Here is a 106629-nt window from a genome sequence, read left to right on the forward strand (position 1 = left end):
TCCGTTTCGCGTGATCAAGCGCCAGTTTGGCTATACGAAAGTGCGCTTTCGTGGCTTGTCGAAAAACATCGCTCAACAGACAACCTTGTTCGCTTTGTCGAATCTGTGGATGGTGCGAAAACGGTTGATGGGTATGGGCGAGGTGCGTCTGTAATGCAGGCTGATCGCCCTGAAGCAGCGCGACTAGAGGAAAGAACCATGAATTAAGGACAGGAAAGGCCTGTTTTTCGACCGACTCATGATTTTTTGAACCTCAAGCAGAGAGGGCATGAAAAATCGGTGGGTACTTCAGACCTTCCTTAACTAATGCACACTGAATTTATTGTTATTTGTCTTTGTATTTTGGTCTACAAGCCACACTGAAGCGCCATCACTGTGCACGGTATTGCATTCTTTTCCATATTCTTTATAGGTGACGCAGATCACGTCACCCGCCACAGTCCAATTACCTTTAATCTCTGGATAATTAGCAATTTTAATTAACGCGGCTCCGCCAGGACTCAATGTTTCCGAGAACGGCTCGCCTTTGGCGGTTTTGCTTTTGAGCTCACGACCAATCAACACCTGGTGAATTTCATCCCCGCTTAATTGCTTCGCACCAGCAGGTGCCGGGGTATGGGCATCGTTTGGAATCTGAGGTCCGGAAGAACATCCAGAGAGAAAGAACGCTACAGTAATGGCAGTCAACAACTTACTCATCACTTCCACCTCTTACAATTTTTTATATTCAGACAACGTAACTTTTAAGGTTAGATAACCCCAAACTGATCAATATATTTTTTGACGATAAGATCAATAGCGGCGTCAGCGAGGTGTGCACCATTGCCATGCAATTTTTTGGCGGCAAACAGATTCCTCAACTAGGGTTCTATCGAACCAAAATTGCGCCGACGGTGTTGGCGGGCACTCATCAAGGAGGGGACAGATGACATCAATTCGTAAGACCGAGCAAACCTATCGCACCTGGTCCAGCCCAATCTTGCTTGAACTCAAGGAGAGAGAGCACCAGCTGGACGCTGAAGCCCGCCAGGCCCTTCAAAATGTCTTGGTCGAGAGAAGGCTTGTCGATACCGGCAACCCTTCTGGCGAAGATCGACGCGGCGCTAATCCAGGGGCTAGCGGCCGGGGTCAATAACTGCTACGGGCTAAAAAACAGCAAGCCAGAAACAAACAAGGGTTTGCATCAGCTTTCGCCCGCAAACCCTTGATTTTAGATGGTGCCCGAAGCCGGAATCGAACCGGCACGCCCTTACGAGCGGGGGATTTTAAGTCCCAAGGGAAAATCAATCAGGCCGTGCCTCCCAATAGCTTTTCCGGGTCGCAATCAGGCAAAAAAGGATGCCATGCAGCCCAATGTTTCCGCATACCTCTAAATGATTGCGGCCCGGAAAAACCCATGTTCAAAGCGAAAAAATGCCCGCTCAGCGCGAGTCGAAACAAATCCACACTATGCCAATGATGCATACATCCACGCGTTCTACTGGTATCGCCTCGACCCCTAGCACCCCATGCACGCAGTACCAATGTAAGACCTTGTGAAATGGCCGTTTTTACTGGCGCTCGCTGCAATCGAATGCCCACAAGTGCTTACACGTGCGTGAGAGAGTCACGCAAAAGTCACGCACCCATCTCAGGCATCCTGCCGGCCGCTTATGCAAAAGGAAACTCGCGGACTCCAAAGGAGGTTTTGCGCAAGCCGACCCAAAAAAAGTGCCTCCAGGCTTACTAGGCATAAGCGGACACCACAATCGCACCACTCTTACGGCCGAGAGAGAAATGTCACCCTCTCGAATTATGGACGAGTCGGTCAACGAAGAACTCCATATGCCCTCTGGGGGTAGCCAGCAAAGGCCAGGCGTCGACCTTTAAAGCGATCTCCTGAAATGCTTGGGCGCACTTGGAGCGCGGAAAGTGTTCGTAGACTGCTCGCTGCTTCTGCACTGCCCTACGCGCACATACATCGTACGGAACCGCTCCCACATACCGCAGGGTTACGTCGAGGAAGAGATCGGTGACTTTGGCCAACTTAGCGAACAGCGCGCGACCTTCATTCGGGCTCTGCACCATATTGACCAGCACCCGGAAACGGTCCATTCCGTAATCACGATTAAGCAGTTTGATCAGTGTGTAGGCATCGGTGATCGAGGTCGGCTCGTCGCAGACCACCAGTAAGACTTCGTGGGCCGCCCGGACGAGACTGACCACCGACGAGCCGATGCCCGCAGCTGTGTCAATCACCAGCACATCGAGACTGTCACCGATTTCACTGAAGGCCTGGATCAGGCCTGCGTGCTGAGTCGGAGACAAATGCACCATGCTCTGGATGCCTGAAGCCGCGGGGACGATTCGTATCCCGCCCGGACCGCGCAAAAGTACCTCGGATAGCTCACAGCGACCTTCGATTAAATCGGTAAGCGTGTACTGCGGGGAAAGCCCCAACAGGACATCGATATTCGCCAAGCCAAGATCGCCATCAAGCAATACGACTCGCCTTCCAAACTTCGCAAGCGCCAATGAAAGATTCACAGCCACAGTCGTCTTGCCGACGCCGCCCTTTCCGCCGGTCACGGCGATAACTTGCACAGAACGCACACCATCCATGTTATTGATTACCTTCCATGTGCAACGCGTGCGAGTAGTCGCTAACTATTCCTAGATGCGCAATGGTAGCTGAAAAGTGCAGACACATGGCCACTACATGGCAATCACGCGAACCAGAACTGCCACTGCTGCAATGCCCTCATCCGCCGAGTAATCGCCTATGCCCCATTCAGACCTGCTCCCTTCCCTGCTCTTCAAGATCAACGAAAACCAACTCGCCCTCGAAGCCGCCATCCTGGAGCTTTCCAACTGGGTCGAGGCTCGCGGTTCGGCTGACGTCGCCGACAACGTACGCGGCGCTCTGGACACCATCGACAAGAACGAAGAGTTCATCAAGCTGACGCTCGCGGTCCTAATGACGCCGGAGTGACTGCTATCGGCTGGGAATTCAACCGGTCACTGCACCTGGCATCAACTGGGTTGATCGACGACCCTAATCTGCGCCAGCCCTACCAGCTCAGCCTGCTCTAAAATCTCCTCCGGCGTCGCGTCCGCAGTGGGCATGATCAGGCTGTTCTCTCCATCCCCAAAATGCAGCTGTAGCAGGTGCATTGCCGCCTCATGGACGGGCAGCTGAGGCTGCTTTAATTCGAACATGTATGTGCGAGGCTCGCCATTGAACAGGTATTCCAAGGTGAAGTTGCGCATGGGGACATCCTCATAATGGGAGAAGTACAGCCAACTATCCTGACCTAATGGTCAGTTTTTAGCTCAAGTGTTCCACCGACCGTACACCTTTCATAACCTACGGTTCGTCGCCTCACCCTCGCCCGATCCCGCCCGCCTCGACTACTGTATATGCGAACAGTATCGATAAGGCATGGCCGTGGACCCGTACGAAATCGAAGACACCTCCGACTGGCTGGGCTGCCCCACCGAACTTGAAACGTGCACCCACTATTTGCGCATGCTGGAAAACGAGGTCCAAGAACTAAACCTGCACCTTCGGAAGGCGCGAGAGGATATCTTCGGCCTGGTGCAGATGTATGACGAAGCGATCACGCAACGAGACGACGCAATGAGCAATCTTCGGGAGAGGTCAGCTCAACTGGCAAGCGTCCGAAAGGAATTGTACAACCTCGAAATCTCGGCCAGAGGTCACAAACGCGAGGCTGAGCGGCTCAAGGGAATGCTGGAGGGCCTGACGCCCCGGCCCAAAACGATCATTTAGGTTCGACATACAGTTGCAATAATTACTATGCAATGTCTACGAAATGGCTATCATCCCCCCCCACTCGATCATATTCTCCACGGAAGGTTCCCCATGAGTCGCTTTCTTATCGCCTGCGCCGTATTTTCCTGCTCTGCTGCCCATGGTGCTGACTCTATTATCTTGCCCTCGCATTCACTCAGCCAAGACTCGACCGTTTCAATCAGCCAAGCCGACCAAACCCGAATCGTCATCACGAAAAGGGACTTTGGGGATTACAAGACGTACGTAAAGCTAGAATTTAATTGCGCTGATTCCACTGTTCGTTACCTTGGATCTAGCGCTAGTCCTACCGGTTTCGACGCAGGGCTGCAGGATAAATATTTTTCGAAAGTGGGTGAGACCTTCGTGCCTCCTTCCCTGCTGTCTGAGGCATGCAAGGACACAACAAGCACGCTCACCGCTTCACAGTAAGATACCCCCCTGTCTCATCCCGATCGTCATCGCGACAATTCTCGCACGTAGGTTTGGCACGCACGCAGCGCGATCAATCCCTGATCGCCGGCGTCGGTAATGGCGACAATTCGTTGAGCATGCGCTTGGTCAAGTCGGGCGCGCGCTCCTCCATGAACCACGCTGCCGGCCGCGGCACCGGTTGGCACTGCGTAGCCACTGGCTGTATCCGCTGTGTCGAGAAGGACTGACAACCGCAAATCAGAAGTGGCAAGGCGATCGCGCAGGCGAGCCTGATTGGATTGAGCATTGGTCAGTTCCTTGTAGTGATTTTCGTCGCTGGCCGACAGACGCTGTTCGAGCGCCAAACGCTTTTGCTGATCGGCACGAAGCTGGGCAGCGGCCGCGTTGCTTATGGCGGTCAGGTCGTCCTGATGCAGGCCAGCCTGCTCGGCGAGCTGCTTACCGTAGCGCCAGTCCTGTACCTTCCAGGCGGATGTCGCGGTGCCGGCCATCAGAACCAGAATCAGCGCCAGCAGACCGATCAACTTTTGCGCCAGCGTCATCACGGCACATCCTTGAAGAAGACGTGACCGCCCAGTTTGAGGGTCTGCTTCGCCTTCGCCGCCCAGGCCGGCGCCTTCGGCATTGCGGTGGCGTAGTAGTGCGTTGCGCCGCCGGTGGGATCAGGAACCTTGCTGTCAATGACCTGATCGGCAGCGATGCGCGCCTGAGCCAGCTCGCGGAACGGGATCTGCTTCAGCCCGATCAGAAACTGGTAGTTCGGGTCTGTCTTATTCCAGCAACTGAACTGATAGGGCTTCTGGCACACACCAGCATAACCCTCACCCCACCATGGCTTTTCCTTTCCATCGAAAACGCGATTGCGGATCGTCCAGGCCACGGCCACTTGGCCGGCCGACGTTTCGCCGCGAGACTCACCCCATAGCGTTCGCGCGAGTATGTCGCGGTCTTTTTCGGTAACTGGCATCACTTTTCTCCAGGCAAAAAAAATCCCGCTCGATGGCGGGGCTCTGTGCTGCTTTGTCGCTCTACATCAGGTCAGCGGATCGAGCCTCTGGGTCAGCAACAATGACCGGCACGACCGGCTCTGTCGGCCAAACCGGCGCGGCGTACCAAGTCGGCTGCACGGTGACCTTGCCCAGGGCGAACTTGTAGGTTTTCCACGCTTTGAGATTGATCAGCAGCGCGGCCTGCTCTGCTTCATCCGCCTCAGTGGCATCCCCGGCGTCAATGCCATATCCGAGCGTGTTGACGCGGTCCTGAATACGGGCGATCTGCAAGACGGCCTTGGCGTTCTTGGCGGCGAGCATGGCTTTGGCCTCGGCCAGCTGTGCCGCCGCCGAAGTCGCCGCTTTCATTTCGGCGGTGATCAGCAATGACCAATCGATCTCTCCAGCTACCGGCTCGCGAGGAGATGGCAGGGGCTCAGGTGATTCGGAAGGGGGATCATTCGGGAGCGGCTGAGGGAACTGTATTACGCCGTTGGGCACACTCAGCAACGGCACAGGGAAGGCCTGTTCCGGACTGTAGTTCCATGGGTTAGGCAGAATAAGCGAAAGGGTCAGTTCGCCATTCGTTCGCTCAACCTGACTGGCAAACCACGCCGAGTTTATTGCCAGGAGAGGAAGCGTGTCGCCCTCACCGATGGCGGAAAAGTCGAAGGACGCCCCATTCAAAATAAGGACATCGTCGGCCCGGAGTGCATACAGCGATTCATCAAGCCGAACCGGAACAAGTTTGATATTCATATCAGTACCACCTGCCTATTGCATGCACGTTTAAGACAAAGGCGCCAGCACCCGTAGTCCCCGAGGTGGCGGCGAGCCATGCGCTCAAGGTACTTAAAGTGGGTGCCGTTACGTTAGTTACCCATGCCGACCGGGTAGAAATATCCTGATCTACAAGCTGGGCATAGAGTTTTGGCGTTGCAGCAAATCCACCAGGCAAAGAAGCGGTCACGTTTAAATATCGGACGCCTGTTCCTGCGGTCCAACTAAGCGCCGGGTAGCTAATAGACTGCGAGGTCAGCATGAGCCCGTTGGCAAACTTCCAGACCTCTCCCGTCGCGTTGCTTACATACTCCATCAGCGCGCCAGTTGGCGTTCCACCAGATTGCGAAACGGACCCAAGAATCGCCGCAGCAGCGAGCTTTGTGGCGGTACCTGTCGCGTTGCCCGTCCCTCCCTGGGCGATGCTCAGCGCAGTCGTGAGCCCAGACAGAGAAGTGATATCTGCGTTCGCTCCCGACTTTGCGGCGACCAATGTAGAACGCGCACCAGCTGCATCCGTGTCATTGAGAAGCCCTTGGGCGAACGGTGCAAGGTCGGTGATCCCGGTCCCTCCTTTGCTCGGCGGCAGGACATCGTAGTTGCCGGTCGTACCGAGTGCAGCCAACTTGGCGCCATAGGTATTGACCAAGGCTCTCAGCGAATCGGCCGAATCCTTCACGTAGCCTTGCAGCGGCGCCAGCGCGTAACCGCCTGCACCGTTGGTTGCGCCCTGATAGTTCGGCGAGATCGACATCGCCGTGTCGCTGGCAATGTTGGTCACCTCGTACCAGCCGCCGTCGGGACCGCGAAAACCATCGCCCACGCGGCCATTGGCTATAAAAGCGGTGCCGGTGCCGATCACGGCATTGGAATTTAGGACGACCGAAACCGTCCCGGCTTTATACCAAGGCATGGAGTACTTCCTATTCGAAGGTGTTTAGACGGCGAGCTTTGCGAACACGGCCGGCATGAAGAAGGCAAACGGGTTGGAGAACCCGTCGGTAACGGCGTACAGCGTACCGGTGCTGAAACTCCACAAAGTTTTAACAAGGCGACCGGACCCAGATCCCGTCAGCATGTTCATGCCGAAGGTATTGATAAGCATGTATTCGTTTTCTGGAAAGTTGAACGACACGGTGTAAAAACTTCGGGTGCTGCCCGTGGCGGTAGTTTCAGATCGGACATAGGTCCAGGTCTGGAACGCTCGAGTGAACAGTGCCGTCGGAGTTCCTGAATCGAAAAGAAGCTTTGAATCACCGTCCCAAAGCCGCATCCCGTATGAAGCAACCGGCTGCGCGCCGAAGGTCGCGGCGAAGTACCGCCCGTTCGGTTGATTGGTATTCACGTCGTACGCTCGGACATAGAAGCCGGTCCAGTTGCCAGCTGATCCAATCACCTGCATGGCGGTGAGTCCCGCCACCCCGCCGGTATCCGGCCGGCAAAACACCAGAGGTGGCTCTTGACTAGTGATGACGCGCGGAAAGGAAGTGGAGGATCCAAGTCCGGACTCCTGCGTCGGCGCATAGCGGCCGCTACAGATGACGTTCAACCTGGAAAATTCCGAGTCGATCACCACTTGATTACTGTTGTTGACGAAGCTGAGTCCGTACGACGCCATTAAGCAAACCTTATAACCATCAATCGCATGGTTCCGCTGGTGGAAAGACTGGCCGCGAAAGTGCGCGTGTAGTTGTAAACACGCGCGACTCCCGACAGCATTTCAGTTTCCAATTGAAAGGATGTCGCTTCGTTGTACGGACCTACCGGGATCACGATCGCGACTGAATTGGAAGCATCACTTCCCGGTACCGAAAAGTCCTGATTCGCCTTTGTGCTATTGGCAAAGGTAACCAGCGTGGACAATACGACCCGCATGGTGAATGAGTTCTCGTCGACCTGAAGCACCCCATCGGCGCCCCAGATCCGCATTCCATGAGCCATTTTTCACCCCAAGTATCCGAGACGCACACGCAGCACGTTGTTCGCATCGTAGACGGAGACGTTCAGCGAGTTGATTACCAGGCGGCCTTGCCCGGGAACGATGCCGTTGATCTCCAGTGTGCCGTCCTTGTTGAGAATCCAACCCTGTTGACCGGCGATGTAGTTGGTCGAGCTGATGTAGCTGCCGATCTTGGCGTTGGTGATGGTGCCGTCCGCGATAAATGCCGAATTTATGAAGACCTGCCCACCCTGCACCGCAAACGGAACCGAGATGGCACCGCCGGCGATTGTGTTGACGACAGCAAACCGGTCAGCGCTCACCAGGAACTGGCTTTGCAAGCCTGCACCGGTGTTCTCGATGCCCAGACCGATACCGGCGGCGACGTACTGCCCGCCCGCCGTGACTTGCATCTTCACCGACCACATCGTGTTCAGCTTGCCAGCGGTGTCGGCATAGGCCGTCGATGTTTGCTGAATCGCGGCGGTGTTTTGTCCCACCGACACATTCAACTGATCGATCTTCGTGGACGTTGCTGAATCGTTGGTGGCGACCACCTGTTCCAGTTCGGTGATGTTCGCCGCGTTCTCGCCGATGGCGGCGTCGAAGGTAGTGAGCCTCTGTGCCATCGCTTCGTTTTCAGAGGTGCGAACCTTGGACTCCGAAGCGATCGCCGCGGTGCTGGTCCAGCCCTTCAGGGCATCGGCCAGATCCCCTTCGCCATTGTCGTCGCGGGACGACGCCCGCAACGCTTGGAAGGCCGTCGCCTGAGCAGTGACCACACCGTCGATCTCGATGATGTCAGCCGTGTTGGTGGCCACCTGCTGCGCCAACCCATTTGCAGTTTCAACCGACTGCCCCACATCCAGCCAGTAGGTTGCATTCGGTGGCGGCGTGTTGATTGGAACCTCGCCTTTGGCCTGAAAGATGTGACCGTCTTCCACGACCATCTGGTCTTTCTCGTAAACCTGATCCGGCTTGTAAGCGGACAGGCCGTCCAGCGCATCGATCTGATCTTGAAGGCCCGGGATTTTGTTGATCTCGTCCAGCAGGTCCTGGCCGAGCTCCGTCTCGGTGATCTGGCCGGCGATCATTGCCAGGATCGGGGACGCGTTAGAGCTCGACTGGCCCTGCACGCCGATACCAATTGGGTGCCACGGTCCGATGTTGCCGATCCGGTCCACCAGGCGCGCCCAGAAGTAAAAGGTCACGCCTGCGGCCAGGCCGAGCATTGAGAAATCGCTTTGCGGGTACGACAGGTCTGTCAGCTTGGAAGCGGCTTCCAGGCTGGTTGTCGGGCCGTACCAGACTTCCGTCCGCTGCGTGTCCTCTGCGCCAGCTGGGAAGCCCCACTTCAGGTAGATACCGAACAGCAACGGCGTGGCCGTCAGATAGCTGAGCGCCGGCGGCAATCCTTCCTTCCCCTTGAGGTTGGTCAGGATCGAGTTACGCCAGACCGACGAGATGTCGAAGGCACTGACCGCGCGGACGCGAGCCACGTAGGCGCCGGCGTAGATACCCACCACGTCGACACTGGTCATGCCAGTGCGCTGCAGCTTGATCCAGTTGCCACTGTCCTTGCGCCACTCCACGTCGTAGCCGACCGCGCCGTTCACCGCCGGCCAGGTGATGGTCATGGTGGCGACGGCGATGCCCTGGGACACGACCGAGTTCGACGTGACGGTGACGCTGGCCGGCGCCGGGACGACGGTGATCGGGATTACGCTGATTGGGCGCTCTTCCAGGCGCGCGCCGGTGTCGATGTAGGCGAACTTGCTCGGGTCGTACTGAACCGCCGAGATCTCGAAGACGCCAGGCTCTGGACGCGATACTGCGGTTACCCGATACAACGGCACAGCCAGGTCATCAGCATCCAGAGCCCAAACGAGCTCTGGTTCCGGCACAGCTGAGTAGGCAACAGTCACCGTTACCACCCGTCCTGCTACCGATTGAACGGTGCGACCTTCGCACTTGCCGTTGGGCAAGTTCAGGATCAGTCGGTCGCCGGTCTTGGCTTGGGTGTCGCGGTCCAAGGTAATGGCGCGGCCCAACACCGCAGAAATACGTCCACCGATTGGACGGCCGGCCAGCAGCTCGTCGGCCACAGGAATAACGTAGCCAGGCAGTGGGATGCGGCCATCGAGGCCAACGCGGAAGTTGATCCCGCGATCCCTAGAGTTTGTCAGTAGCGCCCACTTGCCACGGCGCTGCGCTTCCGACTCGCGGGTGCAGCCGATCGCACTGATCTCCAGCGGATTGTCGCCGTAGCGCCGCTGAAGCTTGGCATCCGTCACCGCAGTGACGTCAGTGTCGTAGTTGTTCGCCGGGTTGTCGTAACTGATAAGGGCGCGACTGTAGCGGGTGCGTTCCGATGCGCTCGAGTAGGTGAACTTGCCGTCGATGACATTCGCCCGGGTGTAGGCGAAGTCGAAGTCGGTCGCGCGCGGCATGTCGGACAGAGTGAAGACCTGGCCTTGAGCCCAGTAAGTCATGCCGCGGTAGATCGTAGAGATATCGCGGAGCAGTGACCAGGCGTCAGCCTTACCCTGAAGATTGAGGTTGCAGATGAAACGCGGCTCCTGACCACCCTTCCCATCCGGCACCAACTGATCGCAATACTGAGCGATCCGGTAAAGCTCCCACTTATCGACCTGCCACGGTTTGATGCGGCGGCCCAAGCCGAAGCGGTCGTTTACTGTGATGCCGTAGGTGACCCAGGCGGGGTTATCGGTCCACGCCTCCTTGAAAGTCCCATCCCAGATGCCCGTGTAAGAGCGGGTATCGGGGTTATAGTTGCTCGGTACCATCCACTTGCGGGCGTGGCAATCGACGGTCACTGCCGGGATACTACGGAACTGCTCGGCCGAAAACTCGATGTACAGCAAAGCGGTATTCGGGTAACGCAGCTTGGCGTCGATCACCTCAGTGAAACCGGCAATCTGCATGGTGTCGGCTATTTTGTTGTTGTTCTGATTCGGCGTAATACGGGTGATGCGGATCAGCCACCCACTGGTCGCCACAGGCAAATCAACGCGACGAGTGCGTTCGTAGGTGGTAGTGGTCTTGCCGTCCACAGCTTCGCTCAGCACCTGCTGATAGGCGCCGCCGTCGGTTGCGACTTCGACCTTGTACTCAATTCTGTAGCCGTTGATGTTGTTTTCAGCATCTACAGATTGAAGAGCCGCCCACGCAAATCGCAGGCGCACCGCTGACAGTTCGGTGTTGCTGATCGCGCGCACCCAAGGCGTGCCGCTGCGCAACTCAATGCCAAGGGTGGTTTCGTTCTCTACCGATGGAATGCCCTGGATATAGCTTTGCTCGACGGAGCCGTTGCGGTACTCCCACTTCACGTTCGGGAAGTTCATGTTGCCCTGAGGGTCTTGCAGCGGCGTGTTGTCGAGGTAGATGTCCTGTGCCGTCGGATTGCCGGCGAACTCGCCCTCACCCATGGCAATCAGTATCTTGGCCACGGCTACCGAGCGCAGGCTATCCGGCGCTTCGGTCGGGGTCTTTGGCTTATCCGATCCGCCCTTGGCGCCGTAAATATCAAGCTGCTGTGCTGCGCCCATGCTTTTCTCCAGGCAATAAAAAACCGCCTCATAGGCGGTTGTGGTGGTCGTTGGTCGGACTACATCTGGTCTTCGGCATAAATTGCAGCGCTGATGATCGCCCCGCCCCACCGACGCTTGCCGACACAAAGCGGTACCGGGTTGCCGGAAGCCGTGGTGTTTTTGGCGCTGCCGAACGCGTAGCCGGGAGTGTTCTCGGGGGCCGCGCTGGTTTTGAGCCCCTTCGCGGCAGGACTGAGCATCTGAATGACGCCGCCGATAGCCATAGACGCACCCATCGTGATCAAGGCTGAGCCAAACGGGGCGCCTGCGCCGAATGTGCCGCCGGTGATGACTAGGCCGACCACGATTAACACCGCACCAATGATCGTTTGAAGCCCGCCAGCCTTCTTGCTGCCAGTGATGACCGGTGCAATTCGAATCTCGCCGCCTCCGCTGAAGCTCAGTTCTTGCTCCCCAATATTCGTTATGCCGCGGAACACGGCAAACTCCATGCCTCTCGATTTTGCGTTGGAAAGAAACCGCTCAAACCCCGGAATTTGCACACACAGAGCCTTGATAGCTTCAGCCGGCGATCGGACGGAAAGTCGGAACGACCGACCAAACTGCCGAAGTTGGCCATATAGCTTGATCGTGGTCATGGGTTGGTAATTGATCGCCAGCGCGCTCATGCTTTTCTCCAAGCAACAAAAAACCCGCCGAAGCGGGCTTTGAATTAGGTTTCGTCTACAGGCAACTTTGCAGGGCGGTCAGTCTTTTTGCGGATATCCAGTTGTTCAGCACAGCGTAGTACTTGGCTACCGCGCCGGACGCGCCTGGTTGGATATCGGCGAAATACTCGGAGCCTGCAGTGAATACGGTGTACCCACCATCCCGGCCAGGCTGGAGCGTGGCTTCAGGCGTAACCCCGAACAGGGACTGATTCTGCCATTCGTACTGGACGCACTGAGCCAGCGCTTTGTCAGATTTCTTCGAATACAGAATCTTGTCTGGCCCTTCCTGACGCGCTTCGTTCATCGTCGGCGCCATGCACCCCGCCAGCAGCATTACAGCCACCACCCCTATCAAAATCCGCATGATTCTTCCTCGTCCTGAAAGGGGGTGACCATAGCATTTATCATTACTTGGACCGAATCACGATGGTCGATGCGATCATGTCGCCCAAACGTTTTCGGGAACCAAAAAAAATGAATATCCAATCAAAAATATTCAGGAACGGCGTCGTGATGTTTCGCATGAAAGATTGATACAGATTACAGCTGAGGTAGCTGCGCTCATCAATCACTGTCATGCCCAACAACTTTTTTCCAATGCTCTGGCCGTTTGGCATTGCATCGGAAAACAGGTAATACACCACGCCTGAGCCGATAGCGAGCGCGCCTACGACACTAGACGGTAAACCAACAACAGCTGCCAACCGCCCGACGAAAGTAAATAGAAAAACGGTGATCATGGAGTCAATCATTTGTCCTCCCCATCGACGCCCCAGACCAGCTAGGTTTTTGGGCTTCTGATATTCACCTTGGGTATTGCTTACTTCCATGCGCTGCCACTCCGTTGGTATATAGACCAGAGGATATCGGCACCGTCCAAAAAATATTTAGCGCACCCCAAACCGAAGCGCTGAAAACCCTTGGGCCGAAGTATAAAACCCGCCTGTACGAATCCCCAGTAACGCCCCGCCCTCGTTCGGTAGTAGCTTTTGGCCTTCTCGAAACCAAGGAGCGGTCATGTCAATCAGAAGTCTTGCGAAAAACCTGCCGGCCGATCCCGACAACTTTGGCTCAGTCCTTGGCTGGGGAGTGATTCAGAAATCGCCGTGGCGATTCATCGACATTTACGCGTCCAAAGATGCGGCCGAAGCTGAATCCTCAGCCCGTGGGCCACGTTACAGCGTCGAATACGGATCTCACCGCCTTGGTACGGGCGATTTTATCGGCGGGCTTATACCGCCGAAGTAACCGGAAGCTTTTCTTCTGCAAAGTGGATCCGCCCAGGGCCGGACACGAGCTTAGCAGTGAGCCCAGGCTTTCCAGTGTACGCACGGCGGTAGCCATCCTTGCTCTGGCACTTTCCGGAGAATTTCATGTGACCGATCTCGACGCCGGCGTCCAGAATCGCGACCCCGGATTCAGCGCCGCAGATACCGCCGTCGGTAATAGTGAAGAGGTCGTGAATGGTCAGCATGTAGCGCTGGCTCGGCTGCATACAGCCCTCCTGCTGCCGGATGGGCAGTGAGAATGAATTGAAGGATTTCCCAGTCCTTTGCCTGCAAGCCCAAGGACTGGGATTGCGCCAATTTCGGCGCGTTTATGACCTGGAGGTCAATGTGACAGAGCAAGCCCGCTTTCCCTATGTACTGATAACCAACAGCGCATCGGTCATCAATAAAGCCTCATCGCTATCACCTACAGGCATCCACCGAGGAAAGGGAATCACCACCTTTTTGGCGGACCATCAATTCGACAAGGTTTTCTCAAGTCTGAGCGAAATCGGCGACGAGTTCGGGCTAGTTCAAGCGAATGACCTCAAATACAACCATGCCGATGGCGAACTGGCCCGAGTGTTCGATCACATTAAGTAGGCCGAGAGCAACCGCTGCGGTAAAGCACCTTGCCGTCTCGCACTTCTATTAATGCTCCCTCGGCAAGATGATATGGGCCGCTGAGTACATACTCGGCGCGCCCATCTTGAACGTCTATTTCAATAGGTTCTCGCTTCGGCAGATTGCTCAGTCGGCTGCGCCAAGCAATCGCTGGCTGATACGGGTCGCTTTGTTGCATATCTCCCTCCCGCGGCTCTGCCGCGTCATATGGTTGGTTGTGCATCTTTGTGCCTGAGGATCAGGCGTGTTCGGTCCAGCCAAGGCCCGCCGAAGACGATGATCTCGCTCGGCCTTCCGTACAGATGGTGAAGCAAAAATGGGCCAGGACCGAAGGTGTTCGCATCCTCGCCAGGCAAGGATGGATCGCTACCGAGGAAAATCCCTGCATGGTTCGGGTAAACCGTCCGACCGACTTCCATGACGATCGTGTCGCCGCGTTGCGGCTGATCGACCTTATAGAAGCCTGCCGCCTCGTAGTTCGCCTCGTACAGACTGGTGTTGTCGGCGCTCTCCCACCACCCATCGGTGCGCTTGAAGGCTTCAAACTCCAGACCCCACTCGCGCTTGTACCAGTCGGCGCAGACTTGCCAGCAATCCCAAGCCCCGTGCACGAACGGCCGGTTGAGCAGCGGCGTGTTGCCGCTTGGGGTGATGCTGCGCAGATCACCTTCCGGCCAACTGAGGATATGCCAAGGCAAGGCTGTCGCCTCGCACATGGCCAAGTCATGCGGTGACGGCCTGCTGGTTGCGTCCGGGTGTGAGTGGAAGATACCGATCACCTCGCCAGCGTCCTCTGCCGCGGCGTAATCCTCGGGATCGATTCGAAACTCGTCGGTCGGCTCGGTTGCGATGTTCCGGCATAGAAAGTACTTCTGCTTGCGCCCGGTCGCCAGCACCAGGCCGCAGGCCTCTTTCGGATACTGGGCGGCGGCGTGCGCCTCCATCGCGCTCAGGATGTGCTTGCGCATGGTCAACTCCGTGCGATCAGGGACACCGCGGGGAATCCGCCGTGAGGAAGTGGGTTGTTCTGGCCGAAGCGCAATTTGCAGGACTTCAGCCCGCCCTTGCACTCGTCCTTGCTCGGGTCGTCCGTGGGGTTGTCGTCGTCATCGAACATCGCGCCGCCGGTGTAACCGCAGTTTGGCCCGCGGTAGCCGCCGGTCATTGCCCAGTGGCAGAAGGTCGTCATCTGTCGACCAGGCAATCCGTGGTTGTCGATCTCACCTGGTGAGGACAACTCCCACTGCACTACCTCGCCGTCTTCACTGGTCTTCTGGTCGATGTACCAGATTTCCAGCGCCTCTTGGGTAGGGTCGGCAGTTGGATTGCCCTCGGGGAAGTTCACGGCGTCCAAATACTGCGCCATGGTCTCGCGCACGGTGAGCGTGAACTTTGCGAGGTCATCAAAAGCCAAGCACAGCGCTGTGATTCGCCCATTCACGTTGCCGGCCATGAACGTCGGCCGGGTAGCGCTTCCGTTACTGTCGGCGCCGATCCCTTCAATCTGTACCGGCCAAGCCGCGTACTCGCTGCCCTGCCACCAAATCGATTTCGCCGGCAACTCTTCGACCGAACCCTCATAGGCCAACAATTCATCGGGCGTGTGCGGAATCGCGTGGGCATGAAAGCGCAGAACGTCCGCGCCGTACTCCGTGCCATCGATTTCAAACAGCCGCACTTCCCCACCGGGCTCCAGCTTCTGGATGTCCGTAATCAAAGCCATGCGGCGTTACCTCAGGGGTGAAAGGTTTGTTCGAAGGTGGCGGTCAGCGTGTAAACCGATCCGCCTTTGTGTGACGGCTGAAAGCCGGTGCATTTGTAGAGCCCGAGTTCGCCCAGGGGCGGCGTCCACAGGAAAGCCTTTGCCCCCTTGTGGCGGCGCAAGAACGTGATGATTTCCTTGATCCGCTCCGAACTCCCTGTGTGGGTGACCGGCCAAGACTGCTGCTCGTTGTTGATGCCGTCCGAGACCAACTGCTCGTAACCGTCGCCTAACTGCTTTGACCTGGTGCGCTGCTTGATGTCGCCAGTAGCGCCCTTTTCGATTTGCCAGGTGAATCGCTCAATTGCCATGGATCACCCCGTGATGGCTCTGTTGATTTTTCCGCCCCGGCGCAGGTCGACGCTCACCAGCTTCTGGTAACGCTGATCAACGAAGTCGGCCAAGTCCTTGCCAAACTGCTGATAAGCAGGATCATCAGCCGTAGAGCTGGTTGATCCATCACTGGCCACCATGACTTGCACACTGATCGTTGTTCCGCCACCAGAGCCAGCAAGTGCAGCAACGCCTGGGCCCGCACCGGAAGTCAGCGGCGTGACGCTGCCGCCATTCGCGCCGGTCATGAGGAAGGACTTGCCGCCTTCGTTGTACAGTTCCGGACCCAGCTCGTTGACCTCGTAGAGAGAATTTGGGGCTACAGGTCCGCCGGCTGCTCGGTAGCCAGAGAAGTCGACGTTGGTGTATCCAGCCTGAGACGCTCCTGCAGCCGAGGAAGCAGCACCGGCAGAGCCAGAGGCCAGCCCGTTACCACTACCGCTGCCGACGAAATAGCTGGTAGCCGCCCCGACCAGGCTGCCCAACAGAGCCGAACTGGCCTGCCTCGTCGCAATACGCGCCATGTCCGCCAAGATCGACTTCGCGAAATCACCGAACGACGCCTTCCCTGTCATAGCGAAATTGACGATCGAATCCTCCATAGAGCTGAACGCATTCGTGAACAGGCTGCGTGTTTGCCCTGCGATATCCCGCGCCGAATCCAAGTAATTGGCCCAGGCCGATGTCGCGCCCTTGGTCCAGTCACCCTGCGCCGCTTCGACGTCGGCATAGTTCTGCCGGATCTGGTCGGTCGCTGCCTTGTTCGCGTCTGCGAGGGCTTGGGACTTCTGCTTGAACTCTTCAGGGGCCATGTTTCTGGACGGGTCGGAGCGCTGATTTTCCAGATCCAAAGACTGCTGCGCGAAACGGTCTTGCTGGCTGTTCAATTCGCCAGAAAGAGCATTTTGCCGATCACCCTGGCCAACGCCATTGGCGGCGCGCTGCCCGGCAAGTGCCAGTGCCTTCTGCTGCTGCCCGAGGGCTGCAACGTACTGGCTGATCGCGTACGTCTGCTTGTCGAGGCGTCCTTTCTCGCTAGTAGCCAACACCTCCTGCTGGCTGTCAGCGTCTTTCTGCGCTTTGACCATGGCGGTGCGTGCATCAGCGATTTTCTGGTCGAGTTGAATGCGCTGCGCTGCCGTGGTGCTGGACTTGTCCTTCACGGCCTCTAGCGCCGCAATCTCGGCTTCGTACGCTGCCGTTACTTCGTCCCGCTCGTTTCCGATCAGGCCGTCACGTTTTTGCGAATACTCCGCCTGTGAGATGAGCCCGGCCTTCTGCATCGCGTCCAGTTGCTTCTGGGCGTTGCTGTATTCGGCCAGAATCGCCGTGAGCTGGTTTTTCGCATCGTTGAAGCCCGAAAGGTCAACACTGCCCGCCGCGGCTTTCGGATCCTTGTCCTTGTCGTCGATGGACTTTTTCAGCTTTTCGTATGCGCCGCCGGAGAACTTCTTGCCGTCAAACTCCACGCCATTCAGCAGCTGTGCCTTCTGTCCGGTTTTTTCTGCATCCTGATAAAGCTTCGTGAACTGATCATTCAGCTTTTTGTATGCCTCCTGCCGCTTTGCAAGCGGGTTCAAGTCCTCCATCTGCTTGTCCAGATCCTTCTGGACGGCGATCAGTTCCTTGTTTGCATGGGTTGTCTCGCCGGTTGTGACGGCTAGGTTCTGGCTGGCAGCTTGACGAGCTTTGAGCCCAGCAAGCCGAGCTTCCAATGCTGAGGTGGAGTCATCATTTTCACCTTCGCCCAATCCCAGAAACGTGTTGAGTGAGCTGAGTCCGTTCGATACCGCGCCAGCGACACCACCACCTTTGCGGGTATCGAGCACCCGCTGACTGATCTCGATCTGCTTGGCCAGGTCCGGGAAGACCTCCGACCGAATGGCGCCATAGGCGCCGGTGATCGCGATCTTGATGTTGTCCCAATCGCGCTCAACATCTGACAGGGAAGCGCGGTAGGCCTTCAATCGTTCCTGGGCCGACAGATTCAGGCTTTCACTCAGGACATCCAGCGCACGCTGGTGGTCGCCTTGGTCGTCGATCGCCTTGATGACCTCGTATTGCTCGTAGGTAAGCAGGCCGTATTGGTCGCTGATTTTCGCCGCAGATTCGGTTGCAGTGTCACCGGCGTTGGCCAAGGACTTGGCGATATCACCGACGCCCTTACCTGTTACCTCGCCAATAGCTGCCGCTGCCTGAGCCAGATTCTGCATCTGGACGCCGCTGGTAGCCGCACCGGAAGCGAGTTCTATAACAGCCTCGCGTGCACCGGATAGATTACCGGTCAGCACGCCGGCCGATTCGCTCATGGCCTTGAGACTGGCAACACTCTGCCCTGCGTCGTTCGAACCGCCGTTGATGGCAGCGTTGAACGCCCGGGCCTGTTTCATCGCATCGACGTAGGCATAAGCGAGGCCGCCTAGCACTCCAGCGAGAAGACCTGCCGGAAGCAGCAAAGCCGCCATGCTTTTGGCAGATGCTCCAGCGCCGGCGCCAAGCTGGGCAATAGCCCGCGCCCCGCTGCCCAAATCGCCGGATGACAGCGCGTTGGTCAGTTGCATGACGTTTTCTTGAGCCTGACGGGTGCCGAGCTTCAGTTTGTCGAATGCGGTTTCTGTCGCGGTCAGGCCTGACCTGTCCTTGCCGATTTTTGCCAACCGATCTGCGTAAGCCTGAGCGTCGATGCCGCCGGCCTTGTGCAGGTCATTGAGCGCCTTTTCCTGCGCTTCCAACTTGGCCAGTTTGGCGGTCACGGGATCAATGCCGTTAACTGTGCGCTTCAGCGCCTCAATCTGGCGGTTCTCCGCATCGATCAGGCGCTGTTTTTGCGCAACTTCCTTGGCTTCGGCTTTTTCGATCTTGTCGTAAGACTTGCCGAGGCGTTCCTGATACGCCTCCTGCTGTTCGACAGTGACCAGGCCCCCCTTGCGGGCGCGCTCCAGCAACCCTTCCGCTTGAACCAGTTGCTCGATGCTGCCGAAGTTGCCGGACATCGCCTTTTCAAGTTGGCTGATGATGGCAATTTCACTGGTCGCGCTTGCACCTGATTTACGCCTTGCCTCGGACTGACGCTGTGTGGCGCCCGTGGACTTGTCGATCTCCTGAGCAACTTCACGCTCGGCCTGAACGATCTTCTTGCCAGTGTCCGCCAGTTCGGTCCCGGTCTTGCCGAGATCATCGATTGCCTTTTCAGCGCCAACTGCCGAATCGACCAGTTTGTCCAAATCGTCAGCAGCCTTTGCCGCCGACGACGAATTAACCTCGATGCCCAGGGACGCGAAGTTGGTGCTCATTTACTGTCCCTCTGTTCCGCCATCACCTGTAGGGCTTCGGCTTCCATGATGCGGATATCCGGGAAAATGTCGGCGGCCTGCGCCCGGGTTAACCCGAGGAAGCCCGCGACATCGCGAATTGACGTGTAATCCAGGCCAGTAGCGCCGCACGCGCCTGTACGCCACTGGGTGCTCAGCGCCTCGAAAAGTAGGAAGGCCTGCCAGTTGTCCGGCCAGATCTCGCAGTCTTGCCCGGTCAGGTCGCCCGCCATGAAGCCGAAGGTCTTCAGCTCTTCAGCTGAAGGCCCTTGCTCGTAGAGGGTACGTGCAGCGCTTAGGAGTTTCCCAAGCGAGCCTTGCTGAACGCATCGGAGTACGCGCCCAGCACCGCGCTTGGCGTGGCGCTGATCGAACTGACCAAGATGCGAAGGTTTTCGTCTGTGAGCTCTTCGTCCACCTCCCAGCCAGCGACGATTGCCTTGAGCTGCTCCACCTGAAGGTCGATCAACAAGGTGGTGAACTGCTTCAGCCCCACTTCCTCCGACTTCAGTCCGAGCGCCTTATGGCGTTCACCCCAGTCGGCATAGAGATCCGCCAGTTCGGTACGGTTGCGATACTTGAACTCGAACTCCACCTTCACCGGTTCACCGCCAACCGTCGGTAGCATGACGTCAGCTTTGAAAGTGGGGTTCTGAATAAGCGTGAACTTGGCCATGGATTACGCCACCGCAGTCAGATAACGGGTTGGTTCGGCCTGCAACGCCAGGTTGACGGTACGGGTCAGCAGGTTGTTGCGCGAGACGGCCGGCTGTTTCGAGAACGAGGTGTAGGCCCCGTAGAGCAGCGTGTCGTTGCCCGGCAGGTTGAGGCGTGCAGCCTGCACCTGCTTGCCTGCGTCGGCAGACATCAGCACGGCGTTGAATGGCTGGGCCGGGTCATCGGCAATGGTCAGCACCATGCTGGCGGCGGACTTGTCGGTAGGAATCTGTTTGCCCTGGTCGTTCTCGAGGAACACCACATCCAAGTAGTTCTGCTCACCACCAGAGAAAGCTAGGTCGGTTACCTGTGGGATTTGCACCCAGGACAGCACCTTCTTCATGGTTCCGGCGCCGTTGCCGGCCGGGAAGACCTGCGCGTCGGTGGTATCGATCGTTTCCAGGGTGATCGCGGTGGCCGTAGCCACTTTCACGCGCACCACTTTGTTGTCCAGTTTGCTCCAGCCAGAGCTGAGCAGGACAATATCGCCAGCGGCCAAGGTGCTACCGACAACCGTGGCCACGGCCTCGGAAGCATTGGAGATGGCAGTGAACGCCAGCGCAGCGGCATAGGTCGCGGCATGCTGGAAGGTGCCGCCGTTCGGAATCTTGTAGCCCATGGGGTTTTTCCTCTTTTCAGAAATGACAAAACCCGCACAATGGCGGGTTCTGGGTTTGCCCAATGGGCGAATTAGTTGGTGTCGGCGCGGTACATGAACGACACAGGCACGGTGAACGTGGTGTCGTCGGGGATGCCGGGGCCCGGGTCGATCGGGCTCATGGTCACCACCGTCAGCGCGCCCTTGGTGTTCCGTTCATACAGCGGGAACAGCGCGGCGATCTGGTCAGCCAGTACACCGGCCGCCCCGCGATACTTGCCCGAGGGCGTCACGATGCTGACCTGAAATACGCCGGTGTACAGCTTGTGGTCACCGCCGAGCGTGTTGCTTGCGGTGTCGCCCGGCAGCGTGAACGCCTTCAGGTAGGTGACGCCGTCCACGGGCGTGTAAGTCTCGTTCTCGACGACAACCTTGAGCGGCACCGGCAACGCTTTCGCCCAAGCGATCAGCTTGGCCTCGTAGACCGAGGCGATTAAGTTATGGCTCATACCTGGTTGTTCCTGATGGCTTCATCGACGATCTGCTGAAAGCGGGCCAGGGTGATGCGGACCATCCCGCCGGGCGCCTGCTTCGAATGTCCGTACTCAAGCGGCACCGCATACGGCAGGTTGTTCACCAGGTACGCCGTCTGGCCGATGGTCAGCGACTGCACCTGAGTCCTCAGCACCGCGATCGAGACGTTGCCAGATGGGTCGATTTGATCAAGCACTCCGTCTGCGGGGATGTCGATAGAGAACTGCCAGTTCCCGCGAAACCTTCCGCCGACGTAGTCCTTGCCGGCGACCAAGCCGTTCACGTTGAAGTTCTGGTCGCGCTCGGTCTTGGTCAGGGGCCTGGCGTACTTCATGCCGCGCTTCAGCTTGCCGGCCTTGGTGAAGTTGCTGTCGGTCAGGTTGATGACCGTATTGCGTACAGCCACCTTGAAGTCGTAAGCATCGGCCGCAGCCGTGTTGGCTTGGCGATGCGCAACATTGGAAGCCCAGATCTCGGGATTGCCCACCGGTGACATGCGAATGACGCTGCTGCCGATCTCGATCACGATTTCGCGGAAGGTGGCGTCGAGCCCGGCCTGGGCCTGCTCGGCAAACTGGCGGATGTTTTCGGCGAAGCTGCCGTTCAGGCCTGAGTATTTGCTCATGACCGCACCTGAAGCTCATACAAAATCGGCGTGCCTGCAGGGTTGATCTCTTTCAGCGGTGGAACAATTGACCAGGTGCGACCCTGGATGATCACCTTGTTCAGCAACCCCGGCACCCACGCGAGCCCCTGCGCGGCGATCTTGAGCTTCTTGTCGCCCTGCTTGATGAGGCTATTGTTCTGGAATTCTTGGCCGGTGAAGTCGAGCAAGATGCCCTGGGCGGTTTGCTCAACAATGGTCTCTTCGGGCTCTAGGCCGGAGCCTGGATCGTACTCGCCCAAGGTGATCGAGCGAATAAGCACAGGCTGGCCGAACTCTGTGATCATCTCCAGAGCCATCACGGCCATTTCGTCATAGAAGGCCATGGTGGCTCCTCAAATCAATTGGTACTGCTTAGTAGGTCTTTCCTGCCATTTGCTTTACATACTCATCGACCGCCTTATTCGCGATCGTCGCGGCCTTATCCACGATGTCACCTGGATAGGCATTCTGCACAGCTGAGAGGCCGCTCAAAGCAGCAATGTAAGCACTTTTCCAAATTTGATGTTTCTCTGTGCCGTTAACAATCATACAAGCCTCCACGTTTAATGAAGGCAACACGCTATCATCACGCGCGCACCGCAAACAATCCCCGTTTCTGTAGGTAATCGGCAAACTGCGTGGCGCTCGGCCTATCCGGCGCCGCCGGGAGCAATCGGCCGCTGGTGTTCGGGATCGTCGCGTATTCGCGAGTCACCGCGCCTTCGACACGCTCCAACGTCACCGCGCCTTTTCTCTTCTCTGGCGGATCAAAGTCGTCAGCATGAATCTCTGCGGCCAAGGCCATCTGTCCGTACTGGATTCGCGCAGGGAGATAGTTGTCGGGCTTGATCTGACAATCCAGTTCAACCCCTCGGCGCGGCCAGGCCAATGCCTGATCGCTGTCCGTCTTGCGCCCCTTCCAAGTCTTGCCATCCATCGCCAAGGCGGCCCGGCGAAGCAGTGCTTCTTGCGCAGGCTCGTCCGCGGGGATGGTCACGCCGAACTTGCCGGCGTACGTGACCAAGTCCGCCGCGCTCGCGTAGCTTTCGGCGTCTGGCTTGCCGGTGCCGTCCTCGATGATCAGTGTCATGGTTCAACTCGCTGGATTGAGCTTTGAATGAATGGCCACCAGGTAACCGGTAGCCAGCAGTATCACGCCTTGGGCAGATCAGCGACGAGCTTTTCCAGGGATTCTTTCGAGGCGTTTGCCCGGTAAGTCACGCCAGCAGCGTCGAGTTTGGCTTTCAGGGCATCGACTTCCACGCCTTCACCAGCCTTCAGTTCGGCGACCCCGTTGCGCAACATCTCGTTTTCCGTTGCGAGATCGTCGCGCGCACCGACCAGCTCGGCCATCTGCACGCGGATGCCGTCCAGCGCATGAAACAGCCGAATTGCGAGCTCACCGGCTTCCGGCTTTTCAATCTCACCGGCGTCCAGGCCGTCGATCACGGCGCGGACCGTATCGCTTTCGATCTGCAGCTTGCCGATCAGCGCTTCCAGTTCAACGCGATTGTCACCAGCGCCAACGACCAGCACCTGGCGCGGTTCAGCGTCTATCGCCGTCACTTCTACGCCGACATGCTCGTAGGCTTCAACCACCTTCGGCCATACGCCTACGACGACAACACCGGTCACGCCCGCTTCTGGCCGATCGAAGTGTTCCGGGTTGCGATAGCGCTTGTCTGGGTCAAAGCCGGAGCTTTGAGTGGAATAGATGAGTTCCATGGAAATCTCCGTAGCGGCCATTGCTGGCCGCTGTCAGGGGTGAGCCTTAAGGCGTGGTCGTCAGAGTGATCATCACGCCAGCGGTGACCTTGTCGCTGTCGGAGTGTTTGACCCAGTTGGCTGCCGAACCAACGGCCGCCAGGGTCGGGTTGGCGCCACCGACGGCGTCCTTCCAGCTATAACCCAGCACGTCGATGTTGACGGTGCCCTCGGCGCGGTAGCCGATACCAAGGTTTTCCTCGTCGTCCACGTTGTACGAGCGGAAACCCGGAGCCTGGGATTCGGTGATCACCACAGCGTTCGGCAGCAGACCGAAGATCACATCCGCCGGAGCGGTGTCGGTCACCAGCACTGGCTTACCGAGGGTGCCCGGCAGGCCGCCGTAGATCACGACGCCAGCTTCTTCGTAGACCTTGTTGGCAATGGCTTCATCGACGATGTCGAAATAAGCGCTGGAGTGCATGACCCAAAGGGCAATGCGGCCGAACTTGTCGCCGAATTTGCGCATGCCGCGGGTCAGGGTCTTCTTGCCATCAGTTTCGATGTTGGCGGTGACCACCATGCCGGCGTTGGAGCTGATAGCGGCACGCAGTGCGGCGGTGGCGTACTGGATGAAGCCTTCCAGGGTAGCGTCGGCCACATCGGCGCCGATGATCTGGGAGAACTCATCTACCGGACGACCGCGGCGCTTGAACGCCTCTTCGGTGGTTTGGTACGGGCCGTACTTCCATGGCGCCTTGACGCCGACTGCCTCGCCGGCGCCGATCTTCTTGGCCGTCACCTTGCCGACGGAGTTGACGTCGCGATGTTCCAGCGAGCCGCCGATTTTGTAGAAGGAGCGTTTGCGGAAGTCGCCTTCAATCAGCTCGTTGTCGAGAACGATCGCGCCGTTAGACGATGCGTTGAATACATCGAGATTGTCCTGGACGCGCTCCAGGTATGCGGTTTGCGCCTCATCGTTGTAGATGATCAGGTCGCTGTTAACGGTTGTAGCCATGGGTGAGTCCCCTTACTTGGGCAATTGCAGGAATGCGGTTTGGCCGTGCTTGCGCTGGTAATCGCGCTTTTGCTCGGAGGTCATTTCGGAGCGTTTCGGCGTGGCCTGACCATTCACCCGCTCCAGGGCATTTGTTCCTGTAGCCCTGGGCCACAAGTGAGGCGCGCTTTCGCGCAGTGATTCCGCCCATTCGAGCGGGGTCAGAGGAGTTTTGCCGTCTTTGCCGAGGATGGTCTGGCCAGACTCATCGACGGCGACCGCTTCGCCCTCGTCATTCAGTGAGAACACGCCCTTGGCGCGCAGGATGATGTCGTCGGTTGCTTCCGGCAGAGCGCCGGCTTTCAGTGCTGCGCCTCGCACCGAGTCGCCCAGGACTTTGCCCTGGAACTTGGCGGCGAAGGCTTCAGCCTTCTCGGCTCGTGCAGTGATGGTCTTCAGTTGCTTGTCGGTGTCGGCCCGAAGCCGCTCGGTGCGGCGGTTGAAGACTTCGTCCACCTTGCCCTCGGTCAGCAGCTTGGTTTCTTCATCCTGGCCGGCGCGGCTGAGCAGACCTTTGACGGCGTCGATGTCGATGCCTTCAAACTGGGTTTCGAACTGGGTGAGCTTGCCGGTGGTGTCTTTCAGCTTGCCCAGCAGCTCCGTGTTCTTGGTTTTCAAACCCGAGACGGATGCTTCAACGGCAGTCGCGATAGCGGCCTTGATTGCCGGATTTTCCAGGTCGATTTCGTTTTCTTCTGCCACGGCGATGCACCCCTTGGGTATGTGTTGCCCGCTTTGCAGGCAATAAAAAACCGCCCGGAGGCGGTTGATTGAATTTGTTCGTTTAGATACCGGCCCGCTCGAACGCCAGAGGCTCAAGCCCTTTCATTTCCGCCAGCGTCAACGGCGCGAAGTTGCGATCAAGCTGCAGCTCGGCAAATCGCTCGACGCTCAGGCCGCCCTCACGGAACAGCTTCGCCCGAACAGGGCCGATAGCCACGTCCTGAAACGACGCCGGCTGCTGCTGAAGCCAGTGGTAATAGTCCAGGCTTGCGTTGACCTGGCCTGCACCATCCGCTCCCACCGAAGCACGCGTAGCACCCTTGGCGAACATCTCGCTGAGCTTGGTCAGCAGAATAAACGTGGTACGGCAGTTAGGGTGGAATGGCGGCCGAGGTCCCGACTCAGTAGGAAATCGTCGCCCATCCAGTGAGCGGCATTGCTGGCTGGTCTTGCTGTCCAGCGTGGCGATCATTTCAACTTCGGAAACGATATCCGTATTGGCCTTGGCCACCTCCATGCGCGCCTGTGACGACACATGCTGAATCGCGGTGTGGACGACCGTGCTGGCATTGCGGTTGGTGGTGGCTAGGATGCCGTCTTTGTAACCCGCTGCCTTTGTGCCGCGAATGTTGCGAATGACCTGGAAGTTCGTCTGCCCTTCGAAGAAACCTTGCCGGATCGTGCCGGTGACGCGCTCCCGTTCGGCAGTGGTCCAGCCCTTGATGAATGACTTCAGCAGTTTCCCGCCACCGGTGCCGCGCACGCTAAGGGGATTCGTCAGCACCGCCGCCCTGATGGCTGCCGCTGTCGGAGCCGCAACATCGAGCGACACACCGACTGGCGCCGACCTAACTAGGCTCGTCGCCTCGAACTCAGCTTCGTAGTTGGCGATGTCGATCAGGTCGAGGTTCAGCTGCACGCTGTAGCGATCGAAGATGCCCAGCAGCAGGCTATCCACTTCCTTCAGCAGCGCCTCAAGCCGTTTGACGTTGTACTCGGTCAGGTCCGATTGGGTGAGCCGTTCGCGGATCGAACGGTCAATCTCCTTGAGAAACGGCGCGAACTTACCAACCTCCCCCGCCTTCAGCTTTTCGAGAAAGACCGCGTGCCGGATCGTGGCGTCAAGGATTGCTTGATTTGCCGCCATTTGGTGTCACCTCATCATCCAGGCCCAGGCCATCGCCTTGCTCCTGAAGCTCGCCGTCGATCTGCTGGTCAGTGCGCTCCGGGGCAATCAAGCCCAGCTTGCGCAAATAGGACCGCAGGTCGGCCTTCGCAAATCCGCCGTTCTGCCACAAGCCAACCAAGGCCGTGATCATCTGCGGATCAGCCGTCAGCTCGACGAACTCCTGATTGATCTGGTACGCAACCTTGTCGGTGATGCCCATGTAAAGGCCGCACCACATGATCGCCCGGGTGTAGGCCTCGCTGACGTTTGCCACGCAGCCAGCGAGCACCGATGTCGACGCAGACTGATCACCGCGTGACTCGGTTGCTGTTTTGGCGGCCAGTGATGCGACGACCATGCGGGCGCCCAGTTCGATCATCATCTGGTTCTTGTCGGCCATGGCCTCTTTGACCAGCGTGTTGGGCAGTGGCTGCGCGTAACCGAAAGCGCCGCCGACTGGAAGCAGCATTGGCGCCCGGGAGCCGACGTAGACGCCCTTCTCCTCGAGCAGCTTCACCCATTGCTCTGTCAGCCCGGAAATCCACGGCTGAGCCTGCCCACACCAGAAGACGCTGTCTTCGTAGTCAGCGCTGTTGCGGTAATGCCCCAGGTTGATCATGGCGATGTCGTACAGCGGCGATTCGTCGATAGTCGGATCGTTGTTTTGTGCGCCGATGAAGGTGAACGGGATTTCCTTGAGGCGCCCGGTGATGCCTTCCGGCGTGAATGTGTCCGTGACCTCAAGCGGGCCGCCACCTCTTGGGCCGGAGCGGCGCCAGACCCGACAGACAAAACCTTCAGCCTCGAGTGCAAGCTCGCGGAACTGCTCGACTGCTTTGAATCCGAAGCCGTCCTCGACCTCCATCATTTCCCGCAAAACGACCAGCGTTAGCACGTTGTGGCCGTTCACCATGCCGGTGCGCCAGTTGATGATGTCCTCGGCGCAGTACGACAGGATCACTGAGTGGCCGCCAGCGCCATCATCCTGGTGATAATCGACGTATAGGCCGTGACGACCGGCCTCAAGCACCTTTTCCAGCGTGCCTTGCGAGTGCTGATAGATGCTCACCCCTGAGCCGTTGGCGTTGTCCTGTAAGTACTCCAGCTTCTTCGGTACGGTGAGTGTCGGGTCTTTGTGGAAGGCCAGACCCAGCAAGCCATTGCGCGTGTGCCCGGTGGCATTCTTGAACACCGCCCGCTCGCGGTAGGCTTTGTTGCGGTCGGCGTTCTCTGGCGACTTGTCGTGTGCGTTGATGTACGGCAACCGAGAGACCACGCGGTGCTGACCTGCGCAGACATCGCGAACGGTCGCCCAGCGGTCCAGCACTTCGATGTAGTCCGCCCTCTTGAAGGAGACGTCGTTGCTCATCGGGCGTATCCCATTTTGATAGAGGTGGCCGGCTTCCTGGCGCTCTTCGCTACAGCGAAGTACCGGAATCCGTCGGAGCCGTGAGAGGTCCAGTCATGAAGCGGCCTGTCTTTCCAGCAGCCGCGCTTGTCGTCCCATTCCTTGCGGTAGTTCTCGATGCAGTTGATGCCCTCTTCACACTTCGACTCATCGAACACACAGAGCGGGAGGATTTCCCGGACCTGCTCGATGCCGTCGTTGATGCCGATCTTCGGGACCACCTGGAACGTCATGCAGTACTTCTGCCCGTCGATCTCGTAGCCCTCTTGGGCGAGTTCACGGCGGGTCTTGGCATCGCTGCCGAACTCGCGATTGTCGATATCGTGCGGCCCCCAGTGCTCGGAATAGGTGTAACCCTTGTCCTTGAGCACCTTCATGTAATGCCGCAGACCTTCGCCCGAGTTTTCGTAGTAATCGATGACGTGGTATTCGGTGCCGACCTGACGCACGAACCAGATGGCCGTGGAGTCGCTGACGCCGATGTCCCAGAAGGTCATCACCGGCAGATGGCTGTTGTCCGGTATCGCGCCGATGCGTTGTTGGGCGTAAAGCTTGGTCAGTTGCTGCGCGTAATAGGCGCCTTCAACCGACTGCTGGAAGGCCTCGACAGGAATGGACGGGTATTCCCGCTTCATGTCGTCGCCGAGCGTCTTCTCCTTGGCCGCGTACCAGGCGCGCTGACCGTCGTTCGTGACGATCCCGTGCTTGGCGTGCAGCTCGTTGAAGTAATCGGTCAGGCGCTGCGAGATGACCACATCAGTCGGGTCGAGCCAGTAGGCCTTGTTCTTCCACCAGGAGAAGAAGAAAAACTTCCAGTCCAGCAAGCCCAGGGGAACGCCAGCCAGTTGCTGGCGCTCGGCGCTCTGCGAGTAATCGAAGAAGTAGCCGGCCCGACCTTCTGCCGTCGATTCAATCGTGACGAAACAGTCGGTGGCCACGGCTTCAAACGCGCCGGTGACAATCTCGCGGGCCTTGTGTGGAAACTTGGCGCAGATCTTTCCGAACTCGGACACATGCAGATAGCGCAGCGTGCCGCCCCGGAAGGAGGTGGAAACGTAGAGCGAGCCGCCCTTGCTGAACACCAGTTCGCCGGCGGAATCGTTGCTTGCCGGGTTTGCGGCGCGAATCTCGGCCGGCAGATTGTCGTAGGCGTACTTCACCTTTTCCCGGAACAGGCGCTTGGCGTCGTTCAGGGTGTGAGCGATCAGGGCGCACTTGGCCGACTCGAACAGGGCCGCGTCCAGTTGGATGATGCAGCACTCTGTGGTGAAGCCGAGCTGTCGAGCCTTCAGGATGATGTTGCGGGTGTGCATCCCATCGAAGTACTCGATTTGCTCGTCCGTCATCCGGAAGCGGACCTTCTTGCCCTGCTTGTCCGTGATGAAGTAGAGGTTGTTCAGTCGCCAGTACTTGTCCCGGAGCAGCTTCAAGTGCTCGGGCTTCATGTCAGGCTTCCTTCGATAGATCGTCCATCATTTTCGATAGCTCGTCGGCATCGTTACCGCCGGATTTGGTGTCGAGGTCGTAGGCTTGGCGTTCCAGGGCAACAAGCGTCTTTAGCGTGTCGGCCAGCTCCTTCATCGTCTTGGTTCGATTCGGAAGCGCGCTCATCTTGTTGGCCAATGCCAAAACGTCAGCCATTGCATCGCCGTCGTCATGGTCGCCATCCTTCAGCTGAGCAATCAACTGTTTGATGGTGCCCTGCTCATCAGTCAGTGCTTCCAGCTCGTCCAGCAGCTTGTTGGTGAGCCTACGGCCGCGGGAGATGTCGCCGCGATGGGCCATGCGGATGTTCGCAATGACTTCGGCATTGACCTCAATGATCTCGCGCTCGGTTTCCGCTGATTTGCTGGCAACCTGTGTGGCAACCTCTCGTTTGGCAACCAGCGAATCAGCTTTCGCCTTGATCTTCGCCTTGAGGTCTCGCTCCCATCCGTTGGCCTTTGCGCGCTTCTGGATGGCGGTGTGAGAGACGCCACAGGAAGCAGCGATCTCTCTTACGGAAAGCACACCGGCCCGGTAGGCGCGTTCGATTGCCTCCCAGTCGGATTGCTTGGTTGTCATATGCCTTCTCTAAATATTTTTCGATTCCAATACGGTCAGCCGCTGAAGATATAGCGCTAGTTGCTCATGCGAATCATCAGTGACTCTCCCGCTCACCTGACAAGAAAGCTCTTCGTTTTTCCATAGCCCACCCGAGGTGACGTTTGCCGAGCCAAGAATCGCGGTGTACGACTCGCCACTTCGACCGTAATAAAGTTTCGTATGAAGGTAGGTTGGCCGCGGCACATTGATATGTCTTAGGCCGCCCATGCCAGCCAAGCTCTCTACGCAATCCTGATCGGTGTGTTCATGATTGGTATAAATCGTAATGCGTGATCCCCGGGCAATGGCGTTGTCCAGATGCTTCAGCAACGGTGACAAGCCACAGGCCTTCATCCAGCCTGAGCAAATGATGATTTGTTCAGAAGCTGACAACAGCTTCTTCAGCTCATATAGGTGCGACTGCGAGTCTCTTTTCACATTGGTAATTAGGCGCAAGAGGTAGGCTCCGGTTTTGCTCGAGCGCTGATACTAACCCCATATCTTGAGAAATATGTCGCGACACAATTTGCTGATTCGCGAAACGTGTCGCGGCTTACTTGCTGCGGCGATCGATGCCACCGGGCGCCTTGTCGCAGCGCATGCAGTGTTCGCAGTTCAACGTGCGGCACAGCCATGCCTTAACCGGCTGCCACCAGGTGACCATGAAGATGTGGCGGGCACCGGCCAGAGCCAGGGCGACATGCAGCGTCAGACCAGCACTGGTCGGACCGAAGAAGATGTTCTGACTGCGCGCCATAACGACAAACCCGCTGATGGCGATTGTCGAATAGATCAGCTTGCCGAGAATGCCGTCGCGCACCTTGCCGCTCAGTACGCACCAGGTCGCCCAGAGCGAGATCAGGCCGCAAGCCATCGAGTTGATAAGTTCAAGATTCATGGTGGATTGCCTCCCCCGAACCGCTGGCGGATGAGCGCCCAGAGGTCAGCGGCTTTGATGGCTCGGTTGATGGCTGCCAGCAGCGATCCGCCGAAGGTGCCGAGCAAGAAGCCGACACCGGCGACGATGTTCGGCTCTGTGACGCCGAGGTAGGCGCTCACCATTCCGGTCAGGTACAGAGCGCACGCCACGCCGGTAGTGAGGAAGATCAGCCAGGCGCGCCAGTCGGTCAGGTCGTCCTTGTGCCACCAGCTGGCGACGATCACGCCAAACAAGCCAGCAATCAAAAGGTCCAGCCTGTCGAGCAGGCGGTGCAAATAATCCATGCGCTCGACTCCGTGGTGGGCATGATTGATAAAAAAGCCCGCTCGATGGCGGGCATATGGCTCCGTGCTATCGTCGACACCCCTACAGCGTGACGATGGACGGAACCATGGCAAAAACAAATATTGAGCGCTTCGACGAGATGAGCGCTGACATACTCGCGTTCCTGTATGAGAGCTTCCCCATCCCTTCGAGCGTAAGCCCTGAAGTTGCTGGCCTCTCGGTCGTAACGTACCTTGAATACGATCCCGTTTCAGAAGGTGCCGTGACAGAGGGTGAGCGTGATCCAGAGACCGAGTTTTTCGATGCGACACTAACGTGGCTTGTTCAGACTGGATTTATTTCGAGTAGAGCAGCACCTGTAAACAGATACGTCTACGTGCTTACGCCTTACGGGCTCCAGGCTTTGAAGCACGTACCCAAACCATCGTTGGGCACGGAGACGCTTGGCGAAAAGCTGTCAGCTGCCACGAAATCCGGCGCCAAAACGGTCGCTTCCGAGATCCTTAACCAGGCGCTCGCAATTGGCGTACAAATCATCACAAAACCGATGGGGCTCTAGACCTCGGGACGCATCACTTCGCGACACAGGAACTTCAGAGAGGCGTTGATCTCTTTGATTTCGTCCTGAAGCACCTTGGCTTCTGCCCCGAGAAACTTCGACTCAAGTTCGGCCAGCTTCTGTTCGCTCTCGCGAAGGCTGGTCTCTTGGAACATTACAAAGCCGTCCGCCTGATCCAGATTTTCTTTGGCATCACGCTGAATGACCCTCGCCTCTTTGAGCTTCTGCTCACTACAGATGATTGCCTCGACGAGACTGCGATACTCGCTCTTCATGCTGTGCTCCAGAAACGGAAAAGGCCCGCCGATATGGCGAGCCTCGAAGTAGATCAGCTCCAGCAGCACTCCCAGCTCGTAGCAATGGGTGTGGTGGGGCCGAAAACGAAAAAGCCCACCAGATGGCGAGCCTCGAATAGTGGTGCTTCAATATCCTCCCAGCCTGGGAGCGACGGAAACTTCGTAAAGTGGCGCAATAGGTCTTCAGTGCTATCGTTTTAACTTCTTACGATAGATGCGGAAGTTCTTCGGATGACTACTCGCGTTCAAGAAATTAATCGTATTCAAGCCGTCAATAGATATGGGAAGGAATACACGATTATCGAGTCAGCGACCCAGATGGCAGTGAGCATCATGCGGGATACAACGATATGGGTGAACAAAGAGATCTATTTCCGAGCTGAAAATCATGGCCCGGTTAGCAAAATCAACGAGTTGGAATTTGTCGTTTTTCTCACTGGAGAAAAGCTGAAACGCATTTGAAAGATGAGCAGATAAACGCGCAATAAAAAACCCGGCGCAGTGGCCGGGTTCAGGGTTTCGTGTGCGTTTCGCGTTACTTGTGCACTATGGGGAAAGTACCTTCAATGTTCATTCATGTCAACGGCTTTATGCCGCTTCCTGATCTTTTTCCGAGTGAATAACCTGCCAAAGTGGTTGTTGCGCCTGTATATCCACTTCCGCAATTACCTTTCTCAGCGCAATCCACATGTCTCGCCAGTCGCGGTTCCAGTTGTTCTGGTCCACGGTGGCCCCGAAGAACGTCATCATCTCGGCGGCGACCCGGGCCGGCCCCCACTCCGCCGCGCCGTGCACCTCACCCTTGTAAGATTGCAGCGCCAGGGTCACCAGGTACTGCGCTTTCACCCGCTTGGCCGAAGTGAGGTCCGGCAACTTGGCATGGGCGGTGATCAGCAGCACCGCGTTCATGACGTGGCGCATAGTCATCGCCGGGTGGTAGAGGTAGTGCCCGAACTGTTGCACCTGAAACGGCAGTGTGTCGATGGCGCGCAGCACCTTGCCGATCGTGGCCAAGTGCGCGGCGCGGGCGGTTGACCTTCCAATCGGTGCACCGCGGGTCTCGCTGATGCTGATCTTCTGGCGCACAACCTGAATGCGTTCCTCCTTGTCATCGCCCATGGCAGCGAATACCGCTTCATGCCGACGCATGCGTGCGCCCTTCTTGATCGGTGCCGATTGGGCCTTGTCGATAGCCACAGCGCTGATCGACGCGTTCGATTCGTGCTGAGCTTCGGTCCACACCTGCCTTGCGTTGATCAGTTTCATGCTGCGTCCTTTTTCAAGTCTCTGGTCTTTACCCGGTAGTCGGCCTTGATGGCCTTGATCTCTTCCATGTCTCTAGGCCCTCAAATGCGGCAGGTCGTGAGCAGCTAAGTAATCGTTGCGCGCCTTAACCGCATCTTTGATGTCCTTAAACCGACCGAGGTGTATTTGCCTTTTCTGCCACTGGACTTTTGCCGACCACTTGCCTCGATCCCAGGAAACGCCGACATGACCGCTGGTGTTCTTGTCCGTCTTTTTGCGGTTGGCTGCCTGTACGCTGTAATCGGCGTAACGGCAGTTTCCGGGTTCGTACCCTTTCGAGGCGTCAATTCGGTCAAGGGTCAGCTGGTCGGTGTAGCCGTTCGCGAGCGACCACTCCATGAAGGTCTCGAAGCTCATCCACTCGTCACAGAGCGTCACGCCTTGGTACTTCTGGACTTCGGCGCCGCGAGGCTTCAGGCAGCGGCGCTTCATGTTCGCCCACGTCACGTGCAGCCGGCTGTTCGTATTATTGAAGCCGTGGGTTGCGCGCTTCCTACCCCCGGCCTTGTTTGCGCATGGAATGCAAAGCCCCGTCATAACCTTGGCTCGCTCCATTCGAGTCTCGAACTCGGCTAGGCACTCTGGGCACCGAAACACTCCGATCGACCTTCGCGAACCAGAAATTTCGACCAATGACTTTCGAACAAGAATCACATTGCTGACCATGAATGGCTCACCTCTTGTCTCTGCTCAGTCCGGCGTACCTTCTTCGCAAATACCGCCTTCAGGCGCTTGAGGTACGGAATGTCATGGCGCGCCAAGTCCTGATTGCACTCCAGCCAATCAACTTTGGTCTGGCCGATCTTCTCGATCAGCTTTGGCCGGTATCCGGCAATATTCCCGCTCAGGAAATTGTTACAGGCGCTACAGGACTTGTTCATGTTCCAAAGGTTGAAGCGCAGATGTGCAGCAGCACCAACGCTGCGGAAGTGAGAGCAATGCCATTGGCCACCCCAGCTCGCCGGCTTGTCGCAGCTCACGCAGCCCAGGTGGGCATCACGCAGACGGACATAGCGGTTGATGACCGCCTGGGCCTCCTTGGCATGATCCGCCCTACTCTTCAGCTTCTCCTTACGGACCTTGATCTCTTTGCGCTCGATCTGGGCCAGCGACTTGCGCGCCTTCTCCTGATTCACGTCCTTGATGGCCAGTCCGCACTTCGGGCTGCACACGGCTTGCCCGAGGCGCTGCGGTGGGAAGCTGATGCCGCATGCTGGGTTCTTGCACTTCTTCGCCCGGGGTGGCTTCGCGGCGATACTCATGCGTAACTCCCCAGCTGATCAGCCGCAGAAAGTGCGTCAGCCTCGTTCTCAAAGTGCGCGGACAACACCAACCGCCAGCAGGCGTTGAAGACGTCGCGGTAAAGTGGCTCGAAAGCGGTGTCGTCCATGTTGGCCCAGCTGATCGACTTGGCCTCTTTGCGGATGCCTTCAGGCGTGTGCACCAGGTGAAAGTGGCCGGCCTCGATCGTCACCCACTCACGGAAGGCCTCGCGACTTTTGTCCACCGCAGGGAAGCGCTCAGCACGAGCCGACTCAAGACCGGTGATGTACGCCGCAACTGCGTGCGATAACTGGCCGGGTTTGCCGCTTTGCGCTTCGAAGAACTTGGCCAGCCCCTGAATACCACGCATCTCCTGGCGCGGGATCAGCCCACCAACCGGCTCCCAGTACTCCCACGCCAAATCCAGCATCGAGAAGAACTTGCCGTGGAACTTGCCGTTGCGCATCCGGGTGAACTTACCGTGAATGATCTGGCCAGCCTTCCACTTCTGGACCGTTTCACGGTCGGCTTCAGTGGCTGGCACCAAGCCTTGGGCGGTGCGGATTAAAGCGAGTTCAGCCATGGGAAGCATCCTTACTCTTGGCGGCGTCCGCGCTCAGCTCACCCAGCACCAGGCAGGCAATGCCGAACGCCTCATCGCCGAGATTTGTGGCGCGAACGATTTGGTTCATCGCATCGACGAGAGCCTCGTTCTCAGCCTTGAGCTGCCCAGCGCCACGCTGCACAGCTTCCACTTGCGAGCGCAGTGCGCTGTTCTCTGCATTAACGTGGCTGAACTGAGTGGCGATGTGTTCTTCCAGTGACACCTGGTCACGCTGCCAGTCGATATCGTCGTGGTAGTAACCGAAGCGAGTGCAGAGGCTACGGTGGAAGTTTTTGAAGCCGGCCTTGAGATTGTCGATGCGCGAGCGAAGTACATCAGCGCGATGGCGACCCAAGTCAGATGCCTGTACCGAGGTCTGAACCCATTCGGTTTTTTCAATCCACTCGCCAAATGCGTACTCGACGCTTTTGAGGCGCTCGTTCTCGGCGATCAGCGCCAGGACTGCGGCCGGGTTGGCAGCAGCGATGAACTCAGCATCCACGCGGTGGATAACGCCCAAGGGGTCGCTTTCATCGCTCCACTCGTAGACCACCACATCCTTGCCGGTGTGGGTGCCGGACTCACTCCAAATGTCCTGGATAATCTCAAAGCCTTGGCTGCCGTCAGCTTCCCCGCACATGCTCCACGGCCCTGCCGTTGCAGCCTCGGCCAGCCGCTTCAGTTCGGCGTGGTCTGTCATAGCTCGCCCTCATCATCAAAGTCTTGCGGGGTGCCGGCCTTCGCCAACGAAAGAACCTTCTCGGCCTTCTCCATCAGTTCCGGGTACTGATCATTCCAGTTCTGCTTGCAGGCCTTGGCCATCAGCTCTTCGAGCATTGCGAACATTTGCGGCGCGGTGCGCATCATGTAGGCGTTTGCCCACGACTCATCGCCGATCACGTACTTGATGCCGTTGTGATCCATTGCACCAATCGTGGCGATCTCAAGCGGATCACCATCTCGCATTACGCAGACGCAATAGTCCTGGCGATCTACCAGCCATTCTTCTTTCGTGTGATTGCTCATGCCGTCACCGCCATTGTGATCAGGACGCAGAAAATACCGATGGCAAAGCCGGCAAAGGTGCAGGCCAGTGTCATTGCTGATTTAGGAATCATCAGAAGCCCTCCTTGCCGCGCTGAGATTCCCATTCGAACGGGATGACGATCACCCCGCCCTCCCGCAGACGATCCACGCAACGCTCGCCCATGGCCGACGGCAGCGCCTTGCCGTCGAGGTTCGAGATGATCACCGTCGGGCGCATCTGCTCGTACCGGCCGTTGATGATTGAGAACAGCGTGGTCAGTTCAAAGTCGCTCGGGGTTTCTTTGCTCACGCCAATTTCATCCAGGACGAGCAGAGACGGAGCGATAAGGCCGGCCAGGATCATTCCCTCATTTCGCTCAGTGCCGCCGCCATACGTTGATTTGATGTCATGCAAGATTGAGCCGATCGTGCGGTACACGGCCGTGGCAGAGGTTCTGCGCATCAGTTCGTTGGCGATGGCGGTGCCCAGGTGCGTCTTGCCGGTACCGGGCTTCCCGAGCATCAGCAGGCAGCGGCCAGATTCGGAGATCTGCGGGAACTCGGCGACGTACCGGCGGCAAGTGCCCAGGGCTTTGAGCTGTTCGGGCGTGGTGGCCACGTACCCGGCGAGCGTCTTGCCGGCGAAGCGTTTCGGAATCAGCGCTGAGCCGAGCTTGACGGACAACTCGTAGCGTTCGTGAATCTTGACCTGCTCAGCCGCCTCTTCCTTCTCGATCCGCGTGCACTCAGGGCAGCCGGTCTTGAACACCTTGCCGAAAATCACGTTCACGGTTTGCGGGAACTGGCCGTGGTCTTCGCAGATCCCAGTGGTCTGCTGCGGAGCAGGCGCACTGCTCGGCATGGCAATTACTTTTTCAGATCGCATAGCTGCCGTCCTCCCTAGTGATCAAGCCGGCGGTGTAGTCGCGCTCAGCGAAACCGGTGTGACGGGACTGCGGAAACTGGTGCACGTTGCTGGCGACCTTGACCTCGTCCTCCCAGCGCTTGCCGTTGAGCCATGTCGTCGGGTGCGGGATGTACTTACCGGCGTCCTTGGTCCAGTCAGCGCAGACCACTTGCTTGGCCAGGCCGCTGGCGATCAGGGCGAACAGTTCGTCAGTGACCTTGAGTTTCTTCCAAGCCTTCTCGGCGTTCGCCTTGCCCTTCTTGTTCGGGTACAGCTTCCAGAACTTCGGGAACAGATCCTCGGTCGCCGATGCCGCAGGCGTCGGTGGTGTGAGGGGATCAGCAGTCAGGTTAAGGGAGTCAGTAGAGAGGGAGTCAGCCGGAGCGCTTTCGATTTTATCGGTAGGACTTCTGCCAAAATCCGAAGTGATACATCCATCTGATACTGAAGGGATAAACGACTCGGGTTCGTTACGGTGCGGGTTCTGATGTTTAACGAAGTTGTCGATTTCGATGTAGCGCTTTTCACCCACAGTGTAGCGAAAGATGAAGCCGGTCTCGGCAAGCCAGTTGAGCATGTCGTCCATGTCGAGGCCGTCGCGGTACGGGAACAGTTCGCCCTTGATGCGAAGCGGACGATCTTCCAGGCGCCCTTCCCGATCAGCGAGAAGCCACAGACCTTCAAACAGCAGGGTTAGCATTGGGTCTGCCACGCCGAGCAGTTCATTTTTGAACAGGGCGGGTTTGAGGTTGCGTGCTCGGGCCATTACTTGCCCTCCTTGTTGAGCAGATCGGCGTCACGGCGAGCCCACAGAGCCTGGAGCTTCGTCAGGCCTTTACCGGTGACGCGTGGCGTGGACACGGTGGTCTTGCCGTTTTCGGGGTGCTCGAAGGTGCTGAGCTTTGCGGTCAGGTAGCCGGATTCAATCGGGCCTTGCATCGGCTCGTTTTTGCGGAGAGTTACCCAGCGACGCTGGCGCATGAAAGCCATCAGGCGATTCTGGCCGGTGCCGATTAGCTTCGCGGCTTCGGCTACCGAGTAGGTTTCGTGCGTGACAGTGACGGCGTCGAAAAAAGCTGTCTTTGGCGCGTCGGCGGCGACCTTCTGCTCGAGCATCAGGTTTTCATTGGAAAGCTCGGTGTTGTCCGCTTCCAGGGCGACGACCTTCTTCACGTTGTCGGTGAGCAAGGCCAGCAAGGTGCGCGGGTCGTTGAGGGCGGCGACGTAGTCGAAGGAAGGCTTGGCGGTCTGATCTTCCAGTTCCTGCCAGCGATCCACCAGGCGGGCGGTGAACTCCGGGCAGAGCTGGGCGACGACAATGAAGCTGTCGCGCTTGCCGACGAGGTACTGTTTTGCCGGGCGGCGCAGCGAATCAAGGTATTCCTCAATTTGAGGAGAACCGATAACGCCCTTCAGGGCCAGACTATCAATCGTCCGCTTCACATTGTCGTGGCGAAGACCGACCAGTTCGGCCATGTCCCGCGAAGACATCGTGGTACGCGACACGTTTTCGTAATTATTAAAACGTGTCGCGACCTGTCCGGTATTGTCCTGCTGTATCTGTGCGTGCATAATCTTCTCCACTTGCTTTACCGCTGTAGAAAAAGCCGACCTCGTACGTCGGCTTTTTTGTGTCTGAAATTCAGGCGGCCTTCACCGACTGCTTGAATACTTCAAGGCTGACGATCACCTCCTCAGCCTCTTTGAGCAGGACCGACTTCTCACGAGAACAGACGCGGCCATCGGCCTGGGCGTCGAATGCAAGACGGGTCACGTCTGCCAGATCGGCGTGTAGGCGAAGCAGCGCGGTGTTCAAATTGATACCTTCCGGCTTTTCCTTCGGCACCAGGTCGAAACCGAAAGACTCAGCCCAAGCCTTCAACGGCCGGAAGTCCTGGGTGAACTTCATGATCCGGTGTAGCTCTTCCACGTTCATGCGGTGGGTGTCGTAGTCAGGGTTGGCTTTCTGCGAAAGCAGAGTTCTGGACTTAAAGTCAGCGCCCTCGGCGATTTTTCGGGTGCCGTGGTCATCGACCACTTCGTAAATCGCCTTCATCAATTCCTGCATGTCACACCTCGAAAATTGTTACGTGGCTGGATGCCATCAGGTCAGCGATCCTTTACTCATCAACTGATCAAGGACGCATCCATGACCGACTCTTCCGAACTACAAGGCGAGGTAACCGCCCTTTGCTGCCTGGTGGTCGCCTTGGCTTCCACCCTTCCCTTGTCGTCTCAACTCAGGCTGTGGCCTGCGTTTGAGCGGGTTGCCGGTCCGTTAAGGGGTCGGCTTGGTCGCGAAGAGCTGCGCGGTTTTGAACGCGCAACCGCTTCGCTTGCCTCAAATCGAAATCACGGATGAACCCATGACCCTTTCTTCTTGGCCCCGAATTAGGTGCCAGCCCCGCCTGGTCCAGTCCCTGTCGCGGCACCTAATAAGGGGCCGGACCGTTACCTGGACGGGAATATTGAAACCACGTTCTCTGCCTGCGCCTCTTGTGCGCAGTGATCAGCGAGGCGTCTTCGCAAGGTTGTTTTATCCGTTGCGAGACGTGCAGCGCTGCGTCGCTCGACCGCCCGCTCTGTCATTTGCAAAATCCGGTCAGCGAGTTGATCCATGCCGATACCAACCTCATCTGCCCAGCGCTCAAGCTCGTCCTTCTCGTCCTGCGTGTACTGCCCTACTTCGGGTATTGCAGACATTGGTGCCTCCTCCATGGCCTGGTCAGGCGCTAAGTTTCTTGTCGTCAACCTGGGAAATCGTGTCCTGCTCTCGCCTGGCTTTTAGAGCCGCACGTATGAGGTTGCGAACTAGCGCACCAGGCTGAATTTTCAGCTCGCGGGCCAGTTCGCCCAGCGCTGGAAAGCCATCCAGCTCGTCCGACTCGCCGTCATCGATCAACGGGAAGTACCCGTAATCCTCCTTGAACCGCAGGGCCGCCAACGTGAGGTCTCGAACCAAGGCGCCCGGCTGAATCTCACGCTTCAGCGCTTCCACTTGGAGAGCGGCGTAAGCGTCGTCATTGAGGCGCGACTTCATCTGGTGGGTGTTGCGATGCGTCTTGTTTCCGTAGGCCATGGGTTCACTTCCGAGGTCGGTGTGACGGGCTGGGTTAGGCGGCGGCTTTCTTTGGATGGGCTTCCGCGAGCAACCAAGACGGCTCGAACGGCTTTCCATTGGCAGCAGCTAGGGCAGCAATTCGCTCGGCATAGCGCGTCTCACCGGTGTATTCGGTGCGCGGCAGGCAGTCAGCGGTAAGCCACTTGTAAACGGCCCGAGGAGACTTTCCGCAGGCCAGCGCAACCACCGGCACGCCGCCAGCGTCATCGATCGATTTCTTAAGCGGCCGCATAAGGCCTCCGAGTCAATTATGAACTTACAGTACATATTATGTCGGAACTGAAAGTACATGCAAGGGCATGCGATGCTGAACCAATGGTTCAGATAGAAGAAATTCGCGCAGCGTTCGTTGCTCGCCTCAAAAAAGCGTTATCCGCCCACGGCATTGACCAGTGGGGCGCGGGTGCTCGGCTGGCAGAAATTGCGAAGGTCACGCCCAAGGCTTCGAGCAAGTGGCTAAATGGTGAGGCCTTGCCGGGGCCTGCCAAGATGAGCGCTATTGCGGGTGCGCTAGGTGTAAAAATCGAATGGCTTCAGCATGGCGCAGGTGACGAGCCCAAGTTTTCAAAGCTGGCCGCAGTTGAGGTTGACGCTGCGGGCGAACCGCCCCTATCGGCAGCTGATGTAGTGCGGAACATGCTTGCCCATCAAGGGAAAGGACTGTCTGAAGATGCACGCAGGCGTTTGCTTGCAGTAGCTGAAGCCGATGACGGCGGTGGCGCCATTGAGATCGACTACTACCGCCCTGGCGCAGTCGGAGATGAAGTGTGGATTGCGCACTACGACGTCCGCGCCGCTATGGGCGGCGGGCAGATTCCGCACGATTATCCTGAGATGCTCCAGGACGTCCGGGTGAGCCCTCAACATCTGCGCGAGATGGGTGTCGAGTTCAAGGAGCACTTCCATCTGAAGATGGTGACCGGCTGGGGACAGTCGATGGCGCCAACGATTAAGCACCGCGACCCACTTCTCGTTGACATCAGCATTCGCGAGTTCGTAGGAGATGGAATCTACATGTTCTCTTGGGAAGGCCATCTCTACATCAAGCGCCTCCAATGGCTAGGGGATGATCAGATCAACATGATCTCTGATAATGCGAAGCACCCTCCACAGACGATCCGAGCTGATGCGACCTACATCCAGGCGCGGGTACTGCTCGTCTGGAATGCGAACCTGGTGTAACGCCATGCCCCTAACCAAACCCAACCAAGAGCTGCGCCGCGACCTGAAAGAGGTTGCAGCCCTGCTCAAGTGGTCCGGCGTCGACCTGATGAAGATGGCTATCCGGCTGTCTGAGGCGGGGCTGGAGGCCGATGCTCGGGAACTGCTGACGATCATCGACGGTTTCCCGGATGCCGAGGACAAGCTTGATGGGTACGCGGAAGAGGTGAAGGCTGGACAAATAAACCGTAGTAAGCCCGAGTAGGCGCGCTGTGTGCCGCAGCGGGACGCTGCAACAAATTAAATCAGTTCGCCGCACATGGAGAAAAAAGTGAGCGAGAAAGTCACCACTTCGGTATTGCCCCACATCAAGGCCGGATCTTTCGTCGATGAGCAGGTCGATCAGTTCGATGCGTTCGCGATGTCGTGGAATGGCGACGAAGCGATCCATCTAACCTTCGGCCGAAACTCGATTAATTTGAAGAGCACAAAATTCGTCGTTGAAAATGGCGTGTCCGGTATTGAGGCTGGTGAAATTGAGCCGTTCAGGCTTGATGTCGCGGCTGTAGCAATGCCTATCGGCGTTGCGAAAGAGCTCGCCGAGACTCTTTCTCGCATGATTGCTCACGCGGAAGAGCGGAGGAATAAAGGTGAATAAAGCTCCGCTGATCGAAGATTCTTCTGGCAGAGTAATCTCGGGTCATCCATCATGGAAAGGTGATAGCAGTGGTGGCGGAGGAGACATGGACGGACGATTGCGAGCACTTGAGAGCGGAATGACTGATGTGAAGGTTTCGCTTGGAAAGATTGAGACTCGCCTCGATCACATCGAAAAAAATATGGTCACTAAAGGCCAGATTGCTCTGTGGGCCTTATTCGGCCTGCTGGCCTTGGGTGGCTCAACCGTTGGCGGTGTTTGGTGGATGGTTCAACAATACCTTTCGCCGATCCTAAAATCGCTCGGCAGCTAGCTAGTAAGCAGTGAATAACAAAGCCCGGCCCAGTGCCGGGCTTTTTGTTTCCGGCTTGCACCTCGACTAACGCCGTCTACACTGACGACCATCTGATGGAACAGCGACGTTTATTGTGAGTCCCCAAGCCCGCCCATGCGGGCTTTTTATTTAAGAATGCGCTCGCCACGTCGATAAACTTTTACTGCGCTTTGCAGTGCATGGAGGCAATATGAAAAAAATAGCTATCGGTGGACTCATCGCACTACTTTCAATAGTTTCAATCTCTGCCTCAGCATGCCCCAAGGGCACGCATCCAACGGGCGGCACAGGCTCCCACCATAAAGGTGGAACCTGCTCATAAGACCAGCCCGGCCAAGCCGGTTTTTTGTTTTCTGTAATATGCGGTGCTTCACGGCATTGCATCATTTTTTCGGGGTTTAAAATATGCGATTCACACTACCCGCATTGCTTTTTGGGTTTTTAGCAGTTCAAGGCGCTATGGCTGCTGGCGATGGCACTGCTGCAGTCGGCGGTGGCATCGGAGGCGCACTGGGGAATGTTATTGGACAGCAAATGGGTGGAAGCACCGGGGCCGCGATTGGGGCGGGTGTCGGCGGCGCCGCTGGCGGGGCTATAACAGCTGAAAAAGGCAAAAGAAATGAAGCGGCACTTGGTGGAGGGATTGGCGCGGCTGGCGGCTCAGTCATTGGCAACAGCGTAGGCGGAACTACTGGGTCAACTATTGGTGCGGGCCTTGGTGGTGCAGCAGGCGGGGCCCTCGGAAACAACATGGCCGATGATGGTGATAATCATGAATCACACGGCAAACAGCATGGGCATAAGTACGGGCACAAAAAACATAAACACGATTGAGTAGCTGTGTTGTCCGGCCTTGTACCTGACTTCCGTATCCGTCTGGCACGTCGTCGTCATATGCAACACGCATACTGCGATCCGCCAAAGGGATTTGGCCCCGACTACAGAGAGCCCGCCTTGTGCGGGCTTTTTGTTTCTGGCTTGCGATCCGTACAGTGCCATCTACACTCTTCACAGCTGAAGGATCAGCACTCCTGTGAAAAGTCAGCCCGCTTCCCCCAGCGGGCTTTTTCGTTCTGCCGCCATCAGCCTGCTACGCATTGCTTTCTTTACGGGAGGATTCCCCATGTCCGACAAAGAAACCATCGGCACCCTGCTCACCATTCTGAACGCTCGCCAGGCCAAGCTTACGATCATATGCAAATAGCTCACAGACTGGGTTGAAGCTCAGGGCGGTCATCATGTCGCCAGAAAAGCGCAGCCGTTCTTCAAAGACATCGAAGACGATAATGATTTTGTTCGGGATGCGCTCATGTCATTGATCATCAATGAGCCATTGAAGCGAGAGTGATGCCCGCCTCCCTGTTCAATACACTAGCCCGCCACTGAGCGGGCTTTTTTACGCCCATCAGAAAGGTGCGACCTCCTCCACCGCAAACGCATCCTCCACCTCGACGACGCGATCTTCGTCTGCCTGAGGTTCCCACCTCAGCGTCACCGACTCGTCGTCGTTGAACGTCATGTCTATGCCGTCCGTCTCTGACAGCAAGCCCATAACCTCCTCCCACTCCCGATCCCCGTCCGTGTCGAGCCGATGGATCGTTACCCAGCGCTGAGTCTGCGCGACCGGGTGATTAATCATCGACGAGACGCGCAACCCGAGCCGCTGCACGCCACTGACTTCTTCTCGGATTGTTGGTTTTACCTGCTTCTTCGCCTTTGCCACTCCTGCCCCCATAGCTGTATATGCATCCAGTATAGGCAGGACTATAGCGAAGCCATCCCCTGCGGTAAATCTTTAAAGCCCCCGACAAAGGTTTTTCTCAGTCTCTGTACTTTCTAGAAAATATGTACTTTTGGTACTTGACCACTGTGAACCATTAGTACATATTTACTCCATCGCAACCGGCACCCAATCAGGGGCCAGCTGCGAAGGGTCGAGAGATCTGCCGCTCTTTAACAGCTCAGGATCCTCGCCATCGACTACCCCGGGTTTCAGCCGGTAAGCGCGAGCAACAAATAGTCGATGCCACGCCAGCTCTGGAACTGGCCGTGCTCACCAGATGTGAGTACGCGAAACCACGCAAGCCGATCTGCGAAGAACACCGAACACGAAATGTGTGACGCGGATTAGAGATATGAATCGGGCGATGCGCGTGGTGGAGAAACGGAATTTTTCACTGATGCACCTGGTGACGGGTGCATTGGGAAAACAACCGACAAGCACGGAGCACCAAATGAGCGAGCAAACCCTTCAAGCGCTGCTGGCTGAGCGAGTCACTGCCTTTGCTACAAGTGATCAGCCGGCAGCAATCATCGACGAGCATGTGAAGATCATGTTCACCAAGGTGATCGACAACTGCTTTGGTCGTTACGGAGATATGGGCAAGCAGGTTGAGGAGGCAATCAAGGCAGCGTTGCCAGCCAACTTGACCACAGTCTTCGAGCTGACCCGCTACAACGACATGATCGCCAAAGCGCTTAAAGAAAAGTGGGAAACCAGCGGCGTAGAGGCCGACATGGTCTGCCGCGCTCAGCAAGCCATCGACGACGTTCTCACCAAGGACCAGATGCCCGAGGTAGTCAGCCTTCAAGACCTTCTCGAAGCCTTCATCGACAACCACAAGGAAAGCGCCGCAGAGGAGCGCTGGGAGCGTCCGGACATCCGCTTTCAAGAGTCCGAATACGGCGGCCTGCACATCTACTTCGACAAGAAGCCAAAAGAAGAATCGCCCTATAGCAGCCGCGAACGCAGCGAGTACAACCTGGATAACGCGATCCACATCTCGTTCGATAAACGCGGAAATGACCAGGATGAAAGAGGTCGAGAAATCGGCACCGTCTACGCCGCCCGCATCGACAACGAGAAAATCGGCCAAACCCTACGCTTCAGATCGAAGTTCGAAAAGTTGCTCGCCGCCCTCTACTTCGGCGCCTCCAAGATTCTGGTGGACTGCGACGAAGACGATTTCAGCTACGGCATTTACGACTGACAGCATCACCTCTGCCCATTCACTGAGTGGGCAGACGGATGCGGATGATTCTGCACCGCGCAAAGCGGCCCCCTGCATCACCGCAACAACGCAGATGAAAGCGGACGTGGCCTTGGACCAGCGGGAGCTGAGGCGATCAATAAATAGACGTAGCGGCCTTACTCGGCCATCTGCACTTATTCGGCGCAAGCCAAAACGAAATTGCCGCTTCACGGGCCTACGGCAATATAAATAATCAGAGTCGGTCAGAAGGTTGTAGATCTTCCCGAGCACCTCGAAAGAGGCTGCATCGGAATGTCGGCGCCCCATGAAAAAAGCTGATCCAGGCCAACTGTTTGTATGCGAACGGGCGGACGTAGTTAGGCATCTTGGTCAGGACCGACATTCCAATGCAGCTTCAATAGGTGGCCACTGCCTGCCCAGTGAGCGAGCGATAGGAGCTACTGCCATGAAGCGCTAACCCGCCGTTGCCGAGCAACAGTATCCCCAGCCACTAAAGCGCTGGGCGCTTGGACCGACGAGAGAATATCGGTTCCGGAGAGCGCGCTTTGTCAGCGCCCCGCAGCGGGCATGGCCCACAGGATCTGCTGGTGACATCAGCGCCGGACAAGTAACCGGCAATCCCTCCCGACCAAACCCGCATGCACTCCCCTCCGCGCCCAACGGCAACCAGCGGAACGGATGAGTGCAGCCGAGTTTTGTTGACGAAAGGTTCACCCCCGATGGATCGCGCCAAATGGCCAGCGGTCAATATGTTTAAAACGGATGGGCGGCTCTCGCCTACTCCTTCTCGCCTCTGGAGGCGATCATGACTCCCCTACAGCTTGCTCAGTTGAAACTTGAACGCCGCGTCCCGCCTCCAGTGAGCGATACCCCTGAAGACGCCGCTCGGGCGGATTGGCTCTACAACGCTGCCGAAGAACTGCTGCGCGGTGGAAGCGTATCGTTCCAGCGCCGCATGCGCCCTGCACAGGGTGTGGCCGCCGAGGAATTCGCCCTGGCAGTGGATGAGTACGTGAACAACCGCCTGGCCGACAGCGAAGTGCACACCCCAGCGCTTGGCTGGCTGCTGATCACGACGGCCCTCGGCAATGCCGACAAGACTGCCGTTGCTGAGCTTCTAGGCCGCAGCGATCACCCGCTGGGCAAGCTTGGTGAGATCGCGGAAATGCTGCTTGAGCCGCTGGTTGATGATGCTCTGGTTGCGAAGGCTGAGGATGACGAACTGTGATCGCCCAGAAAGCTATAGCCGGAATTGAGTTCGAGATCGCGATACTTTCGCGCTCTTTCAGCCCGGTACCGGACCGAACATTTGTGATGGGCATGATCGAGTTGGCCGAAATCGCCGAGCTTATCGATCGCGCCACGGCAAACCGTTTCCGTGATGCGCTTGACGCGAAGTTCTGCGAGCGCAATGACTTCCTGAAGAGGACCACCCCATGAGTACTGCACCGGTTAAAACGCTGATCGATGAGCAGTTCGATGAGATTGAATCGAAGCTGGTCATGTTGGGCTTCGGTCTTCCCTTCAATGAGGTGATCGGCAAGTCCCGCGAGGCTCTAGTCGCCAGCTTGCCGAAGCGCCTGGCGGCAACCATGAAAGGCGGTCGGATAGCGGTGAGGGTTCGGCCGTGAGCCGCTGGATCAGTATCGAGGAAAGCTTGCCGGTGCCGAACAAAAAAGTCCTTGTCTGTCGGGTCGGAAAGACAAGCTATCCTCCATTTATGGCGATTCGAAGGAACCGTGATCAAAAGCCGTGGGAATACATCGACGGCGATACTTGCCACACACGGATTACCCACTGGTTTCCTATTCCGGATATGCCGAAATGACCAGATACCAGCGCGCCAAACGTGTCGCCCTTTTGCGCGGCAGTGCAATCGCTATCGCCGCCCTCACCTTTCTGATGCTGCTCAGCGCTCTCGCCGATCGCGCCACTCAATAAATCACACCTTTCAAGGCTGCGCCCGGGCGCGGCGAGGGATTGTCATGTCCACGAATATGCGGATTTGGAGCCAGGTCGATAAGACCGATACCCGCTTCACCAAGGACGCCAAGGTCGGTGGTCAGCAGATCACCAGCCTCAACGGCACCGCGATGATCATGAAGGCTACAGAGGTCTTCGGGCCGGCCGGCATAGGCTTCGGCTGGAAAGTCCTTGAAGAGCGCTTCGATCCAGGTGTCGAAGTGTTCATCGGTGAGGGTGATAAACGATCGAGCCTTGGGTGCACCAGCAACCACACGGTTCGTATCGCGTTCTGGTTCGTACTTGATGGGCAGCGCGGCGAGATCGAATCGTATGGCTGCACGAACTACATCTACAAAGCCTCCTACGGGATGCTGACCGACGGTGAAGCGCCGAAAAAGAGCCTCACAGACGCGATCAAAAAGGCCCTGAGCTCATTGGGCTTTAGCGCCGACGTGTTCCTTGGAATGTTCGACGACCGTGACTATGTCCAGGCCCTTCAGGAAGAACAGGCTGTTGAGCAGGCAGTCGACAAAGAAGCGGAGATCGCCAAGCAACAGCAAGACCGACTGGACTACATCAAGTCGGTGATCGACACCATGCAAGGCGCTAAGACCCCGCACGAACTGAAAAAAATCCATGACGTCGCAGTTCGCCAGCTCACTCTTCGTAAAGATGAGAAAGGCGCGGCGCGGATTTCGCTGGAATGGAAAAAGCTCTCTGAGCCAAAGCAGGAGACAGCAGCATGACCCAACTCTACGCACTCACCGGCAAACTGGCCGAGCTCCAGGCCATGGCCGACACCGACGATGAGGGTCTGAAAGAGGCCCTGCAGTACGCCATGGACGAGGTTCAAGGTGACTTCAATGTGAAGGCCGACAACATTGTCATGCTGCGCCGCAACATCGAAAGCGACGTTACTGCCATCGACAACGAGATTGAGCGACTTGCCGAGCTCAAGCGCGTCAAGACCAACAGCGTCTCGCAGATCAGCGACTACCTGCGCCGCAATATGGAAGCAGCCAACATCAAGTCGATCAAGCGCCCCCTGTTCACCATCACTCTGGCGCTCGGCAAGGAAAAGGTCATCGTCGATAAAGAAGACGACCTGCCAGAGGACTTCATTGTCCCGAAGACCACCTTTGCGCCAGACAAGAACGCCATCGCCGCCAAGCTCAAAGAAATCCGCGATCACAACGACGCTGTACGCAAACGCATGGATGCCGGTGAAGACGCAGAACACGAACTCATCGAAGAGCCAGCCTGGGCGCACCTCGAGCGCGGCGACAGTTCGATCAGAATCAAGTGAGGTCGCCATGAACGCATACGTCAGTCCCGAACTCAGCACCATCCGCCAGAAGGATCTAGACCGCGACTGGATCGCCCGCGCCATGGCCGAGTACGAGGGTCGAAATAGCCTGGAGACTCTGGCCGTTCGGGTCCGTGATGTTGACTTCGGCAGCATGTTCAACGGCAAGGCCAAGGACGGGACACGGGCAGAACCGAGTCCTTCACTTGAAAGCAAAGTGGCGGCAGCGGCGCCCACAATGACCGTCACCGAAGCGATGAAGACCTTTCACCTCAGCGAGCACGACCTGAAACGAATGGCCTCGCGCACCGGCTTCAAATTCAAGCGTGGGTACACCACCAATCAGGGACACAAGGCTACTGACGGCCCTATGGTTGAACGGATCATCGCTCTGCGTGACGTAGGCCTCAATCGTTCCCAGGTCATGAAACAAACGGGAATGTGCTACGAGAAATTCCACCGGTTGCTGAGGGACTACAGCATCAGCTTCCCGGCAGTTCCGTTCAATCTACGGAATGGGCGAACGAAGTCTTGAAGCGCATCGCCCGCATCCAGCAACGCAAACGACAGACATGGCTGGACTTGCCGGCCAGCGGAATAGAAGAGGTAGGCCATGGACGAGGAACAGCAGCCGACGGCGGAAGCCATCAAGCAGAAGAAAAAGCGCGAGAAGGAAACAGCCAAGAACGCCGCGCTGGGTGTCGAGAAGTTTACGGTTGAGGTCGCCGGAGTGTTTAAGCCAGACCTGAAGCGCTTGATGAAAGAGCACGGCTTCAACAACCAGCAGGAGGTGTATCAGAGCCTACTGCGGAATGTGATTGCCGCCGATTTCGACACTGCCGCTCGAATGCTTCGATGTGTCACGACACCTTATGAGATATCCGAAAAGGTGTCGCACAACTTCCACAATCAAAGCCTGCTCGAAATCAATAAAGACCCTGGCGACGAGATTTGCATCCCTACGTTTTAGCCCTAACAGATATGACAGCGGCCTCAATCTCATCCCGAGCATTGGTCATATGTAGTCGCTCTGTCTGGCAATACTTCGAGTGATCCAGTATTAGGGCTTTAGCCTTTTGTCCAACCTTAACTAGGCCCAAGTCGAGTTCTTGAACAGCACCCAACACCGCGACAAGAGCCTGTTCTAAAGCGATCTCACGATTCGTTGCCATTTGCCCTGCTCCTTTCGATTTGGGCCAAAGCTACTCTGCCGTAATACGCCAACCCAAACCAAATTGCCACCACCGGTCACGGAGGGCGGCGCCTACCCGAGGTAATCGCAATGCCTGTTCTCCACAGCGTAATCCACAAGATCGACAAGAAGCCTGACGGCAGCCCGGCTGTTCTGTTCCTCGGCGGTGCCGAGCAGGTCGAGAGCCAGGCCCGCGATGATCTGATGTATCAGTTCAACGAAAGCTACAACGCCACTGCCGGTAAGGGTTGGGGCTTCTTTCATCAAGAGTCGGGCGCCCACCCGCTGAGCGGATGGCTCGACAAGTACCTGGCCGGCGGCAGCGACTTTTTGACGTTCAGCACCATCGCAGTCGAGCACCTGACAAAGCTGATGGAAGAGTCGAACCTGACAACCGGCGGGCACGCCCTCTTCTGCCACTACCTTCAAGGCATGACCGATTACCTGGTCATCGCCCTGGTGCAGGAAACGGAAGCGGTGACCATGACCGAAGAGCTCAGCCTGATGGCAGTCAAGCGCTTGGATCTAGATCACATCCGTCTGGCGGCACGCATCAACCTGAGCGAGTGGAAGGGCAATCCAAAGTCGCGCCAGTACATCTCGTACATCAAGGGCAAACAGGGTCGGAAAATCAACGAGTACTTCCGCGACTTCATCGGCTGCCAGGAAGGGATCGACGCCCCGGGCGAAACTCGCACGCTCTTGAAGGCGTTCAGCGACTTTGTTGAAAGCGAGGATCTGAGCGAAGAGTCGGCCCGCGAGAAAACTCACACCCTTGTCAGCTACTCGATGGTCCAGGCCAAGTTGGGTGAGCCTATCACCCTCGACGAACTGTCTGAACTGATCGACGAAGACCAGCCCAAGGCGTTCGCCAACTTCATCAAGGCCGCCGACTACGGGCTCTCCGAAACCCTGCCGCCGGACAAGAAGACCCTGAACAAATTCCGGCGCTTCACCGGCCGGGCCGAAGGTCTGTCCATCAGTTTCGAACAGCACCTGCTCGGCTCGAAGATTGAGTTCGACGAAGCCGGCGGCACGCTGATTCTGCGCGGCCTGCCCACGCAGCTGACCGAGCAGCTCAAGCGCGCAAAAGCCTAGAGCCCGTCGATATCTAAGGGGCCGGTTTCCAATATCAATCTCGCATCCAGCCCCTTGACCTTCAAGCGCACAGGCTCAGGCGTCTGGACAGCGAAGTACAGATTGAAACCCTCACCACTCGACTGCTTTTCGATCTCCACCACGTACAGAGAGACCTCGTCGGGAGAGATTCCAATAGCGTCGGCAATGATTTTGTTACGAGAGCTTCGATAGGCGCTCATGGCAAAAATCCATTTTTATTGAGTCGAACCCGAAAGCTTAGCTCGTCGGAAAAAACCGCCCTTACCATCCGTCGCATCCGATCACGGAGTGCGGCGCCTGCATTGGAGAACACCATGAGCACATTCGCAGTGTTTGGCATGACCATCGATGTAGCCACCGCCGAGGCGCGCAAGAAGACGAGCGGTACCCGCAAGAACCTCAAGGTTCTAGGCGGCGTCGAGCCAATCCCGGTAGCGGAGTGGCTGGAGCTGGTCCGCAAGCGCACCGAGAAGATCATGGGGGGGCTACAGTGCGTCAGCTCTCGCCATTGTTCGACGCGCCGCAGTACGCCGAGCAGTTTATGGAGCTGGCCCGCAAGACTTTGCGCTGTCGTGATATGAAGATCAGGGCAAAGGCAGTTCTGACCGACGCCAAGGGCAAGCCGATCATCAACCCGAAGACGAAAGCGCCGAAGGTTGGCTTCAGTGAGTGGCCGCCGAAGCCTCTGGAGCAGCAAGAGCAGGCCGCCTGACCCGCCCTCACCTATTGCGATGAGCGCATCGGCAGACGGGAAGTTGTCACGATTTAAAATCTTGGTAGGTCGTCGATCATTCTGCCTGGACTAGCACGCTCTTCGGTTACGGTCACCTCACCACTTGGCAAGTGACCCTCCAGAAGCTTTCCACCTGACACCGTCCCGATGCCCGACTCGAATGTCATCTCAACAACGTCGCCATCGCGAATAGCCGCGATGATGTCTTCCATCGAAGCTATGTGCGGATTTTCAAGATATCTTCCCCTGCTGACGGCGGGGTTAGCCTTTGCCCACATGAAGAGTTCTATTTCGTCGTCATCGTTGATTCGAACGGCTGTAACCACATAATGCGCCATAGGCTCACCTGAGGGATTTACCGTCTCGATCTGATCAAATCTCAGAATAACCACTTACCTATTGCGCTGAACGCCGCGATGGTTCCGAGCTATGGACGGCCTGACATTATATTCATGGCGTCCTTGGCCATTGTAATACCGCGATCTCTGGCTTCGAGAAAGCTCTTATAGTTCGTTTGCTCATTCAGCGTCTGTGTCTGCCCATCAGAAAGTGTGACTGTAATGCGCAGCCCGATAGGCATAGGGTGATCATCGTGCCCCCAAACGAACACGATTCTAGCCTTTTCCCCTTCTGGGCCGTGCCAGTCAATCGGGCGTTCGCGCTCTACTGAATTCGACATATCCGCTCCTTGATCCGGCTCCATGCCGGGCCGAACACAAATACCCCGCTTCAACGAATCGCGCCAGCCTGTAAGGGCGGCGCCTGACTGAGGCATCAAGACTTGATGCTACTCAATACGGCCCTCCTGATGCGGAAGCACATCAACCCGGCGAGAAGGCCGATCCACCAGGGTGGTATATGAAAAAAAAAGCTTAAGAAGGTGCCGATCGAGTAAGCACCTGAGACGAGCGACACGACAAGCAAATAAGCGACAGGTACTGCACACAGAAAAAGCAGCGCGGCGCCCGCAATGGCCAATAGCTCTCCAGCAGCGATCTTTTGTTCAGTATTCATGACCATCACGAATGCCCCACCGGCTCCATGCCGGTCTATCAACCAATAGCCCACTTCAACCAATCACGCCACCCTGGCGAGGATCCTCTATGTCCGCTCACCAGAAGCAACCCCAATTCATCCATGGCCAGCCAAGCATGGGCCTGCCGTTCGAAAAAGAACTTGTGGTGGACCTGTTCGCCGGTGGAGGTGGCGCCAGCACCGGCATCGCCCGGGCGTATCGGGAGCCGGACGTGGCGGTAAATCACAACCCGATCGCCCTGGCCGTGCACCGCGCCAACCACCCGCAGACAGCGCATTACGTTGCCGATGTTTATGAGGTGGATCCTCGGGAAGCAACCGGCGGCCAGCCAGTTGCAATCATTTGGGCGTCCCCTGACTGCCGTCACCACAGCAAGGCGAAAGGCGGTGCGCCGCGTGACCGAGGTGTTCGCGGACTGGCATGGGTGGTGATTCGTTGGCTTTTCATCACCAAATCGCGGCTGCTCTTCTTGGAGAACGTCGAGGAGTTCTGCGACTGGGGACCGATCGACGACGAGGGCCAGCCAATCAAGGCCGAGCGCGGGCGTACCTTCAAGGCGTTCATTGCTGCGATCAGCGTGGGGCTTCCCGCCGATCGCCCAGATATGCCGGAGATCATGCAGGCCATCGGGGAGTTCGTGCCGATGGAGGCACTGGTGCGCGGCCTTGGCTACAACGTCGAATGGCGCGAGCGGATCGCGGCCAATGCCGGCACGCCGACCATCCGCAAGCGCCTGTACCTGGTGGCGCGCAGCGACGGGAAGCCGATCGTCTGGCCGGCGCCGAAGCGCCACAAGCAGCCTACGGCGAAGCAGCACCCGTGGCGCTCAGCCGCCGAGTGCATCGATTGGAGCAACCTCGGCCGCACCATATTCCGCGATAAGCCAATGGCAGAGAACACCATGCGCCGCGTGGCCAAGGGCTGCTGGCGTCACGTGCTGACCAGCGCGAAGCCTTTCATTGTCCCAATGCGCGGCACCTCGGAATCACACACCAGCACTCACGGTGTTGACGAAGCGCTGTCGACGATCAGCGCTGGCGGCACACATCACGCTCTGGTCCAGCCAGTGGCGGCGCCATTCCTCACCGAGTGCGCCAACGGCTCGGCGCAGCGCAACTTTGATGTGCAGGAGCCGCTGCGCACCCAAGTCGCTCAGGTCAAGGGTGGACACTTCGCAATGGCAGCCGCCCACATGACAGCATTCGGCCAGAACGCCGTCGGCAGTTCGCCGGATGAACCAACGCAGACGGTGCTGGCCGGGGCCGCCCGGCACGGTGTTGTCGCTGCATTCTTCGAACAGGCGAACGGCGGGTTCTACAAAGGTGATGGCCGCGCAGCCTATGATCCGATTTCGACCATCTGCCAATCCGGCGCCAACCAGCGACTGGTGAACGCCTACCTGGTGAAGTACTACGGCAACGAGAAGGACGGCATATCGCTGACCGAGCCGATGCACACCTTGCCAACAAAGGACCGGGTTGCACTGATTGAAGTGATTCAGGTGCCTGACACGCTCACGCCGGAACAGATGGAGGGCGCACGACGCTGTGCCGCCTTCATGCACGAACACCTGCCGGAACATTTCAAGGACCCGGCTGAAATGGTCATGGTCGCCGGTTATGTGCTGGTGGATATCACCCTGCGTATGCTGCAACCGCCTGAGTTGAAAGCGGCGCAGGGTTTCGACAAGGACTACATCATCGACCGGGGGCTGTTCGTTGACCCGGTTACCGGTGCCGAAGAATGGCGCGACATCAACAAAACGGACCAGGTCCGGCTAATCGGCAACAGCGTTTGCCCGGACGAGGCTGAAGCCTTGGTCAGTGCCAATGCCGCAGACATCATCGAGCTTTACCAGCGCCTTGCGGCCTGACCCACCCTCACCTATTGCGCTGAGCTTGATGCTTATTTCGGCCGGGTTCCGCGAGCTAGCCATTCACCATGACCGATACCGTGCTGGATCGCCTGATAGTCAGAATCGTCCGAGATATCGAAAACATGCTCCGAGTGTTTCGCACCGCTGGGATGAAACAGCTGGGTCAACATTATGCCTTCATGCCTGCTCTGACGTCTGAGCCTAACTGTGATGACAAAGCCACGCTCCGCATCGTGGTTCTGGCATACATCCGAAGGATCTTCGCCCCAAAGCTCTGACTGCCAATATTTGTTCGACATATCCGCTCCTTGATCCGGCTCCATGCCGGGCCATCAAGCAATAGCCCACAAACTCAAATCACGCCAGCCGGGGCATGACCCGGCATAGGACGCCCCATGCCCACAGAAAACAAACCGGCCGATCCATTCGGCCCGAACGGTCGCACCTTCCACATTCATATGAGCGTGCGCGGGGCAATTCGCGACTTCAGCAAGCGCCAGCTCAAAGGCATGTTCAACTTTGAGGGCGGTCGTCCGTGCACTGCCGACGAAGCCAAGGATCACCTGCTCGAGTGCCTGGCCCAGGGTAAAGAGGTGCTGCCATTCGGTCCGCCGTGCGAAGGTTTCGACTTCGCCAGCAATGGCTGCCCCGGCCACGACATCCCGCCCGCAGCTGTGAACGCCCATGATCTGGTATCGACGGGGTGACTGTCGGCCTCACCTTTTGTCGTAAGTCGATTGACTGACAGGGGTCTTTGGAGCCCAGTAACCAGCGGGCTAAACCAGATCAAAAGAAGAAAAACCATGTCGCGTATAAAGGTGATATCCGGTGACTTTCTGGCAGGTGATGCCGAATTTCAATCTGGACGGTTCACTCTAAAATCCATATTGAAACCGTCTCGAGAATTAACGATACCTATTTCAAGACTAGAAGCCTTGGAAACAGCAACCGAAGAAGTCGTAAATAAGAAAGGTAGCGTTATTCGATGGAGCTTTGCTGGAGCACTGCTTTTAGGGCCGATTGGGCTAGTTGCGGGCTGGTTGCTATGTGATAAAGAAAGGGAAATAACCTTCTTCGCAAAATTCAAGGATGGCCGCTGCCTTCTGGCCACAACTGATATCGACACTTACTCCAAAATCTCTGCCTCTCCCCTCAAGTAACTCCCTCCCTTTCAAAGTCAGCCGCTATAGCGGAGAGGACGAAGTCATGCCCCCAGAAAACGAAATCCTGAAAGCGGAAAACGCCGGATAAAAGGTAGGTCGCCCAGCACCGAATCGCGTCCTGCGATGTGTGTATTTCCCCTCAGTGCCGGGCGAGCTCCAATACTCACTTATTACCAAGCCGATGTCTGTAAGACCATTCTCAAAAAAACTTAGAAACTTCCCCCCTATCAAGCCTGCCCTATGCGGCGGGATGGAGTTCGCTATGCCTGAAGAAACTGTTTTGCCGGTCGCATCGGCCGAACCTGAATACGCCTACTCCGCCAATGGCGAAGACTGGGTGTCTGACTGGTGCTCGTTCCTCGATCAGAACGACGAACTGGAAGTGGGTGATGAATGTCAGCGAGGCGTGATGGTTTACGGAGACCCCGCCGAATTCGTGGATGCGGACACCGTGATCGACTCCATGGCCGAGAACGCACACTCAAGCGACCTCGGCGAATGGGCTGATGACTTCCCGGACGTGAGTGCTGAGGCGAAGGCCGAGCTGGAAGGCTTGCTTGATGCCTGGGCCCGGAAGAACTGCGATTGCAGCTTCTACCGCGTTAAGGACATCGAGAAATTCAAGATCGCTCACGAAGATTTGGAGCACCGGGACGAGGTAACCCCATGATCGCCCTCGCCTGGTTCGCCTACGTGTACTGCTACCGGTGACAGTCCTAAGCTCTGCGGTAGACGCCTAGCCTCGCTGTCGACGGCAGGGGGATGAGCTTCGTCGAGGTGAGGATCATCGCTCGATTGACTCCCCATTCAAGTGCCTGCGTCATCGTCTCGCCCGGGCGACTTTTGTAGTACTCCTCAAACATCATTTCTCCAGATCCGAAGTACGCACCAACAAACAGCTGAACCGCCCCCGTTGCGGAAGTACGCACTTGCACGTCCATCTGCCCGCCATCATTTAGAAGACCGTCATGACACCTGCAGTGCAACGAAGAGTCAGACCACTCCCAGAAGACGCGCTTCCTCTGCTTTAAGTACACCTTATCTACATCCGGGATGTGAATCGAAGTGCACTTGTACTCGCTATTCCAAGCTCCCGTCGAACAAAAAGATAAATATTTTTGAACTTTTGGCGCTTTCGCCTGTATCGCTTCGATCTAAGCCTAACCCCTACCCCACACAAGAGCCTGCCGGTGTACGGCGGGCGAGGTCTGCACGCATGAGCAAGCCAGCCGTGAAAGATGTTCTCGATGAAATGACAAAGGATGATCTGGTGTCCTGGATCAGGAACCAACACTTCATGCGACCCAAGCAAAGCGATGTTTTGTATATCCGCTGGGAAAGACAGTCAGGTGAAGTGCTGGAGGAAATGCAAAGGGAAAATCGCGCGCTCGATGGAGTGGACTTCAAGGAGCGCGACCGCCTGGCTGGCAAGTTCAATGATTCGAAAGACCCTGAAGAGAAGTTACGGCTTCTTAAACAGATCGAGCCTTACGACAAGGCCATGTCAGAACACATTAAGCGAACACAGGCTCTCGACAGAAAAAGCAAAAAGGTCGACTCCCTCTATGAGCAGATCGACGTAGAGCGCCAGAAAGAGCGCGGACGCCGATCAGCATAACCCCCAGCTTATAGCCCCCTCCTTACCCATCTTCTGCCGCCACGCGCGGCATGGAGCAGCTCATGAGCATTCAATTTTTATCGCACCAGGAGGTTTGCGAGCTTACCGGCGCGCGGACCAAGGCTGGACAAATCCTGAACCTCAAGAAAAACGGCATCAGGCACACCATCAAGATGAATGGTTGGCCAAGCGTAACCGTGATGGCCGTTACCGCCGTCGGCATGTTCGAGCCAGAAAAACCCGCATGGAAATCACGCAAGGCAAGCTGAAATGGGAAGACGACCAAGTAAACCCGGCTCTATAGCCCGGCTGCGAGAGCGCAAGAAAGCCAGCGGCCGGGTGTTCTATTACTACGACACCGGTGGAAAGGACCGCAAAGAGATTCCGCTGGGCAGCGACTACGGCCTGGCGATCATGGAGTACGCCAAGCTCGAGCGAGATCGCACCGCGACCGACTTGGTCGCCAAGGTGATTACTTTCCGCTACGTCGCCGAAAAATACATGGTCGACATCGTCCCCACCAAAGGCAAAGCCACCCAGGCAGACAACAAGCGCGAAATGAAGAACCTGATCGCGTTTTTCGATGATCCACCTGCGCCTCTGGAAACGATCGAACCTCTACATGTCCGGCAGTACCTCACTTGGCGCAAGGCCGCGCCGGTCCGTGCGAATCGTGAAAAGGCGCTGCTCAGCGCTATCTGGAACTACGCGCGGGACAAAGGGTACACGTCTCTAGCCAACCCATGCGCTGGCATCAAGGGCAATAAAGAGACGGGCCGGGACACGTACGTTGAGGATGAACTGTTCAAGCGCGTTCACGATAAAGCCGATACCGGCCTTCAAGACGCCATGGACCTTGCCTATTTGACCGGCCAGCGAGTGACCGACACTCGACTGATGGACGAACAGGATGTCCGCGACGGCCAAATTTGGGTGCTTCAGGGAAAAACAAAGGCCAAGCGGCGAATCGAGGTTACCGGCGAACTCAAGGTTTTGATTGATCGAATCATGTCCCGAAAGTCGGGGCACAAGGTCCGCTCGACGCGGCTGATCGTGTCAGAAGATGGCGCACCAATGACGGTTGCGATGTTGCGCAGGCGTTTTGACATAGCCAGGGAGGCCGCAGGAGTATCCAAGCCGGAGTTCCAATTGCGTGATTTGCGCGCAAAAGCCGGTACGGACAAAGCAGAATCCAGTGGCGACATCATGCAAGCCAAGGATCAACTCGGGCATACCACTGTTGTTATGACGGAGCAGTACATCCGCAACCGCAAGGGCAAGAAAGTCTCACCAACTAAGTGAATTGCGGACCAACTCTAAAATAGCGGACCAGAAACAAACAAGGGTTTGCATCAGCTTTCGCCCGCAAACCCTTGATTTTAGATGGTGCCCGAAGCCGGAATCGAACCGGCACGCCCTTACGAGCGGGGGATTTTAAGTCCCATGCGTCTACCAGTTTCGCCATTCGGGCGGTAGCGCGGTGAAGCAGTCTGAAGACTGTCAAATAACGATCTGGCAGTTCTGACGCCTGTGCAGCAGAGGGGAAATATATACATCCCGCTCCGGCGAAGCAAGTTTGCGACTGACCTTTTCAAGACTAAATCTTGCAGGGCAGTGCAAATAAAAAAGCTCCGTAAATCATAGATCTACGGAGCTCGTTTAAAGTGGAGGCCGAGGTCGGAATCGAACCGGCGTAGGTGGATTTGCAATCCACTGCATAACCATTTTGCTACTCGGCCTCAAACATCTGATGTCATGTAGCACAACATCAAACGCGTACAAACTTGGAGTAAGATTCGTGATCTAACTCCTTGAAAACATTGAGCTTTTTCAGCGGTCAGTGCTTTCGATGGCGTGAATTATGTACTGATTTCCCGAGGCTGGCAACCCCTTGATTTCAAAAAAAATTCCGTCAGGTGGTTTCTATGTTTCAAGGGGTTGCTCAGCCCTTCCGGCCGAGATCGTCCGTTACGTCTTCTACCGCGATCAACGGTTCAATGCCCCAGTCGCCATGCAGATACCAATCGTCTCCGATCATTTCGGCCGGATGCATTGTCCTGTCGGAGCCATTGCCGCACGCCAGGGAATTGGCTGGACAGTATCTATCGCAGCCCCAGCAAATGCGCTCGGGATGTTTGGGGCTGATGGGAAAGTTCTTGGCCATGTCGATCCCCGGTTCGCCTCTAGGATGTGCCTCCAACCTACATCGCCTGCGCAAGAACGCCCTTGATACGGATCAAGGACTGAAATCAAATGCCTTAATCACTCCAAACTTGATAACAATCATTATTATTCTCAGGAAAGCTTCCTACACTCGGGCTCTTACTCGTCAGTGCCCAGGAAGACATCATGCGTACGACCTTTTCGCTGTCACTCGCCCTGCTCTTGCTCACACGCTTGGCTCAGGCCAAGGAATACCCGATCGGGGAACCCCAGTTATGCCCAGGGCTGGAAGTCGGGGCGGTGTATTTGCAACCGATCGAGATGGCGCCTGCCGGAATGATGCGGGCCACTGCGGATTCCGATGTGCATCTGGAAGCCGACATTCGCGCCACGGCGGACAATCGACAGGGCTTTCAGGAAGGCAGTTTTGTGCCTTACCTCAATGTCTCGTTCAACCTGAAAAAACAGGGCAACGAGAACGAACTCAGAGGTGATTTCCACGCCATGGTCGCCAATGACGGTCCGCATTATGGCGACAATGTAAAGCTGCTCGGTCCAGGCAAATATCAGCTGACCTTCACCGTCCTGCCACCCGGCGGTCATGGGTCCCTTGGCCGCCATACCGATAAGGAAACCGGTGTGGCTCCCTGGTTTGAACGCTGCGAATTGCACTACGAATTCATCTACGCCGGCATCGGTAAAAAAGGCGGCTATTGAATGAAGCGCCTGCACATAGCCTGGCTGGTGCTGGCCGGAGCAGTGGCGCCATTGACGGCATATGCCGAGTTACCCAGCTACGAGCTGAGCCTGCGCGATGGCCACTTCTCCCCTGTCTTGCTGGAGGTTCCGGCCGGACAGCGCTTCAAGATCATCCTGAAAAATATCGGTGAAGGCCCAGCCGAATTCGAGAGCACGCCATTGCGAGTTGAAAAAGTACTGTCGCCGGGAGTGACTACTTTTGTGGTCATTCACCCGCTCAGGCCCGGCCACTACCCCTTCTTCGACGAGTTCAATCCGCAATTGCCCGAGGGCGGCATCCTCGCGAAATAACCCGTTCAAACACGGAGTTCCCATGAATCAATCAATGTTCATCGTCTGGCGCGAAAGCGTCGAGGCGCTGCTGGTAATCGGCATTCTCCAGGCCTGGGTCAGCCAGCAGCATCAGGGTGATCGACTGGCGAAGTACTTGTGGGCAGGTGTGGTGCTGGGGTTGATGCTTTCGGGCCTGCTGGCGGCGTTGATTCTGTTTGCCGGTGAGGCCATGAGCGGCTCAGCCAGTGAATGGTTCCAGGCCGCACTCGCGCTGGTGGCCAGCCTGCTGATCGTGCAAATGGTCGGCTGGATGCACCGCCACGGGCGCACGCTCAAGCACGATTTGCAACGACACGCCGATAGCCACCTGGCCCGGCAAGGTGGCGCAGGTCTGTTACTGCTGGCCATGCTCGCCGTCAGCCGCGAAGGCAGTGAAACGGTGGTCTTTCTCTATGGTGCAGGCGCTCAGTTACGAGGTCCGCAGCTCGGTTTGTTTGCCATCGGCGGCGCAATGGGATTGGTGCTGTCGGCGCTGACCATTGCCCTACTGCACAGCAGTCGCCGATTCATTTCGTGGCAGCGATTCTTTGCCATCAGCGAAGCTGTTTTGCTGGTACTCGGCGCGGCATTGCTGGTCAGCGGCACCGAGCGAATCGGCGGTCAATTACTCGCCCTGGATTTACCGGAGGTGATGTACAGCCTCGTCGGTGATGCACTTTGGGACAGCAGCGCATTGCTCAGCGACAGCCATGGATTGGGTGGTTTTCTCGCGGGCTTTGGCGGTTATCGTGCGACGCCCAGCGGCATGACGTTACTGGTGCTGGCCGGTTATTGGCTGACCGTCGGCGGTTGGCTGCGTCAACGGGCTGCGGAAAAAGTCCCATGCCTGAGCTGAGTCGCCGCAATCAATGGCTGCAGCGCCTGGGCGATGGCATGCGTCGTCACGCGCCCGTCATTCGTGGCATGCAGTGGGCCGTTGTACTGTTCTACGCGATGCTGTTGGTGGTACCGGCGGTGTTGCCGCTGCCGGACAGCCAGGCACGGCTGCTCGATAACCTGACCCTGTTCGCGCAGTTTTTGTTCTGGGGCATTTGGTGGCCGTTCGTGTTGCTGTCGATCGTGCTATTCGGCCGACTCTGGTGCGGCGTTTTATGCCCAGAAGGTTCACTCAGCGAATGGGCCAGCCATTACGGCAAAGGTTTGGGTGTGCCGCGATGGTTGCGCTGGGGCGGCTGGCCAACCCTGGCGTTCTGCCTGACGACCCTCTACGGCCAGTTGATCAGCGTCTATGACTACGCCCAGGCGGCGCTGTTGATTCTGGGCGGCTCGACCGTCGCCGCGGTCGTCGTCGGGTTGCTGTTCGCCCGGGGCAAGCGGGTCTGGTGCCGATACCTGTGCCCGGTCAGTGGCGTCTTCGCCCTGCTCGCCCGCCTGGCTCCCGTGCATTTTCAGGTCGACGAACAACGCTGGATGGACAATGCCGCGCAGCGCCTGCCGCCGCCCAACTGCGCGCCCTTGCTCGATATCCGTCGTATGCGAGGCGCCAGTGACTGCCACGCCTGCGGACGCTGCAGCGGACAACGCGGCGCCGTTCAGCTGATCGCCCGTTCCAGCAACCAAGAGATTCTTCACGCGACGGCGCAGACGCTTTCACCGTGGGACGCGCGCTTACTGCTGTTCGGCGTGATCGGCCTGGCCATGGGCGCGTTTCAGTGGACGGTCAGCCCATGGTTCATCGCCCTCAAACAAACCCTCGCCCAATGGCTGGTCGAGCACGACCAACTCTGGGCATTGCAGGACAACGCGCCCTGGTGGCTGCTCACCCATTACCCGCAGCTCAACGACAGCTTCAGTTGGCTCGACGGTTTCAGCATCGTCATTTATCTGGGTTTGAGCTCGATGGTGTTGGGCACGGCGCTGATGATCCTTCTGCGCCTGACGGCTCGACTGGCGCAAGATCCTGCGCTGTATTGGCCCCTGGCGCTGACACTCACGCCCTTGGGTGGTGCGGGATTGTTTCTCGGGCTGTCGGCCACGACGGTGAAATTGCTGCGCTACGAAGCTCTGCTGCTGGAATGGGTACAACCGGCCAGGGCCTGTCTGTTAATGGCCGCGATGGGATGGAGCCTGCTGATGGGATGGAAACGGCTGGACCGCGAAGGCCTTTCCCAGGATCGTCGCTGCGCTGGCAGCACTTGCCTGTTACTCGCCAACGGCTTGGTAGGGTTCGGCTGGTGGTTGCAGTTCTGGGGCTGGTCCTGAGCGCCCTCATCCACAACCACCACCCCGAATTACCTAGACCTTAAAACGCGCAGCTGTGGCCGCCTGCTCGATCTCCAGCCCCTGCATTTGCAGGTTGCTGCTGGTCTGGCTGCTGACGGCGCTCAGTTCTTCGGAGGAACTGGCCACCTGGTCCACCGACGTCGCGATGTGCCTGACCATGGCATTCAGACTTTGCTGCATCTGATGCATGTTCATCATCACGCTGCCGCCGACACTTGAGTTCACGGGCACCTGAATCGTCAGGTCGCCCTGAGCGATCTGACTCAAAAACCGTGCGGCATCATCCGGCTCGCCACCCAGTGGCCGGGTCACACTGCGCGTGACGATCACCGCGGCGGCGATGATCAGCGCCACACAGAACACAAACAACCCGAGCATATTGCGCCGGGCATCGCTGTACAGTGCCTGCGCCGACTGTTCCCGGTCGGCGAATATTTTGCCTTGCAGCGCCATTAACTGATCCAGGCTGCCATACACCTCGCGCTCGGCCGGCACGACCTTTTGTTTCAGCTGTGCCATGGCGTCATCGAAGGCACCTTGCCGGATCAACACCTGCACTTGAGTGATCGCCGCAACGTAGGCTTCGCGATTCTTCTTCAGCGCGGCATAAGCGGTTTTGCCCTCGGGCAAATAGAACAACGGCTCAAGCGTTTCGAGTGCCTGAGTGATCCGTTTCTTGGTGGCATCGATCGACTGCTGCACTTGCTGATTGTCTTTATCGATCAGTAAATCCCGGGTGTTCCTGGCGTTATCGCGCACGCCGGTGGCAATGACCATGATCGGATCGATCTTCGGCCAGTCCTGTTTAACGATGACCACCGCCTGTTCCTTGAGCGTTGCCAGATCGTGCAACGCGTAAAACGCCATGCCCATCAATGCCAGCGGCGCGATTGCAAAACCGATGACGATACGTTGTGCCGTAGTTAATTTGGCCATATCAAATGCTCCCCGTTTGATACCTGCCGATTGGCAGCGCATTTGAAAACCTAATGGTGGATCTCACCGCTAAACGTTAAACCTCAGCCTCGGTTACCCCCGTAACACGAAGGCTGGAAACAACTCGCGCATGGCCTCCCACAGCTCAGGCAGCAAGGCTTGTGCCGAAACACTCGGCAGCAGCGGATCGAACATCCGCTCGGTGCGGACCAACTGCACGGCGAAGCGTTTGACGCCGAGTTCACTCAAGCGTTTGGCGAGGATCAGCAGACGCGCCGGTTCGAACAGATGCCAATGCACCGTGGTGCGACATTCGTAGTCGACACCGCTGGCCAGCAGATGCTCAAGGCTGCGCCAGTTGGCGGTTCCGCTGCCCTCGACCCGGGTGATCGCCTGGCAATCCTCGGGCAACGCCTTGACATCGAAACCGACCCAATCGGCCCCGGTCAGTGCCTTGGCGAACGCTGCGGGTTTGATGCCCGCGCTGTGCAAGCCGACGCGAAATCCCATCGCCCGCACCTCATCCATGGCGCCGAGCAAACCATCCTGCAAGGTGGGCTCTCCGCCACTGAACACCACCGCATCGAGCAGGTCCTGACGCCGTTGCAGAAACGCCAACACCCGCCGCCAATCCACTTCGTCTGTGCCACGAGGCGGGATCAACTGCGGGTTATGGCAGTAACGACAACGCCAGGCGCAACCCTGGCAAAACAGCACGCAGGCGAGCTGTCCCGGATAGTCGATAGTGGTCAGGGGCACCATGCCCCCGACCCGAAGCGTTCGACTCATTGGCGCCCGGCCAGCGCCGCGCTTTCAGTGAAGTGCACCCGCTCGCGATGCTCCGACTGTTTACCCGGATTGAACGCCGACACAGGGCGGTGATAGCCCATTACCCGGGTCCAGACTTCGCAGCGTTGACGTTGAGCCTGGGGCAATGTTTGCGATGCAGTCATGGTGAAGCTCCTTGCAGTAGAGTGGATCGAATTCAATGAACGGTGCCGAGCTTCTGTTCTTGCAGCAGCAGTGCTTCGTCGCACTTGGGGCAGAACTCATGCTCGCCATCGAGGTAGCCGTGCACCGGGCAGATGGAAAACGTCGGGGTCACGGTCAGGTACGGCAGGCGGAAGCGCCCAAGGGCTTTGCGCACCAGTTGCTTGCAGGCCTCGGTCGAAGAAATCCGCTCGGCCATGTACAGGTGCAAGACCGTGCCGCCGGTGTATTTGCATTGCAGCTCGTCTTGAAGTTCCAGCGCCTCGAAGGGGTCTTCGGTGTAGCCCACGGGCAGTTGCGAGGAGTTGGTGTAATACGGCGCTTGCGCGCTGCCGGCTTGGAGAATGTCGGGGTAGCGCTTGAGGTCTTCCTTGGCGAAGCGGTAGGTCGTGCCCTCGGCCGGCGTCGCTTCCAGGTTGTACATGTGGCCGGTTTCTTCCTGGAAACGCAGCAACGTGGCACGCACATGATCGAGCATCTTCAGGGCAAACTGCCGGCCGTGCTCGGTGTGCATGCCCTCCTCGTCGCCGGTGAAATTGCGCAGCATTTCATGCATACCGTTGAGGCCGATGGTCGAGAAGTGGTTACGCAAGGTGCCCAGGTATCGCTTGGTGTACGGGTACAAACCGGCATCCATGTGATGCTGAATCACCTTGCGCTTGACCTCCAGGCTTTCCATCGCCAGCTCCATCAGCGTGTCCAGACGCTGCAGCAAACCGCTGGTATCACCCTTGAACACATAGCCGAGCCGCGCGCAGTTGATGGTGACGACGCCGAGCGATCCGGTCTGCTCCGCCGAGCCGAACAAGCCGCCGCCACGCTTGAGCAACTCGCGAACATCCAGCTGCAAGCGGCAGCACATCGAGCGCACCTGATTGGGTTGCAAGTCCGAATTGAGGAAGTTCTGGAAATACGGCAGGCCGTAACGCGCAGTCATCTCGAACAGGCGGTCGGCGTTTTCACTGTCCCACGGAAAGTCGTGGGTGATGTTGTAGGTCGGGATCGGAAAGGTGAACACCCGCCCTTTCGCATCGCCGGCCTGCATCACCTCGATATAGGCGCGGTTGAGCAGCTCCATTTCGACTTGCAGGTCGCCATAGGCAAACGGCATTTCCTCACCGCCGATGACGGGTATCTGCTCACGCAAATCCTGCGGGCACACCCAGTCGAAGGTTAGGTTGGTGAAAGGCGTCTGAGTGCCCCAGCGCGAGGGGACGTTGAGGTTGTAGATGAACTCCTGGATCGCCTGGCGCACCTCTTGAAAACTCAGCTGGTCCTTGCGCACATAGGGCGCCAGGTAGGTGTCGAACGAGCTGAACGCCTGGGCGCCGGCCCATTCGTTTTGCAGGGTGCCGAGGAAATTCACCATCTGCCCCAGGGCACTGCTCAAGTGCTTCGGCGGACCGGCTTCGACACGCCCCGGCACACCGTTGAGCCCTTCGTGCAACAGGGTGCGCAGCGACCAGCCCGCGCAGTAACCGGCGAGAATGTCCAGGTCATGCACATGCAAATCCGCCTCGCGGTGACCCTGGCCGATGGCCTCGCTGTACACCTCGTCCAGCCAGTAGTTGGCGGTGACCTTGCCCGACACGTTCAACACCAGACCGCCCAGGGAATACCCCTGATTGGCGTTGGCCTGGACCCGCCAGTCTTCACGGTCCAGGTATTCGTTCATCGAGGTCGCCACTTCGACCATGGTCCGACGGTCGCGGCGCAAGCGCCCGTGCTGCTCGCGGTAGACGATGTAGGCCCGCATGGCGAGGAAAAAACCCGCGTCCATCAACACCCGTTCAACACGGTCCTGGATTTGCTCGACGTGCAGCCTCGGCAACCCTTCGAGCCTGGCCAATACCGCCTGAAGCAAGCCTTCAACCTCAACCTCGCCGTACTCCCCCGTCGCCTTGCCGGCGGCGATCAATGCCTGACGGATTTTGTCGGCATCGAAGGCGACCTGACTGCCATCGCGTTTGTGCAAGCGGTTACATCCTACTGCGATCAGCGTGCTCTGCATTTGGCCTCCAGACACTACATATAGACTTAATCAAACTTAAAACCACAACATGCAGTGAAGGCTACGGACAAAGTGCTGATCTGCAATTGATCGATATCAAGATTTGTCGGTGAAAAAAAACCGCCCTAAGGCGGCAGAGATCCTGTGGCAAGTGAGGATCTAATGTGGGAGCGGGCTTGCTCGCGAAGAGGCCATCACATTCAACATCATTGTTGACTGATAGACCGCTTTCGCGAGCAAGCCCGCTCCCACATTTGATCATTTGTGTTCTTATGAACCGTGAAGGACAGTTCAACCACCACTCATGTTCATGAACCGCACAATCTGTACCTCCCCGTCGGGGCTGAAATCGTGGCGTAACGGCTTACCGCGCAAGGCCTTCTGCACCGCATTGATCACCGGTTGATCATCCAACGGATAACGCCGCAGCAATCCACGCAAATCCAGGGCATCGTCCTGGCCCAGACACAGCAACAACTTCCCTTCAACAGTCATCCGCACCCGATTACAGCTGCCACAAAAGTTATGGCTATTGGGCGAAATGAAACCAATGCGTGTCTCAGGATGGCGTTCCAGACGCACATAGCGCGCCGGTCCGCCGCTGTTCTCGGTGCTGTCGAGCAACCGATGCTGGCTGGCGATCAGCGTGCGCACTTCGTCGCTGGAACAGAACGATTCGCCCCGGGAACGACCGACGTCGCCCAAGGGCATTTCTTCGATGAAACTGATGTCGATGCGCTGGTCGATGGCGTATTGCACCAGCGCCGGGACTTCATCGAAGTTGCGTCCCTTCATCACCACACAGTTGAGCTTGATCCGCTCGAACCCCGCGTCCCGCGCCGCTTCAATGCCGTTGAACACCTGATCGAGGTCGCCGTTACGGGTGATCGCCCGAAACTTCTGCCCGTCCAGGCTATCGAGGCTGATGTTCATCCGCTTGACCCCGGCGTCGACCAATGGCCGGGCCAGACGGCCCAGCTGCGAGCCGTTGCTGGTCATCACCAGTTCGCGCAAACCGGGCAAGGCGGCGATGTTGCGGCACAGTCCTACAATGCCGGGGCGGATCAGCGGCTCGCCGCCGGTCAGACGGATTTTGCGTACACCCAGGCCGACGAACAGCGTCGCCAAACGCTGCAATTCCTCCAGCGTGAGCACCTGCTGACGCGGCAGGAACGTCATGTTTTTCGCCATGCAATACACACAGCGAAAATCACAGCGGTCCGTCACCGACATACGCAGATAATCGATCTGCCGCCCAAAACCATCCTGCATCACAGCGTTCATCACTTCTCCCGGTTTGCCCAATGCTCACTGCACCAGCGGTGAGTCGGCGCCCTGCAAGTGGATGCCACGAATATCGGCTGCACCGATCAGGGTTTGCAGGTATTGCACCAGCGCTTTCTGCCAGACGCCTTGCTGCAACTGCGTGCGGATCGCCGTCGACACCACTTCGTAGGGCAACGGCATGCCTTCGATCCGCTGATCGACACTGACCACATGCCAGCCGTAGCGACTTTCCAGCGGTTTGCTGGCAAGGCCCGGAGCCAGGGTGAACAGCTGACGCTCCAGTTCGGGCACGGTCTGGCCCTTGCTGATCTGTCCCAGAGAACCACCCTGAGCCTTCGACGGGCAGGCCGAATATTTCACGGCCAGCTCGGCGAAACTGCCGGGAAACTCATCCAGTTGCTGCAGCAGGACTTCCGCCTGACCATGCGCCAGCTCGCGGGCCTCGACATCGTCCGGCGCACATTCGAGCAGGATGTGCCTCACCGCCAGCAACGGCGCGCTGTGGAAGCGTCCGCGATTGTTTTCGTAGTAGCGAAGACTGGACTCCTCGTCGCACTGCGGCACTTTCACCTCACGTTCGAGCAGCAAGCGCGTGGCCGCTTCTTCTTCGTTCTCACCGGCGCCGATCTCCAACGACACACCAAGCTCGGTGATGCGCTGCTGCAACAACTCACGGATCACCAGCGCCCGGGCGGCCAGGTAGACCGCCTCCTCACGGCTTTCGGCCGGGTGATATTGCAGCTCCTGGGCCATCGCTTCCGAGGTGATCGACACCTCGTTGACGTTGATGATCGGCCACTCCTGTTCACTGCTGGCGATCAACTGCGCCGGGGCATCATCGGCCGCTGCGGGCTCAACCGGCAGTGCTTCAAACTGCGCCTGTGCGACCGGCGCGATGTCGAGAACGTCCTCGGCTTTTTTTGAAGAACCGCAGCCACCGCTGCCCCCGTTACCGCCACCACATCCACATCCACCTGACATGATTGTCTCCTCAGTACTTCTGACGAACGATTTGATAACGACGCCCCAGGTACCAGATCGGTGCGCTGATCATGTGTACGAGACGGGTGAAGGGGAACAGGACAAACAGGGTCAAACCGAGAAACACATGCAACTTGTAGATCAGCCCGACCGGCGCGATGGCCGCCGCTGCTTCTACCGGACGCAACAGCACGGTGTTCTGCGCCCAATCGGCGAGCATCACCATTACCGAGCCGTCCATGTGCCCGGTGGACGCGACGATGGTCAGCAGACCGAGCAGCAATTGCGCGAGCAGCACCAGCAGAATCAGGATGTCCGAAGGGCTGGAAGTCGCGCGAACCCGAGGGTCGCTGAGCCGCCGGTTAACCAGCATCAGCAGGCCGATCAGGCACAGCAGGCCGAAGAACCCGCCCGAAACCATTGCCAGCAACTGCTTGTTCTCAGTGCTGATCACGTGGTGGTAAATCGACGCTGGGGTCAGCAGGCCGACGAAGTGCCCGGCCAGTACGAACAGCACACCGATGTGGAAGAAGTTGCTCGCCACGCGCATGCCGCGCTGATTGAGCATCTGGCTGGAGCCCGCCTTCCAGGTGTACTGCGACAGATCGAAGCGCGCCCAGCTGCCAATCAGGCAAATCGCTAGGGCGACGTAGGGATAGACCCCGAACACCAACAGATTCCATTTAGACATTGCCTACCTCCTTGGCTGGCACAGCGGCCAGCCCTTCATGCTGAAAATCCACCCAGTGCAACGGCACCGCGCTTTCCTCACGGGCCTTGCCCGGTGCGCTTGGCAGCGAACTGCAACGGTCTTGCTGCTCAGTCTGGAGAAAGTCCACGGCCTCCTCTTCCCAGATCTTGTCGAGGGCTTCGAGGGAGTCGTCGCGAGGTTCCGACGCGACCTGTGCCCGCAGGTCGGCGACCGCCTGATGCGGCTCGGCCCCGGCAATTTGCAGCAGCGCCCGGAAGCAACTGGCATAGGCGCTTTCGCGCTCTTCCAGACGTGCCGCGAGCAAGGCCAGCAAGTGCGAAACATCCGCCAGGCCCTCACGGGCCTCAATGTCTTCGCGGGTGGAGAGGAACTCCAGGTACAGCGGGATGTAATCGGGCAACTCTTTGACGCCGATGGCAAAACCGGCTTCTTCGTATTGCGCCATCATGTCGACCATCGCCTGGCCACGGTCGCGGGATTCACCGTGCACATGCTCGAACAACAGCAGCGACAGCGAGCGCCCCCGACCGAACAGCGCACCGTAGTGCTCCTGCCCGTCCATCAGGTCATTGGCGCAGATCAGCTCGAGCAATTCGAACAACGCACCGCGCTGCGTCGGGCTGATTTCCCGTGACTGGATGATCGCTTGCTCCAGTTCGTCGCGACCGCCCATCAGTGTTTCGGTCGGGTAATCGAGCAGCAGCGAAATCACTTTGAGAATTTGCATGCTCATTCCTCCCACAACTGGACGGTTTTCAGAATGTCGCGGCGGTTGGCCTTCTTGGCCCCGAACATGTTGGTGTCGGAACTGCCGCTACAGCCGCTGCCGAAACTGAAGCCACACCCGGAGCGCTCGGCAAAAGCGTCGCTCATGGCGTCTTCACGGTGCGCGCTCGGTACCACAAAGCGGTCTTCATAGTTGGCAATTGCCAGGTAGCGATACATCTCCTCGACCTGGGCCACGCTCAAACCGACATCCTTCAGCACTTGCAGATCCTGAACACCATCGACTTGCTCGGAACGTTTGTAGGCGCGCATCGCCAGCAAGCGTTTAAGCGCACGCTTGACCGGTTTTTCATCGCCCGCCGTCAGCAGGTTGGCCAGGTACTTCAGTGGAATACGCAGGCTGTCGACGTCCGGGATCACCCCGTTCATACCGACGGTGCCGGCAGTGGCAGCGTTCTGGATCGGCGACAGCGGCGGTACGTACCAAACCATCGGCAAGGTGCGGTATTCCGGGTGCAGCGGCAGTGCAAGTTTCCAGTCCACGGCCATTTTGTAGACCGGCGAACGTTGCGCGGAATCGATCACCGACTGCGGTACACCATCGGCCAGAGCCTGACGAATCACTGCCGGGTCATTTGGATCGAGGAAGATCTCCAGTTGTTTCTCATACAGATCCTGCTCATTGGCGGTGCTCGCCACTTCGCTGATGCGGTCGGCGTCATACAGCAACACACCGAGGTAGCGAATGCGCCCGACGCAGGTTTCCGCGCAAACGGTCGGCATCCCGGCTTCGATACGCGGGTAGCAGAAGATGCATTTCTCAGACTTGCCGCTTTTCCAGTTGAAATAGATCTTCTTGTACGGGCAGCCGCTGATGCACATCCGCCAGCCACGGCATTTCTCCTGGTCGATCAGGACGATGCCGTCTTCTTCACGCTTGTAGATCGCCCCGCTCGGGCAAGCCGCGGCGCACGTCGGGTTGAGGCAGTGCTCGCAGAGGCGCGGCAAATACATCATGAAAGTGTTTTCGTACTCGCCGTAGATGTCCGCCTGGATCTTGTCGAAGTTCTTGTCCTTGCGACGTTTGGCGAATTCGGTGCCGAGGATTTCCTCCCAGTTCGGGCCCCACTCGATTTTCTCCATGCGCTTACCGGAGATCAGCGAACGCGGGCGCGCAGTGGGCTGGTGCTCGCCCAGCGGCGCGGTGTGCAGGTGCTGGTAATCGAAGTCGAACGGTTCGTAGTAGTCGTCGAGGCTCGGCAGATCCGGGTTGGCGAAAATGTTCGCCAACACGCGGAATTTACCGCCGATGCGCGGGTTGATCGTGCCGTTGGCATTGCGGATCCAGCCGCCCTTCCACTTGTCCTGGTTTTCCCATTCTTTCGGGTAGCCGATCCCGGGTTTCGATTCGACGTTGTTGAACCAGGCGTATTCCATGCCTTCACGGCTGGTCCAGACGTTTTTGCAGGTGATCGAACAGGTGTGGCAACCGATGCATTTGTCCAGGTTCAGAACCATGCCGATTTGTGAGCGAATCTTCATCTCAGTTCTCCTCAATATCGGTCGGCAGTGGACGCGGCAGGTCATCGCCACTTGAGCCATCGAGCCAGTCGACTTTGGACATTTTGCGCACCACGACGAATTCGTCACGGTTGCAACCGACGGTGCCGTAATAGTTGAAACCGTAGGCCTGCTGGGCATAGCCGCCGATCATGTGGGTCGGTTTAAGCACGACGCGGGTGACCGAGTTGTGGTGACCGCCACGGGTCTTGGTGGTTTCCGAACCGGGCACGTTCACGATCCGTTCCTGGGCGTGGTACATCATCACCATGCCGTCCTTGACCCGTTGGCTGACCACCGCACGGGCGGTCAGTGCACCATTGATGTTGAAGCACTCGATCCAGTCGTTGTCCTCGATACCGGCGCGTTTCGCGTCGTTCTCCGAGAGCCAGACAATCGGCCCGCCACGGCTGAGGGTGAGCATCAGCAGGTTGTCGCTGTAGGTGCTGTGGATGCCCCATTTCTGGTGCGGGGTGATCCAGTTCAGGACGATTTCCTTGTGGCCGTTGCTGCGCTTGCCTTTCACCCCTTCGATGGTGCGGGTGTTGACCGGCGGCCGATAACTCATCAACTGCTCGCCGAACGCCTGCATCCACGGGTGATCCTGATAGAACTGCTGGCGACCGGTGATGGTGCGCCATGGAATCCCTTCGTGAACGTTGGTGTAGCCGGCGTTGTAGCTGACGTGATCGTCTTCGAGGCCCGACCAGGTCGGGCTGGAAATGATCTTGCGCGGCTGCGCCTGAATGTCGCGGAAACGTATCGCTTCGTGGGCCTTGGACAGCGCCAGGTGGCTGTGGTCGATGCCGGTGAATTCCGACAGCGCGGCCCAGGCTTTGACGGCGACCTGGCCGTTGGTTTCCGGCGCGAGGGACAGAATCACTTCAGCAGCATCGATCGCCGTGTCGATTTTCGGACGGCCATGACTGATACCGGCATCGCCTTCTTTGTGATTGAGTTCACCGAGGAATTTCACTTCGTCTTCGGTATTCCAGTTGATGCCTTTGCCACCGTTGCCGTTTTTCTCCAGCAATGGCCCGAGGGACGAGAACTGTTTGTAGATGTTCGGGTAGTCACGCTCGACCACATGCAGGTTCGGCGCGTTCTTGCCCGGCTCCGGTGCCACGCCCGCGCTTTTCCAGTCGGTGCCGCCAAACGGTTGGGCCAATTCGCCGACGCTGTCGTGCATCAATGGGATGGTCACCAGGTCCTTTTCAACGCCCAGGTGCCCTTCGGACATGCTGGAGAACGCCTTGGCGATGCCTTTGTAGATTTCCCAGTCGGAACGCGATTCCCACGCCGGGTCGATGGCGGCCGACAACGGGTGAATGAACGGGTGCATGTCCGAGGTGTTCATGTCGTCTTTTTCGTACCAGGTTGCCGTCGGCAAGACGATGTCGGAATAGACGCAGGTCGACGACATGCGGAAGTCCAGTGTGGTGACCAGATCGAGCTTGCCGATGGCGCCCTCGTCGACCCATTCGGCTTCTTCGGGTTTGCAGTCACCGACCTGGCCGATGTCTTCGTTCATTACCCCGTTTTTGGTGCCGAGCAGGTACTTGAGCATGTACTCGTGGCCCTTGCCCGAGGAGCCCAGCAGGTTGGAACGCCAGATGAACATGTTGCGCGGGAAGTTGACCGGGCTGTCCGGCTGTTCGCAGGAAAAACGCAGCGAACCGTCCTGCAACGACTTGACCACGTAGTCTTTCGGGTCCATGCCGGCCGCAGCCGCGTCGCGGCAAATGTGCAAAGGGTTAGTGTTGAGTTGCGGTGCGCTGGGCAGCCAGCCGGCACGTTCGGCGCGGATGTTGTAGTCCAGGGCATGCTCAGGGAATTTTGATTTATCCGCCAGCGGCGAGAGCACGTCGTGCATGCTCATTTTCTCGTGACGCCACTGCGAACTGTGGGCGTAGAAGAAGCTGGTGCCGTTCATTTGGCGGGGCGGACGGTTCCAGTCCAGGCCGAACGCCAGGGGCAGCCAGCCGCATTGCGGACGGAGTTTTTCCTGACCGACGTAATGCGCCCAACCGCCACCGGTCTGACCGACACACCCGCAGAGCATGAGCATGTTGATCAGCCCGCGGTAGTTCATGTCCATGTGGTACCAGTGGTTCATCGCCGCGCCGACGATGATCATCGAGCGACCCTTGGTCTTGTCGGCGTTGTCGGCGAACTCACGGGCAATCTGGATGGCTTTCTCACGGCTCACGCCGGTGATCTGCTCCTGCCAGGCTGGAGTGCCAGGCACCGAGGCGTCGTCGTAATCCTTGGCGACGTTTTCGCCACCGAGGCCGCGATCGATGGCCAGGTTGGCAGCCGACAGGTCGAACACGGTGGCGACTTTGGCCACGCTGCCGTCCGCCAGCACCACGTTATGCACCGGTACGCGGCGGTATTGCACGGCATCGCCGGCCACGTGCTGGAAGTGCTCGTGGGACTCGCCGGCAAAATACGGGAACGCCACTTCGGCGACGTCATCGCCGATCAGGCTCAGCTTCAGATCGATCTCACGGCCTTCGCCGCCTTCACGGGGAAGGATGTTCCACTTGCCCTTCTCGCCCCAGCGATAACCGATGGAGCCCTGAGGGGACACCAGTTCGCCGCTGACATCCAGGGCGATGGTTTTCCATTCCGGGTTGTTTTCCTGACCGAGGTTGTCGGTCAGGTCACTGGCGCGCAAGAAGCGGTCCGGCTGATAACCGGCGCCCGGTGCCTTGTCGACCATTTGTTTGAGCAGCACCAGCACCGGCAAATCGGTGAAGCGTTTGGCGTAGTCGGTGAAATAAGCGCTCGGTTTGTCCAGGTGGAATTCTTTGAAGATCACATGGTTGAACGCCTGGGCCAGCGCCGCATCGGTGCCTTGTTTAGGGTTCAGCCACAGGTCGGTGAGCTTGGCGACTTCCGAGTAGTCCGGGGTGATCGCGACCGTCTTGGTGCCCTTGTAACGGACTTCGGTAAAGAAGTGCGCGTCGGGGGTACGGGTCTGCGGGACGTTGGAGCCCCAGGCGATGATGTAGTTGGAGTTGTACCAGTCGGCCGATTCCGGCACGTCGGTCTGCTCGCCCCAGACCATCGGCGAGGCCGGTGGCAAGTCGCAGTACCAGTCATAGAAACTCAGGCAGGCGCCACCGATCAGCGACAGGTAACGCGAGCCTGCGGCATAGCTGACCATCGACATGGCCGGGATCGGCGAGAAGCCAACGATCCGGTCAGGGCCGTACTGCTTGATCGTATAGACGTTTGCGGCAGCGATGATCTCGTTGACTTCCTCCCAGTTGGAGCGAATGAAGCCACCCATGCCGCGCTTGCTTTTATAGGAGTCGGCCTTGACCTTGTCCTCGACGATGCTGGCCCAGGCTTCCACCGGCGCCATGGTCTGCCGCGCATCGCGCCAGAGCTTGAGCAACGGCTTGCGGATTTTCGGGTACTTGAGCCGGTTGGCGCTGTAGATGTACCAGCTGTAACTGGCACCACGCGGGCAGCCACGGGGCTCATGGTTCGGCAGATCGTTACGGGTACGCGGGTAGTCGGTCTGCTGGGTTTCCCAGGTGATCAGGCCGTTCTTGACGTAGATCTTCCACGAACAGGAGCCGGTGCAGTTCACCCCATGGGTGGAACGCACGATCTTGTCGTACTGCCAGCGTGAACGGTAGACGTTTTCCCAGTCGCGAGACTCTTTGCGGGTCTCGCCATGACCGTCGGAAAACTCGTTTTGCTTGCGATTGAAAAACTTCAGTTGATCCAGTAAATGACTCACGGTGTAGTCCTCTCAGGCTTGCTGCGGGGTTCTGTGCCCCGCCCACGCAATGGTTGGATTCGGGTCGTTTTAGCAGGGTGTCGCGGCGCCTTTGCGTGCGTACCACCACCAGGTCACCACGATGCAGCTCAGGTAAAAGCCGACGAACATGTAGAAGGCCATCTCCGGGCCGCCGGTCTGGGCCATCGAAGTGCCGAAGGATTTGGGGATGAAGAACGCACCGAAGGCGCCCATGGCCGAACTGAAGCCCAGGACCGCGGCTGACTCTTTGCCGGCATTCTTCAGCGCTTGTTCGCGCACGGCGGGTGGTTTGCCGGCCGAGGCTTTTTCATGCTGGGTGCGGAAGATCACCGGGATCATGCGGAAGGTGGAGCCGTTGCCGATGCCGGTGGTAATGAACAGCAGCATGAACATGCCGAGATAGCCGTAGAAGTTGCCGGGCTCACCGTTCTGCGGCAGGAAGCGCATGACGCCGAAGACCATCACGATCATTGCCACGAAGTTCCACAAGGTCACTTTCGCGCCGCCGAGTTTGTCCGCCAGCCAGCCGCCCAATGGGCGTACCAGTGCACCGACCAACGGGCCGAGGAAGGCGAATTTCAAAGCGATGACGTCAGGGAACGAGGTTTTGATCAGCAGCGGAAACGCGGCGGAGAAACCGATGAACGAGCCGAAGGTCGCCAGGTACAACCAGCACATCAGCCAGTTGTGTTTGCGCTTGAAGATGACGGCCTGCTCGCTGAAAGAAGCGCGAGCACTGGACAAGTCATTCATGCCGAACCAGGCCAGCACCGTCACCAGGACAATAAACGGCACCCAGATGAAGCCGGCGTTCTGCAACCACAACTGACCGCCATCCGGTAATGCTTGCGGCGAGCCGCCCATGAAGCCGAATACGCCGAAAGTAATCACCAGCGGCACACAGAACTGCATCACCGAGACGCCCAGGTTACCCAGCCCGGCGTTGAGGCCAAGGGCTGTGCCCTGCTGCGACTTGGGATAGAAGAAGCTGATGTTGGACATGCTTGAGGCAAAGTTGCCGCCGCCGAAACCGCAGAGCAAGGCAATCAACACGAACACGCTGTAGGAGGTGCTCGGGTCCTGCACGGCGAAGCCCATCCAGATCGAGGGCAACAACAGGGACGCGGTGCTCAGGGCCGTCCAGCGACGGCCACCGAAGATCGGCACCATAAAGGAATAGAAGACGCGCAACGTCGCCCCGGACAGCCCCGGCAACGCCGCCAGCCAGAACAGCTGGTCGGTGGTGAAGGTGAAACCGATGGCGTTCAGACGCACGATCACCGTGCTCCAGACCATCCACACCGCAAAGGCCAGCAGCAGCGCAGGAATGGAAATCCACAAGTTGCGCGTGGCGGTCTGTTTGCCGCTACGTCCCCAGAATGCTGGGTCCTCGGGGCGCCAGTCATGAATGACCGGGCCTTTGTCAGGCTTTTGCAGAACGGACATGTTCTTCTCCTAGGGCAATGCTGGAAATCGGGGACGGGGTCAGCAGCGGCGCTTTACCCAGCACCGCGCTTTTGCGTATTTCGCTGAAGTACATCCAGGTGAGGGAGACCCAGACCACGCCGTACATCAACATGAAGCAGGAAGAGCGCACGCCGGTGAGGTCCACCAGGGCGCCGAACAGGATTGGCAGCACGAACCCGCCCAGGCCACCGGCGAGGCCGACGATGCCGGACACCGCGCCCATGTTTTTCGGGTAGTCGTTGGCGATGTACTTGAAGACCGAGGCCTTGCCGAACGCGAAGGCGATGCCCATGACGAACAGCAGCACGGTGAACAGCGCGGGATTGAGGCCGATGTGGAAGTCCACCGGGCCGTTGATCGTTTGCACTTGCAGTTGGGTCTGCGGATACGAGAGCAGGAACAGGCAGATCCAGCTGACCCACAACACCCACCAGGTCACGCTTTGCGCACCCCAGCGATCCGACATCCAGCCACCGACGGCACGCAGCACGCCACCGGGCAGGGAAAAACAGGCCGCCAGCAGCGCCGCGCTTTGCAGGCTGAAACCGTATTCCTGCACGTAGTATTTGGTCATCCACAGTGCGAGGGCGACATAACCACCGAAGACGATCGAGTAGTACTGGCAGTAGCGCCACACGGCCGGGTCCTTCAGCGAGCTCAATTGCTCACGCAAACTGGCGCCGGTGGCACTGCGGTGGTCCTTGTTTTCGGCGCTGAAGAACCAGAACAACAACGCAGTAATAAACAGGATCGCGCTGAAGACTTTCGGCACCAGCTGCCAGCTGCCGGCCGCGATCAGCGCCGGGGCGAGAAACTTGGTCACCGCGGCCCCGGCGTTACCGGCGCCGAAGATGCCCATCGCAAAGCCCTGATTCTCCTTGTCGAACCATTTGGCGACGTAGGCAATCCCCACCGAAAACGAGCCGCCGGCCAGGCCGACGAACAAGCCCAGCACCAGGAACTGCCAGTAAGCGGTGGCATGACTGATCAGGTACAGCGGCGTCACGCAGGCCAGCATCAGCAGGAAGAACACGCTGCGCCCGCCAAAGCGGTCGGTCAGCAGGCCCAGCGGCAACCGCACCAGCGAGCCGGTCAGGACCGGGGTCGCGGCCAGCAGGCCGAACTGGGTTTCGTTGAGCTGGAGCAGGTCCTTGATCGGCACCCCGAGCACGGCAAACATCATCCAGACCATGAAACAGACGGTGAAGGCCAGCGTGCTCATGCCCAGCACCAAGCCTTGTCGTACACGCGGTGGGTTCACAATGCTCTCCAGTCAGTTAGCCGTGGCGGCAGACTAGAGAGGCCAACCCCGCAAAAACTTGATCCATGTCAACGAAGCCCTAGGGGGCATAGGCCTATGCTTGTGCGGTCTACCTCTAAGGAGGTAGTACAGGGAAACCCTAAAACCGGCGGTTTATCAGCGTCTTAAGGTTTCCTGCCAAGGTTTTTGCTGACAAGGATCAGTCGACAACTCTTTAGAGGTAGCGCGCCCGGGATCGGCGGCAAAACCCCACCCTGGAGCTGCACATGCTCTGTTTTCCTGTCTTTCTCCGAGACCTGCGCTGATGATCCGCTGGTTGCGCAGCTCCCTGCCCGCTCGCGCCGGGCTGGCGGTGATCCTGATCGCCGTGCTCGCCCTCGCCAGCTCGTTGAGCGCCGGACTGATCGCCTGGTTCAGCCAGGGCGATGCGGCCGCCATCAACACTGCAGGCTCGGTGCGTATGGAGACTTACCACCTGAGCTGGAAACTGGCCGCAGGTGCAACCGGCGAAGAAATCATCGCCATCACCGACAGCCTGCAAACCCGTCTCACCAGCCAGTCGCTCAAGGCTGTGCTGGAAGATGGCCCGACCGCCGCCCTGCAAATCAGCTATGGGCAAATCCAGCAACACTGGAACGAGGATTTGCGTCCGGCACTGGAGCGCGGTGATGCCGCCTATTTTCAGGTCCAGGCCCTGCCCTTCATTGAACAACTGAACCAGTTCGTCAACCTGTTACAGCGCCAAAGCGAACAGAAGCAAGGCTGGCAACAGGTGATCCAGGGCCTGGCCCTGTTCACCACCCTGTTCGTCCTGCTGATTGGGCTCTACGAATTGCAGTACGGGGTCGTCATGCCCTTGAAAGAGTTGGTGGATGCGACCCAGCGCTTTCGTCGTGGCGATTTCAAGGTGCGGGTCAACCATCAGTCCCAAGACGAACTGGGCCAGTTGGCCATGAGCTTCAACGCCATGGCCGAGACGATCGAAGACTCGCATCGCACCCTTGAGAGTCAGGTCCAGCAAAAAACCCTGAACCTGCAACAAGCCAATGCCGCCCTCGAGTTGCTGTACCAAAGCAGTCGAAGCCTGGCCACTCGCCTGGCCAATGCCGAAGGGTTGGATGAGTTGATCCGACGCTTCCAGCAGCGCCTGCCCGGCTTGCGCCTGTCGCTGTGTCTGCAAGGGCAATTGCAGGCACCGGCCCAGCAGTTGCTCGCCCTCCACGGTGCGAACATCCGGGAAGTCTGCGCCAGCAGCGATTGCGCCACGTGTCAGAAGCACCATAAAGCCAGCCCGCAAACCTTCAGCATCAGCAATCAGGGCAGCGAACTGGGTGAACTCAAGGCGCATTTTGTCGACGGGCACCCGACGCAAGCCTGGGAAACCCAACTGATCCAGGCCTTGGCCAACCTGATCGGCACCTCGCTCTCGCTCAAGCGTCAACGGGAACAGGATCATCGCCTGCTGCTGCTCGACGAGCGCACGATCATCGCCCGCGAACTGCACGACTCACTGGCCCAGGCCCTGTCCTACATGAAGCTGCAAGTCAGCCGCCTGCAAACCCTGATGCGTCGTGGCGAACCAGTCGAAACCCTGGAAAACGTCACCGCCGAACTGCGCGAAGGGCTGAACAATGCCTACCGCCAGTTACGCGAGTTGCTGACCACTTTTCGCTTGCAGATTCACGATGCGGGACTGGTGCAGGAACTCAAGGACACCGCCGAGGAGTTCTCCCGTCGCGGCGAATTCCAGGTGCACCTGCACGTCGACGCGCTGGCCTTTCAGTTATCGGCCAGCGAGCAAATCCACATCTTGCAGATCACCCGCGAGGCGCTCTCCAACTGCCTGCGCCACGCACACGCGCAAAACGCCTGGCTGCAACTGCGTCAGGACGGTGAAACCGTGAGGCTCATCGTCGAAGACGACGGGCGCGGCTTTAGCGGCAACGTCGACCAACGCGAACACCACGGCCTGAAAATCATGGATGAGCGGGCCCGCAGCTTGCGCGGTCAACTCGAAATAGGCTCCAGGGAGCCGCAAGGCACCCTCGTCCAACTGGAATTCCACCCGGAGTTTCTCGGGCAGCAAACAGAAGGTAGCGTCACATGAACCCGTCCCTGCAACACACCATCCTGCTGGTCGACGACCACCCGATGATGCGGCATGGCATCCGCCAGATGCTCGAACTCGAAGACGATTTCCTGATCGTCGGTGAAGCCAGCAACGGTGAAGAAGCGCTCGGACTGATCGAGCCGCTGCAACCGGACCTGGTGTTGCTCGACAACAACATGCCGCTGATGAATGGCATTGAAACCCTGCGCCAATTACGGGCGATGCACTACACCGGCAAGGTGCTGCTGTTTACGGTCTCGGATGCCGAAGACGATATTCGCGACGCACTGCGCCTGGATGCCGACGGCTACCTGCTCAAGGACATGGAGCCCGAACTGTTGATTCAGTACATCCGCAATGCCTTGAACGGCGAATTGGTGATCAGCCCGGGGCTGACCCAAGTCATGGCCCAGGCGCTGCGCTCACCGCAGCGTCAGACCGTGGTGGAACTGACCGAGCGTGAACGTCAGGTGCTGAAAACCATCGCCAGCGGCTTCAGCAACAAAGTCATCGGGCACAAGCTGGGCATCACCGAAGGGACGGTCAAGGTTCACGTGAAAAACCTGCTGCACAAACTCGGCTTACGCTCGCGGGTCGAGGCGGCGGTGTGGGCCATGGAGCATCTGCGCAATGCCGGCTGACGGGCATGCCTCTTTGGAGGTAGGCCGGCAGAGGCATAGGTCATCCGGCCGGCGCTCTCTACTATGAGCGTCAGCGGAGGTACGCCATGCTGACCCACCCTTCCATCGTTTTAACGTTGCGTCGTCATCATCTGTTCAGCCAGCTACCGGAGAAAATCTTCGAGGAAGTCTGCGGCTTGGCGATGCTCAAACGCCTGGCCTGTCACAGCACACTCATGCACCAAGGCGATCCGGCCAAGCGCTTTTTCCTGCTGGTCAGCGGCCAGATCAAGTTGTACCGGCTTACCGGCGAAGGTCAGGAAAACCTGGTGGAGATCATTCAGCCCGGCCAGACCTTTGCCGAAGCCTTGCTGTTCAGCCAGGCCCGTCTCTACCCGGTCAGCGCCACGGCGCTGAAGGACAGCGTGCTGGTGAGTATCGAGGGCAGCCATTACCGCAACGCCCTGGAAGACCAGCCGAAAGTTTGCCTGGCGATCCTGGCGAGCATGAGCGTGCATTTGCATCTGCGTCTGCGCGACATCGACACCTTGACCATGGCCAGTGCGAGCCGTCGGGTGATCAACTTTCTGTTCCAGGAGCGCAACCCGGTCAGCGGCTTGATTGTCTTGCAGGTGTCCAAACGCCTGGTCGCCTCGAAGCTGGGTATCCAGCCGGAAACCTTTTCGCGGATCTTGCACCGACTGGTGGACAGTGGCCTGATCGCCATGGAACGACGCAATATCAGCATCCTCGCCGAAGAGGATCTGGCGGCCTTCCAGTAGACGGAATTGACCGCAGTCAATGCGCAACGCCACCGGCCTTGCACACTGAAGAAGTCCATCCATGGAGAGCGCTCATGTCCCGTTCAACCTTGCCTCTGATTTACTCTTGCTCAGGCTGCTCCAACGTCGCCCAACTGGCCAACACCCTGGCCGTGCGGCTTGATCGCAGTGGCCTGGCTGAAATGTCCTGCATCGTCGGGGTTGGCGGGCATGTGGCGGCACTGGTCAACAAGGCACGCTCGGGACGGCGGATTTTTGCGCTGGATGGTTGCCCGTTGCAATGCGTTGAAAACTGCCTGAAGCAGCATGGTCTGCACGCGGATGTGCACTTGATTCTTAGCCATTACGGGTTGCGTAAGCGCCATGGCGAGGACTGCACGCAGGCGCAGGGTGATGAGTTGTTTGAAGGGATCAAGCAGTTGATTGCCAGTGATGCTCGGCAGCATGAAAGCCGGCAGGAAACGATGGCCTGACGGCCAACAAAAACCACTGTGGGAGCGAGCTTGCTCGCGATAGCGGTAGAACAGTCGACATGAATGTTGAATGTGCCGCCGTCATCGCGAGCAAGCTCGCTCCCACAGTGGATCGGGGGGCGCAGGTTCTACTGCGCCGCCAACCCCTTCCCCGCCCGCTCCAGATTGCGCCACAGCCAAACCGGCAACACATCAGGATCAAGACTGTCGATCAAGTTCTTCAGCGCCAACCCCAACTCCGTATCACCCTCGATCACCAGACGCCTGCGAAAGAACAGCGTGTCCGGATCTTCCTGACGGCTGGCCAGCAATAAAAACTCGCGCCAGTTACCGCTGATGGTCACATGCGCGTCGGCGCGTTCAGCAATTCGCAACCCTTCACGGGTTAGCGTCAGGAACCAGGACAACCCCAGGTCCGGAATCCGCAGGCACAGCCAGCGCCCTCGCAACACTTCAAACTCGCCATCGCGCAACGGCTCGGCGAGGCAGCGATTGAGCGCCTGCTGCAACGCCAGGCGCTGCACCGCAAAAGGCACCCGGCGCACCAGCGGCAGTAACCGGTCGGCGCCTTTCAGCAGCCACTTTTTCCGATTCAACACAGGCCGACCTCCTCGACGCGCAACATGCCGGCCTGGCCATGCCAGTAGCCGTTGCAACCGTCGACGAACAGCGGCGGCGTCTCGCCCAAACGAACCCGTTGATAGGCGGTAATGACCTCGGCCATGCCCTGAGCGCGAGGGCTCAGACGCAACAAGTCAGCGCCACAGGCCACCAGCCCGGTGTAATCCGCCAGCAGATTGGTCACCTCAGCCGACATCGTTTGAATACCGTTGATGGTGAACAGCGCCTGCCCTTCCTGACTGGTCAACGGCAGGCCGTCGGGGTAGTTGATGCAGCAAAACTGGCAGTCGTCCTTGGGCCGGTTTTCCGCCCGAGCGGTGAAACAGCGCGCGGAATAGGCCAACGGCAATTGCCCATAGGCAAAGATTTCAACTTCCGGAACCTCACGGCCCAGCTCGCGCACCTGATCGAGCACATCGCCAATCAGCGCCGCCGAACACTCCACTGGCGGCACCCAACGGGTCATCCCGCAGTCCAGCAGTTGCGCGAGCGTATGACCGTTGTACAAATTCAGCGCCGGACCGCCCACGAACGGCAACTTGCGCTCGGCCAGAAACTGCACCGCACCCATGTCGTTGGCTTCCACCAGCAATTGGCCGTTGTCGCAAAGACGGCGCAGGCTGGAAAGTTCGGAGGCCGCTTCGATCAGCGTCAGGCTGGAGATCACCAACTGTGCCTGGCTGCATTCCTGCAACTCGCGACCCAGCCCCAGCCATTGATCCAGTGAAAAGGCCCGGCGTTTCGAACACACAGTTTCCCCCAGATAAATCACATCCAGGGGCAAGGCCGACATCTCGGCGTAAAAGCTGCTGAGTTGCTCTTTGTCCCAATAAAACAGGACCGGTCCAAGGCTGAGCTTCATGTCGCCTCCCTCATTGCCATGATCGATGGTAAGCACCCAGGGTGGTCTGGCTGCCTTCGGACAAACCGGCCAGCACCAGACGCCATTCCTCCTTGACCCGAAAACTGCCCGGTGAGCCGCGATGGGCATCCAGTGCCGCGCGCCATACGCGGGTGACTTGTTCGACATAGGCCGGACTGCGTTGCCGGCCCTCGATTTTTACCGCCTCGACGCCGATGGCCGTCAATTCCGGCAGCAAATCCAGGGTGTCGAGGCTGGTAGGTTCTTCCAGCGCATGAAAGCGTTTGCCGCTGACCAGGAATCGGCCTTTGCACAGGGTTGGGTAACCGGCGGGTTCATCAGGGGTGTAACGGTCGATCAGCACTTCACTGAGCCGTGCGCTCAAACCTTCAGCGTCGTCGCTCCAGCGCACTGCTTTGGCTGGTGAACAGACACCGCACAGGTTCGGCGACTCGCCGGTGATGTAGGACGACAGATGGCAACGCCCTTCGGCCATGATGCACAAGCTGCCGAAACCAAAGACTTCGATGGGCACCGGGCTGCTCGCGGCGACCTGACGCACTTGCGCCAACGACAACACCCGAGGCAGTACCGCGCGACGAATCCCGTAACGCTGCGCATAAAATTCCAGGGCCGCGGCATGGGTTGCCGAACCCTGGACCGACAGATGCAACGCCAATTGCGGATGGCGCTGGCTGGCGTAGTTGAGCACCCCGGGGTCGGCGGCGATCAGCGCATCCACGCCGAAATCTGCGGCGCGATCGACCGCCCGCTGCCAGCGTTCCCAGCCCTTGGGTTGCGGGTAGGTGTTGACCGCGACATAGAGTTTGCGTTGATGCTGGCGGATGTGGGCGACCGCCGCGTCGAACTGTTTGTCGTCCATGTTCAGCCCCGCGAAATGCCGGGCATTGGTGTCATCGCGAAAACCGACATAAACGGCATCGGCGCCTTGGCGCACCGCCGCTTTCAGCGCAGGCAGGTTCCCTGCCGGGCAGACCAGTTGCATGGGTAATCCTCATGGAAAAACGCGCTGCCAGTCTAGCGAGACCGGCAGGCACGGCCTTGACGGCAATCAATTGCGATCAATGCATCAGGTCGGCGAAGGACAGGAACATCACGTTGTCGTGCTTGAGCACTTGCTGCTCGCACTCGATCACCGCCAACCCGTCGGCCCAACACGCGGCGCTCAACATCGCCGAGCTTTGCTGAGGGTGCAGCTCCACGCTCAACTGGCCGTCAGCGCCCGGGGTCAGCCGAGCCCGCAGGTACTGCCGACGTTTGTTGCGCTGTAACCAGTCGAACCCGGCGGGCACGGCCAATGGCACCGGCAACACGTCTTTCACACCCTGGGCCCTGAGCAGGAACGGACGCACCACCACCAACGCGGTAATCAGCGCCGCCGAAGGATTGCCCGGCATGCCGATCCAGGGTTTGCCGGCCACTTCGCCGAAGGCCAGCGGTTTACCCGGCTGAATGGCCAGCCGCCAGAAATCCAGGCTGCCGAGTTCCTCGATGGCCTGTTTGAGGTGATCTTCCTCACCGACCGAGACGCCACCGGAACTCAACAGCAGTTCGCATTCCGAGGACGCCAGGCTCAAGGCATGCCGGCTGGCCGCCAACTCATCGGCCATGACGCCATAGTCGTGGACCTCGACGCCCCAACCACTCAACAACGCCGCGAGGCAATAACGATTGCTGTTGTAAATCTGCCCGGGCGCCAATGGATCGCCCGGCTCACGCAGTTCATTGCCGCTGCTAAGCAAGCACACCTGCAACGGTCGATAGACCTCGACCCGCGCGATGCCCGCACCGGCCAACAACCCCACTTCTTGCGCACGTAGGCGTTTACCGGCCCGGAGCAACAGATCTCCCCGGCGAACCTCCTCACCTTCCTTACGCACATGATCGCCCGCGTTTACGGGCGGAAACCAGACACGCTCGCCATCGATCCGGCAACGCTCCTGCGGCACCACCGTGTCGGCACCCGGCGGCAATGGCGCGCCGGTAAAGATCTGCACTGCCTGCTGCGCGAGCAAGGGCGAGCACGCCGGATCTCCCGCTGCAATTCGTCCGCCAATCGACAAACAGCCGCCGTCCGGTGGCAGGTCTGCGGCCCTGAGGGCATAACCGTCCATGGCACTGTTGTCCCAGGCCGGCAGATTGACAGGAGAATGAATGTCCGCCGCCAGCACCCGCCCCAAGGCTTGATCGAGACCGATTTTTTGCGCCAGGGGCGGCGGCGGTGCCTGATCCAGCAGACGGCTGATGGCCTCGTCCACCGGCATCAGGTGGCCGAGGTCGCACACCCGGCCGGTCATGAGCGTGTCTCGCAGGCGTCGATGACCCGTTGCCCTTGCGGCTTCAAATGCGGGGCGAAATTGCACGGGCCGGTGCGGCTGTCCAATTGTTCGAGCAGGATCTGGTTCCAGGCGGTTCGACACGCGCCGGGCGAACCCGGAACGCAGCACACCAGCACACCATTGCTCATCCCGGCCAATGCCCGTGACTGCAGACTGGACATGCCGATTTCCGCCAGGGACACCTGGCGGAACAATTCGCCGAAGCCTTCCACGTGTTTGTCCAGCAACGGCAAAACCGCTTGCGGAGTGTTGTCGCGCGTGGTGAAACCGGTGCCGCCGGTCATCAGTATCACTTGAACCTGAGGGTCGGCGATCCAGTGGGAGACCTTGGCGCGGATCTGATAAATGTCGTCTTTGACCAGACCACGATCGATCAATACATGCCCGGCCGTTTGCAGCAAATCCGTCAGGGTCTGCCCCGAGGTGTCGGTGTCAAAGGTGCGCGTATCGCTGATGGTCAGCACGGCAATGTTCAGCGGTTCAAACGTGCGTTGCGCCAGATGGGCCATATCCAAGCCTTCCCGTAAATGAGGGTATGGGACAAATCCTGAACCGGAATCCGCAGTGAGCCTATTCCTCCAAGGAGGTACCTCCGCGGGGACATATGAAGAACGTGCAGGCCACACAAAAACCTGTGGGAGCGAGCTTGCTCGCGATAGCGGTGTGTCAGGCAACATTTATGTCTACTGGACCACCGCAATCGCGAGCAAGCTCGCTCCCACATTGTTCTCCATTGCTACACGATCTGTTCAAGGCGCCAAGCGATTGCGTTGCCATGCGCCATCGCGCAAACGGTAATCGAGACGGTCATGCAAGCGGTCGGCACGGCCCTGCCAGAACTCCAGACGCTCAGGGTGCAGGCAGTAGCCGCCCCAATGCTCGGGCCGCGGCACGGTCTTGCCGGCAAAACGTTGGGTGGTTTGTATCAACAGCGATTCAAGCTCGGCCCGATTGGCCAGCGGCCGGCTTTGCGGTGAAGCCCAGGCGCCCAGGCGACTGTCCTGTGAGCGGGAATCGTAGTACGCATCCGACAGCGTCGGGTCGAGCCTGGAGACCTGGCCTTCGATACGCACCTGACGCTCCAGCCCCGGCCAGAAAAAGGTCATGGCAGCATGCGGGTTGGCGGCCAGTTGCTGGCCTTTGTCACTCTGGTAATTGCCGAAAAAGGTGAAGCCTTCATCGCTCAAGCCCTTGAGCAGCAGGACCCGGCAGTGCGGGCGCCCTTCACTGTCGACCGTCGCCAACACCATGCTGTTGGCTTCGACAGGCGCGCGCTCGGTGTCGCGGGCCAGTTGCAGCCATTGCCGGAACATCGCCATTGGGTCGTCCAGCGCCAACTCGTCTTGCAGGCCAAAAAGGGTGTAGTTGCGGCGCATTTGTGCCAGGGAAAGGGGCATGACGGTGATCTCCAAAATGGTTCCGCCCAGTGTGCAAGACACTGCGCAACACCACCTTGACCACCATCAACACTGAGCATGCCCAGCCTTATTTTAGGCGCAGACGCCGAGCCAGTTTGTGCAGGTTGCTGGGATCGACTTCCAGAATCCGCGCGGCGCTGGCCCAGTTCTGCCCGGACAGGCTCAAGGCCTGGAGAATTTTCTTGCGCTGGTAATCGTCGACCGCTTCACCCAGGGGCTGGAACGGCTCATCAGCCGTAACGTCCAGGGGACTTTCGACGACCGCGCCCTGCCCGCCCATGGCACTGTCGAGGTCGAGAATCTCGGGTTCCAGCGTCATGATCAGGGTGCGACTCGTGCCGCGACTGAGCTGCTTCAATGCGGCTCGGCTGATCACATGTTCCAGCTCCCGCACGTTGCCCGGCCAGCTGTACGTCAGCAGCGCTCGCTCGGCCGTCGGCGACAGACGCAAACCGCGCAGACCGAGCCGCGTCCGATTGAGTTCAAGAAAATGCCCGGCCAGCATCAACACATCGTTACCCCGCTCGCGTAGCGGCGGAATCGGCACCGGGTACACCGAGAGCCGGTGATACAGATCGGCCCGAAACAAGCCGTCGCGGATGCTGTCCGGCAGGTGCCGGTTGGTCGCAGCGATGATTCGCACATCGACATGCAACGGTTTGTCGGCGCCGAGGCGCTGGATCTCGCCGTTCTGCAGGGTGCGCAGCAGCTTCGCTTGCACGGCCAATGGCAACTCACCGACTTCGTCGAGAAACAGCGTGCCACCGTTGGCCGCATCGAAACGTCCGGCACGGTCGCTGGTGGCGCCGGAAAATGCGCCTTTGACATGGCCGAACAATTCACTCTCTGCCAGAGACTCCGGCAACGCGGCGCAGTTGACCTGCACCAGCGGCTTATGACTGCGGCGCGACAAACGATGCAAGCGCCTTGCGAACAATTCTTTGCCGACGCCGGTCTCGCCCAGCAGCAACACCGGCAGCTCGGAATCGGCCAGTACGTCCAGTTCATTGAGCAACTGATGCAGCACCTCACTCTGCCCGAGGATTTCGCCCTCATCCGCTGGCCGCCGCACGTCTTGAATATCGCTGCGGGACAAGCGCAGGCTGCGGTTTTCCTGCTCAAGCCGGGTGACTCGCACGGCGGCTTCGATCTGCAAGGTGCAGCGCTTGAGTTCTTCCCGCGCACGGCTGTCGAAGGTCCCGGCGTGCAGCGCATCAAGGGTGATTGCACCCCAGATCCGCCCCTCCACATACAGGCTTACGCCCATGCAGTCGTGCACTGGCATCGGTTCGCCGGCGTGATTGTCGAGCAAGCCGTCATAGGGATCCGGCAGGCGACTGTCGGGTTCGAACCAGGTGGGTTCGCGCGACGCCATGATCGCCGCCAGCCGCGGATGCTGGGCGATGACAAACCGGCGCCCCAACGCTTCATGCACCAGCCCGACCGTCGCGACCGGCCTGAGGCTGTCGTCATCCAGACGCAACAACCCCACGGCGCCACTGTTGAAGTACTCGCGCAGGGTCTGGACCAATCGTTGCAACCGCACGGCATTGGGCAACTCGACAATCAGGTCGGCCGCCAGGCTTTCACGCAGCATGGTAGTTATTACCCTCTATGGTTGGATTAACCCTAATGCGTCCGGGTGCCTATCACCACAACTAAAAAATAAGTGATATTTTTCAATACGTTAAATATGGCATGCCGGGTGCAATGAACTTGGGGAACCGTTGAAATCCAAACAAGGAACCCCTGATGAGCCTGACCCTACTGGAACAAAGCCTCGGCCAACTGGCTTGCGACATTCCCGGCGCCACGCGGATTTTCCACACCTTCAAACTGGACTTCTGTTGTGGCGGGCATAAAAGCCTGCGCGAAGCAGCCGCTGGCAAAGACCTCGATCCGCTCCTGATTGCCGATGCGCTGCACCGACTGCAAGACACCGGCGAAACCCAACACGACTGGCGCAACGAACCGTCGGAGCTATTGATCGCCCACCTTCTGGCGCGCTACCACGCCCGCCATCGCGAGCAACTGCCGGAACTGATCCGCCTGGCCCGTCGCGTCGAGCAGGTCCACGGTGCGCGCAGCAGCTGCCCCAACGGACTGGCGGATCTGCTGACCGACATTCAACAAGAACTCGAAGGCCACATGCTCAAGGAAGAACAAGTGTTGTTCCCGATGCTGCAACAGGGCATCGGTCCTCAGGCCGCTCCGCCGATCCAGGTGCTGCGCTTTGAACATGATCAACATGGCGAAGCATTGGAAAGGCTGCTCGCACTGACCAACAACATCACCCCGCCGCCCGATGCCTGTAACACCTGGCGAGCCCTTTATCGTGGGCTGCTGGAGTTTCGTGATGACCTGATGCAACACATCCATCTGGAAAACAACGTGTTGTTTGTTAACGCCTTGAACCGTCGTCACTGATCGATTGCCGCTCACACCCAACCCGCGCCAGCCCACCGGTTGACGCGGGTTTTGTCTGTCAGGGACGGCGGGCGATCAACCGTGCCAATAGAACATGGCCTTGGCCAGGATCACGATCAACACCATGTGCCCGAGGATGCTGCGGCGAATCCAGCTGGCGCGGGTCGCGGTCAGTCGTGCGCTTTTCAGCCAATACGCCAGCAGGAAGTAATGGCCGATGATGCTCAGGGCCAGAACGATCTTCAGGCTCAGTAATGTGCCAAAACTGCTGGCCAGCGGCTGACTCAATACGCCACGGTGTTGCCACGCCAGGCTGATGCCGGCGCCATACAACAGCAACACCACGCCATGCAGCACCTTGCGCGAACGCACTGCAATCGCTTGATCTGCGGTCGATTGCGCGGCATCCGCCAACTGCTGGCGGGCGCGGTGCCAGATCACCACCTCGAAAAACAGCGTGCCGATGAAGGCAATCGCCGCCAGCAAGTGGGTGACCAGTAAAAAGGGATATAACACCGGCAGCCTCCATCAATTCACTTGCTTAGCCTGGATGGCCGTCCACCCGGGCTCGCAGCAGCATCGGCCCATAGCGCCAGGCGTACAGCGCAAACGCCAGCGCCCAACACAGACCGGCCAGCCACAACGCAGGCAGGGGAAAGAACAGGATCAACACGACCCGGCTCAAGCACGCCAGGTTGAGCAAAATGAACGCCAAAGTCATGCCCGACGGCGGCTCCAGCGCTCGGCCGGTATGCCCCAGGCTGACCCGCGCGATCATCGCCAACACCAGGCCGCCCATGGCGCCGATCGTCAGGCAATGCACCGCCAGACTCGAGTTAATCGGCACACCGAAATGCCACAGCGCCATTGCGAGACAGGCCACCGCCAACCAGGCATACGCCAGGTACAACGACCACAGCAGCGGCACGCGCCAGAGGGCGCGATCATGCCAGCGAACCAGACGCACCAGATGCAAGGCGGCCAGCACGGCGAACAACAGGCCCACCCAGAGATTGGGGTCAAGCGCAGGTCCGGCGGCATACAACAACGCCACCAGCGGTGAGCCAATCAGCAGCAGCCAATCCAGCCACGGCCAGGGGGTAACGCCTTCGACCTTGCCGAGGCCGCGCTGGATGAAGAACGGAATGACCCGCCCGCCGATCAACCCCATCATCGCCGCCACCAGCCAGAGGCCGGTCAGCACGCCTTGACGCTGCCAGCCTTCATGACCTTCGACCAGGCCGTACAGGGACAACCCGTCGGCCGCCGCTAACAACAGCAGCACCACCGCAATCGGGTAGTTACGTGTCTGCCGCACCTTCCACAGGGTGAAACCCATGAGCGCGGCCACCGCCAGCGGGAACGCCAATTCCAGTACCGCAAGCACCGGCCACGGAGCATTGACCAGCCAGGCCGCGCGCGCCAACAACCACAGCAATGCCAGCGCGGCCAGGGGTCGCCCGCTGATGCCGGGACGACCGGTCCAGGTTTGCACGGCCGTCAGCAGAAAACCCGCGATGATCGCCAAGCCGAACCCGAACAACAATTCGTGTCGATGCCAGCCCAGCCAGCCACCCGCCGGCTGCCAGCCGGAAAGCGCACCACTGAAGGCGGCGAGCCAGACTGGAATGACCAGCACCGCCAGCAGGCAGCCGGCGAGGAAAAATGGCCGAAAGGCCAAACGTAACAGCGGTGCGATGGCCATCGCTTTACGGCGGTCGAGCACTTGCATAAAGCCACTCCTTTACCTTGCTGCTGACCTGACGCTAACCCACACGCGTCGAAGTAAGTCCGGGGGCAATGATCGGGTATTGGCGATCAATTGCCTTTGTCGCAGATCAAGTGTGCAAGGGACGTGCCCCGCAGCTTTCTCGTTTTCCAGTGGCGAGGGAGTTTGCCCTTGTGGGAGCGAGCTTGCTCGCGATGACAGCGGTACATTCAGCATCAATGTCGGCTGACCCGCCGCTATCGCGAGCAAGCTCGCTCCCACAGGGGTGATCGGCTCAGGGTACAAATGACCCTTTAATGGTTATTTAAACCATAAAGCGTGTGGTCGTTTTTACCCTCTTATCTGACAACCCTAATAAACAAGGGCCTCCAGGCATGGCCCGCGTCTTGCTCAAGCTTTCAGCAATCAAAAAAACCTTGATCCCTCTCGATCCCCAGGAGTCGTCATGAAAAAAGTCATCCAGCCACTGGCCTGGTTTGTGGTGTTGACCTCGGTTCTGGCGTTGGCCAGCGGCGTCTCACTGGGCCTCGTTTGACTTGATCGCCATCCCCTCCTCAATCCTCAGGATGAATTCTTATGGTGCTTCATCGCGTCCATCACCAGATTCTGCGCAGTCATCACTTGTTCGAGCCGTTGAACGAAGAACAGCTGGATGAATTGATGAGTACCAGCCACTTGTTGAGCATCGACAAAGGCGAACCGCTGTTCCGTCAGGGCGAGCCGGCAGACTCGTTTTATTTCATCATTGCCGGGGCGGTAAAAATCTACCGACTGACACCGGATGGGCAGGAGAAAGTGTTCGAGGTGATCAGCGATCGGCAAACCTTCGCCGAGGCGATGATGCTGATGGACACCCCGAACTATGTGGCCTCGGCCGAAGCGATCTGCCCGACTCAGCTCTATCGGTTATCCAACAACACCTACATGCGCCTGCTGCAGAGCAATAGTCGACTGACCTTTGCGCTGCTTGGCAAGCTCTGCGTTCGCCTGCATCAACGGGTCAACGAAATCGAAACCCTGTCCCTGAAAAACGCCACCCACCGGGTCGTGCGCTATCTGCTGACGCAGCTGGTGCGCCAGCAAACCGTTGACAGCCAATTCGAACTGCCGATGGCCAAGCAATTGATTGCCGGGCATCTGTCGATCCAGCCGGAAACCTTTTCGCGGATTATCCGTCGCCTGATCGATGAAAAAATCATCACCCAGGACGGCCGCCAGATCGCCATTCTCGATCGTCTGCGCCTGGAACAGTTCGAGTGAGTGCCATGCCCGTCTGTTTGTATTGCCAACACGTAAACCCTGCGCAAGAAACCGAGTGCCGCCAATGCGGCATGCCCCTGCCGGCATTCGCCGCACAGGCGGGGGAACGCCGGCTGCGCCGATTCATGTGGTTCTGCATCGGCCTGACGATTTTCTGCGTGACGATGTTTTTCTGGCTGCCGCGCAGCATCTCCTGAAGACACACAGTCCCCTGTAGCAGCTGGCGAAGCCTGCGTTCGGCTGCGAAGCAGTCGTAAATCCTGAGTCCCGTTTTTATCTGACACACCGCGTGGACTGGGTTTACGACTGCTTCGCAGCCGAACGCAGCCTCGCAGGCTCGGCAGCTGCTACAGGGGACCGTATCCATCACGGCTGGGTCAGCTGGCGATACAACTGCGGCAAGCGCAGGGGTAATTGCTCGGGCTGGCGGATCAAGGTATAGCCATTGGCGCCGAACATGTAAGGCAGGTAATCCCCGGCCTCGCGATCAATCGTGATACAGAACGGCGTCAACCCCTGACGCCGCGCCTCCAGCACCGCTTCGCGGGTGTCTTCAACGCCGTAGCGCCCCTCATACAGATCCAGATCATTCGGTTTGCCATCCGTCAGCAGCAGTAACAGTTTGCTGCGTCGTTTGCTCTTGCCCAGCAGTTGGGTAGCGTGGCGAATGGCAGCACCCATGCGCGTGTAATAACCCGGTTTCAGCCCTTGAATGCGACCGCGGGTGTTGTCGTCATAACGCTGGGTGAAGGATTTGAGTTCCTGCATGCGCACTTGATGACGACGCAGCGAGGAAAACCCGTACAGGGCGAAATCATCGCCGAGCACCGACAGGGTTTCGCCGAACAGCAGCAAACTGTCGCGGATCACATCAATCACCCGATGCTCATCGTTCAAGTGCGCGTCGGTGGACATCGACACATCGGCCAGCAACAGGCACGCCAGGTCGCGGCGCGTCTGCCGCTGTTCCATGAACAGACCGCGTTCCGCACACTGGCCATGCTCGCGTTCAACGTGAAAATCCAGCCAGGCTTGCATGTCCAGTTCAGACCCTTGAGGTTGCTGGCGTAACCATTGGCGGTCATTGCGCAATTGCTCGAACTGGCGGCGCAGACGGTGCGCCGAGGATTTCAGACGTGGCGGCAGTGGCTGCGCCTCACAATCGCGGGGCACCATCATTTGCAGATTGACGAAGGCGTCCTGCATCTGTTGTTTGCGATAGTCCCACTCCGGCAACTTGATGCCTTCGCCCAGGGGAATATCGTCAACATCGGCGGGCGGCAAATCCAGGTGCAGCTTGAGGCCGCCGCCCTTGCGCAGACGGGTGCGCGACAGGCTCAACTCGTCCAGGTCCTCGGCGACTCTGGCCGCGTCCGGGTCTTCGCTGTCGTCTGACCAGCGATCCAGGTCGACGTGTTCGGTCCAGCTGAACAGGTTCTCCAGGCGCACGATCAGCAACCCGCCGTCGCGGCTGCCATCATCGATCCGCCTGGCGCGTTTGCTTGCGCCTTTCTGTTCGCCGGGCGGGGGCGTCAGAGTCTCTTCCGACTCGTCCCCCAGGTCGGCAGCCTGCGGACTCGCGAGGTTTTGCGGCGGGTACAACCACAGCGGCAGCGGCCAGGCGGCCCGTTCGCTGCGGGGAAAATGTTCGACACTGCCCGGCTCGCGTAGCGCCTGGCATAACGCCCGTTCCAGCGCAGCTTCGCCGGGGTTCAATGTTGCCGGATCCGGGCGAAGTTGCAGATGAGCATCGACCAAACGTTTGTACCGGGCACACAACGCGGGATAGCACCGCAACAGCTGTTGCGTCCAGCGTTGATTGTCCCGACCCCAGTGCCGCATTTGACCGGCCTGGGCTGCCAGCAGCGCGAGCCAACGATAGAGTTCCTCGTTCAGTGCAACTTCAGGAAAGACCGCAAGGTTCGACGGCAGACGAAGGTTGGTCTCGTCGCACCACGCCAAGGGCACTTGCTTGCAGGTGCCGGCGATCTGCTGCAGCACGTTGCGTCGCAACAGCAGATCGCGGTCGCTGGCGGCTTCGACACCGATGCCGCTGGCGCCGCCCATGGCGCGAAACAGCAGCGCCAGCGGTCGTTGCTGGCTGGCCAGTTCGACGCGTGCTTCGGGGAAGTCCGGGCTGGCGCGCCGGGTGATGAAACGATGCCAGACGCTGCCTACCCACTCTTCCAGTTCGATAGTAAAGGCCACGACATTTGCCCTTTTTGGTAAACCAAAAAAACGGCCCGCTGTATCAGCCGGGCCGACCTTTTCTAGCCGTTACACCGGCTCATGAAGGGACAACGGCAGCCGGGGCGCGTAAGGCTGCGCGGCCACGTTGCTTGAAGCTGAACAGGTAACAGAGCAGCCCTGCGAGGAAACCGATACCGGCGCCAAAACGAGCCCAGAACAGCACCTGCAGATGTTCGACCGTGGACATGAACGGCAAGGCAACCCCATCGACCTGCCAGCGTTGCAGGTAGACCTGTACGACACCGGCAGCGGTGAGGAACAGCGTGATCATCACCATCGACAGGGTCATCAACCAGAAGCCCCAGATTTCGAGGGTCTGCGAGCGCTCATCACCGGCTTCACCCAATCCGCGCAGCCGTGGCATGGCGTAGCTGATCAAGGTCATCACGATCATCGCGTAAGCACCGTAGAAGGCCAGGTGACCGTGAGCCGCGGTCAGCTGCGAACCGTGGGTGTAGAAGTTGACCGGAGCCAGGGTATGCAGAAAACCCCAGACGCCAGCGCCGAAGAAGGCGGTTACCACGGTTCCCTTGGCCCACAGCGTGGCCGCGCGGTTCGGGTGTTGCCGGCGACGTTTCTTCACCATGCTGAAAGCGAAGATCACCATGGCCAGGAACGGTAGCGGTTCGAGTGCCGAGAAGATTGAACCGACCCACAACCAGACCTCGGGCGCACCGATCCAGAAGAAGTGGTGTCCGGTACCGATGATCCCCGTTATCAGCGCCATGGCGATGATCACGTAGAGCCATTTCTCCACGACTTCCCGGTCTACACCGGTGATCTTGATCAGGACGAAGGCCAGCATCGAACCCATGATCAGTTCCCACACGCCTTCTACCCAAAGATGCACCACCCACCACCAGTAGAACTTGTCGCGGGCCAAGTTGCCGGGGTTGTAGAAGGAGAACAGGAAGAACACCGCAAGCCCGATCAGCCCGGTCATCATGACCATGCTGACGGTGGTCTTGCGACCTTTGAGCAGGGTCATGCCGATGTTGTAGAGGAAGCCCAGGCACACCACCACAATGCCCATCTTGGTGATGGTCGGCTGTTCCAGGAACTCTCGTCCCATGGTCGGCAGTAGTTCGTTATGGGTCAGCTTGGCCAGGCCGGCATACGGCACCAGCAGATAGCCCAGGATCGTCAACACACCAGCGGCGGCGAATACCCAAAACAGAATGATCGCCAGTTTCGGACTGTGCAGTTCGCGGTCGGCCTCTTCCGGAATCAGGTAATAGGCGGCGCCCATAAACCCGAACAGCAGCCAGACGATCAGCAGGTTGGTGTGCACCATCCGCGCCACGTTGAAGGGAATGATCGGGAACAGAAAGTCCCCTATCACGTATTGCAGGCCCATGATCAAACCGAACAGCACCTGACCGAGAAACAGGATCAGGGCAAACACGAAGTACGGTTTGGCCACGGCTTGCGAGGCGAATTTCAGATGCGGATTAGCAATGCTCATCGCTTAGCCCTCCTTGTTTGGCGGCCAGCCATTGGTGTTGATTTTCGAGCTCCATTTGAGGAACTCGGCGATGTCATCCACCTCCTGTTCACTCAACTTGAACTGAGGCATCGCGCGCCGGCCCGGTACGCCCAGTGGCTGCATTTTCATCCAGGCATGCAGGAAGGGTTTGAAGCCCGCTTCTCCGCCGCGCCGCTGGAACACGTTGCCCAGCTCAGGCGCGAAGTAGGCGCCCTCGCCCAGCAGCGTGTGGCAGCCGATGCAATTGTTTTGCTCCCAGACCAACTTGCCGCGCACCACTGACTCGGTGAGCTGCGCTTCATTGCTGCGGGCCGGAAAGGTCTGTTCCGTGTGATAGGTCAAGGCCAGGAATATCAGGAAGAAGAAAATGCTTCCCCCGAAGTAGATATTCCTGGCCATGCCTTTGGTGAAGGTCTCTGACATGGTCGCTTCCTCTTTGCTTGGCCCGTCCATGATAGGAAGCGAAGGGTTGAAACCTGCTTGATGGCGATCAAGAAAGGCAGATGGTTTTGGTCGGGTATAGATCGTATGGCTGACGAAGATCCAATGTGGGAGCGAGCTTGCTCGCGATGGCGGTCTGACAGTCGACGAAGATGTTGAATGTTATGACCCCATCGCGAGCAAGCTCGCTCCCACATTGGATTTGCGGTGTTTTACAGACGGTGTTCCTTCAGTGGAACGACACCAGTGTCAGCCCCACAACGGCCGCCAACACCAGCGCCCAGCTCAACATCAACCGGCGCCACAGTCGCGGCGCGTGGCGCATCTCCATGAACCCATCGGTGATCAGCCACGCCTTGCCGACCGCCACCAGCAAAATGACAATCGACAACAACCACGTCGCCCCGGCCTGCGCCAGCATCACGGTGCAGACGCTTAACGTCGCGAGCGCTGCCCAAAAGACGAGCAAAACCCTGGAAACAGACATGAGAACCTCGTCAACTCAGCACGTAGACCAGCGGAAACAGCATGACCCAGATCAGATCGACCATGTGCCAATACAACACGCCGGATTCAAAGCCACTGCGCTTGCTGGCGTCGTACAGGCCACGGCGACAGCGCTCGGCCAGCCATCCGAGAATGACCATGCCGAGCACTACGTGGAGAAAATGAAAACCGGTAAGGATCCAGTAGAGCGTGAAAAAGGTGTTGTGTTCCATGCCCAGCCCCGAGGCCAGCAAGTGTCGGTATTCCGTGAGTTTCAGCCCCACGTAGACACTGGCAGCGAGCAACGCCATCAGCAGGAAGACGGCGCCGTAACGGGATCGTGAGCGCCTGACTTGCTCCTGCGCCAGCGCGGCGAGCAGCCCCGCGGTGAGCAGGCTCAGGGTCATCGCCAGCCCGGTGGAGGTGTTCAGCAATAGACGGCTTTCACTGAACATCTGCGGCTTGAGCGCCTGGGTCACGGCGAACGCCAGGATCAGGATGGCGAACACCGACAGCTCGGCCAGAATGAAAAACCACATCGCCAGATCGCCCGGCAAGTGGCGTTGCGAAACGCCCGTGGACTCAGCCGAAGTGGACATCAACCACGTCCATCAGCGCGGCGACGGTCAGCGGATCATCGCTCAGCGGCTCGGCCAGACAGGCCATGCACGCCTCACGGGGGCTCATGCCGGAGCGGATCATACGCGCCGTGAAAATCAGCAGTCGCGTTGAGGCGACCTCCTCCAGATCATGTTGATCGAGCCGGCGCAGCGCCTGGCCCAGCCGCACCACTTGCGCCGCCAGCGCGTTGTCCACCTGAGCCTCGCGGGCAACGATGCGTTCCTCATCGGCCACTGGCGGATAGCCGAAGCGCATCGCCACGAAGCGTTGGCGGGTGCTGGGTTTCATGCCTTTAAGCAGGTTCTGGTAACCGGGGTTGTAAGACACCACAAGCATGAATGACGGCGGCGCCTTCAGCACTTCGCCGGTGCGTTCCAGGAACAGCTCCCGACGATCATCGGCCAGTGGATGCAGTACGACCACGGTGTCCTGACGCGCCTCGACCACTTCGTCGAGGTAACAGATGCCGCCTTCACGCACCGCGCGGGTCAGTGGCCCGTCTTGCCACCAGGTGCCCTGGGCACCGATCAGGTGACGGCCGATCAGGTCGGCCGCGCTCAGATCGTCATGGCAAGCCACGGTGTACAGCGGCAGTTTCAGCCGATGGGCCATGTGCTGGACGAAACGGGTTTTGCCGCACCCCGTCGGGCCTTTGATCAGCACCGGCATGCCGTGTCGCCAGGCTTGTTCGAACAGCGCCTCTTCATTATTGAGCGGTTGGTAGAAGGGTTCGATCGGGTGTTCGCAAGACTGGGTACGGTCCATGGGCTGCCTGTTCCAAAAGCGGATTCAAGGAACACGCTACGGGCCCCTGCGACAACCTGGCAAGTGAGATGGCCGGCAAACTTGATCGTCGTCAAGCGAACATTGGCCTGCTCGGGCATAGCCTTGCACGGCACTAAGAACCTGCGTTCTGCGCTGCCGTTTCAGCACATCGCAAAGGTCTTGCCTGAGGAGAAATGGAATGCTGATCAGCAATAGAAAAACGTTTGCCCTGACCCTCGCCACATTGTGTTCGTCACTGGCCCTGGCGGTGAGTCATGCCGCCAGCGCTGAAGAGCCCGCCGCCGCGGCCACCCCGCCCATGGTCAAAACCGCTGGTGCTCCCGACATGAGCCAGGACGAATTCGACTCATCCAAGGAAATCTACTTCCAGCGCTGCGCAGGCTGCCACGGCGTTTTGCGCAAAGGGGCGACGGGCAAACCGCTGACACCGGACATTACCCAGAGCCGCGGGCAACCGTATCTGGAGGCCTTGATTACCTACGGCTCACCGGCGGGCATGCCGAACTGGGGGACGTCCAATGCGCTGACCAAGAATCAGATCACGGTCATGGCCAAGTTCATTCAGCACACGCCGCCGACGCCACCGGAATGGGGCATGGCCGAGACGCTGAAAACCTGGAAAGTGCTGGTCAAGCCCGAGGACCGTCCAAAGAAGCAACTGAGCAAACTCAACCTGCCCAACCTGTTTTCGGTGACGCTGCGCGATGACGGCAAGATCGCCCTGATCGACGGTGACAGCAAGAAGATCGTCAAACTCATCGAGACCGGTTACGCGGTGCACATCTCGCGGATCTCTGCCTCAGGTCGCTACCTGCTGGTGATTGGCCGAGACGCGCGGATCGACATGATCGACCTGTGGCCGGTCGAGCCAACCAAGGTCGCCGAAGTCAAAGTGGGCATCGAGGCACGCTCGGTCGAGACCTCCAAGTTCAAGGGCTACGAGGACAAGTACACCATCGCCGGTTCTTATTGGCCGCCGCAATTCACCATCATGGATGGCGAAACCCTGGAGCCGAAGCAGATCGTCTCGACCCGCGGCATGACCGTCGACAAGCAGGAATATCACCCGGAACCCCGGGTCGCGGCGATTATCGCCTCCCACGAATGGCCGGAGTTCATCGTCAACGTCAAGGAAACCGGCAAGGTCATGCTGGTCAATTACCAGGACATCAAAAACCTCACCGTCACCTACATCGACGCCGCGCCCTTTCTGCATGACGGTGGTTGGGACAGCACGCACCGCTACTTCATGACCGCCGCCAACAACTCCAACAAGGTCGCCGTGATCGACTCCAAGGAGCGCAAGTTGACCGCGCTGGTGGACGTCGGCAAAACCCCTCATCCGGGTCGCGGCGCCAACTTCAACCATCCGACCTACGGCCCGGTCTGGGCCACCAGTCACCTGGGTGATGACGGCATCTCGCTGATCGGCACCGACCCGACCAAACACCCGCAATACGCTTGGAAGCAGGTCGCCTCACTCAAGGGCCAGGGCGGCGGATCGCTGTTTATCAAAACCCACCCCAACTCTCGCCACCTGTACGTCGACACCACCCTCAACCCGGACGCGAAACTCAGCCAGTCAGTCGCGGTGTTCGACATCGACAAACTCGACGCCGGCTACACCGTGCTGCCCATCGCCGAATACGCCGGCATCAAACAAGGCGCCATGCGCGTCGTGCAACCGGAATACAACAAGGCCGGCGATGAAGTCTGGTTCTCCGTGTGGAGCGGCCAGGCAGACGAGTCGGCGCTGGTGGTGATCGACGACAAAACCCTGAAGCTCAAGTCAGTCATCAAGGACAAACGACTGATCACACCCACCGGGAAGTTCAACGTCTACAACACCCAACACGACATCTATTGAGCTCCATCAATGCAAGGAAACACCATGAAAAATACTCTGTTCTCACTGTTCGCCCTGACCGCTGCGCTGAGTGTGCAGCCGGCCATGGCCCAAGACGCGCTGGAGCTGTTCAAGAGCAAACCCTGCGCAGCCTGTCATTCCGTCGACACCAAGATTGTCGGCCCGGCGCTCAAGGATGTAGCGGCCAAGAACGCTGGCGTACCCGGGGCCGTGGACACCCTGGCTGGCCACATCAAGAACGGTACACAAGGCAATTGGGGCCCGATGCCCATGCCGGCAAACCCTGTCACTGAAGAAGAAGCAAAAATTCTCGCGACCTGGGTACTGACACTCAAATAACCGCCTGGAGGGCGTCAAGATGGTTTATCGACACGCTGTGATTCTGGCGGCCCTCCTCCTCATTTGCGCAACCGCGGTTGCGGCGCCGGACGCCCAGCGTCAGGTGCAACTCGAACACCTGCTGACCCAGGACTGCGGCGCCTGCCATGGGCTGCACCTCACCGGCGGGCTGGGCCCCGAACTGACGCGCGCAGCGCTGGCCGGCAAGTCACGGGACAGCCTGATTGCCACCGTCAGCCAAGGCCGGCCCGGCACCGCGATGCCCGGTTGGGCCCCGTTGCTCAGCCCCGGCGACATCCGTTGGCTGGTCGATCTTCTTATCCAGGGATATCCCGCATCATGATCCGTTCAATCCTGCTGTCAGCGGCGACCGGGCTGTTGTTGTCCGCTTGCGTTCAACCACCGTTGCGCGGCACCGGTGATCTGGGCGTGGTCGTGGAGCGCGCCACCGGTAGCGTGCAAATCATCGAAAGCGACACCCACACCGCGCTGGCCCGACTCGAAGGTTTCGGCGACCTGTCCCATGCCTCGGTGGTGTTCTCGCGTGACCAGCGCTATGCCTATGTGTTCGGGCGCGACGGCGGGTTGAGCAAAATCGATTTGCTGACCCGACGTATCGATCATCGAGTTATCCAGGGTGGCAACAGCATTGGCGGGGCCATCAGTCAGGACGGCAAGTTGATCGCGGTGTCCAACTACGTGCCCGGCGGGGTCAAGGTGTTCGATGCCGACACCCTGCAGCAGGTGGCCGATATTCCGGCCACGCCGCTCGCCGATAGCAGCAAGCGCTCCCGGGTGGTCGGCCTGGTCGACGCGCCGGGGCAACGTTTTGTGTTCAGCCTGTTCGATACCGGCGAGATCTGGACCGCCGATTTCAGTCAGGGCAACACACCGCAGATCAGCCGTTTCACCGGCATCGGTGAGCAACCCTACGACGCCCTAATTACCCCCGATGGGCGCTATTACATGGCCGGCCTGTTCGGTGAAGACGGCATGGCGCAACTCGACCTCTGGCATCCAGAGCGCGGCGTGCAACGGGTACTCGGCGACTACGGACGAGGCCAGGCGAAACTCCCGGTCTACAAGATGCCGCACCTGGAAGGCTGGGCCGTCGCCGACAATCAGGCCTTCGTACCCGCCGTCGGCCGGCATCAAGTGTTGGTGATGGATTCACTCAGCTGGCAGCAGACCGCGGTGATCCCGCTCGCCGGTCAACCGGTGTTCGTTACCTCGCGCCCGGACGGCCGACAGCTATGGGTCAATTTCGCCTACCCGGACAACGACCGGGTTCAGGTCATCGACACCGAAACCCATGCCGTGGTCGCGGATCTGAAGCCGGGGCCGGCAGTGTTGCACATGGAATTCACCGCACGCGGCGACCAGCTGTGGCTGTCGTTACGCGACGGCGATCAGGTTCAAGTCTGGGATCCGTACAGCCTGAAGCTGCTGAGTACCCTGCCAGCCTCCGCGCCAAGCGGCATCTTCTTTAGCAGTCGCGCGCAGAAAATGGGGTATTGAAATGGACCTTGAACTGCTCAGCCGCCAACTCATCGACCGCTTCCAGCACGGCATGCCGCTGTGCCCGACACCGTACAAAGAGATGGCGCGGATTCTCGGGTGCCGCGAATCGCAAGTAATGGCCTGCCTGGAAGAAATGGACCGGGCCGGCACCCTCTCACGCATCGGTCCGGTGTTCGAACACAGCCGCGCCGGGGCCAGTACCCTCGCCGCCCTCGCCGTGCCCGCCGAACACCTGCAACAGGTGGCCGATCGTGTCAGTCAGTACCCCGCGGTCAATCACAACTACGCACGGGAGCATTTCTACAACCTGTGGTTTGTGCTGACCGGCCCTGATCGCCAACACATCGACCGTGTGCTCAAAGAACTGGAGGACGACACCGGCCTCATGCTGCTGGACCTGCCGATGTTGACCGCCTACCGCATCGACCTCGGCTTTGCCCTGGGAGAAAACTCATGAAGCCCGGATTGAGCCCCAAACAAGCGCTGGCGCTGCGCCGGCACCTTGAAGGCGGATTGCCGCTGGTAGCGCGCCCCTATCAGGAACTCGCCGAACGGATAAACACCGACGAAAACCAGGTGCTCGAACAAATGCGCCAGTGGAGCGAGCAAGGGCTGTTTCGCCGTATCGGACTGGTGCTGCACCATCGCGCGCTGGGCTTTACCGCCAACGCCATGCTGGTGCTGGATATTCCTGATGCGCTGATCGACGAGGTCGGCCAGCGCCTGGGGCGAGCGCCCGGCATTAACCTTTGCTATCAACGGCCCCGGCGCTTGCCGCAGTGGCGGTACAACCTGTTTTGCATGGTGCACGGGCGCCAACGTGACCAGGTGGAGGCGCAGATTCAGGCATTGCTTGAAGAGCATCTGCTGAGCGACCTGCCCCATCAATTGCTGTTCAGCACCCAGGTCTTCAAACAGTGCGGCGGCCGATTTGCGCCCTCGCGCACAGGAGCACCGACCCATGGATGACCTCGACCGTCGCCTGATCAACCGCTTGCAACTGGGCCTGCCGCTGGTGCGCCACCCCTGGCGGGTATTGGCTGCCGAACTGCAGAGCAGCAGCACAGAACTGCTCGACCGACTGCATGCCCTGCTCGATGACGGCGTGCTCACACGCTTCGGCCCGATGTTCGACATTGAACGGCTGGGCGGCGCCTTCACCCTCGCCGCACTGGCTGTCCCGGAAGAGCGTTTCGACGACGTCGCCGAGCAACTGCATGGCCTGCCTGAAGTGGCGCACAACTACCGACGCGAACACGCCTGGAACATGTGGTTCGTGCTCGCCTGCGCAACTGAACATGACCTGACCGAGACCCTGCACCGCATCGAAACCCTGACCGGCTTGCCGCTGCTCAACCTGCCCAAAGAGGAGACCTACCATGTCGGTCTGTATTTCCCGGCCTGAAGACACCCTCGTCCAGCGTCTGATCGTGTTGACCCAGGCCGGTCTGCCGCTGCTGGACGACCCGTGGGCGTGGCTCGCCGAACAGCTGGGGCTGAACATCGAAGCCACCCTGGATCTGCTCAAGCGCTTGCAGGCCGAGGGCGCGATTCGGCGGATTGCCGCCGTGCCCAATCACTACCGGCTGGGCTATCGCCATAACGGCATGACGGTCTGGGATGTGCGCGACACCGAGATGCCGCGCCTTGGCGCGCTGATCAGCGCGCAACCCTTCGTCAGCCACTGCTATCGCCGCCCACGCCGAACCGACTGGCGCTACAACCTGTTCGCCATGGTGCATGGCCGCAGCAGCGATGAAATCAACAGCTACCGCGAGCACCTGCGCTACTTGCTGGGCGACGCCTGTGGGGCCGACGAGATGCTGGTGAGCAGCCGCATCCTGAAAAAAACCGGCTTGCGCCTGATGCCGGTCAGTTAGCAACGCATACCTTGTAGCAGCTGGCGAAGCCTGCGTTCGGTTCGGGCCGCGATCGGACGCAGCAGTCGTGAAATCAGGCAGTGCGGTATGTCAGACACACCACGCACACAGGTTTTACGACTGCTTCGCAGCCGAACGCAGCCTCGCAAGCTCGACAGCTGCTACGGGCATCAGGCTTGCGTTTGCCTATTGCTTCGCGCTGAACACGCTCTGACTGAAGGAGAGTTACATGTTGAGGATCAGCCAATACCTGCGTGCACTGGCCGGCCAGGCCCCTGCGCCGAGAACCAGTCCACCGGGCAGTAACCGGGCGCCGGTGGTGATCTGGAACCTGCTCAGGCGCTGCAACCTGACCTGCAAACATTGCTACGCCACCTCGGCCGACAGTGTCTTTCGCGATGAACTGGATACGGCCGCTGCGCTGACCGTGATCGACGACCTGCACGATGCCGGGGTGAAGGTGTTGATTCTTTCCGGTGGCGAGCCGCTGTTGCGCGAGGATCTGTTTGTGCTCAGTGCCTACGCCCGGACCAAGGGTTTCTTTGTGGCCTTGTCCACCAACGGCACACTGATCGATGAGCAGAACATCGCGCAGATCAGCGCGGCGAATTTCGACTACGTCGGGATCAGCATCGATGGCCTGGAAGCCACCCATGACGCCTTCCGCCAACTCAAGGGCAGCTTCGCCCGTTCCATGCAGGCGATCCGGCTCTGTCGCGAACAGGGCATTCGCGTCGGCCTGCGCACCACCCTGACCCAGGAAAACCATGCGCAACTGCCCCAATTACTCGCGCTGATGCGCGAGTACGACGTGCAAAAGTTTTACCTGTCGCACCTCAACTACAGCGGTCGCGGTAAACGCAGCCGCAAACTCGACGCGCACCAGCAGATGAGCCGCGAGGCCATGACGTTGATCTTTGAGCGCGCCTGGGAAGACATTCAACAGGGCCGCGACAGCGACTTTGTCAGCGGCAACAACGATGCCGACGCCATTTTGCTTCTGCAATGGGCAGGCCTTCGTCTGCCCGAGCATTACCCACGCCTGGAAAACATGCTCCGCGCCTGGGGCGGCAACGCGTCGGGCAGCGGCATTGCCAACATCGACAACACCGGCGAAGTGCACCCGGACACCTACTGGTGGCAGCACTCAGTGGGCAATGTCCGCCGCACGCCGTTCCGCACGTTGTGGCTGGATCAGCCGGATGCCCTGTTGTTGCGCCTGCGTGAACATCCCCGAGCCGTCGGCGGTCGTTGCGCGCAATGCCGCTGGTTGCCCATCTGCAACGGCAATACCCGAACCCGCGCCTGGGCCGAGGGAGATCTGTGGGGCCAGGACCCCGGCTGTCATCTCAGCGATGACGAAATCGGTGTGCCGCCATTACCCACCATCCCTTGCATCACCCACCGAATAGCCCGTCCGGCCAACCACCTGACAAAGGCTGGGGCCGGCCAACCTGATGAAGCACCAAGGACGTCCCATGCCTCCA

134 protein-coding genes, 3 tRNA genes and 3 pseudogenes (1 of these 140 running past the window's edge) are annotated in these 106629 nt (G+C 58.7%); 52 read left to right on the forward strand and 88 right to left on the reverse strand.

Annotation, left to right across the window (positions count from 1 at the left end):
• Positions 1–154 (forward strand): annotated as a pseudogene (locus CUN63_RS29045) (IS5/IS1182 family transposase); the annotation flags it as partial.
• Between the two features lie 149 nt (positions 155–303).
• On the opposite strand, the gene CUN63_RS29050 reads toward CUN63_RS29045, so the two are convergent.
• Positions 304–699 carry a hypothetical protein gene (locus tag CUN63_RS29050; RefSeq protein ID WP_129444592.1) on the reverse strand — a complete coding sequence of 132 codons (396 nt, stop codon included), beginning with the start codon at positions 697–699 and terminating at the stop codon, positions 304–306.
• A gap of 226 nt (positions 700–925) precedes the next feature.
• Here CUN63_RS29050 and CUN63_RS29055 point away from each other — a divergent pair, with 226 nt between their 5' ends.
• Positions 926–1135, forward strand: coding sequence for a hypothetical protein (locus CUN63_RS29055; RefSeq protein ID WP_129444594.1), 210 nt, complete (start codon positions 926–928; stop codon positions 1133–1135).
• A gap of 80 nt (positions 1136–1215) precedes the next feature.
• Here the strand turns inward: CUN63_RS29055 and CUN63_RS31815 are convergent.
• Both CUN63_RS31815 and CUN63_RS29060 read right to left on the reverse strand, forming a co-directional pair.
• Positions 1216–1330 (reverse strand) — tRNA-OTHER (locus CUN63_RS31815).
• 449 nt (positions 1331–1779) lie between these two features.
• A complete protein-coding gene (locus CUN63_RS29060; RefSeq protein ID WP_129444596.1) occupies positions 1780–2601 on the reverse strand; it encodes a MinD/ParA family protein in 822 nt (273 codons plus the stop codon).
• Between the two features lie 160 nt (positions 2602–2761).
• Between CUN63_RS29060 and CUN63_RS29065 the strand changes: the two genes are divergently transcribed.
• Positions 2762–2971, forward strand: a complete 210-nt coding sequence (locus CUN63_RS29065; protein ID WP_056740692.1) for a hypothetical protein — start codon at positions 2762–2764, stop codon at positions 2969–2971.
• Between the two features lie 41 nt (positions 2972–3012).
• On the opposite strand, the gene CUN63_RS29070 is transcribed toward CUN63_RS29065, so the two are convergent.
• Entirely contained in the window at positions 3013–3249 is a 237-nt protein-coding gene (locus CUN63_RS29070; protein ID WP_129444598.1) for a hypothetical protein, read from the reverse strand.
• A 172-nt stretch (positions 3250–3421) separates the two neighbouring features.
• Between CUN63_RS29070 and CUN63_RS29075 the strand changes: the two genes are divergently transcribed.
• Positions 3422–3772, forward strand: a complete 351-nt coding sequence (locus CUN63_RS29075; protein WP_129444600.1) for a hypothetical protein — start codon at positions 3422–3424, stop codon at positions 3770–3772.
• 479 nt (positions 3773–4251) lie between these two features.
• On the opposite strand, the gene CUN63_RS29080 is transcribed toward CUN63_RS29075, so the two are convergent.
• The 10 genes from CUN63_RS29080 to CUN63_RS29130 all read right to left on the reverse strand — a co-directional run bounded on the left by CUN63_RS29080 (position 4252) and on the right by CUN63_RS29130 (position 13048).
• The gene (locus tag CUN63_RS29080) at positions 4252–4770 is read right to left on the reverse strand and encodes a lysis system i-spanin subunit Rz (RefSeq protein WP_129444602.1); all 519 of its coding nucleotides are present in this window, start codon (positions 4768–4770) and stop codon (positions 4252–4254) included.
• Positions 4770–5195, reverse strand: coding sequence for a cell wall hydrolase (locus CUN63_RS29085; RefSeq protein ID WP_129444604.1), 426 nt, complete (start codon positions 5193–5195; stop codon positions 4770–4772). Before CUN63_RS29085 ends, CUN63_RS29080 begins: the two co-directional genes overlap by 1 nt.
• A 61-nt stretch (positions 5196–5256) precedes the next feature.
• Positions 5257–5586 (reverse strand): phage tail protein, encoded by a 330-nt coding sequence (locus CUN63_RS29090; RefSeq protein WP_129445184.1) that lies wholly within the window; start codon positions 5584–5586, stop codon positions 5257–5259.
• 391 nt (positions 5587–5977) lie between these two features.
• Positions 5978–6910 carry a phage tail protein gene (locus CUN63_RS29100; protein WP_129444606.1) on the reverse strand — a complete coding sequence of 311 codons (933 nt, stop codon included), beginning with the start codon at positions 6908–6910 and terminating at the stop codon, positions 5978–5980.
• A 24-nt stretch (positions 6911–6934) separates the two neighbouring features.
• Positions 6935–7615, reverse strand: coding sequence for a hypothetical protein (locus CUN63_RS29105; protein ID WP_129444608.1), 681 nt, complete (start codon positions 7613–7615; stop codon positions 6935–6937).
• A complete protein-coding gene (locus tag CUN63_RS29110) occupies positions 7615–7926 on the reverse strand; it encodes a hypothetical protein (RefSeq protein WP_129445185.1) in 312 nt (103 codons plus the stop codon). The genes CUN63_RS29105 and CUN63_RS29110 overlap by 1 nt, the downstream gene beginning before the upstream one ends.
• 15 nt (positions 7927–7941) lie before the next feature.
• Complete coding sequence (locus CUN63_RS29115; RefSeq protein ID WP_129444610.1) at positions 7942–11505, reverse strand: host specificity protein J; 3564 nt, start codon at positions 11503–11505, stop codon at positions 7942–7944.
• A gap of 59 nt (positions 11506–11564) precedes the next feature.
• The gene (locus CUN63_RS29120) at positions 11565–12176 is read right to left on the reverse strand and encodes a tail assembly protein (RefSeq protein WP_129444612.1); all 612 of its coding nucleotides are present in this window, start codon (positions 12174–12176) and stop codon (positions 11565–11567) included.
• Positions 12177–12231: 55 nt separating this feature from the next.
• Positions 12232–12582: a hypothetical protein gene (locus CUN63_RS29125; RefSeq protein ID WP_129444614.1), complete on the reverse strand. Its 351-nt coding sequence runs from the start codon at positions 12580–12582 to the stop codon at positions 12232–12234.
• 43 nt (positions 12583–12625) lie between these two features.
• On the reverse strand, positions 12626–13048 hold the full coding sequence (locus CUN63_RS29130; RefSeq protein WP_129444616.1) for an RDD family protein: 423 nt from the start codon (positions 13046–13048) through the stop codon (positions 12626–12628).
• A gap of 187 nt (positions 13049–13235) precedes the next feature.
• Here CUN63_RS29130 and CUN63_RS29135 point away from each other — a divergent pair, with 187 nt between their 5' ends.
• Positions 13236–13466 (forward strand): hypothetical protein, encoded by a 231-nt coding sequence (locus CUN63_RS29135; RefSeq protein WP_129444617.1) that lies wholly within the window; start codon positions 13236–13238, stop codon positions 13464–13466.
• Here the strand turns inward: CUN63_RS29135 and CUN63_RS29140 are convergent.
• Positions 13450–13713, reverse strand: coding sequence for a hypothetical protein (locus tag CUN63_RS29140; RefSeq protein WP_129444618.1), 264 nt, complete (start codon positions 13711–13713; stop codon positions 13450–13452). The genes CUN63_RS29135 and CUN63_RS29140 overlap by 17 nt on opposite strands.
• A 37-nt stretch (positions 13714–13750) precedes the next feature.
• Here CUN63_RS29140 and CUN63_RS29145 point away from each other — a divergent pair, with 37 nt between their 5' ends.
• A complete protein-coding gene (locus CUN63_RS29145) occupies positions 13751–14089 on the forward strand; it encodes a hypothetical protein (protein WP_129444619.1) in 339 nt (112 codons plus the stop codon).
• A gap of 224 nt (positions 14090–14313) precedes the next feature.
• On the opposite strand, the gene CUN63_RS29150 is transcribed toward CUN63_RS29145, so the two are convergent.
• From CUN63_RS29150 to CUN63_RS29250, 22 genes are all read right to left on the reverse strand, one after another.
• Positions 14314–15078 carry a C40 family peptidase gene (locus CUN63_RS29150; RefSeq protein ID WP_129444620.1) on the reverse strand — a complete coding sequence of 255 codons (765 nt, stop codon included), beginning with the start codon at positions 15076–15078 and terminating at the stop codon, positions 14314–14316.
• 2 nt (positions 15079–15080) lie between these two features.
• Positions 15081–15833, reverse strand: a complete 753-nt coding sequence (locus CUN63_RS29155; RefSeq protein ID WP_129444621.1) for a phage minor tail protein L — start codon at positions 15831–15833, stop codon at positions 15081–15083.
• Between the two features lie 11 nt (positions 15834–15844).
• On the reverse strand, positions 15845–16183 hold the full coding sequence (locus tag CUN63_RS29160) for a phage tail protein (RefSeq protein WP_129444622.1): 339 nt from the start codon (positions 16181–16183) through the stop codon (positions 15845–15847).
• Positions 16184–16186: 3 nt separating this feature from the next.
• A complete protein-coding gene (locus CUN63_RS29165) occupies positions 16187–19498 on the reverse strand; it encodes a phage tail tape measure protein (RefSeq protein ID WP_129444623.1) in 3312 nt (1103 codons plus the stop codon).
• Positions 19495–19749, reverse strand: a complete 255-nt coding sequence (locus tag CUN63_RS29170) for a DUF1799 domain-containing protein (RefSeq protein WP_129444624.1) — start codon at positions 19747–19749, stop codon at positions 19495–19497. The genes CUN63_RS29165 and CUN63_RS29170 overlap by 4 nt, the downstream gene beginning before the upstream one ends.
• Before the next feature lie 62 nt (positions 19750–19811).
• The gene (locus CUN63_RS29175) at positions 19812–20192 is read right to left on the reverse strand and encodes a phage tail assembly chaperone (protein ID WP_129444625.1); all 381 of its coding nucleotides are present in this window, start codon (positions 20190–20192) and stop codon (positions 19812–19814) included.
• Positions 20193–20195: 3 nt separating this feature from the next.
• Complete coding sequence (locus CUN63_RS29180) at positions 20196–20852, reverse strand: phage tail protein (protein ID WP_129444626.1); 657 nt, start codon at positions 20850–20852, stop codon at positions 20196–20198.
• A gap of 71 nt (positions 20853–20923) precedes the next feature.
• Positions 20924–21340 carry a phage tail terminator-like protein gene (locus CUN63_RS29185; protein WP_129444627.1) on the reverse strand — a complete coding sequence of 139 codons (417 nt, stop codon included), beginning with the start codon at positions 21338–21340 and terminating at the stop codon, positions 20924–20926.
• The gene (locus CUN63_RS29190; RefSeq protein ID WP_129444628.1) at positions 21337–21990 is read right to left on the reverse strand and encodes a hypothetical protein; all 654 of its coding nucleotides are present in this window, start codon (positions 21988–21990) and stop codon (positions 21337–21339) included. The genes CUN63_RS29185 and CUN63_RS29190 overlap by 4 nt, the downstream gene beginning before the upstream one ends.
• Positions 21987–22355, reverse strand: a complete 369-nt coding sequence (locus CUN63_RS29195; RefSeq protein ID WP_129444629.1) for a hypothetical protein — start codon at positions 22353–22355, stop codon at positions 21987–21989. Before CUN63_RS29195 ends, CUN63_RS29190 begins: the two co-directional genes overlap by 4 nt.
• A gap of 28 nt (positions 22356–22383) precedes the next feature.
• Positions 22384–22560, reverse strand: a complete 177-nt coding sequence (locus CUN63_RS31820) for a hypothetical protein (protein ID WP_165353296.1) — start codon at positions 22558–22560, stop codon at positions 22384–22386.
• Between the two features lie 37 nt (positions 22561–22597).
• Positions 22598–23101, reverse strand: a complete 504-nt coding sequence (locus CUN63_RS29200) for a DnaT-like ssDNA-binding protein (protein WP_129444630.1) — start codon at positions 23099–23101, stop codon at positions 22598–22600.
• A 62-nt stretch (positions 23102–23163) separates the two neighbouring features.
• Positions 23164–23736, reverse strand: coding sequence for a hypothetical protein (locus CUN63_RS29205; RefSeq protein ID WP_129444631.1), 573 nt, complete (start codon positions 23734–23736; stop codon positions 23164–23166).
• A gap of 46 nt (positions 23737–23782) precedes the next feature.
• Positions 23783–24733: a major capsid protein gene (locus CUN63_RS29210; protein WP_129444632.1), complete on the reverse strand. Its 951-nt coding sequence runs from the start codon at positions 24731–24733 to the stop codon at positions 23783–23785.
• 12 nt (positions 24734–24745) lie between these two features.
• On the reverse strand, positions 24746–25474 hold the full coding sequence (locus CUN63_RS29215) for a hypothetical protein (protein ID WP_129444633.1): 729 nt from the start codon (positions 25472–25474) through the stop codon (positions 24746–24748).
• Between the two features lie 82 nt (positions 25475–25556).
• Positions 25557–26642: a minor capsid protein gene (locus CUN63_RS29220; protein ID WP_129444634.1), complete on the reverse strand. Its 1086-nt coding sequence runs from the start codon at positions 26640–26642 to the stop codon at positions 25557–25559.
• A complete protein-coding gene (locus CUN63_RS29225) occupies positions 26617–28032 on the reverse strand; it encodes a DUF4055 domain-containing protein (protein WP_129444635.1) in 1416 nt (471 codons plus the stop codon). Before CUN63_RS29225 ends, CUN63_RS29220 begins: the two co-directional genes overlap by 26 nt.
• Positions 28029–29516: a terminase gene (locus CUN63_RS29230; RefSeq protein ID WP_129444636.1), complete on the reverse strand. Its 1488-nt coding sequence runs from the start codon at positions 29514–29516 to the stop codon at positions 28029–28031. Before CUN63_RS29230 ends, CUN63_RS29225 begins: the two co-directional genes overlap by 4 nt.
• Position 29517: 1 nt before the next feature.
• Entirely contained in the window at positions 29518–30135 is a 618-nt protein-coding gene (locus CUN63_RS29235; RefSeq protein WP_129444637.1) for a hypothetical protein, read from the reverse strand.
• A 9-nt stretch (positions 30136–30144) separates the two neighbouring features.
• The gene (locus CUN63_RS29240) at positions 30145–30612 is read right to left on the reverse strand and encodes a phospholipase D-like domain-containing protein (RefSeq protein WP_129444638.1); all 468 of its coding nucleotides are present in this window, start codon (positions 30610–30612) and stop codon (positions 30145–30147) included.
• Positions 30613–30709: 97 nt separating this feature from the next.
• On the reverse strand, positions 30710–31054 hold the full coding sequence (locus CUN63_RS29245; protein WP_129444639.1) for a hypothetical protein: 345 nt from the start codon (positions 31052–31054) through the stop codon (positions 30710–30712).
• Positions 31051–31380, reverse strand: a complete 330-nt coding sequence (locus CUN63_RS29250) for an MFS transporter (protein ID WP_129444640.1) — start codon at positions 31378–31380, stop codon at positions 31051–31053. Before CUN63_RS29250 ends, CUN63_RS29245 begins: the two co-directional genes overlap by 4 nt.
• Before the next feature lie 107 nt (positions 31381–31487).
• On the opposite strand from CUN63_RS29250, the gene CUN63_RS29255 reads away from it, so the two are divergent.
• A complete protein-coding gene (locus tag CUN63_RS29255) occupies positions 31488–31940 on the forward strand; it encodes a hypothetical protein (RefSeq protein WP_129444641.1) in 453 nt (150 codons plus the stop codon).
• Here CUN63_RS29255 and CUN63_RS29260 read toward each other — a convergent pair.
• Positions 31937–32284: a hypothetical protein gene (locus CUN63_RS29260; RefSeq protein ID WP_129444642.1), complete on the reverse strand. Its 348-nt coding sequence runs from the start codon at positions 32282–32284 to the stop codon at positions 31937–31939. The two genes, CUN63_RS29255 and CUN63_RS29260, sit on opposite strands and share 4 nt — an antisense overlap.
• Before the next feature lie 183 nt (positions 32285–32467).
• On the opposite strand from CUN63_RS29260, the gene CUN63_RS29265 reads away from it, so the two are divergent.
• Complete coding sequence (locus CUN63_RS29265) at positions 32468–32698, forward strand: hypothetical protein (RefSeq protein WP_129444643.1); 231 nt, start codon at positions 32468–32470, stop codon at positions 32696–32698.
• 126 nt (positions 32699–32824) lie between these two features.
• On the opposite strand, the gene CUN63_RS29270 is transcribed toward CUN63_RS29265, so the two are convergent.
• From CUN63_RS29270 to CUN63_RS29330, 13 genes are all read right to left on the reverse strand, one after another.
• A complete protein-coding gene (locus CUN63_RS29270; RefSeq protein ID WP_129444644.1) occupies positions 32825–33502 on the reverse strand; it encodes a hypothetical protein in 678 nt (225 codons plus the stop codon).
• 72 nt (positions 33503–33574) lie between these two features.
• The gene (locus CUN63_RS29275; RefSeq protein WP_129444645.1) at positions 33575–33973 is read right to left on the reverse strand and encodes a hypothetical protein; all 399 of its coding nucleotides are present in this window, start codon (positions 33971–33973) and stop codon (positions 33575–33577) included.
• A gap of 218 nt (positions 33974–34191) precedes the next feature.
• On the reverse strand, positions 34192–34803 hold the full coding sequence (locus CUN63_RS29280; protein WP_129444646.1) for a recombination protein NinG: 612 nt from the start codon (positions 34801–34803) through the stop codon (positions 34192–34194).
• The gene (locus CUN63_RS29285) at positions 34800–35387 is read right to left on the reverse strand and encodes a DUF1367 family protein (protein WP_129444647.1); all 588 of its coding nucleotides are present in this window, start codon (positions 35385–35387) and stop codon (positions 34800–34802) included. The genes CUN63_RS29280 and CUN63_RS29285 overlap by 4 nt, the downstream gene beginning before the upstream one ends.
• A complete protein-coding gene (locus CUN63_RS29290) occupies positions 35380–36108 on the reverse strand; it encodes an ead/Ea22-like family protein (protein WP_129444648.1) in 729 nt (242 codons plus the stop codon). The genes CUN63_RS29285 and CUN63_RS29290 overlap by 8 nt, the downstream gene beginning before the upstream one ends.
• Complete coding sequence (locus CUN63_RS29295; RefSeq protein ID WP_129444649.1) at positions 36105–36434, reverse strand: hypothetical protein; 330 nt, start codon at positions 36432–36434, stop codon at positions 36105–36107. The genes CUN63_RS29290 and CUN63_RS29295 overlap by 4 nt, the downstream gene beginning before the upstream one ends.
• Before the next feature lie 91 nt (positions 36435–36525).
• Positions 36526–37320 (reverse strand): ATP-binding protein, encoded by a 795-nt coding sequence (locus CUN63_RS29300; protein ID WP_129444650.1) that lies wholly within the window; start codon positions 37318–37320, stop codon positions 36526–36528.
• Complete coding sequence (locus tag CUN63_RS29305) at positions 37310–38107, reverse strand: phage replication protein (protein WP_129444651.1); 798 nt, start codon at positions 38105–38107, stop codon at positions 37310–37312. The genes CUN63_RS29300 and CUN63_RS29305 overlap by 11 nt, the downstream gene beginning before the upstream one ends.
• Positions 38107–38913, reverse strand: coding sequence for a phage antirepressor KilAC domain-containing protein (locus CUN63_RS29310; RefSeq protein ID WP_129444652.1), 807 nt, complete (start codon positions 38911–38913; stop codon positions 38107–38109). Before CUN63_RS29310 ends, CUN63_RS29305 begins: the two co-directional genes overlap by 1 nt.
• Before the next feature lie 70 nt (positions 38914–38983).
• Positions 38984–39409 (reverse strand): phage regulatory CII family protein, encoded by a 426-nt coding sequence (locus tag CUN63_RS29315; protein WP_129444653.1) that lies wholly within the window; start codon positions 39407–39409, stop codon positions 38984–38986.
• Between the two features lie 383 nt (positions 39410–39792).
• Positions 39793–40044 carry a hypothetical protein gene (locus CUN63_RS29320; protein WP_129444654.1) on the reverse strand — a complete coding sequence of 84 codons (252 nt, stop codon included), beginning with the start codon at positions 40042–40044 and terminating at the stop codon, positions 39793–39795.
• Between the two features lie 22 nt (positions 40045–40066).
• Positions 40067–40420 (reverse strand): hypothetical protein, encoded by a 354-nt coding sequence (locus tag CUN63_RS29325; RefSeq protein ID WP_129444655.1) that lies wholly within the window; start codon positions 40418–40420, stop codon positions 40067–40069.
• Positions 40421–40454: 34 nt separating this feature from the next.
• Complete coding sequence (locus CUN63_RS29330) at positions 40455–40694, reverse strand: hypothetical protein (protein WP_129444656.1); 240 nt, start codon at positions 40692–40694, stop codon at positions 40455–40457.
• 83 nt (positions 40695–40777) lie between these two features.
• On the opposite strand from CUN63_RS29330, the gene CUN63_RS29335 reads away from it, so the two are divergent.
• The 5 genes from CUN63_RS29335 (at position 40778) to CUN63_RS29355 (ending at position 43449) form a co-directional block, all read left to right on the forward strand.
• Positions 40778–41644, forward strand: a complete 867-nt coding sequence (locus CUN63_RS29335) for a S24 family peptidase (protein ID WP_129445186.1) — start codon at positions 40778–40780, stop codon at positions 41642–41644.
• 4 nt (positions 41645–41648) lie between these two features.
• Positions 41649–41888 (forward strand): hypothetical protein, encoded by a 240-nt coding sequence (locus CUN63_RS29340; protein ID WP_129444657.1) that lies wholly within the window; start codon positions 41649–41651, stop codon positions 41886–41888.
• A gap of 66 nt (positions 41889–41954) precedes the next feature.
• The gene (locus CUN63_RS29345) at positions 41955–42281 is read left to right on the forward strand and encodes a hypothetical protein (RefSeq protein WP_129444658.1); all 327 of its coding nucleotides are present in this window, start codon (positions 41955–41957) and stop codon (positions 42279–42281) included.
• Positions 42274–42594, forward strand: a complete 321-nt coding sequence (locus CUN63_RS29350) for a hypothetical protein (protein ID WP_178082685.1) — start codon at positions 42274–42276, stop codon at positions 42592–42594. Before CUN63_RS29345 ends, CUN63_RS29350 begins: the two co-directional genes overlap by 8 nt.
• 426 nt (positions 42595–43020) lie before the next feature.
• On the forward strand, positions 43021–43449 hold the full coding sequence (locus tag CUN63_RS29355) for a glycine zipper domain-containing protein (protein WP_129444659.1): 429 nt from the start codon (positions 43021–43023) through the stop codon (positions 43447–43449).
• Between the two features lie 571 nt (positions 43450–44020).
• Here the strand turns inward: CUN63_RS29355 and CUN63_RS29360 are convergent.
• Positions 44021–44338: a DUF1654 domain-containing protein gene (locus CUN63_RS29360; RefSeq protein ID WP_129444660.1), complete on the reverse strand. Its 318-nt coding sequence runs from the start codon at positions 44336–44338 to the stop codon at positions 44021–44023.
• 511 nt (positions 44339–44849) lie between these two features.
• On the opposite strand from CUN63_RS29360, the gene CUN63_RS29365 reads away from it, so the two are divergent.
• The 10 genes from CUN63_RS29365 (at position 44850) to yejK (ending at position 51169) form a co-directional block, all read left to right on the forward strand.
• Entirely contained in the window at positions 44850–45605 is a 756-nt protein-coding gene (locus CUN63_RS29365) for a hypothetical protein (RefSeq protein ID WP_129444661.1), read from the forward strand.
• A gap of 808 nt (positions 45606–46413) precedes the next feature.
• Positions 46414–46836, forward strand: coding sequence for a hypothetical protein (locus CUN63_RS29370; RefSeq protein ID WP_129444662.1), 423 nt, complete (start codon positions 46414–46416; stop codon positions 46834–46836).
• Positions 46833–47048 carry a hypothetical protein gene (locus CUN63_RS29375; protein ID WP_129444663.1) on the forward strand — a complete coding sequence of 72 codons (216 nt, stop codon included), beginning with the start codon at positions 46833–46835 and terminating at the stop codon, positions 47046–47048. Before CUN63_RS29370 ends, CUN63_RS29375 begins: the two co-directional genes overlap by 4 nt.
• Complete coding sequence (locus CUN63_RS29380; RefSeq protein WP_129444664.1) at positions 47045–47239, forward strand: hypothetical protein; 195 nt, start codon at positions 47045–47047, stop codon at positions 47237–47239. Before CUN63_RS29375 ends, CUN63_RS29380 begins: the two co-directional genes overlap by 4 nt.
• Positions 47236–47436, forward strand: coding sequence for a DUF551 domain-containing protein (locus CUN63_RS32840; protein ID WP_129444665.1), 201 nt, complete (start codon positions 47236–47238; stop codon positions 47434–47436). The genes CUN63_RS29380 and CUN63_RS32840 overlap by 4 nt, the downstream gene beginning before the upstream one ends.
• Positions 47437–47593: 157 nt before the next feature.
• Positions 47594–48319, forward strand: coding sequence for a hypothetical protein (locus CUN63_RS29390; RefSeq protein ID WP_129444666.1), 726 nt, complete (start codon positions 47594–47596; stop codon positions 48317–48319).
• Positions 48316–48879: a siphovirus Gp157 family protein gene (locus CUN63_RS29395; RefSeq protein WP_129444667.1), complete on the forward strand. Its 564-nt coding sequence runs from the start codon at positions 48316–48318 to the stop codon at positions 48877–48879. Before CUN63_RS29390 ends, CUN63_RS29395 begins: the two co-directional genes overlap by 4 nt.
• A gap of 7 nt (positions 48880–48886) precedes the next feature.
• A complete protein-coding gene (locus tag CUN63_RS29400; protein WP_129444668.1) occupies positions 48887–49414 on the forward strand; it encodes a hypothetical protein in 528 nt (175 codons plus the stop codon).
• Positions 49415–49492: 78 nt separating this feature from the next.
• Complete coding sequence (locus CUN63_RS29405) at positions 49493–49849, forward strand: hypothetical protein (protein WP_129444669.1); 357 nt, start codon at positions 49493–49495, stop codon at positions 49847–49849.
• A gap of 312 nt (positions 49850–50161) precedes the next feature.
• Positions 50162–51169: a nucleoid-associated protein YejK gene (gene yejK / locus CUN63_RS29410; protein WP_129444670.1), complete on the forward strand. Its 1008-nt coding sequence runs from the start codon at positions 50162–50164 to the stop codon at positions 51167–51169.
• On the opposite strand, the gene CUN63_RS29415 is transcribed toward yejK, so the two are convergent.
• Positions 51166–51390 (reverse strand): hypothetical protein, encoded by a 225-nt coding sequence (locus tag CUN63_RS29415; protein WP_129444671.1) that lies wholly within the window; start codon positions 51388–51390, stop codon positions 51166–51168. The genes yejK and CUN63_RS29415 overlap by 4 nt on opposite strands.
• A gap of 290 nt (positions 51391–51680) precedes the next feature.
• On the opposite strand from CUN63_RS29415, the gene CUN63_RS32470 reads away from it, so the two are divergent.
• Positions 51681–51902, forward strand: a complete 222-nt coding sequence (locus CUN63_RS32470) for a hypothetical protein (RefSeq protein ID WP_165353215.1) — start codon at positions 51681–51683, stop codon at positions 51900–51902.
• A gap of 53 nt (positions 51903–51955) precedes the next feature.
• On the opposite strand, the gene CUN63_RS29425 is transcribed toward CUN63_RS32470, so the two are convergent.
• The 3 genes from CUN63_RS29425 to CUN63_RS29435 all read right to left on the reverse strand — a co-directional run bounded on the left by CUN63_RS29425 (position 51956) and on the right by CUN63_RS29435 (position 53000).
• Positions 51956–52261: a hypothetical protein gene (locus tag CUN63_RS29425; RefSeq protein ID WP_129444673.1), complete on the reverse strand. Its 306-nt coding sequence runs from the start codon at positions 52259–52261 to the stop codon at positions 51956–51958.
• 89 nt (positions 52262–52350) lie between these two features.
• Positions 52351–52602, reverse strand: coding sequence for a hypothetical protein (locus CUN63_RS29430; protein ID WP_129444674.1), 252 nt, complete (start codon positions 52600–52602; stop codon positions 52351–52353).
• A gap of 95 nt (positions 52603–52697) precedes the next feature.
• Positions 52698–53000, reverse strand: a complete 303-nt coding sequence (locus CUN63_RS29435; protein WP_129444675.1) for a hypothetical protein — start codon at positions 52998–53000, stop codon at positions 52698–52700.
• 26 nt (positions 53001–53026) lie between these two features.
• Here CUN63_RS29435 and CUN63_RS29440 point away from each other — a divergent pair, with 26 nt between their 5' ends.
• On the forward strand, positions 53027–54832 hold the full coding sequence (locus tag CUN63_RS29440; protein WP_129444676.1) for a DNA cytosine methyltransferase: 1806 nt from the start codon (positions 53027–53029) through the stop codon (positions 54830–54832).
• 32 nt (positions 54833–54864) lie between these two features.
• Here the strand turns inward: CUN63_RS29440 and CUN63_RS29445 are convergent, their stop codons facing one another.
• Positions 54865–55134: a hypothetical protein gene (locus CUN63_RS29445; RefSeq protein ID WP_129444677.1), complete on the reverse strand. Its 270-nt coding sequence runs from the start codon at positions 55132–55134 to the stop codon at positions 54865–54867.
• 96 nt (positions 55135–55230) lie between these two features.
• On the opposite strand from CUN63_RS29445, the gene CUN63_RS29450 reads away from it, so the two are divergent.
• The 3 genes from CUN63_RS29450 to CUN63_RS29460 all read left to right on the forward strand — a co-directional run bounded on the left by CUN63_RS29450 (position 55231) and on the right by CUN63_RS29460 (position 56668).
• Positions 55231–55542, forward strand: a complete 312-nt coding sequence (locus CUN63_RS29450; protein ID WP_129444678.1) for a hypothetical protein — start codon at positions 55231–55233, stop codon at positions 55540–55542.
• 96 nt (positions 55543–55638) lie between these two features.
• Positions 55639–55995: a hypothetical protein gene (locus CUN63_RS29455; RefSeq protein WP_129444679.1), complete on the forward strand. Its 357-nt coding sequence runs from the start codon at positions 55639–55641 to the stop codon at positions 55993–55995.
• Positions 55996–56260: 265 nt separating this feature from the next.
• Positions 56261–56668, forward strand: a complete 408-nt coding sequence (locus tag CUN63_RS29460) for a hypothetical protein (protein ID WP_129444680.1) — start codon at positions 56261–56263, stop codon at positions 56666–56668.
• A gap of 46 nt (positions 56669–56714) precedes the next feature.
• Here the strand turns inward: CUN63_RS29460 and CUN63_RS32475 are convergent, their stop codons facing one another.
• On the reverse strand, positions 56715–57035 hold the full coding sequence (locus CUN63_RS32475) for a hypothetical protein (protein WP_129444681.1): 321 nt from the start codon (positions 57033–57035) through the stop codon (positions 56715–56717).
• 179 nt (positions 57036–57214) lie between these two features.
• Between CUN63_RS32475 and CUN63_RS29470 the strand changes: the two genes are divergently transcribed.
• From CUN63_RS29470 to CUN63_RS29480, 3 genes are all read left to right on the forward strand, one after another.
• Entirely contained in the window at positions 57215–57616 is a 402-nt protein-coding gene (locus CUN63_RS29470; RefSeq protein WP_129444682.1) for a hypothetical protein, read from the forward strand.
• Between the two features lie 62 nt (positions 57617–57678).
• Positions 57679–57885 (forward strand): DUF4224 domain-containing protein, encoded by a 207-nt coding sequence (locus CUN63_RS29475; protein ID WP_129444683.1) that lies wholly within the window; start codon positions 57679–57681, stop codon positions 57883–57885.
• 1 nt (position 57886) lies between these two features.
• On the forward strand, positions 57887–58918 hold the full coding sequence (locus CUN63_RS29480; RefSeq protein ID WP_129444684.1) for a tyrosine-type recombinase/integrase: 1032 nt from the start codon (positions 57887–57889) through the stop codon (positions 58916–58918).
• Positions 58919–59000: 82 nt separating this feature from the next.
• Here the strand turns inward: CUN63_RS29480 and CUN63_RS29485 are convergent.
• The 3 genes from CUN63_RS29485 to CUN63_RS29495 all read right to left on the reverse strand — a co-directional run bounded on the left by CUN63_RS29485 (position 59001) and on the right by CUN63_RS29495 (position 59780).
• A tRNA-Leu gene (locus CUN63_RS29485) sits at positions 59001–59087 on the reverse strand.
• A 194-nt stretch (positions 59088–59281) separates the two neighbouring features.
• A tRNA-Cys gene (locus CUN63_RS29490) sits at positions 59282–59355 on the reverse strand.
• A gap of 203 nt (positions 59356–59558) precedes the next feature.
• Entirely contained in the window at positions 59559–59780 is a 222-nt protein-coding gene (locus CUN63_RS29495) for a DUF3079 domain-containing protein (protein WP_129444685.1), read from the reverse strand.
• 185 nt (positions 59781–59965) lie between these two features.
• On the opposite strand from CUN63_RS29495, the gene CUN63_RS29500 reads away from it, so the two are divergent.
• Genes CUN63_RS29500 through CUN63_RS29515 form a run of 4 tightly spaced genes read left to right on the forward strand, consistent with a single transcriptional unit; the run spans position 59966 to position 63073 of the window.
• A complete protein-coding gene (locus tag CUN63_RS29500) occupies positions 59966–60496 on the forward strand; it encodes an iron transporter (protein ID WP_129444686.1) in 531 nt (176 codons plus the stop codon).
• A complete protein-coding gene (locus CUN63_RS29505) occupies positions 60497–60829 on the forward strand; it encodes a cupredoxin domain-containing protein (protein ID WP_129444687.1) in 333 nt (110 codons plus the stop codon).
• 22 nt (positions 60830–60851) lie between these two features.
• Positions 60852–61706, forward strand: a complete 855-nt coding sequence (locus tag CUN63_RS29510) for an FTR1 family protein (RefSeq protein WP_129444688.1) — start codon at positions 60852–60854, stop codon at positions 61704–61706.
• Positions 61694–63073, forward strand: a complete 1380-nt coding sequence (locus tag CUN63_RS29515; protein ID WP_129444689.1) for a 4Fe-4S binding protein — start codon at positions 61694–61696, stop codon at positions 63071–63073. The genes CUN63_RS29510 and CUN63_RS29515 overlap by 13 nt, the downstream gene beginning before the upstream one ends.
• Before the next feature lie 51 nt (positions 63074–63124).
• On the opposite strand, the pseudogene CUN63_RS29520 reads toward CUN63_RS29515, so the two are convergent.
• The 12 genes and pseudogenes from CUN63_RS29520 to CUN63_RS29575 all read right to left on the reverse strand — a co-directional run.
• Positions 63125–64030, reverse strand: a pseudogene (locus CUN63_RS29520) (MCP four helix bundle domain-containing protein); the annotation flags it as partial.
• A 93-nt stretch (positions 64031–64123) separates the two neighbouring features.
• Positions 64124–64819, reverse strand: a complete 696-nt coding sequence (locus CUN63_RS29525) for an anaerobic ribonucleoside-triphosphate reductase activating protein (protein ID WP_129444690.1) — start codon at positions 64817–64819, stop codon at positions 64124–64126.
• Entirely contained in the window at positions 64816–64983 is a 168-nt protein-coding gene (gene nrdD, locus CUN63_RS29530) for an anaerobic ribonucleoside-triphosphate reductase (protein ID WP_017338867.1), read from the reverse strand. The genes CUN63_RS29525 and nrdD overlap by 4 nt, the downstream gene beginning before the upstream one ends.
• 32 nt (positions 64984–65015) lie before the next feature.
• A complete protein-coding gene (locus CUN63_RS29535; RefSeq protein ID WP_129444691.1) occupies positions 65016–67031 on the reverse strand; it encodes a ribonucleoside triphosphate reductase in 2016 nt (671 codons plus the stop codon).
• Between the two features lie 291 nt (positions 67032–67322).
• A complete protein-coding gene (moaA, locus tag CUN63_RS29540) occupies positions 67323–68315 on the reverse strand; it encodes a GTP 3',8-cyclase MoaA (protein WP_129444692.1) in 993 nt (330 codons plus the stop codon).
• A 24-nt stretch (positions 68316–68339) separates the two neighbouring features.
• The gene (locus CUN63_RS29545; protein WP_129444693.1) at positions 68340–69299 is read right to left on the reverse strand and encodes a peptidylprolyl isomerase; all 960 of its coding nucleotides are present in this window, start codon (positions 69297–69299) and stop codon (positions 68340–68342) included.
• A 10-nt stretch (positions 69300–69309) separates the two neighbouring features.
• Entirely contained in the window at positions 69310–69990 is a 681-nt protein-coding gene (gene narI / locus CUN63_RS29550; RefSeq protein WP_129444694.1) for a respiratory nitrate reductase subunit gamma, read from the reverse strand.
• Complete coding sequence (gene narJ, locus CUN63_RS29555; RefSeq protein ID WP_129444695.1) at positions 69983–70738, reverse strand: nitrate reductase molybdenum cofactor assembly chaperone; 756 nt, start codon at positions 70736–70738, stop codon at positions 69983–69985. Before narJ ends, narI begins: the two co-directional genes overlap by 8 nt.
• Before the next feature lie 2 nt (positions 70739–70740).
• Positions 70741–72279 (reverse strand): nitrate reductase subunit beta, encoded by a 1539-nt coding sequence (gene narH, locus CUN63_RS29560; protein ID WP_033059086.1) that lies wholly within the window; start codon positions 72277–72279, stop codon positions 70741–70743.
• A 1-nt stretch (position 72280) separates the two neighbouring features.
• Positions 72281–76054 (reverse strand): nitrate reductase subunit alpha, encoded by a 3774-nt coding sequence (locus CUN63_RS29565; protein WP_129444696.1) that lies wholly within the window; start codon positions 76052–76054, stop codon positions 72281–72283.
• Between the two features lie 69 nt (positions 76055–76123).
• On the reverse strand, positions 76124–77521 hold the full coding sequence (locus CUN63_RS29570) for a NarK family nitrate/nitrite MFS transporter (protein WP_129444697.1): 1398 nt from the start codon (positions 77519–77521) through the stop codon (positions 76124–76126).
• On the reverse strand, positions 77499–78803 hold the full coding sequence (locus tag CUN63_RS29575) for a nitrate/nitrite transporter (protein WP_129444698.1): 1305 nt from the start codon (positions 78801–78803) through the stop codon (positions 77499–77501). The genes CUN63_RS29570 and CUN63_RS29575 overlap by 23 nt, the downstream gene beginning before the upstream one ends.
• Positions 78804–79107: 304 nt before the next feature.
• Between CUN63_RS29575 and CUN63_RS29580 the strand changes: the two genes are divergently transcribed.
• The 4 genes from CUN63_RS29580 to CUN63_RS29595 all read left to right on the forward strand — a co-directional run bounded on the left by CUN63_RS29580 (position 79108) and on the right by CUN63_RS29595 (position 82788).
• Complete coding sequence (locus CUN63_RS29580; protein WP_129444699.1) at positions 79108–80910, forward strand: HAMP domain-containing protein; 1803 nt, start codon at positions 79108–79110, stop codon at positions 80908–80910.
• Positions 80907–81554: a two-component system response regulator NarL gene (gene narL / locus CUN63_RS29585; RefSeq protein WP_129444700.1), complete on the forward strand. Its 648-nt coding sequence runs from the start codon at positions 80907–80909 to the stop codon at positions 81552–81554. The genes CUN63_RS29580 and narL overlap by 4 nt, the downstream gene beginning before the upstream one ends.
• Positions 81555–81640: 86 nt before the next feature.
• Positions 81641–82315 carry a Crp/Fnr family transcriptional regulator gene (locus CUN63_RS29590; protein WP_033059073.1) on the forward strand — a complete coding sequence of 225 codons (675 nt, stop codon included), beginning with the start codon at positions 81641–81643 and terminating at the stop codon, positions 82313–82315.
• Positions 82316–82389: 74 nt separating this feature from the next.
• Positions 82390–82788 carry a putative zinc-binding protein gene (locus tag CUN63_RS29595; RefSeq protein ID WP_129444701.1) on the forward strand — a complete coding sequence of 133 codons (399 nt, stop codon included), beginning with the start codon at positions 82390–82392 and terminating at the stop codon, positions 82786–82788.
• A gap of 128 nt (positions 82789–82916) precedes the next feature.
• On the opposite strand, the gene CUN63_RS29605 is transcribed toward CUN63_RS29595, so the two are convergent.
• The 7 genes from CUN63_RS29605 to norR form a co-directional block, all read right to left on the reverse strand.
• On the reverse strand, positions 82917–83387 hold the full coding sequence (locus tag CUN63_RS29605; protein ID WP_129444702.1) for an SCP2 domain-containing protein: 471 nt from the start codon (positions 83385–83387) through the stop codon (positions 82917–82919).
• Positions 83381–84271 (reverse strand): U32 family peptidase, encoded by an 891-nt coding sequence (locus tag CUN63_RS29610; RefSeq protein ID WP_129444703.1) that lies wholly within the window; start codon positions 84269–84271, stop codon positions 83381–83383. Before CUN63_RS29610 ends, CUN63_RS29605 begins: the two co-directional genes overlap by 7 nt.
• 10 nt (positions 84272–84281) lie before the next feature.
• Positions 84282–85277: a peptidase U32 family protein gene (locus tag CUN63_RS29615; protein WP_129444704.1), complete on the reverse strand. Its 996-nt coding sequence runs from the start codon at positions 85275–85277 to the stop codon at positions 84282–84284.
• Positions 85278–85353: 76 nt separating this feature from the next.
• On the reverse strand, positions 85354–86589 hold the full coding sequence (gene glp, locus CUN63_RS29620; protein ID WP_129444705.1) for a gephyrin-like molybdotransferase Glp: 1236 nt from the start codon (positions 86587–86589) through the stop codon (positions 85354–85356).
• The gene (gene moaB, locus CUN63_RS29625) at positions 86586–87140 is read right to left on the reverse strand and encodes a molybdenum cofactor biosynthesis protein B (RefSeq protein WP_129444706.1); all 555 of its coding nucleotides are present in this window, start codon (positions 87138–87140) and stop codon (positions 86586–86588) included. The genes glp and moaB overlap by 4 nt, the downstream gene beginning before the upstream one ends.
• Before the next feature lie 240 nt (positions 87141–87380).
• On the reverse strand, positions 87381–88028 hold the full coding sequence (gene pdxH / locus CUN63_RS29635) for a pyridoxamine 5'-phosphate oxidase (RefSeq protein ID WP_129444708.1): 648 nt from the start codon (positions 88026–88028) through the stop codon (positions 87381–87383).
• An 88-nt stretch (positions 88029–88116) separates the two neighbouring features.
• Positions 88117–89646 (reverse strand): nitric oxide reductase transcriptional regulator NorR, encoded by a 1530-nt coding sequence (norR, locus tag CUN63_RS29640; protein WP_129444709.1) that lies wholly within the window; start codon positions 89644–89646, stop codon positions 88117–88119.
• A 155-nt stretch (positions 89647–89801) separates the two neighbouring features.
• Between norR and ytfE the strand changes: the two genes are divergently transcribed.
• The gene (gene ytfE / locus CUN63_RS29645) at positions 89802–90476 is read left to right on the forward strand and encodes an iron-sulfur cluster repair protein YtfE (RefSeq protein ID WP_129444710.1); all 675 of its coding nucleotides are present in this window, start codon (positions 89802–89804) and stop codon (positions 90474–90476) included.
• 75 nt (positions 90477–90551) lie between these two features.
• Here ytfE and CUN63_RS29650 read toward each other — a convergent pair whose 3' ends face one another.
• Both CUN63_RS29650 and CUN63_RS29655 read right to left on the reverse strand, forming a co-directional pair.
• A complete protein-coding gene (locus tag CUN63_RS29650; RefSeq protein ID WP_129444711.1) occupies positions 90552–90992 on the reverse strand; it encodes a CopD family copper resistance protein in 441 nt (146 codons plus the stop codon).
• Between the two features lie 25 nt (positions 90993–91017).
• The gene (locus CUN63_RS29655; protein WP_129444712.1) at positions 91018–92208 is read right to left on the reverse strand and encodes an NnrS family protein; all 1191 of its coding nucleotides are present in this window, start codon (positions 92206–92208) and stop codon (positions 91018–91020) included.
• A gap of 573 nt (positions 92209–92781) precedes the next feature.
• Between CUN63_RS29655 and CUN63_RS29665 the strand changes: the two genes are divergently transcribed.
• Positions 92782–93465, forward strand: coding sequence for a Crp/Fnr family transcriptional regulator (locus CUN63_RS29665; RefSeq protein ID WP_046052668.1), 684 nt, complete (start codon positions 92782–92784; stop codon positions 93463–93465).
• Positions 93462–93662, forward strand: a complete 201-nt coding sequence (locus CUN63_RS29670) for a protein DnrP (protein ID WP_178082686.1) — start codon at positions 93462–93464, stop codon at positions 93660–93662. Before CUN63_RS29665 ends, CUN63_RS29670 begins: the two co-directional genes overlap by 4 nt.
• 169 nt (positions 93663–93831) lie before the next feature.
• Here CUN63_RS29670 and CUN63_RS29680 read toward each other — a convergent pair whose 3' ends face one another.
• The 6 genes from CUN63_RS29680 to CUN63_RS29710 form a co-directional block, all read right to left on the reverse strand.
• The gene (locus CUN63_RS29680; RefSeq protein ID WP_129444714.1) at positions 93832–95673 is read right to left on the reverse strand and encodes a nitric oxide reductase activation protein NorD; all 1842 of its coding nucleotides are present in this window, start codon (positions 95671–95673) and stop codon (positions 93832–93834) included.
• 79 nt (positions 95674–95752) lie between these two features.
• Positions 95753–97180: a cbb3-type cytochrome c oxidase subunit I gene (locus tag CUN63_RS29685; RefSeq protein WP_129444715.1), complete on the reverse strand. Its 1428-nt coding sequence runs from the start codon at positions 97178–97180 to the stop codon at positions 95753–95755.
• A 3-nt stretch (positions 97181–97183) separates the two neighbouring features.
• Entirely contained in the window at positions 97184–97624 is a 441-nt protein-coding gene (locus tag CUN63_RS29690) for a cytochrome c (protein WP_129444716.1), read from the reverse strand.
• 247 nt (positions 97625–97871) lie between these two features.
• Positions 97872–98129, reverse strand: coding sequence for a cytochrome C oxidase subunit IV family protein (locus CUN63_RS29700; protein WP_129444718.1), 258 nt, complete (start codon positions 98127–98129; stop codon positions 97872–97874).
• A gap of 10 nt (positions 98130–98139) precedes the next feature.
• Positions 98140–98727, reverse strand: coding sequence for a cytochrome c oxidase subunit 3 (locus tag CUN63_RS29705; protein WP_129444719.1), 588 nt, complete (start codon positions 98725–98727; stop codon positions 98140–98142).
• Positions 98711–99514, reverse strand: a complete 804-nt coding sequence (locus CUN63_RS29710) for a CbbQ/NirQ/NorQ/GpvN family protein (RefSeq protein ID WP_129444720.1) — start codon at positions 99512–99514, stop codon at positions 98711–98713. The genes CUN63_RS29705 and CUN63_RS29710 overlap by 17 nt, the downstream gene beginning before the upstream one ends.
• 199 nt (positions 99515–99713) lie before the next feature.
• Between CUN63_RS29710 and CUN63_RS29715 the strand changes: the two genes are divergently transcribed.
• The 10 genes and pseudogenes from CUN63_RS29715 to cobA all read left to right on the forward strand — a co-directional run.
• Positions 99714–101402 (forward strand): nitrite reductase, encoded by a 1689-nt coding sequence (locus tag CUN63_RS29715; protein WP_129444721.1) that lies wholly within the window; start codon positions 99714–99716, stop codon positions 101400–101402.
• Positions 101403–101426: 24 nt separating this feature from the next.
• Positions 101427–101741, forward strand: coding sequence for a c-type cytochrome (locus CUN63_RS29720; protein ID WP_033062188.1), 315 nt, complete (start codon positions 101427–101429; stop codon positions 101739–101741).
• 19 nt (positions 101742–101760) lie between these two features.
• A complete protein-coding gene (locus tag CUN63_RS29725; RefSeq protein WP_129444722.1) occupies positions 101761–102084 on the forward strand; it encodes a cytochrome c in 324 nt (107 codons plus the stop codon).
• Entirely contained in the window at positions 102081–103259 is a 1179-nt protein-coding gene (locus tag CUN63_RS29730; RefSeq protein ID WP_129444723.1) for a cytochrome D1 domain-containing protein, read from the forward strand. The genes CUN63_RS29725 and CUN63_RS29730 overlap by 4 nt, the downstream gene beginning before the upstream one ends.
• 1 nt (position 103260) lies before the next feature.
• Positions 103261–103719 (forward strand): Lrp/AsnC family transcriptional regulator, encoded by a 459-nt coding sequence (locus CUN63_RS29735; RefSeq protein ID WP_129444724.1) that lies wholly within the window; start codon positions 103261–103263, stop codon positions 103717–103719.
• On the forward strand, positions 103716–104231 hold the full coding sequence (locus CUN63_RS29740) for an Lrp/AsnC family transcriptional regulator (RefSeq protein ID WP_129444725.1): 516 nt from the start codon (positions 103716–103718) through the stop codon (positions 104229–104231). Before CUN63_RS29735 ends, CUN63_RS29740 begins: the two co-directional genes overlap by 4 nt.
• Positions 104224–104667 carry an Lrp/AsnC family transcriptional regulator gene (locus CUN63_RS29745; protein WP_129444726.1) on the forward strand — a complete coding sequence of 148 codons (444 nt, stop codon included), beginning with the start codon at positions 104224–104226 and terminating at the stop codon, positions 104665–104667. The genes CUN63_RS29740 and CUN63_RS29745 overlap by 8 nt, the downstream gene beginning before the upstream one ends.
• Positions 104642–105142, forward strand: coding sequence for an Lrp/AsnC family transcriptional regulator (locus CUN63_RS29750; protein ID WP_129444727.1), 501 nt, complete (start codon positions 104642–104644; stop codon positions 105140–105142). Before CUN63_RS29745 ends, CUN63_RS29750 begins: the two co-directional genes overlap by 26 nt.
• Before the next feature lie 229 nt (positions 105143–105371).
• Positions 105372–106547 (forward strand): annotated as a pseudogene (nirJ, locus tag CUN63_RS29755) (heme d1 biosynthesis radical SAM protein NirJ); the annotation flags it as partial.
• A gap of 73 nt (positions 106548–106620) precedes the next feature.
• Positions 106621–106629 carry the beginning of a uroporphyrinogen-III C-methyltransferase gene (gene cobA / locus CUN63_RS29760; protein WP_129444729.1) on the forward strand. Its footprint extends 831 nt past the window's final position, so the window shows 9 of its 840 coding nt (coding positions 1–9); its start codon is at positions 106621–106623; its stop codon lies off the right edge, out of view.

The organism is Pseudomonas sp. ACM7, from assembly GCF_004136015.1.
GTDB lineage: Bacteria > Pseudomonadota > Gammaproteobacteria > Pseudomonadales > Pseudomonadaceae > Aquipseudomonas > Aquipseudomonas frigoris.

Excerpts from the sequence above, each read along its gene's own strand:
- CUN63_RS29310 (WP_129444652.1), bottom strand. The coding sequence starts at position 38,913 with ATGCACGCACAGATACAGCAGGACAATACCGGACAGGTCGCGACACGT.
- CUN63_RS29080 (WP_129444602.1), bottom strand. The coding sequence starts at position 4,770 with ATGACGCTGGCGCAAAAGTTGATCGGTCTGCTGGCGCTGATTCTGGTT.
- CUN63_RS29610 (WP_129444703.1), bottom strand. The coding sequence starts at position 84,271 with ATGAAGCTCAGCCTTGGACCGGTCCTGTTTTATTGGGACAAAGAGCAA.
- narH (WP_033059086.1), bottom strand. The coding sequence starts at position 72,279 with ATGAAGATTCGCTCACAAATCGGCATGGTTCTGAACCTGGACAAATGC.
- CUN63_RS29570 (WP_129444697.1), bottom strand. The coding sequence starts at position 77,521 with ATGTCCGTTCTGCAAAAGCCTGACAAAGGCCCGGTCATTCATGACTGG.
- CUN63_RS29425 (WP_129444673.1), bottom strand. The coding sequence starts at position 52,261 with ATGGCGCATTATGTGGTTACAGCCGTTCGAATCAACGATGACGACGAA.
- CUN63_RS29275 (WP_129444645.1), bottom strand. The coding sequence starts at position 33,973 with ATGAAGCGCCGCTGCCTGAAGCCTCGCGGCGCCGAAGTCCAGAAGTAC.
- CUN63_RS29460 (WP_129444680.1), top strand. The coding sequence starts at position 56,261 with ATGCCTGAAGAAACTGTTTTGCCGGTCGCATCGGCCGAACCTGAATAC.
- CUN63_RS29195 (WP_129444629.1), bottom strand. The coding sequence starts at position 22,355 with ATGGCCTTCTATGACGAAATGGCCGTGATGGCTCTGGAGATGATCACA.
- CUN63_RS29065 (WP_056740692.1), top strand. The coding sequence starts at position 2,762 with ATGCCCCATTCAGACCTGCTCCCTTCCCTGCTCTTCAAGATCAACGAA.
- CUN63_RS29285 (WP_129444647.1), bottom strand. The coding sequence starts at position 35,387 with ATGGCTGAACTCGCTTTAATCCGCACCGCCCAAGGCTTGGTGCCAGCC.
- CUN63_RS31820 (WP_165353296.1), bottom strand. The coding sequence starts at position 22,560 with ATGATTGTTAACGGCACAGAGAAACATCAAATTTGGAAAAGTGCTTAC.
- CUN63_RS29730 (WP_129444723.1), top strand. The coding sequence starts at position 102,081 with ATGATCCGTTCAATCCTGCTGTCAGCGGCGACCGGGCTGTTGTTGTCC.
- CUN63_RS29325 (WP_129444655.1), bottom strand. The coding sequence starts at position 40,420 with ATGGCCTACGGAAACAAGACGCATCGCAACACCCACCAGATGAAGTCG.
- CUN63_RS29185 (WP_129444627.1), bottom strand. The coding sequence starts at position 21,340 with ATGAGCCATAACTTAATCGCCTCGGTCTACGAGGCCAAGCTGATCGCT.
- CUN63_RS29355 (WP_129444659.1), top strand. The coding sequence starts at position 43,021 with ATGCGATTCACACTACCCGCATTGCTTTTTGGGTTTTTAGCAGTTCAA.
- CUN63_RS29105 (WP_129444608.1), bottom strand. The coding sequence starts at position 7,615 with ATGGCGTCGTACGGACTCAGCTTCGTCAACAACAGTAATCAAGTGGTG.
- CUN63_RS29250 (WP_129444640.1), bottom strand. The coding sequence starts at position 31,380 with ATGGATTATTTGCACCGCCTGCTCGACAGGCTGGACCTTTTGATTGCT.
- CUN63_RS29230 (WP_129444636.1), bottom strand. The coding sequence starts at position 29,516 with ATGAAGCCCGAGCACTTGAAGCTGCTCCGGGACAAGTACTGGCGACTG.
- narL (WP_129444700.1), top strand. The coding sequence starts at position 80,907 with ATGAACCCGTCCCTGCAACACACCATCCTGCTGGTCGACGACCACCCG.
- CUN63_RS29380 (WP_129444664.1), top strand. The coding sequence starts at position 47,045 with ATGAGTACTGCACCGGTTAAAACGCTGATCGATGAGCAGTTCGATGAG.
- nrdD (WP_017338867.1), bottom strand. The coding sequence starts at position 64,983 with ATGACTGCATCGCAAACATTGCCCCAGGCTCAACGTCAACGCTGCGAA.
- CUN63_RS29100 (WP_129444606.1), bottom strand. The coding sequence starts at position 6,910 with ATGCCTTGGTATAAAGCCGGGACGGTTTCGGTCGTCCTAAATTCCAAT.
- CUN63_RS29740 (WP_129444725.1), top strand. The coding sequence starts at position 103,716 with ATGAAGCCCGGATTGAGCCCCAAACAAGCGCTGGCGCTGCGCCGGCAC.
- CUN63_RS29335 (WP_129445186.1), top strand. The coding sequence starts at position 40,778 with ATGGTTCAGATAGAAGAAATTCGCGCAGCGTTCGTTGCTCGCCTCAAA.
- moaB (WP_129444706.1), bottom strand. The coding sequence starts at position 87,140 with ATGGCCCATCTGGCGCAACGCACGTTTGAACCGCTGAACATTGCCGTG.
- CUN63_RS29115 (WP_129444610.1), bottom strand. The coding sequence starts at position 11,505 with ATGGGCGCAGCACAGCAGCTTGATATTTACGGCGCCAAGGGCGGATCG.
- norR (WP_129444709.1), bottom strand. The coding sequence starts at position 89,646 with ATGCTGCGTGAAAGCCTGGCGGCCGACCTGATTGTCGAGTTGCCCAAT.
- CUN63_RS29155 (WP_129444621.1), bottom strand. The coding sequence starts at position 15,833 with ATGGCTTTGATTACGGACATCCAGAAGCTGGAGCCCGGTGGGGAAGTG.
- CUN63_RS29330 (WP_129444656.1), bottom strand. The coding sequence starts at position 40,694 with ATGCGGCCGCTTAAGAAATCGATCGATGACGCTGGCGGCGTGCCGGTG.
- CUN63_RS29480 (WP_129444684.1), top strand. The coding sequence starts at position 57,887 with ATGGGAAGACGACCAAGTAAACCCGGCTCTATAGCCCGGCTGCGAGAG.
- CUN63_RS29615 (WP_129444704.1), bottom strand. The coding sequence starts at position 85,277 with ATGCAACTGGTCTGCCCGGCAGGGAACCTGCCTGCGCTGAAAGCGGCG.
- CUN63_RS29580 (WP_129444699.1), top strand. The coding sequence starts at position 79,108 with ATGATCCGCTGGTTGCGCAGCTCCCTGCCCGCTCGCGCCGGGCTGGCG.
- CUN63_RS29290 (WP_129444648.1), bottom strand. The coding sequence starts at position 36,108 with ATGACAGACCACGCCGAACTGAAGCGGCTGGCCGAGGCTGCAACGGCA.
- CUN63_RS29200 (WP_129444630.1), bottom strand. The coding sequence starts at position 23,101 with ATGACACTGATCATCGAGGACGGCACCGGCAAGCCAGACGCCGAAAGC.
- CUN63_RS29320 (WP_129444654.1), bottom strand. The coding sequence starts at position 40,044 with ATGTCTGCAATACCCGAAGTAGGGCAGTACACGCAGGACGAGAAGGAC.
- CUN63_RS29165 (WP_129444623.1), bottom strand. The coding sequence starts at position 19,498 with ATGAGCACCAACTTCGCGTCCCTGGGCATCGAGGTTAATTCGTCGTCG.
- CUN63_RS29400 (WP_129444668.1), top strand. The coding sequence starts at position 48,887 with ATGAACGCATACGTCAGTCCCGAACTCAGCACCATCCGCCAGAAGGAT.
- CUN63_RS29720 (WP_033062188.1), top strand. The coding sequence starts at position 101,427 with ATGAAAAATACTCTGTTCTCACTGTTCGCCCTGACCGCTGCGCTGAGT.
- yejK (WP_129444670.1), top strand. The coding sequence starts at position 50,162 with ATGCCTGTTCTCCACAGCGTAATCCACAAGATCGACAAGAAGCCTGAC.
- CUN63_RS29475 (WP_129444683.1), top strand. The coding sequence starts at position 57,679 with ATGAGCATTCAATTTTTATCGCACCAGGAGGTTTGCGAGCTTACCGGC.
- CUN63_RS29060 (WP_129444596.1), bottom strand. The coding sequence starts at position 2,601 with ATGGATGGTGTGCGTTCTGTGCAAGTTATCGCCGTGACCGGCGGAAAG.
- CUN63_RS29225 (WP_129444635.1), bottom strand. The coding sequence starts at position 28,032 with ATGAGCAACGACGTCTCCTTCAAGAGGGCGGACTACATCGAAGTGCTG.
- CUN63_RS29205 (WP_129444631.1), bottom strand. The coding sequence starts at position 23,736 with ATGGAACTCATCTATTCCACTCAAAGCTCCGGCTTTGACCCAGACAAG.
- CUN63_RS29135 (WP_129444617.1), top strand. The coding sequence starts at position 13,236 with ATGTCAATCAGAAGTCTTGCGAAAAACCTGCCGGCCGATCCCGACAAC.
- CUN63_RS29075 (WP_129444600.1), top strand. The coding sequence starts at position 3,422 with ATGGCCGTGGACCCGTACGAAATCGAAGACACCTCCGACTGGCTGGGC.
- CUN63_RS29070 (WP_129444598.1), bottom strand. The coding sequence starts at position 3,249 with ATGCGCAACTTCACCTTGGAATACCTGTTCAATGGCGAGCCTCGCACA.
- CUN63_RS29235 (WP_129444637.1), bottom strand. The coding sequence starts at position 30,135 with ATGACAACCAAGCAATCCGACTGGGAGGCAATCGAACGCGCCTACCGG.
- CUN63_RS29190 (WP_129444628.1), bottom strand. The coding sequence starts at position 21,990 with ATGAGCAAATACTCAGGCCTGAACGGCAGCTTCGCCGAAAACATCCGC.
- CUN63_RS29340 (WP_129444657.1), top strand. The coding sequence starts at position 41,649 with ATGCCCCTAACCAAACCCAACCAAGAGCTGCGCCGCGACCTGAAAGAG.
- CUN63_RS29495 (WP_129444685.1), bottom strand. The coding sequence starts at position 59,780 with ATGGCCAAGAACTTTCCCATCAGCCCCAAACATCCCGAGCGCATTTGC.
- CUN63_RS29450 (WP_129444678.1), top strand. The coding sequence starts at position 55,231 with ATGCCCACAGAAAACAAACCGGCCGATCCATTCGGCCCGAACGGTCGC.
- CUN63_RS29270 (WP_129444644.1), bottom strand. The coding sequence starts at position 33,502 with ATGAAACTGATCAACGCAAGGCAGGTGTGGACCGAAGCTCAGCACGAA.
- CUN63_RS29110 (WP_129445185.1), bottom strand. The coding sequence starts at position 7,926 with ATGCGGATCTGGGGCGCCGATGGGGTGCTTCAGGTCGACGAGAACTCA.
- glp (WP_129444705.1), bottom strand. The coding sequence starts at position 86,589 with ATGACCGGCCGGGTGTGCGACCTCGGCCACCTGATGCCGGTGGACGAG.
- CUN63_RS29430 (WP_129444674.1), bottom strand. The coding sequence starts at position 52,602 with ATGTCGAATTCAGTAGAGCGCGAACGCCCGATTGACTGGCACGGCCCA.
- CUN63_RS29510 (WP_129444688.1), top strand. The coding sequence starts at position 60,852 with ATGAATCAATCAATGTTCATCGTCTGGCGCGAAAGCGTCGAGGCGCTG.
- CUN63_RS29130 (WP_129444616.1), bottom strand. The coding sequence starts at position 13,048 with ATGGAAGTAAGCAATACCCAAGGTGAATATCAGAAGCCCAAAAACCTA.
- ytfE (WP_129444710.1), top strand. The coding sequence starts at position 89,802 with ATGAGCCTGACCCTACTGGAACAAAGCCTCGGCCAACTGGCTTGCGAC.
- CUN63_RS29455 (WP_129444679.1), top strand. The coding sequence starts at position 55,639 with ATGTCGCGTATAAAGGTGATATCCGGTGACTTTCTGGCAGGTGATGCC.
- CUN63_RS29745 (WP_129444726.1), top strand. The coding sequence starts at position 104,224 with ATGGATGACCTCGACCGTCGCCTGATCAACCGCTTGCAACTGGGCCTG.
- CUN63_RS29655 (WP_129444712.1), bottom strand. The coding sequence starts at position 92,208 with ATGCAAGTGCTCGACCGCCGTAAAGCGATGGCCATCGCACCGCTGTTA.
- narI (WP_129444694.1), bottom strand. The coding sequence starts at position 69,990 with ATGTCTAAATGGAATCTGTTGGTGTTCGGGGTCTATCCCTACGTCGCC.
- CUN63_RS29120 (WP_129444612.1), bottom strand. The coding sequence starts at position 12,176 with ATGAGCGCGCTGGCGATCAATTACCAACCCATGACCACGATCAAGCTA.
- CUN63_RS29685 (WP_129444715.1), bottom strand. The coding sequence starts at position 97,180 with ATGAGCATTGCTAATCCGCATCTGAAATTCGCCTCGCAAGCCGTGGCC.
- CUN63_RS29090 (WP_129445184.1), bottom strand. The coding sequence starts at position 5,586 with ATGAAAGCGGCGACTTCGGCGGCGGCACAGCTGGCCGAGGCCAAAGCC.
- CUN63_RS29140 (WP_129444618.1), bottom strand. The coding sequence starts at position 13,713 with ATGCAGCCGAGCCAGCGCTACATGCTGACCATTCACGACCTCTTCACT.
- pdxH (WP_129444708.1), bottom strand. The coding sequence starts at position 88,028 with ATGCCCCTTTCCCTGGCACAAATGCGCCGCAACTACACCCTTTTTGGC.
- CUN63_RS29525 (WP_129444690.1), bottom strand. The coding sequence starts at position 64,819 with ATGAGTCGAACGCTTCGGGTCGGGGGCATGGTGCCCCTGACCACTATC.
- CUN63_RS29405 (WP_129444669.1), top strand. The coding sequence starts at position 49,493 with ATGGACGAGGAACAGCAGCCGACGGCGGAAGCCATCAAGCAGAAGAAA.
- CUN63_RS29750 (WP_129444727.1), top strand. The coding sequence starts at position 104,642 with ATGTCGGTCTGTATTTCCCGGCCTGAAGACACCCTCGTCCAGCGTCTG.
- CUN63_RS29365 (WP_129444661.1), top strand. The coding sequence starts at position 44,850 with ATGAGCGAGCAAACCCTTCAAGCGCTGCTGGCTGAGCGAGTCACTGCC.
- CUN63_RS29710 (WP_129444720.1), bottom strand. The coding sequence starts at position 99,514 with ATGGACCGTACCCAGTCTTGCGAACACCCGATCGAACCCTTCTACCAA.
- CUN63_RS29175 (WP_129444625.1), bottom strand. The coding sequence starts at position 20,192 with ATGGCCAAGTTCACGCTTATTCAGAACCCCACTTTCAAAGCTGACGTC.
- CUN63_RS29050 (WP_129444592.1), bottom strand. The coding sequence starts at position 699 with ATGAGTAAGTTGTTGACTGCCATTACTGTAGCGTTCTTTCTCTCTGGA.
- CUN63_RS29470 (WP_129444682.1), top strand. The coding sequence starts at position 57,215 with ATGAGCAAGCCAGCCGTGAAAGATGTTCTCGATGAAATGACAAAGGAT.
- CUN63_RS29535 (WP_129444691.1), bottom strand. The coding sequence starts at position 67,031 with ATGCAGAGCACGCTGATCGCAGTAGGATGTAACCGCTTGCACAAACGC.
- CUN63_RS29715 (WP_129444721.1), top strand. The coding sequence starts at position 99,714 with ATGCTGATCAGCAATAGAAAAACGTTTGCCCTGACCCTCGCCACATTG.
- CUN63_RS29665 (WP_046052668.1), top strand. The coding sequence starts at position 92,782 with ATGGTGCTTCATCGCGTCCATCACCAGATTCTGCGCAGTCATCACTTG.
- CUN63_RS29590 (WP_033059073.1), top strand. The coding sequence starts at position 81,641 with ATGCTGACCCACCCTTCCATCGTTTTAACGTTGCGTCGTCATCATCTG.
- CUN63_RS29370 (WP_129444662.1), top strand. The coding sequence starts at position 46,414 with ATGACTCCCCTACAGCTTGCTCAGTTGAAACTTGAACGCCGCGTCCCG.
- CUN63_RS29295 (WP_129444649.1), bottom strand. The coding sequence starts at position 36,434 with ATGAGCAATCACACGAAAGAAGAATGGCTGGTAGATCGCCAGGACTAT.
- CUN63_RS29440 (WP_129444676.1), top strand. The coding sequence starts at position 53,027 with ATGTCCGCTCACCAGAAGCAACCCCAATTCATCCATGGCCAGCCAAGC.
- CUN63_RS29180 (WP_129444626.1), bottom strand. The coding sequence starts at position 20,852 with ATGGGCTACAAGATTCCGAACGGCGGCACCTTCCAGCATGCCGCGACC.
- CUN63_RS29150 (WP_129444620.1), bottom strand. The coding sequence starts at position 15,078 with ATGCGCAAGCACATCCTGAGCGCGATGGAGGCGCACGCCGCCGCCCAG.
- CUN63_RS29515 (WP_129444689.1), top strand. The coding sequence starts at position 61,694 with ATGCCTGAGCTGAGTCGCCGCAATCAATGGCTGCAGCGCCTGGGCGAT.
- CUN63_RS29505 (WP_129444687.1), top strand. The coding sequence starts at position 60,497 with ATGAAGCGCCTGCACATAGCCTGGCTGGTGCTGGCCGGAGCAGTGGCG.
- CUN63_RS29085 (WP_129444604.1), bottom strand. The coding sequence starts at position 5,195 with ATGCCAGTTACCGAAAAAGACCGCGACATACTCGCGCGAACGCTATGG.
- CUN63_RS29700 (WP_129444718.1), bottom strand. The coding sequence starts at position 98,129 with ATGTCTGTTTCCAGGGTTTTGCTCGTCTTTTGGGCAGCGCTCGCGACG.
- CUN63_RS29170 (WP_129444624.1), bottom strand. The coding sequence starts at position 19,749 with ATGGCGGGCGACCTGACCGGGCAAGACTGCGAGATCTGGCCGGACAAC.
- CUN63_RS29210 (WP_129444632.1), bottom strand. The coding sequence starts at position 24,733 with ATGGCTACAACCGTTAACAGCGACCTGATCATCTACAACGATGAGGCG.
- CUN63_RS29315 (WP_129444653.1), bottom strand. The coding sequence starts at position 39,409 with ATGCAGGAATTGATGAAGGCGATTTACGAAGTGGTCGATGACCACGGC.
- CUN63_RS29725 (WP_129444722.1), top strand. The coding sequence starts at position 101,761 with ATGGTTTATCGACACGCTGTGATTCTGGCGGCCCTCCTCCTCATTTGC.
- CUN63_RS29245 (WP_129444639.1), bottom strand. The coding sequence starts at position 31,054 with ATGAATCTTGAACTTATCAACTCGATGGCTTGCGGCCTGATCTCGCTC.
- CUN63_RS29280 (WP_129444646.1), bottom strand. The coding sequence starts at position 34,803 with ATGAGTATCGCCGCGAAGCCACCCCGGGCGAAGAAGTGCAAGAACCCA.
- CUN63_RS29390 (WP_129444666.1), top strand. The coding sequence starts at position 47,594 with ATGTCCACGAATATGCGGATTTGGAGCCAGGTCGATAAGACCGATACC.
- CUN63_RS29545 (WP_129444693.1), bottom strand. The coding sequence starts at position 69,299 with ATGTCAGGTGGATGTGGATGTGGTGGCGGTAACGGGGGCAGCGGTGGC.
- CUN63_RS29300 (WP_129444650.1), bottom strand. The coding sequence starts at position 37,320 with ATGCGATCTGAAAAAGTAATTGCCATGCCGAGCAGTGCGCCTGCTCCG.
- CUN63_RS29055 (WP_129444594.1), top strand. The coding sequence starts at position 926 with ATGACATCAATTCGTAAGACCGAGCAAACCTATCGCACCTGGTCCAGC.
- moaA (WP_129444692.1), bottom strand. The coding sequence starts at position 68,315 with ATGAACGCTGTGATGCAGGATGGTTTTGGGCGGCAGATCGATTATCTG.
- CUN63_RS29500 (WP_129444686.1), top strand. The coding sequence starts at position 59,966 with ATGCGTACGACCTTTTCGCTGTCACTCGCCCTGCTCTTGCTCACACGC.
- CUN63_RS29395 (WP_129444667.1), top strand. The coding sequence starts at position 48,316 with ATGACCCAACTCTACGCACTCACCGGCAAACTGGCCGAGCTCCAGGCC.
- CUN63_RS29705 (WP_129444719.1), bottom strand. The coding sequence starts at position 98,727 with ATGTCCACTTCGGCTGAGTCCACGGGCGTTTCGCAACGCCACTTGCCG.
- narJ (WP_129444695.1), bottom strand. The coding sequence starts at position 70,738 with ATGCAAATTCTCAAAGTGATTTCGCTGCTGCTCGATTACCCGACCGAA.
- CUN63_RS29305 (WP_129444651.1), bottom strand. The coding sequence starts at position 38,107 with ATGGCCCGAGCACGCAACCTCAAACCCGCCCTGTTCAAAAATGAACTG.
- CUN63_RS29690 (WP_129444716.1), bottom strand. The coding sequence starts at position 97,624 with ATGTCAGAGACCTTCACCAAAGGCATGGCCAGGAATATCTACTTCGGG.
- CUN63_RS29220 (WP_129444634.1), bottom strand. The coding sequence starts at position 26,642 with ATGGCGGCAAATCAAGCAATCCTTGACGCCACGATCCGGCACGCGGTC.
- CUN63_RS29265 (WP_129444643.1), top strand. The coding sequence starts at position 32,468 with ATGACTACTCGCGTTCAAGAAATTAATCGTATTCAAGCCGTCAATAGA.
- CUN63_RS29415 (WP_129444671.1), bottom strand. The coding sequence starts at position 51,390 with ATGAGCGCCTATCGAAGCTCTCGTAACAAAATCATTGCCGACGCTATT.
- CUN63_RS29735 (WP_129444724.1), top strand. The coding sequence starts at position 103,261 with ATGGACCTTGAACTGCTCAGCCGCCAACTCATCGACCGCTTCCAGCAC.
- CUN63_RS29445 (WP_129444677.1), bottom strand. The coding sequence starts at position 55,134 with ATGTCGAACAAATATTGGCAGTCAGAGCTTTGGGGCGAAGATCCTTCG.
- CUN63_RS29160 (WP_129444622.1), bottom strand. The coding sequence starts at position 16,183 with ATGGCAATTGAGCGATTCACCTGGCAAATCGAAAAGGGCGCTACTGGC.
- CUN63_RS29595 (WP_129444701.1), top strand. The coding sequence starts at position 82,390 with ATGTCCCGTTCAACCTTGCCTCTGATTTACTCTTGCTCAGGCTGCTCC.
- CUN63_RS29255 (WP_129444641.1), top strand. The coding sequence starts at position 31,488 with ATGGCAAAAACAAATATTGAGCGCTTCGACGAGATGAGCGCTGACATA.
- CUN63_RS29125 (WP_129444614.1), bottom strand. The coding sequence starts at position 12,582 with ATGCGGATTTTGATAGGGGTGGTGGCTGTAATGCTGCTGGCGGGGTGC.